The organism is Pseudomonas sp. 2725 (assembly GCF_050434585.1).
Classification (GTDB): Bacteria; Pseudomonadota; Gammaproteobacteria; order Pseudomonadales; family Pseudomonadaceae; genus Aquipseudomonas; species Aquipseudomonas jessenii.
This window is the reverse complement of sequence record NZ_JBNDIV010000004.1, coordinates 230687-346029: the sequence shown is the minus strand read 5'-3', so window position 1 is coordinate 346029 and position 115343 is coordinate 230687. Positions and strand designations below refer to the sequence as shown.

General features: G+C 55.9%; 105 protein-coding genes and 5 pseudogenes (2 of these 110 running past the window's edge). 60 read left to right on the top strand and 50 right to left on the bottom strand.

Going from position 1 to position 115343, the window contains the following annotated elements; genetic code table 11:
• Both ABIE16_RS12985 and ABIE16_RS12980 read left to right on the top strand, forming a co-directional pair.
• Positions 1–598 carry the final stretch of an ABC transporter transmembrane domain-containing protein gene (locus tag ABIE16_RS12985; protein ID WP_218496888.1) on the top strand. 1178 nt of this gene lie to the left of the window's left edge, so 598 of the gene's 1776 nt are visible here — the last part of the coding sequence; the start codon falls outside the window, past its left edge; its stop codon occupies positions 596–598.
• 68 nt (positions 599–666) lie between these two features.
• On the top strand, positions 667–1710 hold the full coding sequence (locus ABIE16_RS12980; protein ID WP_154946515.1) for a Fic family protein: 1044 nt from the start codon (positions 667–669) through the stop codon (positions 1708–1710).
• 54 nt (positions 1711–1764) lie between these two features.
• Here ABIE16_RS12980 and ABIE16_RS12975 read toward each other — a convergent pair whose 3' ends face one another.
• Positions 1765–3693: a transglycosylase SLT domain-containing protein gene (locus ABIE16_RS12975; protein ID WP_057715658.1), complete on the bottom strand. Its 1929-nt coding sequence runs from the start codon at positions 3691–3693 to the stop codon at positions 1765–1767.
• 215 nt (positions 3694–3908) lie between these two features.
• Between ABIE16_RS12975 and ABIE16_RS12970 the strand changes: the two genes are divergently transcribed.
• Positions 3909–5828 carry an ATP-binding cassette domain-containing protein gene (locus tag ABIE16_RS12970; protein ID WP_008022990.1) on the top strand — a complete coding sequence of 640 codons (1920 nt, stop codon included), beginning with the start codon at positions 3909–3911 and terminating at the stop codon, positions 5826–5828.
• 184 nt (positions 5829–6012) lie between these two features.
• Here ABIE16_RS12970 and ABIE16_RS12965 read toward each other — a convergent pair whose 3' ends face one another.
• The gene (locus tag ABIE16_RS12965) at positions 6013–6453 is read right to left on the bottom strand and encodes a universal stress protein (RefSeq protein ID WP_046041383.1); all 441 of its coding nucleotides are present in this window, start codon (positions 6451–6453) and stop codon (positions 6013–6015) included.
• Positions 6454–6557: 104 nt separating this feature from the next.
• Between ABIE16_RS12965 and ABIE16_RS12960 the strand changes: the two genes are divergently transcribed.
• The 7 genes from ABIE16_RS12960 to ABIE16_RS12930 all read left to right on the top strand — a co-directional run bounded on the left by ABIE16_RS12960 (position 6558) and on the right by ABIE16_RS12930 (position 15134).
• On the top strand, positions 6558–6995 hold the full coding sequence (locus ABIE16_RS12960; protein ID WP_429521340.1) for a hypothetical protein: 438 nt from the start codon (positions 6558–6560) through the stop codon (positions 6993–6995).
• Between the two features lie 619 nt (positions 6996–7614).
• Positions 7615–9762, top strand: coding sequence for a fatty acid oxidation complex subunit alpha FadB (gene fadB, locus ABIE16_RS12955; protein ID WP_429521339.1), 2148 nt, complete (start codon positions 7615–7617; stop codon positions 9760–9762).
• A gap of 29 nt (positions 9763–9791) precedes the next feature.
• On the top strand, positions 9792–10967 hold the full coding sequence (gene fadA, locus ABIE16_RS12950; RefSeq protein ID WP_008023006.1) for an acetyl-CoA C-acyltransferase FadA: 1176 nt from the start codon (positions 9792–9794) through the stop codon (positions 10965–10967).
• A gap of 95 nt (positions 10968–11062) precedes the next feature.
• A complete protein-coding gene (locus ABIE16_RS12945) occupies positions 11063–11299 on the top strand; it encodes a DUF1653 domain-containing protein (protein WP_057715655.1) in 237 nt (78 codons plus the stop codon).
• A 114-nt stretch (positions 11300–11413) separates the two neighbouring features.
• Complete coding sequence (gene topA, locus ABIE16_RS12940; protein ID WP_429521338.1) at positions 11414–14041, top strand: type I DNA topoisomerase; 2628 nt, start codon at positions 11414–11416, stop codon at positions 14039–14041.
• A gap of 240 nt (positions 14042–14281) precedes the next feature.
• The gene (locus tag ABIE16_RS12935; RefSeq protein WP_057715652.1) at positions 14282–14806 is read left to right on the top strand and encodes a DUF6586 family protein; all 525 of its coding nucleotides are present in this window, start codon (positions 14282–14284) and stop codon (positions 14804–14806) included.
• 94 nt (positions 14807–14900) lie between these two features.
• Entirely contained in the window at positions 14901–15134 is a 234-nt protein-coding gene (locus tag ABIE16_RS12930) for a hypothetical protein (RefSeq protein ID WP_046041430.1), read from the top strand.
• A 92-nt stretch (positions 15135–15226) separates the two neighbouring features.
• Here the strand turns inward: ABIE16_RS12930 and sulA are convergent, their stop codons facing one another.
• Positions 15227–15703: an SOS-induced cell division inhibitor SulA gene (sulA, locus tag ABIE16_RS12925; RefSeq protein ID WP_349736684.1), complete on the bottom strand. Its 477-nt coding sequence runs from the start codon at positions 15701–15703 to the stop codon at positions 15227–15229.
• A gap of 10 nt (positions 15704–15713) precedes the next feature.
• A complete protein-coding gene (gene lexA, locus ABIE16_RS12920; protein WP_007995278.1) occupies positions 15714–16322 on the bottom strand; it encodes a transcriptional repressor LexA in 609 nt (202 codons plus the stop codon).
• Positions 16323–16551: 229 nt separating this feature from the next.
• Between lexA and ABIE16_RS12915 the strand changes: the two genes are divergently transcribed.
• The 3 genes from ABIE16_RS12915 (at position 16552) to ABIE16_RS12905 (ending at position 19178) form a co-directional block, all read left to right on the top strand.
• A complete protein-coding gene (locus tag ABIE16_RS12915) occupies positions 16552–17259 on the top strand; it encodes a TetR/AcrR family transcriptional regulator (protein WP_007974041.1) in 708 nt (235 codons plus the stop codon).
• A gap of 158 nt (positions 17260–17417) precedes the next feature.
• The gene (gene nagZ / locus ABIE16_RS12910; RefSeq protein WP_056722002.1) at positions 17418–18428 is read left to right on the top strand and encodes a beta-N-acetylhexosaminidase; all 1011 of its coding nucleotides are present in this window, start codon (positions 17418–17420) and stop codon (positions 18426–18428) included.
• A gap of 12 nt (positions 18429–18440) precedes the next feature.
• Positions 18441–19178, top strand: coding sequence for an S-methyl-5'-thioinosine phosphorylase (locus ABIE16_RS12905; RefSeq protein WP_340314306.1), 738 nt, complete (start codon positions 18441–18443; stop codon positions 19176–19178).
• A 146-nt stretch (positions 19179–19324) separates the two neighbouring features.
• On the opposite strand, the gene ABIE16_RS12900 is transcribed toward ABIE16_RS12905, so the two are convergent.
• From ABIE16_RS12900 to mfd, 3 genes are read right to left on the bottom strand one after another with little or no spacing between them, the layout of a single operon-like run.
• Complete coding sequence (locus tag ABIE16_RS12900) at positions 19325–22018, bottom strand: DEAD/DEAH box helicase (protein WP_349736682.1); 2694 nt, start codon at positions 22016–22018, stop codon at positions 19325–19327.
• Positions 22019–22024: 6 nt separating this feature from the next.
• Positions 22025–22603, bottom strand: a complete 579-nt coding sequence (locus ABIE16_RS12895) for a CsiV family protein (RefSeq protein ID WP_090454107.1) — start codon at positions 22601–22603, stop codon at positions 22025–22027.
• 10 nt (positions 22604–22613) lie between these two features.
• Positions 22614–26063, bottom strand: a complete 3450-nt coding sequence (mfd, locus tag ABIE16_RS12890; protein WP_429521337.1) for a transcription-repair coupling factor — start codon at positions 26061–26063, stop codon at positions 22614–22616.
• A gap of 363 nt (positions 26064–26426) precedes the next feature.
• Here mfd and ABIE16_RS12885 point away from each other — a divergent pair, with 363 nt between their 5' ends.
• From ABIE16_RS12885 to sthA, 3 genes are all read left to right on the top strand, one after another.
• Positions 26427–27890, top strand: a complete 1464-nt coding sequence (locus ABIE16_RS12885; RefSeq protein ID WP_057715647.1) for a glyceraldehyde-3-phosphate dehydrogenase — start codon at positions 26427–26429, stop codon at positions 27888–27890.
• A 296-nt stretch (positions 27891–28186) separates the two neighbouring features.
• Positions 28187–29224 (top strand): FAD:protein FMN transferase, encoded by a 1038-nt coding sequence (locus ABIE16_RS12880; RefSeq protein WP_429521336.1) that lies wholly within the window; start codon positions 28187–28189, stop codon positions 29222–29224.
• A gap of 207 nt (positions 29225–29431) precedes the next feature.
• A complete protein-coding gene (gene sthA / locus ABIE16_RS12875) occupies positions 29432–30826 on the top strand; it encodes a Si-specific NAD(P)(+) transhydrogenase (protein WP_007984277.1) in 1395 nt (464 codons plus the stop codon).
• A gap of 42 nt (positions 30827–30868) precedes the next feature.
• Here the strand turns inward: sthA and ABIE16_RS12870 are convergent, their stop codons facing one another.
• Positions 30869–31591 (bottom strand): glycerophosphodiester phosphodiesterase, encoded by a 723-nt coding sequence (locus ABIE16_RS12870; protein ID WP_218496690.1) that lies wholly within the window; start codon positions 31589–31591, stop codon positions 30869–30871.
• 14 nt (positions 31592–31605) lie between these two features.
• Positions 31606–32187 carry a PilZ domain-containing protein gene (locus ABIE16_RS12865; protein ID WP_429521335.1) on the bottom strand — a complete coding sequence of 194 codons (582 nt, stop codon included), beginning with the start codon at positions 32185–32187 and terminating at the stop codon, positions 31606–31608.
• A 94-nt stretch (positions 32188–32281) separates the two neighbouring features.
• Here ABIE16_RS12865 and ABIE16_RS12860 point away from each other — a divergent pair, with 94 nt between their 5' ends.
• The 3 genes from ABIE16_RS12860 (at position 32282) to ABIE16_RS12850 (ending at position 35534) form a co-directional block, all read left to right on the top strand.
• The gene (locus ABIE16_RS12860) at positions 32282–33532 is read left to right on the top strand and encodes a lipoprotein-releasing ABC transporter permease subunit (protein WP_102668916.1); all 1251 of its coding nucleotides are present in this window, start codon (positions 32282–32284) and stop codon (positions 33530–33532) included.
• A 7-nt stretch (positions 33533–33539) separates the two neighbouring features.
• Positions 33540–34223 (top strand): lipoprotein-releasing ABC transporter ATP-binding protein LolD, encoded by a 684-nt coding sequence (lolD, locus tag ABIE16_RS12855; RefSeq protein WP_173677889.1) that lies wholly within the window; start codon positions 33540–33542, stop codon positions 34221–34223.
• A gap of 66 nt (positions 34224–34289) precedes the next feature.
• On the top strand, positions 34290–35534 hold the full coding sequence (locus tag ABIE16_RS12850) for a lipoprotein-releasing ABC transporter permease subunit (RefSeq protein WP_407515300.1): 1245 nt from the start codon (positions 34290–34292) through the stop codon (positions 35532–35534).
• Positions 35535–35640: 106 nt separating this feature from the next.
• Here the strand turns inward: ABIE16_RS12850 and ABIE16_RS12845 are convergent, their stop codons facing one another.
• On the bottom strand, positions 35641–36990 hold the full coding sequence (locus tag ABIE16_RS12845; protein ID WP_429521334.1) for a heavy metal sensor histidine kinase: 1350 nt from the start codon (positions 36988–36990) through the stop codon (positions 35641–35643).
• Positions 36990–37670, bottom strand: coding sequence for a heavy metal response regulator transcription factor (locus ABIE16_RS12840; protein ID WP_057715640.1), 681 nt, complete (start codon positions 37668–37670; stop codon positions 36990–36992). Before ABIE16_RS12840 ends, ABIE16_RS12845 begins: the two co-directional genes overlap by 1 nt.
• Before the next feature lie 155 nt (positions 37671–37825).
• On the opposite strand from ABIE16_RS12840, the gene ABIE16_RS12835 reads away from it, so the two are divergent.
• Both ABIE16_RS12835 and queF read left to right on the top strand, forming a co-directional pair.
• Positions 37826–38347, top strand: coding sequence for a cupredoxin domain-containing protein (locus tag ABIE16_RS12835; RefSeq protein WP_429521333.1), 522 nt, complete (start codon positions 37826–37828; stop codon positions 38345–38347).
• A 61-nt stretch (positions 38348–38408) separates the two neighbouring features.
• Positions 38409–39239, top strand: coding sequence for an NADPH-dependent 7-cyano-7-deazaguanine reductase QueF (gene queF / locus ABIE16_RS12830; protein ID WP_429521332.1), 831 nt, complete (start codon positions 38409–38411; stop codon positions 39237–39239).
• A 174-nt stretch (positions 39240–39413) separates the two neighbouring features.
• Here the strand turns inward: queF and ABIE16_RS12825 are convergent, their stop codons facing one another.
• Both ABIE16_RS12825 and ABIE16_RS12820 read right to left on the bottom strand, forming a co-directional pair.
• The gene (locus tag ABIE16_RS12825) at positions 39414–39677 is read right to left on the bottom strand and encodes a DUF4404 family protein (RefSeq protein ID WP_057715637.1); all 264 of its coding nucleotides are present in this window, start codon (positions 39675–39677) and stop codon (positions 39414–39416) included.
• Positions 39678–39789: 112 nt separating this feature from the next.
• The gene (locus ABIE16_RS12820) at positions 39790–40410 is read right to left on the bottom strand and encodes an HAD family phosphatase (RefSeq protein ID WP_429521331.1); all 621 of its coding nucleotides are present in this window, start codon (positions 40408–40410) and stop codon (positions 39790–39792) included.
• Positions 40411–40611: 201 nt separating this feature from the next.
• Between ABIE16_RS12820 and ABIE16_RS12815 the strand changes: the two genes are divergently transcribed.
• From ABIE16_RS12815 to rssC, 3 genes are all read left to right on the top strand, one after another.
• Positions 40612–41301: an MlaA family lipoprotein gene (locus tag ABIE16_RS12815; RefSeq protein WP_150812442.1), complete on the top strand. Its 690-nt coding sequence runs from the start codon at positions 40612–40614 to the stop codon at positions 41299–41301.
• A 389-nt stretch (positions 41302–41690) separates the two neighbouring features.
• Entirely contained in the window at positions 41691–42872 is a 1182-nt protein-coding gene (gene rssB, locus ABIE16_RS12810) for a two-component system response regulator RssB (RefSeq protein WP_057715634.1), read from the top strand.
• Positions 42872–43354 (top strand): anti-sigma factor antagonist RssC, encoded by a 483-nt coding sequence (gene rssC, locus ABIE16_RS12805; RefSeq protein ID WP_057715633.1) that lies wholly within the window; start codon positions 42872–42874, stop codon positions 43352–43354. Before rssB ends, rssC begins: the two co-directional genes overlap by 1 nt.
• A gap of 204 nt (positions 43355–43558) precedes the next feature.
• On the opposite strand, the gene tal is transcribed toward rssC, so the two are convergent.
• On the bottom strand, positions 43559–44485 hold the full coding sequence (tal, locus tag ABIE16_RS12800; RefSeq protein WP_429521330.1) for a transaldolase: 927 nt from the start codon (positions 44483–44485) through the stop codon (positions 43559–43561).
• 472 nt (positions 44486–44957) lie between these two features.
• On the opposite strand from tal, the gene ABIE16_RS12795 reads away from it, so the two are divergent.
• Both ABIE16_RS12795 and ABIE16_RS12790 read left to right on the top strand, forming a co-directional pair.
• Positions 44958–45326 (top strand): hypothetical protein, encoded by a 369-nt coding sequence (locus ABIE16_RS12795; protein ID WP_090457794.1) that lies wholly within the window; start codon positions 44958–44960, stop codon positions 45324–45326.
• A gap of 71 nt (positions 45327–45397) precedes the next feature.
• A complete protein-coding gene (locus ABIE16_RS12790) occupies positions 45398–46027 on the top strand; it encodes a hypothetical protein (RefSeq protein ID WP_429521329.1) in 630 nt (209 codons plus the stop codon).
• Between the two features lie 38 nt (positions 46028–46065).
• On the opposite strand, the gene ABIE16_RS12785 is transcribed toward ABIE16_RS12790, so the two are convergent.
• The 15 genes from ABIE16_RS12785 to ABIE16_RS12715 form a co-directional block, all read right to left on the bottom strand.
• Positions 46066–46527 (bottom strand): hypothetical protein, encoded by a 462-nt coding sequence (locus ABIE16_RS12785; protein ID WP_090454133.1) that lies wholly within the window; start codon positions 46525–46527, stop codon positions 46066–46068.
• Between the two features lie 68 nt (positions 46528–46595).
• Positions 46596–47429: a UTP--glucose-1-phosphate uridylyltransferase GalU gene (gene galU / locus ABIE16_RS12780; protein ID WP_057715631.1), complete on the bottom strand. Its 834-nt coding sequence runs from the start codon at positions 47427–47429 to the stop codon at positions 46596–46598.
• Between the two features lie 429 nt (positions 47430–47858).
• Positions 47859–49943, bottom strand: a complete 2085-nt coding sequence (locus ABIE16_RS12775; RefSeq protein WP_057715629.1) for a YjbH domain-containing protein — start codon at positions 49941–49943, stop codon at positions 47859–47861.
• Positions 49940–50707, bottom strand: a complete 768-nt coding sequence (locus ABIE16_RS12770; protein ID WP_429521328.1) for a capsule biosynthesis GfcC family protein — start codon at positions 50705–50707, stop codon at positions 49940–49942. Before ABIE16_RS12770 ends, ABIE16_RS12775 begins: the two co-directional genes overlap by 4 nt.
• Complete coding sequence (locus ABIE16_RS12765) at positions 50704–51363, bottom strand: YjbF family lipoprotein (RefSeq protein WP_057715627.1); 660 nt, start codon at positions 51361–51363, stop codon at positions 50704–50706. The genes ABIE16_RS12770 and ABIE16_RS12765 overlap by 4 nt, the downstream gene beginning before the upstream one ends.
• 13 nt (positions 51364–51376) lie before the next feature.
• Complete coding sequence (locus tag ABIE16_RS12760) at positions 51377–52489, bottom strand: polysaccharide biosynthesis/export family protein (RefSeq protein WP_218496867.1); 1113 nt, start codon at positions 52487–52489, stop codon at positions 51377–51379.
• A gap of 88 nt (positions 52490–52577) precedes the next feature.
• A complete protein-coding gene (locus ABIE16_RS12755) occupies positions 52578–52745 on the bottom strand; it encodes a hypothetical protein (RefSeq protein ID WP_224795414.1) in 168 nt (55 codons plus the stop codon).
• 383 nt (positions 52746–53128) lie between these two features.
• On the bottom strand, positions 53129–53833 hold the full coding sequence (locus tag ABIE16_RS12750) for a WecB/TagA/CpsF family glycosyltransferase (RefSeq protein WP_277814394.1): 705 nt from the start codon (positions 53831–53833) through the stop codon (positions 53129–53131).
• Between the two features lie 375 nt (positions 53834–54208).
• Entirely contained in the window at positions 54209–54730 is a 522-nt protein-coding gene (locus tag ABIE16_RS12745) for an acyltransferase (RefSeq protein WP_079246780.1), read from the bottom strand.
• Positions 54693–55901, bottom strand: coding sequence for a hypothetical protein (locus tag ABIE16_RS12740; protein ID WP_429521327.1), 1209 nt, complete (start codon positions 55899–55901; stop codon positions 54693–54695). The genes ABIE16_RS12745 and ABIE16_RS12740 overlap by 38 nt, the downstream gene beginning before the upstream one ends.
• Positions 55822–57255 carry a hypothetical protein gene (locus ABIE16_RS12735; RefSeq protein WP_429521326.1) on the bottom strand — a complete coding sequence of 478 codons (1434 nt, stop codon included), beginning with the start codon at positions 57253–57255 and terminating at the stop codon, positions 55822–55824. Before ABIE16_RS12735 ends, ABIE16_RS12740 begins: the two co-directional genes overlap by 80 nt.
• A gap of 161 nt (positions 57256–57416) precedes the next feature.
• The gene (gene wecC / locus ABIE16_RS12730) at positions 57417–58685 is read right to left on the bottom strand and encodes a UDP-N-acetyl-D-mannosamine dehydrogenase (RefSeq protein WP_407515311.1); all 1269 of its coding nucleotides are present in this window, start codon (positions 58683–58685) and stop codon (positions 57417–57419) included.
• Between the two features lie 88 nt (positions 58686–58773).
• Complete coding sequence (gene wecB, locus ABIE16_RS12725) at positions 58774–59892, bottom strand: non-hydrolyzing UDP-N-acetylglucosamine 2-epimerase (RefSeq protein WP_057715623.1); 1119 nt, start codon at positions 59890–59892, stop codon at positions 58774–58776.
• Positions 59893–60228: 336 nt separating this feature from the next.
• Positions 60229–62457: a polysaccharide biosynthesis tyrosine autokinase gene (locus ABIE16_RS12720; protein WP_429521325.1), complete on the bottom strand. Its 2229-nt coding sequence runs from the start codon at positions 62455–62457 to the stop codon at positions 60229–60231.
• A gap of 37 nt (positions 62458–62494) precedes the next feature.
• On the bottom strand, positions 62495–62935 hold the full coding sequence (locus tag ABIE16_RS12715) for a low molecular weight protein-tyrosine-phosphatase (protein ID WP_079246779.1): 441 nt from the start codon (positions 62933–62935) through the stop codon (positions 62495–62497).
• Positions 62936–63600: 665 nt separating this feature from the next.
• Here ABIE16_RS12715 and rfaH point away from each other — a divergent pair.
• The gene (gene rfaH / locus ABIE16_RS12710; RefSeq protein WP_154863131.1) at positions 63601–64107 is read left to right on the top strand and encodes a transcription/translation regulatory transformer protein RfaH; all 507 of its coding nucleotides are present in this window, start codon (positions 63601–63603) and stop codon (positions 64105–64107) included.
• Positions 64108–64130: 23 nt separating this feature from the next.
• Here the strand turns inward: rfaH and ABIE16_RS12705 are convergent.
• The 5 genes and pseudogenes from ABIE16_RS12705 to ABIE16_RS12685 all read right to left on the bottom strand — a co-directional run.
• Positions 64131–64306: pseudogene (locus ABIE16_RS12705) on the bottom strand (IS3-like element ISGur6 family transposase); the annotation flags it as partial.
• A gap of 283 nt (positions 64307–64589) precedes the next feature.
• On the bottom strand, positions 64590–65984 hold the full coding sequence (locus ABIE16_RS12700) for an undecaprenyl-phosphate glucose phosphotransferase (RefSeq protein ID WP_429521324.1): 1395 nt from the start codon (positions 65982–65984) through the stop codon (positions 64590–64592).
• Positions 65985–66334: 350 nt separating this feature from the next.
• Positions 66335–67021: a winged helix-turn-helix domain-containing protein gene (locus ABIE16_RS12695; protein WP_090454167.1), complete on the bottom strand. Its 687-nt coding sequence runs from the start codon at positions 67019–67021 to the stop codon at positions 66335–66337.
• 34 nt (positions 67022–67055) lie between these two features.
• Positions 67056–67799, bottom strand: a complete 744-nt coding sequence (locus tag ABIE16_RS12690) for an EAL domain-containing protein (RefSeq protein WP_057715618.1) — start codon at positions 67797–67799, stop codon at positions 67056–67058.
• Between the two features lie 29 nt (positions 67800–67828).
• Positions 67829–68569, bottom strand: coding sequence for a winged helix-turn-helix domain-containing protein (locus ABIE16_RS12685; protein WP_057715617.1), 741 nt, complete (start codon positions 68567–68569; stop codon positions 67829–67831).
• A 523-nt stretch (positions 68570–69092) separates the two neighbouring features.
• On the opposite strand from ABIE16_RS12685, the gene ABIE16_RS12680 reads away from it, so the two are divergent.
• Positions 69093–69926 carry an undecaprenyl-diphosphate phosphatase gene (locus ABIE16_RS12680; protein ID WP_057715616.1) on the top strand — a complete coding sequence of 278 codons (834 nt, stop codon included), beginning with the start codon at positions 69093–69095 and terminating at the stop codon, positions 69924–69926.
• Positions 69927–69980: 54 nt separating this feature from the next.
• Here the strand turns inward: ABIE16_RS12680 and dusA are convergent, their stop codons facing one another.
• Positions 69981–70967: a tRNA dihydrouridine(20/20a) synthase DusA gene (dusA, locus tag ABIE16_RS12675; RefSeq protein ID WP_429521436.1), complete on the bottom strand. Its 987-nt coding sequence runs from the start codon at positions 70965–70967 to the stop codon at positions 69981–69983.
• A 197-nt stretch (positions 70968–71164) separates the two neighbouring features.
• Between dusA and ABIE16_RS12670 the strand changes: the two genes are divergently transcribed.
• Complete coding sequence (locus tag ABIE16_RS12670; RefSeq protein WP_204124325.1) at positions 71165–72175, top strand: tyrosine-type recombinase/integrase; 1011 nt, start codon at positions 71165–71167, stop codon at positions 72173–72175.
• 2 nt (positions 72176–72177) lie between these two features.
• Here the strand turns inward: ABIE16_RS12670 and ABIE16_RS12665 are convergent, their stop codons facing one another.
• Positions 72178–72408 carry a hypothetical protein gene (locus ABIE16_RS12665; protein ID WP_204124324.1) on the bottom strand — a complete coding sequence of 77 codons (231 nt, stop codon included), beginning with the start codon at positions 72406–72408 and terminating at the stop codon, positions 72178–72180.
• A 1472-nt stretch (positions 72409–73880) separates the two neighbouring features.
• Between ABIE16_RS12665 and ABIE16_RS12660 the strand changes: the two genes are divergently transcribed.
• Together ABIE16_RS12660 and ABIE16_RS12655 are read left to right on the top strand one after the other, a co-directional pair.
• On the top strand, positions 73881–74105 hold the full coding sequence (locus ABIE16_RS12660) for an IS1096 element passenger TnpR family protein (protein WP_275406298.1): 225 nt from the start codon (positions 73881–73883) through the stop codon (positions 74103–74105).
• A gap of 76 nt (positions 74106–74181) precedes the next feature.
• The gene (locus tag ABIE16_RS12655) at positions 74182–74343 is read left to right on the top strand and encodes a glutamine amidotransferase-related protein (protein WP_429521435.1); all 162 of its coding nucleotides are present in this window, start codon (positions 74182–74184) and stop codon (positions 74341–74343) included.
• Between the two features lie 68 nt (positions 74344–74411).
• On the opposite strand, the gene ABIE16_RS12650 is transcribed toward ABIE16_RS12655, so the two are convergent.
• On the bottom strand, positions 74412–74879 hold the full coding sequence (locus ABIE16_RS12650; RefSeq protein WP_429521323.1) for a resolvase: 468 nt from the start codon (positions 74877–74879) through the stop codon (positions 74412–74414).
• 623 nt (positions 74880–75502) lie between these two features.
• On the opposite strand from ABIE16_RS12650, the gene ABIE16_RS12645 reads away from it, so the two are divergent.
• The 3 genes from ABIE16_RS12645 to ABIE16_RS12635 all read left to right on the top strand — a co-directional run bounded on the left by ABIE16_RS12645 (position 75503) and on the right by ABIE16_RS12635 (position 76915).
• Positions 75503–75697: a hypothetical protein gene (locus ABIE16_RS12645; RefSeq protein WP_204124322.1), complete on the top strand. Its 195-nt coding sequence runs from the start codon at positions 75503–75505 to the stop codon at positions 75695–75697.
• A gap of 17 nt (positions 75698–75714) precedes the next feature.
• Entirely contained in the window at positions 75715–76443 is a 729-nt protein-coding gene (locus ABIE16_RS12640) for a metallophosphoesterase (RefSeq protein WP_204124321.1), read from the top strand.
• Positions 76444–76510: 67 nt separating this feature from the next.
• Positions 76511–76915 (top strand): DUF6957 family protein, encoded by a 405-nt coding sequence (locus ABIE16_RS12635; RefSeq protein ID WP_429521322.1) that lies wholly within the window; start codon positions 76511–76513, stop codon positions 76913–76915.
• A gap of 29 nt (positions 76916–76944) precedes the next feature.
• On the opposite strand, the gene ABIE16_RS12630 is transcribed toward ABIE16_RS12635, so the two are convergent.
• Entirely contained in the window at positions 76945–77400 is a 456-nt protein-coding gene (locus tag ABIE16_RS12630; protein ID WP_204124319.1) for a hypothetical protein, read from the bottom strand.
• 281 nt (positions 77401–77681) lie between these two features.
• Entirely contained in the window at positions 77682–77981 is a 300-nt protein-coding gene (locus ABIE16_RS12625) for a hypothetical protein (RefSeq protein WP_180205530.1), read from the bottom strand.
• 398 nt (positions 77982–78379) lie between these two features.
• On the opposite strand from ABIE16_RS12625, the gene ABIE16_RS12620 reads away from it, so the two are divergent.
• Positions 78380–78745, top strand: a complete 366-nt coding sequence (locus ABIE16_RS12620; RefSeq protein WP_429521321.1) for a histone-like nucleoid-structuring protein, MvaT/MvaU family — start codon at positions 78380–78382, stop codon at positions 78743–78745.
• Between the two features lie 121 nt (positions 78746–78866).
• Here ABIE16_RS12620 and ABIE16_RS12615 read toward each other — a convergent pair.
• Both ABIE16_RS12615 and ABIE16_RS12610 read right to left on the bottom strand, forming a co-directional pair.
• A pseudogene (locus ABIE16_RS12615) lies at positions 78867–79521 on the bottom strand (SDR family oxidoreductase); the annotation flags it as partial.
• Positions 79482–79868, bottom strand: a complete 387-nt coding sequence (locus ABIE16_RS12610) for a nitronate monooxygenase (RefSeq protein ID WP_429521320.1) — start codon at positions 79866–79868, stop codon at positions 79482–79484. The pseudogene ABIE16_RS12615 and the gene ABIE16_RS12610, both read right to left, overlap by 40 nt.
• Before the next feature lie 679 nt (positions 79869–80547).
• Between ABIE16_RS12610 and ABIE16_RS12605 the strand changes: the two genes are divergently transcribed.
• The 7 genes from ABIE16_RS12605 to ABIE16_RS12575 all read left to right on the top strand — a co-directional run bounded on the left by ABIE16_RS12605 (position 80548) and on the right by ABIE16_RS12575 (position 87628).
• Positions 80548–81054 carry a nuclear transport factor 2 family protein gene (locus ABIE16_RS12605; protein WP_429521319.1) on the top strand — a complete coding sequence of 169 codons (507 nt, stop codon included), beginning with the start codon at positions 80548–80550 and terminating at the stop codon, positions 81052–81054.
• On the top strand, positions 81051–82181 hold the full coding sequence (locus ABIE16_RS12600; RefSeq protein ID WP_429521318.1) for an amidase: 1131 nt from the start codon (positions 81051–81053) through the stop codon (positions 82179–82181). Before ABIE16_RS12605 ends, ABIE16_RS12600 begins: the two co-directional genes overlap by 4 nt.
• Positions 82182–82190: 9 nt before the next feature.
• Positions 82191–83465, top strand: a complete 1275-nt coding sequence (locus tag ABIE16_RS12595) for an aromatic ring-hydroxylating oxygenase subunit alpha (protein ID WP_429521317.1) — start codon at positions 82191–82193, stop codon at positions 83463–83465.
• 16 nt (positions 83466–83481) lie between these two features.
• On the top strand, positions 83482–83958 hold the full coding sequence (locus ABIE16_RS12590; protein WP_429521316.1) for an aromatic-ring-hydroxylating dioxygenase subunit beta: 477 nt from the start codon (positions 83482–83484) through the stop codon (positions 83956–83958).
• A gap of 19 nt (positions 83959–83977) precedes the next feature.
• Positions 83978–84934 carry a PDR/VanB family oxidoreductase gene (locus ABIE16_RS12585; protein ID WP_429521315.1) on the top strand — a complete coding sequence of 319 codons (957 nt, stop codon included), beginning with the start codon at positions 83978–83980 and terminating at the stop codon, positions 84932–84934.
• A 114-nt stretch (positions 84935–85048) separates the two neighbouring features.
• A complete protein-coding gene (locus ABIE16_RS12580) occupies positions 85049–86296 on the top strand; it encodes an OprD family porin (protein WP_429521314.1) in 1248 nt (415 codons plus the stop codon).
• A 27-nt stretch (positions 86297–86323) separates the two neighbouring features.
• Complete coding sequence (locus ABIE16_RS12575; protein WP_429521313.1) at positions 86324–87628, top strand: MFS transporter; 1305 nt, start codon at positions 86324–86326, stop codon at positions 87626–87628.
• A 64-nt stretch (positions 87629–87692) separates the two neighbouring features.
• Here the strand turns inward: ABIE16_RS12575 and ABIE16_RS12570 are convergent, their stop codons facing one another.
• On the bottom strand, positions 87693–88631 hold the full coding sequence (locus tag ABIE16_RS12570) for a LysR family transcriptional regulator (protein WP_429521312.1): 939 nt from the start codon (positions 88629–88631) through the stop codon (positions 87693–87695).
• 666 nt (positions 88632–89297) lie between these two features.
• Between ABIE16_RS12570 and ABIE16_RS12565 the strand changes: the two genes are divergently transcribed.
• From ABIE16_RS12565 to hutH, 9 genes are all read left to right on the top strand, one after another.
• The gene (locus ABIE16_RS12565; protein ID WP_429521434.1) at positions 89298–89738 is read left to right on the top strand and encodes a hypothetical protein; all 441 of its coding nucleotides are present in this window, start codon (positions 89298–89300) and stop codon (positions 89736–89738) included.
• Positions 89683–90177, top strand: coding sequence for a hypothetical protein (locus ABIE16_RS12560; protein ID WP_429521311.1), 495 nt, complete (start codon positions 89683–89685; stop codon positions 90175–90177). The genes ABIE16_RS12565 and ABIE16_RS12560 overlap by 56 nt, the downstream gene beginning before the upstream one ends.
• Positions 90178–90479: 302 nt before the next feature.
• Positions 90480–91262, top strand: a complete 783-nt coding sequence (locus ABIE16_RS12555; protein ID WP_429521433.1) for a transporter substrate-binding domain-containing protein — start codon at positions 90480–90482, stop codon at positions 91260–91262.
• Between the two features lie 55 nt (positions 91263–91317).
• Entirely contained in the window at positions 91318–92046 is a 729-nt protein-coding gene (locus ABIE16_RS12550; RefSeq protein WP_429521310.1) for an ABC transporter permease, read from the top strand.
• Positions 92043–92753 carry an ABC transporter permease gene (locus ABIE16_RS12545; protein WP_429521309.1) on the top strand — a complete coding sequence of 237 codons (711 nt, stop codon included), beginning with the start codon at positions 92043–92045 and terminating at the stop codon, positions 92751–92753. Before ABIE16_RS12550 ends, ABIE16_RS12545 begins: the two co-directional genes overlap by 4 nt.
• A 16-nt stretch (positions 92754–92769) precedes the next feature.
• Positions 92770–93534, top strand: coding sequence for an ABC transporter ATP-binding protein (locus ABIE16_RS12540; RefSeq protein WP_429521308.1), 765 nt, complete (start codon positions 92770–92772; stop codon positions 93532–93534).
• A 119-nt stretch (positions 93535–93653) separates the two neighbouring features.
• Positions 93654–94406, top strand: a complete 753-nt coding sequence (gene hutC / locus ABIE16_RS12535) for a histidine utilization repressor (RefSeq protein WP_429521307.1) — start codon at positions 93654–93656, stop codon at positions 94404–94406.
• A 303-nt stretch (positions 94407–94709) separates the two neighbouring features.
• Positions 94710–96401: a urocanate hydratase gene (hutU, locus tag ABIE16_RS12530; protein WP_429521306.1), complete on the top strand. Its 1692-nt coding sequence runs from the start codon at positions 94710–94712 to the stop codon at positions 96399–96401.
• Positions 96398–97930: a histidine ammonia-lyase gene (gene hutH, locus ABIE16_RS12525; protein WP_429521305.1), complete on the top strand. Its 1533-nt coding sequence runs from the start codon at positions 96398–96400 to the stop codon at positions 97928–97930. Before hutU ends, hutH begins: the two co-directional genes overlap by 4 nt.
• Before the next feature lie 318 nt (positions 97931–98248).
• Here hutH and ABIE16_RS12520 read toward each other — a convergent pair.
• The 3 genes and pseudogenes from ABIE16_RS12520 to hisC form a co-directional block, all read right to left on the bottom strand.
• Positions 98249–99277: pseudogene (locus ABIE16_RS12520) on the bottom strand (NTP/NDP exchange transporter).
• A gap of 41 nt (positions 99278–99318) precedes the next feature.
• Entirely contained in the window at positions 99319–100056 is a 738-nt protein-coding gene (gene hutC / locus ABIE16_RS12515) for a histidine utilization repressor (RefSeq protein ID WP_149630893.1), read from the bottom strand.
• Entirely contained in the window at positions 100056–101192 is a 1137-nt protein-coding gene (gene hisC, locus ABIE16_RS12510; protein WP_154859990.1) for a histidinol-phosphate transaminase, read from the bottom strand. Before hisC ends, hutC (ABIE16_RS12515) begins: the two co-directional genes overlap by 1 nt.
• A gap of 730 nt (positions 101193–101922) precedes the next feature.
• On the opposite strand from hisC, the gene ABIE16_RS12505 reads away from it, so the two are divergent.
• The 4 genes and pseudogenes from ABIE16_RS12505 (at position 101923) to ABIE16_RS12490 (ending at position 105675) form a co-directional block, all read left to right on the top strand.
• The gene (locus tag ABIE16_RS12505) at positions 101923–102270 is read left to right on the top strand and encodes a RidA family protein (RefSeq protein ID WP_429521304.1); all 348 of its coding nucleotides are present in this window, start codon (positions 101923–101925) and stop codon (positions 102268–102270) included.
• A 12-nt stretch (positions 102271–102282) separates the two neighbouring features.
• The gene (locus tag ABIE16_RS12500) at positions 102283–103518 is read left to right on the top strand and encodes an NAD(P)/FAD-dependent oxidoreductase (protein ID WP_429521303.1); all 1236 of its coding nucleotides are present in this window, start codon (positions 102283–102285) and stop codon (positions 103516–103518) included.
• Between the two features lie 210 nt (positions 103519–103728).
• A pseudogene (locus ABIE16_RS12495) lies at positions 103729–104814 on the top strand (cache domain-containing protein); the annotation flags it as partial.
• A 6-nt stretch (positions 104815–104820) separates the two neighbouring features.
• Positions 104821–105675, top strand: a complete 855-nt coding sequence (locus ABIE16_RS12490; RefSeq protein ID WP_429521432.1) for a methyl-accepting chemotaxis protein — start codon at positions 104821–104823, stop codon at positions 105673–105675.
• A gap of 537 nt (positions 105676–106212) precedes the next feature.
• Here the strand turns inward: ABIE16_RS12490 and ABIE16_RS12485 are convergent.
• The 4 genes from ABIE16_RS12485 to ABIE16_RS12470 are packed head-to-tail and all read right to left on the bottom strand — an operon-like array spanning position 106213 to position 109389.
• A complete protein-coding gene (locus tag ABIE16_RS12485; RefSeq protein ID WP_429521302.1) occupies positions 106213–107427 on the bottom strand; it encodes a pyridoxal phosphate-dependent aminotransferase in 1215 nt (404 codons plus the stop codon).
• Positions 107424–108062: an RraA family protein gene (locus tag ABIE16_RS12480; protein WP_429521301.1), complete on the bottom strand. Its 639-nt coding sequence runs from the start codon at positions 108060–108062 to the stop codon at positions 107424–107426. The genes ABIE16_RS12485 and ABIE16_RS12480 overlap by 4 nt, the downstream gene beginning before the upstream one ends.
• Complete coding sequence (locus ABIE16_RS12475; RefSeq protein ID WP_429521300.1) at positions 108062–108724, bottom strand: RraA family protein; 663 nt, start codon at positions 108722–108724, stop codon at positions 108062–108064. The genes ABIE16_RS12480 and ABIE16_RS12475 overlap by 1 nt, the downstream gene beginning before the upstream one ends.
• Complete coding sequence (locus tag ABIE16_RS12470) at positions 108724–109389, bottom strand: RraA family protein (protein WP_429521299.1); 666 nt, start codon at positions 109387–109389, stop codon at positions 108724–108726. Before ABIE16_RS12470 ends, ABIE16_RS12475 begins: the two co-directional genes overlap by 1 nt.
• Positions 109390–109494: 105 nt before the next feature.
• Between ABIE16_RS12470 and ABIE16_RS12465 the strand changes: the two genes are divergently transcribed.
• From ABIE16_RS12465 to ABIE16_RS12445, 5 genes and pseudogenes are all read left to right on the top strand, one after another.
• The gene (locus ABIE16_RS12465; RefSeq protein WP_429521298.1) at positions 109495–110388 is read left to right on the top strand and encodes a LysR family transcriptional regulator; all 894 of its coding nucleotides are present in this window, start codon (positions 109495–109497) and stop codon (positions 110386–110388) included.
• Positions 110389–110544: 156 nt separating this feature from the next.
• Positions 110545–111354, top strand: a complete 810-nt coding sequence (locus ABIE16_RS12460; RefSeq protein WP_429521297.1) for an alpha/beta fold hydrolase — start codon at positions 110545–110547, stop codon at positions 111352–111354.
• Between the two features lie 166 nt (positions 111355–111520).
• Positions 111521–112975, top strand: a complete 1455-nt coding sequence (locus tag ABIE16_RS12455) for an alanine/glycine:cation symporter family protein (protein ID WP_429521296.1) — start codon at positions 111521–111523, stop codon at positions 112973–112975.
• Between the two features lie 264 nt (positions 112976–113239).
• Positions 113240–113683: a transposase domain-containing protein gene (locus tag ABIE16_RS12450; protein ID WP_429521295.1), complete on the top strand. Its 444-nt coding sequence runs from the start codon at positions 113240–113242 to the stop codon at positions 113681–113683.
• A 137-nt stretch (positions 113684–113820) separates the two neighbouring features.
• Positions 113821–113997, top strand: a pseudogene (locus tag ABIE16_RS12445) (histone-like nucleoid-structuring protein, MvaT/MvaU family); the annotation flags it as partial.
• A gap of 275 nt (positions 113998–114272) precedes the next feature.
• Here ABIE16_RS12445 and ABIE16_RS12440 read toward each other — a convergent pair.
• Positions 114273–115343: the 3' portion of an APC family permease gene (locus ABIE16_RS12440; protein ID WP_429521294.1), read on the bottom strand. 399 nt of this gene lie beyond the right edge of the window; the window shows 1071 of its 1470 coding nt (coding positions 400–1470); the start codon falls outside the window, past its right edge — the gene reads right to left on this strand; it ends in the stop codon at positions 114273–114275.

Sequence of the window (115343 nt, the reverse complement as noted above, 5' to 3'; positions counted from 1 at the left end):
GCTGCTGCGTTTTTACGACCCGGCCGAGGGGCGCATCCTGCTCGATGGCGTGCCGTTGACTCAACTCGACCCGCTGGACCTGCGTCGCTGTTTTGCCCTGGTGTCGCAAACCCCGGCGCTGTTTTTCGGCAGCATTGAAGAAAACATTCGCTACGGCAATCCGCAGGCGACGTTGGCCGAGGTACAGGAAGCGGCAAAAGTCGCTTACGCCCATGACTTTATCGAAGCCATGCCCAATGGTTACCAGACTCATCTGGGGGACGGTGGTCTCGGCTTGTCCGGCGGCCAGCGCCAACGCCTGGCCATTGCCCGTGCGTTGCTGGTGGACGCGCCGATCCTGCTCCTGGACGAAGCCACCAGCGCCCTCGACGCCCAAAGCGAACACCTGATCCAGCAGGCGCTGCCGACACTGATGAAAAACCGGACCACCCTGGTGATCGCCCATCGCCTGGCCACGGTGAAAAACGCCGACCGAATTGCGGTGATGGACCAGGGGAAACTGGTGGCGGTGGGCACGCATCTGGAGCTGATTGCCAGCAATGCGTTGTATGCGCGGTTGGCGGCGTTGCAGTTCAGTGATGGACATGAAGCGGCATGAATGACTACTGATGAATGACGCCCGGTTCGGGCATTATGTCGTCCTCTGTTATGAGCCCGGATGAGGATATGAGCCGTTATCAACCACCGTTGACCTTGACGACGAAAATGTTGTCGCTGATCGCCGATATCAGCGAACAGATCGGTCAGCTTACGGCTATGGACGAACGCCTGCAGACACCTCAGTTACGTCGTGGCAATCGGATTCGAACGATTCAGGCTTCTTTGGCCATCGAAAACAATACGCTGAGCATCGAGCAGGTGACTGCCGTTCTGGCAGGGCAGCGTGTGCTGGGGTTGCCTCGGGAAATCCAGGAAGTACGAAATGCGTTTGCTGCATACGAAGCCATGCCTGATTGGCAGCCAAGCAGCCGGACCGATTTACTGCGTGCCCATGAATTGCTGATGGGCGGATTGATTGATGAATGCGGGCAGTTTCGTCGAACCGGCGTGGGTATCTATCGTGGCGATAAGTTGATCCATATGGCGCCGCCGCCGAGTCGCGTTGTGCACTTGATTGATGACTTGTTGGCGTGGCTTGGTGCCTCGGACTGGCATCCGCTGATTACCAGCTGCGTCTTTCATTATGAATTTGAGTTCATCCATCCCTTCGCTGACGGTAACGGACGTATGGGACGCCTTTGGCAAACCCTGATACTCAGTCAGTGGCGCCCGGTATTATCTTATTTGCCGGTTGAGGCCGTGATTCGGGATCAGCAGGAGGCGTACTACGCGGCATTGTCGGCGGCCGATCATTTGGCGGAATCAACGCCTTTCGTAGAGTTCATGTTGCAAGCCATGAGCCTTGCACTATCGGAGGCGGTACGGGGTGAGCCAGAAATCGACCCAGTAACCGACCCAGTAACCGACCCAGTAGAGAAGTTGCTTTCTGCACTGCATCTTAACGGTCCGCGAAAGATCAGCGAATTGATGGCTGACATCGGATTGGTGCACAGGGCGACCTTTCGGGCTAACTATCTCAGGCCTGCATTAGCGGTCGAATGGATAGAGATGACCCATCCTGAGTCGCCAAGTAGTCCGGCACAAAAGTATCGCCTGACCCAGCTTGGAAAACAGGTCTTCGCACGACTCAAGTCGGCAAAGAAATTCTGAGCAACAAAAAAGCCCGCATCTGAGATGCGGGCTTTTTTTGAGGGTCGATTTGAATCATTGATCGTCGAAATACCGCTCATGCCAATCCACGATTGGCTGCGGTGAGTTGAGCTTCTCGCCATAGATCACCGAATACGACAGCACGTTTTGCACGTACTGGCGGGTTTCGTCGAACGGAATGCTTTCCACCCACACGTCGAAACTCAGGTGGTCCGCACCGCGCAGCCATTGGCGCACTCGGCCCGGGCCGGCGTTGTAGGCGGCGGAGGCGAGGACGCGGTTGCCGTTGAACTGGCTGTGCACCTGGCTCAGGTATGCGGCGCCGAGCTGGATGTTCTTGTCCGGGTTGAACAGTTGCTGTGGCGAGCTATAGGGAATGCTGAACTTGCGTGCGGTTTCCTTGGCGGTGGCGGGCATCAGTTGCATCAGGCCCGAGGCGCCGACCCCGGAGCGGGCATCTTCCATGAAGGCGCTTTCCTGGCGAGTGATGGCAAACGCCCAGCTCGGATGCAGGCCGCGATTCTTCGCTTCACGCACCAGCGTGTTGCGGTGGGCCATCGGGAAACGGATATCCAGATCGTCCCAGTACTGCGCCTGGCTGATGGTGCGAATGGCCGGGAAGTACCATTTCAGGTCGTAGGCCAGTTTGGCCTGGGCGACCATTTCGTCGCGGCTGAAGTGACGGCTGACGTGGTACCACTCGCGGCGCCCGTCGACGATTTGCCCGCGAGCGTGGAACTCCAGGGCGCGACGTATGCCGGGGGTGTTGCGCACTTTGTTGATCAGCGCCTGGCTCATCACCAGCGGCTTGTTGTTCAGCGAATAGGGGGACTGCGAGCGATCCGCCGCGAGGAACCCATAAAAGTCGCGCTCACGAGCCACGCTTCGATAAAGGGTCTGGGCTTCCGGGTTCTGCGGTTGCGCCAGCTCCAGGGTGCGGGCCTGCCAGTAACGCCAGCGGTTGGTGGTGGCCAGGTCCTGGGGCAGGCGGCGGGTCAACTGATAGGCATCGTCCCAGCGCGCCAGGCGCAGGAGCAGGCGCAAGCGCCATTCGGAAACCGTGTTGTCGCGCAGTTCCGGATCGTATTTGGTCATGACGTCCAGGGCTCGACTGTCGAAACGTTTGGCGAGGGTCAGCCCGATTTCCCGGGCGATCGCCACTTTTTCATCCCGGGAGAAATGCATGCTGCTGGCGTAACCGTCGAGCAGATTCATGGCCCTGTCCGGGTCCTGACGAGCCAGGCGGCGCAGGCCGAGGCTGACCACGTCGGACATGGCTTCATCGGCCGGGGTAAAGCGTGACGGCTGGTTGAGCAGTTCCGGTTTCTGCGCCACGTCCACCAGCAAGCGGCCGCGAGGGGCGAGGGTGGTCATGCCGTTGATCAGGCTGTTGGCCAGGGGATAGTTGCGCGCCTGGGCGGCGAGTTTGGCGCGTTCCCAACGCTTTTGCTCGGTCAACTGGCCATCGGCGGCCCACATGCCGAACAGGGCATCGCAGGCTTCGGGCTGGGATTTACCGGTCAGCCAGAGCTTTTCAGTGTTGGCGTAACCTTCGGCTTTGAGGTTGTGGCTGATCTGGTACTGCGCATTCAGGCAGTCCAGTTCGGTGAAGTTCATTTTCGGGTCGTAGTACTTGACGAAGGTCGCCCAGTCGCCCCGTTCCGCCAGCCAGCGCAACCAACGCAACTTCATCCAGTTGGCCTGGGGCAGGTCGCCGTGTTCGGCGAGGAATTTCTCGATTTCGGCGTTGCTCGCGGTTTTCAGGCGCGCGGTCAGTTCGTCGTACGCCAGGTAGGGTTCCAGCGGATAATCGGCGAGGGCCTGGCTGTAACGGAAATACGGGCCGCTATCACCCTTGGCCAGGGCGCGCTTGGCTTCATCGTAATACTGGCGTTGGGTGGACAGGTCCACCGCCTGGGCGGATTGAACGGCAGCGGCAGACAGTAAAAAAGCAGATAAAAGATTGAAAAGGCGACTGCGCATGAGACGTCCGGGCAGAGAAAAATCATGACAAGCGCGGGCCAGGCCCGCGCTGAATTGTCTGTAGCTTAGCCTTTTGCCAGCAGCCGGTGAAAGCTTTGCGGGTCTTCCCGCATCAGTTCGCAACATTTGTCATGCAGAGTGCTACGAGAGTGAAATTGCCGGCCTTCTGAAGCCTCAAGTCAGGTAGAATGCGCGCCCGGTTTTTGGAGAAGCTCATGACCCTGCTCAAATTCAGCGATGTGTCCCTTGCTTTCGGCGCTATGCCGTTGTTGGACAAGGTGTCCTGGCAGATCGCCCGTGGTGAGCGGGTGTGCATCATCGGCCGCAACGGCACTGGCAAGTCCAGCATGATGAAGCTCGTCAAGGGCGACCAGAAGCCCGATGACGGCTCCGTTTGGCGCGCACCCGGGCTCAAGATCGGCGAATTGCCGCAAGAATTGCCGGTGGCCGACGAGCGGACAGTGTTCGACGTGGTGGCCGAAGGCCTGGACGGCGTTGGCGCCTTGCTCGCCGAATATCACCACCTGAGCCAGAACATCGTCACTGACGCCGATCTGGACAAGCTGATGCACGTCCAGCACGACCTCGAAGCCCGCGATGGCTGGCGCTTGCAGACCCTCGTCGACAGCACCTTGAGCCGCCTGCAACTGCCGGCCGACAAGACCCTCGCCGAGTTGTCCGGCGGCTGGCGTCGTCGCGTCCTGCTGGCCCAGGCCCTGGTGTCCGAGCCGGACCTGCTGCTGCTCGACGAACCGACCAACCACCTGGACATCGGTGCCATCGCCTGGCTTGAAGAAGCGCTGAAGGATTTCCAGGGCGCCGTGCTGTTCATCACGCACGACCGTTCTTTCCTGCAGAACCTGGCAACCCGCATCCTCGAACTGGATCGCGGCGGCCTGATCGACTGGAACGGCGACTACGCCAGTTTCCTCGTGCACAAGGAAGCCGCACTGGCGGCCGAGGAGACCGCCAACGCGCTGTTCGACAAGCGCCTGGCCCAGGAAGAAGTGTGGATTCGCCAGGGCATCAAGGCCCGTCGCACCCGTAACGAAGGTCGTGTACGTGCGCTCAAAGCCTTGCGTGTCGAGCGCAGCGAGCGTCGTGAGCGTACCGGCAAGGCCAATATCCAGCTGGAAACCGCCGACAAGTCCGGCAAGCAGGTCATGGTCCTCGATAACGTGAGTTTCGCTCACCCGGACGGTCCGTTCCTGATCAAGGACTTCTCCATGGTGCTGCAGCGCGGCGACCGTATCGGTCTGCTCGGCGCCAACGGTACCGGCAAGACCACCCTGCTGAAGCTGATGCTCAGCGGCTTGCAGCCGACCAGCGGCAAAGTGGAAGAGGGCACCCGGATCGATGTCGCCTACTTCGACCAGTTGCGCCATCAGCTGGATCTGGAAAAAACCGTGATCGACAACGTGGCCGAAGGTCGCGACTTCATCGATATCGACGGCCAGAGCCGCCACGTGCTGAGCTACCTCGGCGACTTCCTGTTCAGCCCGCAGCGTGCCCGCACGCCAGTCAAGGCGCTGTCGGGTGGTGAGCGTGCCCGTCTGTTGCTGGCCAAGCTGTTCAGCAAGCCGGCGAACCTGCTGGTACTCGACGAACCGACCAACGACCTCGACGTCGAAACCCTCGAGCTGCTGGAAGAGGTCTTGCTGACCTTCAACGGCACCGTACTGATGGTCAGCCACGACCGGGCATTCCTCGACAACGTGGTCACCAGTACCCTGGTCTTCGAAGGTGAAGGCAAGGTTCGCGAGTACGTCGGTGGCTACCAGGACTGGCTGCGCCAGGGCGGCTCGCCGCGTCTACTGGGCGTGACCGAGAGCAAGTCCGGCAAGGCCGACCTGAACTCCGCGGTGGTGAAGGCCGAGCCTGCGCCGGTTGCGGCAGCTGTCGAAGCGCCAGTGGCGAAGAAAAAGCTCAGCTACAAATTGCAGCGCGAACTGGAGGCGTTGCCGGGGCAGATCGAGGCCATGGAGCAGCAGATTGCCGCCGTTGAAGCACAGATGGCGGATGCCGGCTTCTATCAGCGTCCGGCGGCCGAAACGGCTGCGGTGATTGCTCAATTGGAGCAGTTGCAGGCTGAACTCGACATCATGGTCGAGCGTTGGGCCGAGCTGGATGCCTGATTGACCCGGTAACAAAAAAAAGCCCGGCGTTCAGTGATGAACGCCGGGCTTTTCATATGAAATGCAATCCCCCTGTAGGAGCGAGCCTGCTCGCGATGAACTTGAGAGCACCGCGGGGTGTCAGGCTTCCCGTGTCATCGTTGACGACCATCGCGAGCAGGCTCGCTCCTACAAGGGCGTGTTGTCAGCTTTTGTTTTGCAGGCGCACCGCCAGCACATCGCAAGGCGCGCCATGCAGCACGTCATTGGCGGTGGAGCCCAGCAACAGTGCCAGACCATGCCGGCCATGGCTGCCCACCACGATCAGGTCGCAGGTTTGCTCCTTGGCCAGGTGGTGGATCTCCTGGCGTGGCTGGCCGTAGGTCAGGTGGCTGTATTCCCTGGAGAGCTCCGGGTATTTCAGGATCAAGCGGTCAAGGCGCTCCTTGGCCTGATCGAACTGCTGCTGTTGCAGTTGTGACAGGTCCATCGGCACGTCGCCGCCGAAGGCCATCGCCATCGGCTCGACAATGTGCACCAGCGACAATTTCGCACCGTTGCTCACCGACAGTTCGCGAGCGCGGTGAATCACAGGGTCGCACTCTTCGGTCAGATCTACAGCGACCAGAATATGGTTGTAGGGCATGAGGTGCTCCTCCTGGGGGATGCAATATTGGTAAGTATGGCTGGTTTCAAGCGCATTGGTTCCAAAGTGACACAATGGGCTCATTCAAATTCGGGAGTACAGATATGACGGTCTGGATAGTGGTGTCAATCCTGCTGGTGGTGCTGAGTCCGCTGGCATGGTTGCGGCCGTCGCGAGTTCAGAGCGGGCGCATCGCCTTGCGGATGGAGGCTCGGCGCATCGGGCTGGCCATGCAATTGGCGCCTCAGGAGTGGCCGCACTGGCTCAGCCAGGAGCCGCCGAGCCCCTGCGCCCAGTACCATCGTCCTCGCCGTGGCAATCAGCCGGCGTGCTGGAGTTACTGGCAAAAATCACCGGGTGTCTGGGTCAATCAATGGCAGGAAATCTGTGAAGATCGCTCGCTGCTCGATCATTTCGAAAAATTGCCGGCCAACGTCTACAAAGTCGAGGCGGACAAGCAAATGATCACGTTGTACTGGGGCGAGAAGGGCGAGGCCGAGGTGTTGCAGCAGATCGACGCCACCCTCAAAGCCCTCGCCTGAAACCCGATCCCCTGTAGGAGCGAGCCTGCTCGCGATGAACCTGAGAGCGCCGCGGGGTGCCAGGCTTCCCGCGTCATCGTTGACGTCCATCGCGAGCGAGCTCGCTCCTACAGGTGTTTTTCGCAGGCAATAAAAAGCCCGACATTCATCATCGGGCTGGAGTTGGCCAGGCAGGCCGGTAAAAACGGTGTTGGCTGATCTTACGCTGGGCATTCGCCAAAAGCGTTCACAATTTTCCCCTGGGTTCCGCCAGCGTAGCTTGTTAAACACGGGCTGCAGCGAATTAGGGCGAACTTTCTAACAATTGATTCTATGAATGACCTTGCATGCTCAAGCGTGTTTAAGGTCTTCGCAGTACGGATATGACCGGAAAGTCGCGTTTCAACCCATGTTTCGGGCGATTGACAATTGTCGGAAATTCCGTGAAGGTGACGTACCCAAATCAAACGGGCGTATGAATTGAGCGTTTGTATTTCAGACCGCTCCTACAGAATCCCGACTATCGCGTTGGCGGGTGTGCCGGGGGAATGGGCGTAGCATTGACGATCAACGTCCCTGCCAAGCCGTTCGCCTGCGTCCGACGTGTACTGTTCAGCTTCCATATCGTGGAGATCAGTTGATGATTTACGAAGGTAAAGCCATCACGGTTAAGGCTCTTGAAAGTGGCATCGTCGAACTGAAGTTCGACCTCAAGGGTGAGTCCGTCAACAAGTTCAACCGTCTAACCCTGAACGAACTGCGTCAGGCCGTAGACACCATCAAGGCAGATGCTTCGATCAAGGGCGTGATCGTCAGCAGTGGCAAGGACGTGTTCATCGTCGGCGCCGACATCACCGAATTTGTCGACAACTTCAAGCTGCCGGATGCAGAACTTGTTGCTGGCAACCTCGAAGCCAACAAGATTTTCAGCGATTTCGAAGACCTCAACGTCCCGACCGTCGCCGCGATCAATGGCATCGCGTTGGGTGGCGGTCTGGAAATGTGCCTGGCGGCGGACTACCGCGTCATGTCCACCAAGGCCAAGATCGGTCTGCCGGAAGTCAAGCTGGGCATCTACCCGGGCTTCGGCGGTACTGTGCGCCTGCCGCGCCTGATCGGTGCCGACAACGCCATCGAATGGATCGCCGCCGGCAAGGAAAACCGTCCTGAAGACGCGCTGAAAGTCGGCGCCGTCGACGCAGTGGTTGCTCCTGAGCAACTGCAGGATGCCGCGCTGGAACTGATCAAGCGCGCCATCTCAGGCGAGTTCGACTACAAGGCCAAGCGCCAGCCGAAGCTGGAAAAGCTGAAGCTGAACGCCATCGAACAAATGATGGCTTTCGAAACCGCCAAGGGTTTCGTGGCCGGCCAGGCTGGCCCGAATTACCCGGCGCCGGTTGAAGCGATCAAGACCATCCAGAAAGCCGCGAACTTCGGTCGCGACAAGGCGCTGGAAATTGAAGCTGCAGGTTTCGTCAAACTGGCCAAGACCTCTGCCGCACAGAGCCTGATCGGCTTGTTCCTGAACGATCAGGAACTGAAGAAAAAGGCCAAGGCCTACGACGAAATCGCCAAGGACGTGAAGCAGGCCGCCGTACTGGGCGCCGGCATCATGGGTGGCGGTATCGCCTATCAGTCGGCTTCCAAAGGCACGCCGATCCTGATGAAGGACATCAACGAGCACGGTATCGAGCAGGGTCTGGCCGAAGCCGCCAAACTGCTGGTCGGTCGCGTTGATAAAGGTCGCATGACCGCCGCGAAAATGGCTGAAGTGCTCAACGGCATCCGTCCAACCCTGTCTTACGGCGACTTCGGTCACGTGGATCTGGTGGTCGAAGCGGTCGTCGAGAACCCGAAGGTCAAGCAAGCGGTACTGGCCGAAGTTGAAGACAAGGTCAAGGAGGACACCATCCTGGCGTCCAATACCTCGACCATTTCCATCACCTTGCTGGCCAAGGCCCTCAAGCGTCCGGAAAACTTCGTCGGCATGCACTTCTTCAACCCGGTGCACATGATGCCGCTGGTGGAAGTGATTCGTGGCGAGAAGTCCAGCGAGCTGGCTGTTGCCACCACCGTTGCCTACGCCAAGAAAATGGGCAAGAACCCGATCGTGGTCAATGACTGCCCGGGCTTCCTGGTCAACCGCGTCCTGTTCCCGTACTTCGGCGGTTTCGCCAAGCTGGTCAGCGCCGGTGTGGACTTCGTCCGTATCGACAAGATCATGGAAAAATTCGGCTGGCCGATGGGCCCGGCCTACCTGATGGACGTGGTCGGCATCGACACCGGTCACCACGGTCGTGACGTGATGGCCGAAGGCTTCCCGGACCGCATGAAGGACGACCGTCGCTCGGCCGTTGACGTACTCTACGAAGCCAAGCGCCTGGGCCAGAAGAATGGCAAGGGCTTCTACGCCTACGAGACCGACAAGAAGGGCAAGCAGAAGAAGGTTGCCGATCCATCGGTACTGGAAGTGCTCAAGCCGATCGTTTACGAGCAGCGCGAAGTCACCGACGAAGACATCATCAACTGGATGATGATCCCGCTGTGCCTGGAAACCGTGCGTTGCCTGGAAGACGGCATCATCGAAACCGCTGCCGAAGCCGACATGGGTCTGGTCTACGGTATTGGTTTCCCTCCATTCCGTGGCGGTGCGCTGCGTTACATCGATTCGATCGGTGTGGCAGAGTTCGTTGCCCTGGCTGACCAGTACGCTGATTTGGGCGCGCTGTACCACCCGACCGCGAAGCTGCGCGAAATGGCCAAGAACGGCCAGAGCTTCTTCGGTTAAGCGCCCCCAACTAGAGTGAGAGTGAACTTATGAGCTTGAATCCTAGAGACGTCGTGATTGTCGACTTCGGTCGTACTCCGATGGGCCGCTCCAAGGGCGGCATGCACCGCAACACCCGTGCCGAAGACATGTCGGCGCACCTGATCAGCAAACTGCTGGAACGTAACGTCAAGGTCGACCCGAACGAAGTCGAAGACGTGATCTGGGGCTGTGTGAACCAGACCCTGGAGCAGGGCTGGAACATCGCGCGCATGGCGTCGCTGATGACCCAGATCCCGCACACTTCGGCCGGCCAGACTGTCAGCCGCCTGTGTGGCTCGTCCATGAGCGCTCTGCACACTGCCGCGCAAGCGATCATGACCGGCAACGGTGACGTTTTCGTGGTTGGTGGCGTCGAGCATATGGGTCACGTGAGCATGATGCACGGTGTCGATCCGAACCCGCACATGTCGCTGTACGCGGCGAAAGCCTCGGGCATGATGGGCCTGACCGCGGAAATGCTGGGCAAGATGCACGGCATCACTCGCGAGCAACAGGACGCTTTCGGCGTGCGCTCCCACCAACTCGCCCACAAGGCGACCGTGGAAGGCAAGTTCAAAGACGAAATCATCCCGATGCAGGGCTACGACGAGAACGGTTTCCTGAAAACCTTCGACTACGACGAAACCATTCGTCCGGAAACCACCCTGGAAAGCCTGGCGGCTCTGAAGCCGGCGTTCAATCCGAAGGGCGGCACCGTGACAGCCGGTACCTCGTCGCAGATCACCGATGGTGCCTCGTGCATGATCGTGATGTCGGCGCAGCGTGCACAGGATCTGGGTATCCAGCCTCTGGCGGTGATTCGTTCGATGGCAGTGGCAGGTGTGGATCCGGCAATCATGGGCTATGGTCCAGTACCGGCCACACAAAAAGCACTGAAGCGCGCGGGTCTGGGCATTTCCGACATCGACTTCTTCGAGCTCAACGAAGCTTTCGCCGCACAGGCCCTGCCAGTGCTGAAAGATCTGAAAGTACTCGACAAGATGAACGAGAAGGTTAACCTGCACGGCGGCGCGATCGCCCTGGGCCACCCGTTCGGTTGCTCCGGTGCGCGTATCTCCGGCACTTTGCTCAATGTGATGAAGCAGAATGGCGGTACCTTCGGGGTAGCCACCATGTGCATTGGTCTCGGCCAAGGCATCTCCACCGTCTTCGAACGCGTTTAAGCGTCTCGTTGATGGAAGCCGGGGCCAAGTGCCCCGGTTTTTGTTTTTCCGGATTTATTTTTTTATTTTGAAAAAATTTGAGTGAGGGCCAAAGCATGCCGATACAACCTGGGCTCTACCAACATTACAAAGGTCCGCAGTACCGCGTATTCAGTGTTGCGCGGCATTCGGAAACCGAAGAAGAAGTGGTCTTCTACCAAGCCCTGTATGGCGATTACGGCTTTTGGGTGCGTCCCTTGAGCATGTTCCTGGAGTCCGTCGAGGTTGACGGCGAACAGGTGCCACGCTTTGCTTTGGTGCAGGCCGAACCGAGCGTTTTTCCGCAGCCATAAGGGGAGTGCGCGCAGAGCCCTGCGCTTGACCTCATCTTGTAGCCACTATATATAGCGGTGCCGCGTCAGGCGCCAACCGCCTTTCACTTCTCGAATTCAGGAATTTTCTGATCCATGGGCAAATCGCTGGTCATTGTGGAATCCCCGGCTAAGGCCAAGACCATCAACAAGTATTTGGGCAACGAATACGTGGTGAAGTCGAGTATCGGCCATATCCGAGACCTGCCCACCAGCGGTTCGGCTAGCGCCAGCAAAGAGCCAGCCGCCAAGCGCGGCAAGGCTGCTGCGGGTGAAGCGCCGGCACTGTCGCCGAAAGAAAAAGCGCGCAAGCAGCTGGTCGCGCGCATGGGTGTCGATCCGGATCATGGCTGGAAAGCCAAGTACGAGATCCTCCCGGGCAAGGAAAAAGTCATCGAAGAGCTGCGCCGGCTCGCCAAGGATGCTGACACCATCTATCTCGCAACCGACTTGGACCGCGAGGGGGAAGCCATTGCCTGGCACCTGCGCGAAGCCATCGGTGGTGACGACACCCGCTACAAGCGCGTGGTGTTCAACGAAATCACCAAGAAGGCGATTCAGGAAGCCTTCTCGAAACCAGGCGAGCTGGATATCGACCGCGTCAACGCCCAGCAGGCGCGTCGTTTCCTCGACCGCGTGGTGGGTTACATGGTTTCGCCGCTGCTGTGGGCCAAGATCGCTCGCGGTCTGTCCGCCGGTCGCGTGCAGTCGGTTGCCGTGAAGCTGGTGGTCGAGCGCGAACGTGAAATCCGCGCGTTCAACCCGGAAGAGTACTGGGAAGTTCACGCCGACCTCGGCACCGCCAAGGGCGCGACCGTGCGCTTCGACGTGGCCCGCGAGAAAGGCGAAGCCTTCAAGCCGCTCAATGAAACCCAGGCCATGGCCGCGCTGGAGAAGCTCAAGGCTTCCAGCTACAGCATCGTCAAGCGCGAAGACAAGCCGACCAGCAGCAAGCCGTCGGCACCCTTCATCACGTCCACCTTGCAGCAAGCCGCAAGCAATCGCCTGGGCTTCGGTGTGAAGAAGACCATGATGATGGCCCAGCGTCTTTACGAAGCTGGCTACATCACTTATATGCGTACCGACTCCACCAACCTTTCGGTTGATGCCGTGGCGATGGCGCGTGCCTATATTGAAGGCGAATTCGGCAAGAAATACCTGCCGGAAACCCCGAACGTCTACAGCAGCAAGGAAGGCGCACAAGAGGCTCACGAAGCGATTCGTCCGTCCGACGCCAATACCGAGCCAAGCAAGCTGTCGGGCATGGAGCGTGACGCTGAGCGCCTCTACGAGCTCATCTGGCGCCAGTTCCTCGCCTGCCAGATGCTGCCGGCGCAATACCTGTCGACCACGGTCACTGTCGGTGCCGGCGACTTCGAGCTGCGCGCCAAGGGCCGCATCCTGAAGTTCGACGGTTACACCCGTGTCATGCCGCAAATCGCCAAGCCAGGCGATGACGACGTACTGCCGGACATGGCCCAGGGCGACGCGATGAAGCTGATCAAGCTTGATCCGACCCAGCACTTCACCAAGCCGCCGGCGCGTTACTCGGAAGCCAGCCTGGTAAAAGAAATGGAAAAACGCGGCATCGGTCGTCCTTCGACCTACGCGGCGATCATTTCGACCATTCAGGACCGCGGCTACGTGGCGCTGCACAACCGTCGTTTCTATTCGGAAAAGATGGGCGACATCGTCACCGAGCGTCTGGCCGAGAGCTTCTCCAACCTGATGGACTACGGCTTCACCGCGGGCATGGAAGAGCATCTCGATGACGTGGCCCAGGGCGAACGCGACTGGAAAAACGTGCTCGACGAGTTCTACGGCGACTTCAAGAAGAAACTCGAAGTAGCCGAAAGCCCGGAACACGGCATGCGGGCCAATCAGCCCGTCATGACTGACATTCCGTGCACCACCTGCGGCCGGCCGATGCAGATCCGTACCGCGTCGACCGGCGTGTTCCTCGGTTGCTCGGGCTACAGCCTGCCGCCGAAAGAGCGCTGCAAGGCCACCGTCAACCTGGTGCCGGGCGACGAAATCGCTGCGGACGACGAGGGTGAATCGGAGTCGCTGGTGTTGCGTGGCAAGCATCGCTGCCCGATCTGCAGTACGGCGATGGACGCCTATCTGCTCGATGAGAAGCGCAAGCTGCACATCTGCGGTAACAACCCGGATTGCGATGGCTACGAAATCGAAGAGGGCACCTATCGCATCAAGGGCTATGAAGGTCCGAGCCTGGAGTGCGACAAGTGCGGTAGCGAGATGCAGCTCAAGACCGGCCGTTTCGGCAAGTTCTTTGGTTGCACCAATGCCACCTGCAAGAACACCCGTAAACTGCTGAAGAGTGGTGATGCGGCGCCGCCGAAGATGGATCCGGTGAAGATGCCTGAGCTGAAGTGCGAAAAGGTCAACGACACCTACATTCTGCGCGACGGTGCATCCGGTCTGTTCCTGGCGGCCAGCCAGTTCCCGAAAAACCGCGAGACTCGTGCTCCATTGGTGATGGAAATCATCCCGCACAAGGATGAGATCGATCCGAAGTATCACTTCCTCTGCGAAGCACCGAAGAAAGATCCGGATGGCCTCCCGACTGTGATTCGTTACAGTCGCAAGACCAAGGAACAGTACGTGCAGACCGAGGTTGACGGTAAGCCAACTGGTTGGAAGGCTTACTACGACGGTGGCAAGTGGACGGTTGAAGACAAGCGTCCGGCAGCCAAGGCTTAAAAAACTGTAGGAGCGAGCTTGCTCGCGATGGTCGTCAACGATGACGCGGGCCATCAGAATGCCCGCGTTGCTCTCAGGTCCATCGCGAGCGAGCTCGCTCCTACAGTTAGTGCGCAAGGCCGCATGAGAACCCTCGGGTTTTCATGCGGCTTTTTTGTTTTGGGCTTGCGGTCGGATCGGCTGATCCATGACACTGTCAAACCTGCGTGAAGCAATTATTTCGTTGTGGAGGCTGCCGTCATGGCCCACGAACTGTACACCCGCACCAATCAGAAGATTTATTTCGCCGGCTTGTCGCTCGAAGCGCTGGCCCGCACTGAAGAGGGGCGGGCGATGAATTCGCTGGCGCTGATCCAGGCTGGGCGCGAATCCGCGCTGTTTCATCTGTACGGCGCGCTGCTGGGCCTGTGTCACGAGATCGCCGGTTTCTATCGCTTGCCTCAGGCCAATGCGCCCCGTGCAGAGTTGTTGCTGACTCGCGAGGTGCTGGACACCATCGCCATTCCGGAAATGGCTGAGCTGGTCGAGCTGGCCAATAACCCGGAAACCTGGCTGGCCAAGTTGTTGGCTGCCCATGCTGCGTTGTTTCAGCCGCCGCGCGCGCCCCACAAGCCGAAAGGGGACGTGACCCAGCCACTGATTCAGGCTGTCAATCTGGATGAAGAGGAGGCGCCGCAAGAGCTGAGTCGGGAAGAGCTGGAGAGTTGGCGTCAGAACCTGAAGGGGTTGGCGATCCGCTTTCGCGAAGGCCTGAACGAGTGCTGACAGAAACAGTTTTGGGATGGCATCTGGTCAAGATCCCGAGCGAAGCCTGGCCGATGCCTATATAATCCCCGCCTTTCGTGGAGAACAGTCCTTTATGCCAACGTCCTTTCTAGAAATTGTCGAGTTACCAGACGGCCGTATCGAGCTGCGCAGGGCCGAGGACGAGGGTTCTCTGGTTACTTTGGATTTCTCCGAGGACGCCAAGGCATTCCTGCAAGGGCAGCACGTGGAAGTCGCCAAGGCGATGTTGAGCGTCGGCGTTCAGATGGCCGGTCGCCTGGTTGAAGGCGAATTCGACAAGGAAGAGGGGTCGCGGGTTCTGCATTGACCGCCGCCTGTCGCTTTTCCTGATGTCGTTACTCATCGGCTTCTCTGTCCCTGGAGAAGCCTTGCGCGGTGAATCACGCGTTTGTCCGCCGGTTAACCCAGTCGAATATTCAGGCTCTGAGCGTCCCCGGTACGGGCGGCGCTGATCAGTTGTTGTCGCGATTGGGGGCTCAGCGGGTTGATCCAGCTGACCACCGTGTGGCTACGACCCAGGCGCAGGGCTTCGCAAGTCAGTTGCTGGGCGCTCTGGGTGCCCCGGGGTTGCAGCAGCAGAATGCGCTCGCGGTTAAGGCCGGCATCTCGCAGCCAGGCTTGAGTCAGGCTGGCGGGTGGCGCGATCAGCGTCAGCCAGCGTGCGTCCTGGTCCTGGCTCAATTCCCTGAGGATCGGTGCCAGAAGGCTCAGGCAGTTCCCGGCTGCACCACGCAGTGACAGCTCGCTGAAAACGTCAGGTTCGGCGCTCCAGGGGGACTCGACTACGTCTTTCAGGATCGGCGCCAATGGCTGTGCCATGAACGCTTCGAACAGCGGCAGTTGGGTTTGCTGTGGTGATGTCTGTGGGAGCTGCATGGTGCCTCCTTTAGCGGCGAATGACGCCGACACTCAAGCCTTCGATCACCAGTTCCTGGTCTTGAAGGTTCACTTCAATAGGGGCGAACTCGGGGTTCTCGGCGATCAGCCAGACTTTGCTGCCGTCACGCTTGAAGCGCTTGACGGTCACTTCGTCGCCGATCCGCGCAACGACGATCTGGCCGTTACGGGCTTCGCGGGTGGTGTGGACCGCCAGCAGGTCGCCGTCGAAAATGCCGATATCCTTCATGCTCATCCCATGGACGCGCAGCAGGTAGTCGGCGCGCGGATGGAAGAAGGCGGGATTGATGTTGCAGGACTCTTCGATGTGTTGCTGCGCAAGAATCGGGGCGCCGGCTGCTACCCGGCCAATGATCGGCAGGGTGGAATCGTCGGCCTTGGCTTCGAAACCGGGAATGCGGATGCCACGGGAGGCGCCAGGCGTCATCTCGATTGCACCCTTGCGGGCCAGTGCCTTGAGGTGTTCTTCCGCCGCATTGGGCGACTTGAAACCCAGTTCCTGAGCGATTTCCGCGCGGGTGGGTGGGTACCCGTTGTCTTCCAGGCAGCGCTTGATGAAGGCCAGAATCTCTGCTTGTCGTGGCGTCAGCTTTAGCATATTGATCGCTCTGTTTTTTTATACAGTGACTGGGATTATATACAGTAAGGCGGTCTTGGCAATGCTCCTTTTTTCAGTCGCCGCCGGACGGTCAAACAGCCGGTGGATTGAAGCTTTGCCGTTGTGTGGTTAAATGTCTGACCGACCATTCCCGAAACGAACTGCCAGACTTGACAATGCACAGGCTGAAACGTATGTTTCAAACAAGTGTTTGTCAGGCGGAGTAGCCATGGCCCAGTCGGAAACCGTTGAACGCATTCTTGATGCCGCCGAGCAGTTGTTCGCGGAAAAAGGTTTCGCCGAAACCTCGTTGCGTCTGATCACTAGCAAGGCGGGTGTCAACCTGGCGGCGGTGAACTATCACTTCGGTTCGAAGAAAGCGTTGATCCAAGCGGTTTTCTCGCGGTTCCTCGGGCCATTCTGCATCAGCCTCGATAAAGAGCTGGAGCGGCGTCAGGCCAAGCCTGAAATCAAGCCGACACTCGAAGAGTTACTGGAAATCCTCGTCGAGCAGGCACTGGTGGTGCAGCCGCGCAGTGGCAACGACCTGTCTATCTTCATGCGTTTGCTGGGGCTGGCGTTCAGTCAGAGCCAGGGGCACTTGCGTCGTTATCTGGAAGACATGTACGGCAAGGTGTTTCGCCGCTACATGATGCTGGTCAACGAAGCAGCGCCACGTATTCCACCTATCGAACTGTTTTGGCGCGTGCACTTCATGCTGGGTGCGGCGGCGTTCAGCATGTCCGGTATCAAGGCCTTGCGCGCGATTGCCGAAACCGATTTCGGCGTGAACACCTCGATCGAGCAGGTCATGCGCCTGATGGTGCCGTTCCTGGCTGCCGGCATGCGCGCCGAATCCGGCGTTACCGACACGGCCATGGCCACGGCCCAGTTGCGTCCGCGTAGCAAATCGACACCGGTTGCCGCCAAGGTTTAACCGCACACGGGTGGGCGCGGCAGCTGACATCCGCTAAGCTAGCCGCCCATGCCGACTCTCGTTCTGAACCCGTTTCCCATTGAAATTGCCGACCTGCCGGGCACAGCGTCTGGCGGCGAATTCGTGTGGGCCGGGTTTTCTGTTATCAAGGAATTTCTATGACTGCTGGCTTGCAAGGCTCGTTGATGGTGGACGTCGCCGGTACCTGGCTGACGGCTGAAGATCGCCAATTGTTGCGCCAGCCCGAAGTGGGTGGCCTGATCATCTTTGCCCGCAACATCGAGCATCCGCGTCAAGTGCGCGAGCTGAGTGCGGCCATTCGCGCCATTCGTCCCGATCTGCTGTTGGCGGTTGATCAAGAGGGCGGCCGCGTGCAGCGCCTGCGCCAGGGATTCGTGCGATTGCCCGCCATGCGCGCCATTGCCGACAACCCGAACGCCGAATACCTGGCCGAGCAATGCGGCTGGATCATGGCCACCGAAGTGTTGGCCGTTGGCCTGGACCTGAGCTTTGCCCCGGTGCTGGACCTGGATTACCAGCGCAGCGCCGTTGTTGGCACCCGTTCGTTCGAAGGTGATCCCGAGCGCGCTGCCTTGCTCGCAGGTGCATTCATCCGCGGGATGAACAGCGCCGGGATGGCCGCCACCGGCAAGCACTTCCCCGGCCACGGCTGGGCTGAAGCGGATTCTCACGTCGCGATTCCCAACGACGAACGCAGCCTCGACGAGATCCGTGCCAATGACCTGGTGCCGTTTGCCAAGCTGAGCAAGCAACTGGCCGCGGTCATGCCGGCCCACGTCATTTATCCACAAGTCGATTCCCAGCCCGCCGGCTTCTCCCGCCGCTGGTTGCAGGACATCCTGCGTGGCGAATTGCAGTTCGATGGCGTGATCTTCAGTGACGACCTGTCCATGGCGGGCGCTCACGTGGTCGGCGATGCCGCCAGCCGTATCGAAGCGGCGCTGACTGCCGGTTGCGACATGGGTCTGGTGTGCAACGACCGTGCGGCCGCCGAACTGGCCCTGAGCGCTGCCCAGCGTCTGAAGGTCAAGCCTTCCGAGCGCATTGCGCGGATGCGCGGCCAGTCGTTTGCCAGCACCGAATACCGTCAAGACCCGCGCTGGCTGGCCGCTGTCGGCGCGCTCAAAGAAGCTCAATTGATTGATTAAGGACTGTTCGTTATGACGGTTTACGCGATTATCGGTGGCACTGGCCTGACTCAACTCGAAGGCCTGAGCATTCGCCAGTCACTGGCAGTGGACACGCCTTATGGCGCACCTTCAGCCGACGTTCAGATCGGCGAGTATGCCGGCAAGGAAGTACTGTTCCTCGCGCGTCACGGTCACCCCCATCGTTTTCCGCCGCATCAGGTCAACTACCGCGCCAACCTCTGGGCGCTGAAGCAGGCTGGTGCCGAAGCCATTTTGGCAGTCAACGCCGTGGGCGGCATCCATGCCGCGATGGGCACCGGGCATTTCTGCGTGCCGCATCAGTTGATCGACTACACCAGCGGTCGTGAGCACACCTACTTTTCCGATGACCTGGAGCACGTCACCCATATCGACTTCAGCTACCCCTACAGCGAGCCGTTGCGTCAGCAACTGATTGCGGCATTGGCGGCGGAGGGCGTGGGCTACAGCAGTCATGGCGTGTATGCCTGCACTCAAGGGCCGCGCCTGGAGACAGTGGCTGAAATCGCCCGGCTGGAGCGCGATGGCTGCGACATCGTCGGCATGACCGGTATGCCGGAAGCCGCCTTGGCCCGCGAGCTGGAACTCGATTACGCCTGTCTGGCGCTGGTGGTGAACCCGGCGGCGGGCAAGTCGACGGCGGTGATCACCATGGCCGAGATCGAGCAGGCGTTGCATGACGGCATGGGCAAGGTGAAGTCGACGCTGGCGCGGGTGCTCAAGGGCTGAGTACCGCTTGATACCGAGTTGACTTCATCGCGAGCAAGCTCGCTCCCACAGTGTCCGCGTCTTTTGCGGACACCTCTGAATCTGTGGGAGCGACGGTGCGGCGATCCGACTTGCTCGCGATGGCGGACTAAAAAGCGCTGCAGATTTCAGCGTTTTTCGAGGTTTTCCGGCAGCGGCGCAAACAGCGCCTCGATATCATCGCTCTGCAGTTTCCAGTCCCCGGCCTTGCGCCCATCCAATACGCCGGCCGCGAGGTCGGATTTTTCCTTTTGCAGGTGCTGAATCTTTTCTTCCACCGTGCCGCGCGCAATCAGTTTGTAGACGAACACCGGCTTCTCCTGGCCGATACGATACGCCCGGTCGGTTGCCTGGTTTTCCGTCGCCGGGTTCCACCACGGGTCGTAATGAATCACCGTGTCCGCTTCGGTCAGGTTCAGGCCAACGCCACCGGCCTTCAGGCTGATCAGAAAAATCTGACGCTTGCCGCTCTGGAATTCCTTCACCGGTGTGCGGCGGTCGCGGGTCTGGCCGGTCAACAGAGCGTAGGCCACGCCGCGCTTGTTCAGTTCGTCTTCGATCAGTGACAGCATCGAAGTGAACTGCGAGAACAGCAGGATCCGCCGACCTTCCTCGAACAATTCCTCGAGCATTTCCATCAGGCTATCGAGCTTGCCTGACGTGCTGCCACGGCTTGGCAGGGTCGCCTCGTTGACCAGGCGCAAATCGCAGCACACCTGTCGCAACTTGAGCAGGGCTTCAAGAATGATGATCTGGCTGCGGGCCACGCCTTTGCGGGTGATCTCGTCGCGGACTTTCTTGTCCATGGCCAGGCGCATGGTTTCGTACACATCGCGCTGGGCCTCATTGAGTTCGACCCAGTGGATGATCTCGGTTTTTGGCGGCAACTCGGTGGCAACCTGTTCCTTGGTGCGGCGCAGCAGGAAAGGTTTGATCCGGCCATTGAGGTGCTGGAGCCTGACCTCGCTGGTGCGTTTTTCAATCGGCACGCGGTAATCGCGGTTGAAGCTTTTGACGTCGCCCAGCCAGCCGGGCAACAGGAAGTGAAACAGCGACCAGAGTTCACCGAGATGGTTTTCCAGCGGCGTGCCACTCAGGCACAGGCGCTGCCGGGCATTGAGCTCGCGGGCAGCCTGGGCGGCCTTGCTGGTCGGGTTCTTGATGTATTGCGCTTCATCCAGCACCAGTATGTGCAAGGGCTGCGCCGCCAGGCGTTCGACATCCTTGGGCAGCAGCGCATAGGTGGTCAGGATCAGATCGTAGTCGGCCAGCTTGTCGAAGTGCTTTTTGCGGCTGGCACCGTACAGCGCCAGTACCTTGAGCTGCGGCGTAAAGTGCGCCGCTTCGTCGAGCCAGTTGGGGATCAGGCTGGTGGGCATCACCACCATGCACGGACGATCGAGACGACCGGCGTTTTTCTCGCTCAGGACGTGCGCCAGTGTCTGCAGGGTTTTGCCCAGGCCCATGTCATCCGCAAGGATTCCACCCACTTCCAGTTGCCGCAGCGATTGCATCCAGCTCAAGCCCTCAAGCTGATACGGACGCAGCGTCGCATTCAGGCCGTCCGGGGCGACGGCCGTGTGGTCCTTGATGTCGCGCAGGCGCTGGGCAAAGGTGCGGATCTGTTCACCACCCTCCCAGAGCAGTGGCATGTCTTCCAGTGGGTTCAGGCGTGTGGCATCGGCCTTGCTCAGGCGCAGCGTGGTGTCGCCGGGCTCCTGCAGGTAGAACTCGCCGAGGGTGGCCAGCACCGGTTTCAAGCGGCCGAAGGGCAGGGCGACTTGCAGCGGGCCGTGCCCGGAGTTCGGGCGATTGGGGATATTGACCAGGATCAGCTCGTCGTCGCGGCGTCGGGCAAGGCGCTCCGGGTTGAGGATTTCGGTGTGGGAGCGCATCAGGTTGAGCAGGATCGGCAACAGGCTCAGGCGTTCGCCGTTGACGATGATCCCCAGTTCCAGGTCGAACCAGTCGCGCTCCGGTGCCTGGTCGACCGTGGCGTACCAGTCGTCTACCGCCGTCAGGTCGAAACCGAAGTCCTCGTCGATCTGCAATTCCCAGCCCTGGGTGCGCAACTTCGGCAGTTCATTGAGGGTAAAGGTCAGCCAGGCGCTGTCATTGACCATCTCGAACAGCTCGCCGGCACTTTCCGGCAGGGCCTTGCTTTGCCGGGTGGCGATTTTGAAACCGAGGATTCGCAGTTGCTCTCGGTAGGACTGTTCCACTTCCGGGTGGCGTTTGATCCGCAGCGTCTGGGTTTCCTGACGAATCAGGATGTCGGTGTTTTTCTGCCCGGAAACGTATTCGTCCAGGTAACTGAAAGACAGCGCCGCGCGATGCTGGATGTAACGCTGCATTCGACCGTTGCGCGGTTCGAACGCGCTGAACTCGATGCTGGCCAGCCACAGGCGCGGAACGGGCTGCACATTGTCCACCAGCACTTGCGGCGGTGCTTTCGGGCTGCGGTTTTCCAGGACTGCCTGGAGTTTTTCCAGGAGTTCGGCGTCTTTGGCGGCAGCGGGGTAGTCGAGGGTTTCCTGCACTTGCAGGAGCACCGCCGCGCAATGTTTGCAGTTGCTGTGGACCGGGCAGGAGCAGGTGGCGTCGACCATCAGCAGAGTGCCCTTGGCTGACTCGCGCAGGCGAATGGTCTGACGGTAAACGTTACCGCCCGAGCCTTCACACGCGGCGACGATGGTTGCGTCGCCGGCTTCGACGATCCTGACACGATTCTCCAGCGCGTAGCGGCGGCCACGCTCCAGGCTCTGTTCCTTGAATCGGCTGACCCAGGACGGTGCCAGGGGTTTGCTCAGGGTCGCGGACATTGGGAATCAGTCCGGAATTTCTTCGGGAGCTGCTCGGGGGGCGGGGGCGGTCAGCGAGGTGATCTTGATCAGCAGGCCGAGGTGGCCGTTGTCGAGGAAGTTCAATTGGCCGTTTTTGGTGTGGCTTTCCTGTTTCAAGCGCTCGCTGGCGGTCACCATGCCATTGGCATCGATCTGGTTGACCCAGAAATCGGCGTCGACGTCGGTAAAGCGCCCCAGTTTCATGTTCAGTGTGCCCTCGATCGGGTACTGACCATACTGTTCCTTGCCGTCGCTGATCGCCACTTTGCTGGCGGTTTCGCCGAGGGGCTGTTGCCAGGCCTTGTGCAGCAACACCGTGTAGTCGGCGCTGCTGGTGAGTTTTTCCACCTCGCCATTGAGGCTTGGCGTGCGCAGGCTGTCGGGGCTGACCGGTTGGGCGCCAGCGGCCCAGTCTTCCGGCGCGGCGCGGCTGACGATTGCCGGTACGGCGTTTTGACGGACCAGAATCATTTCGACCTGATACAGGTCATCGGCATATGCCGTGGGTGCGACCAGCGCTGGCATCAACAGGGTCAGCAGGGTCAGTGAGCGAAACAGGCGCATGCGGCGTCCTTCAAGCAGTTTTCGGAACGAGGCGCTCGAAAAGCGCCTCTACAGTATTAAAGCGCTCTTCCGGGCGCTCCATCGGAACCATGAATTTGAACATCGTGGCACCTTCGAATTTGTAGCGTTTTGGCTGGCTCTGGATCAGTTTGATCAGGGTTAGCGGGTCGACCGGCGTCTGTGCGGCGAACTCGACGCGACCGCCTTGGGGGCCGCCATCGACTTTCTTGATGCCCAGTTGCTCGGCCTGCAATTTCAATGCTGTGATGCGGATCAGGTTCTTGGTCGGTTCCGGCAACAGGCCGAAACGGTCGATCATCTCCACCTGCAAATCCTTGAGGCCGTCCTCGTCGGTCGCCGAGGCAATGCGCTTGTAGAGAATCAGGCGGGCATGGACATCCGGCAGGTAGTCTTCCGGGATCAACGCCGGTACCCGCAAGTTGACTTCCGGACCGCCGCCAAGCGGTTGATCGAGGTTTGGCTGTTCGCCCTTGCGGATCGACTTCACCGCGCGCTCGAGCATTTCCATGTACAGCGTGAAGCCGACGGCTTGGATCTGCCCGCTCTGGCCGTCGCCGAGCAGTTCGCCGGCGCCACGGATTTCCAGGTCGTTGGTGGCAAGCACGAAGCCCGCGCCGAGGTCCTGGGTGTTGGCAATTGCTTCCAGGCGCTTTTCCGCGTCCGGGGTGATTTGCTGGCGTGGCGGCGTCAGCAGGTAGGCGTACGCCTGGTGGTGGCTGCGTCCGACCCGGCCGCGCAACTGGTGCAACTGTGCCAGGCCGAACTTGTCGGCACGCTCGATGATAATGGTGTTGGCGCTCGGTACGTCGATGCCGGTCTCGATGATGGTCGAGGCAATCAGCACGTTGAAGCGCTTGTGGTAGAAGTCGCTCATCACCTGTTCGAGTTCGCGTTCGCGCATCTGCCCGTGGCCGATGCCGATCCGTGCTTCCGGCACCAGTTCGGCCAGATCGGCAGCGCATTTCTCGATGGTCTTCACGTCGTTGTGCAGGTAGTAGACCTGGCCACCACGCAGCAACTCACGCAGCAAGGCCTCTTTGACCGTGCTCTTGTTCTGCTCCATGACGAAGGTGCGTACCGACAGGCGACGGGCTGGCGGCGTGGCGATGATCGACAGGTCGCGCATGCCCGACACCGCCATGTTCAGCGTGCGCGGAATCGGCGTGGCGGTCAGGGTCAGGATGTCGACTTCGCTGCGCAGGGCCTTGAGCTGTTCTTTCTGACGGACACCGAAACGGTGCTCTTCGTCGATGATCACCAGCCCGAGGTTTTTGATCTTCACGTCGTCCTGCAGCAGCTTGTGCGTGCCGATGACGATGTCGATCTTGCCTTCGGCCAGGTCCGCGACCGCCGCATTCACTTCCTTGGCCGACTTGAAGCGGCTCATCACTTCCACGCTCACCGGCCAGTCGGCAAAGCGGTCGCGGAAGCTGTTGTAGTGCTGCTGGGCGAGCAGGGTGGTCGGCACCAGAATCGCCACCTGGCGACCGCCGTGCACCGCAATGAACGCGGCGCGCATTGCCACTTCGGTCTTGCCGAAGCCGACGTCGCCGCACACCAGGCGATCCATCGGCTTGGGCGCAAGCATGTCTTCGCGCACCGCTTCGATGGTGGTTTGCTGGTCCGGGGTTTCTTCGAACGGGAAACCGGCACTGAACGTGGCGTAGTCGGCCTTCGGATCGGCGAAAGCGTAGCCTTCGCGGGCAGCGCGACGTGCATAGATGTCGAGCAACTCGGCGGCCACGTCACGCACCTGTTCGGCGGCTTTGCGCTTGGCTTTCTGCCAGGTCTCGGAGCCCAGGCGATGCAGCGGGGCCAGGGCATCGTCGCTGCCGGTGTAGCGGGCGATCAGGTGCAGGTTGGCCACCGGTACATAAAGCTTGGCGCCTTCGGCGTATTCCAGGGCGAGGAATTCAGCGGTCTGGCTGTCGATTTCCAGGGTCGCCAGGCCCAGGTAGCGGCCGACACCGTGGTCGATGTGCACCACCGGCGCACCCTCGCGCAGCTCGGTGAGGTTCTTGATGACGGCATCGTTGTTGGCATCTGCGCGTTTTTCGCGGCGACGGCGCTGCATCACGCGCTGGCCGAACAGCGGGCTTTCGGCGACGAGGGCCAGGGCCGGGTCATCGAGCAGCAAGCCTTCGTCGAGCGGGGCGATGGTGATCGCCAGCCGTTCCTTGCCGGCGACAAAGTCCGGCCAGCTGTCGACGGTTTTCGGTCGCAGCTTCAGGCGTTCCAGCAGCTCCAGCAACACTTCGCGGCGGCCTGCCGATTCGGCGGTAAACAACACGCGACCGGGGAACAGGTCGAGGAAGCCGGCCAGTGCCGCCATTGGCTGAGTGGCCTTGGCTTCGATCGCCAGGTTGGGCAACTCGCGAGCCGGGAAGCGCTCGCGACCGCCACCGCTTTCTACATCCTGCTGACTGGCCACCACGCGCGGCCAGTTCTTCAGGCGCGCGAAGCAGTCTTCCACCGGCAGGAACAGTTCGGCGGGTGGCAATAAAGGGCGGGACGGGTCGACGCGGCGTTCTTCATAGCGATTGCGCACATCGTTCCAGAAGTTTTCCGCAGCTTGCTCGATGCCCGGCAGGGAAAACACTTGCGTGTCCTGGGGCAGATAATCGAACAGTGTCGAAGTTTCGTCGAAGAACAGCGGCAGGTAGTACTCGATACCGGCCGGGGTAATCCCGCTGCTCAAGTCCTGGAAGATCGGGCAACGGCGGAAGTCGACGTCAAAACGCTCGCGGAACCGCGCCTTGAAACGGGTGACCGCTTCTTTCTGCAGCGGAAACTCCCTGGCCGGCAACAGCTTGACCGAGTCGACTTTGTCGATCGAACGCTGGTTCTCCGGGTCGAAGGTGCGCAGGGTTTCGATTTCGTCGTCGAACAGATCGATGCGATACGGCAGCTTGCTGCCCATCGGGAACAGGTCGATCAGCGAACCGCGAACGGTGAACTCGCCGTGTTCATACACTGTATCGACGTAGCGATAGCCCGTGGCTTCGAGCCGGGTGCGCATTTGCTCGACGTCGAGCTTCTGGCCGATATCCAGCACCAGGCTGCTGCCGAGCAGGAATTTGGTGGGCGCCAGGCGGTGCAAGGCCGTGGTGATCGGCACCACCAGCACGCCATGGCTCAGTTCCGGCAACCGGTACAGGCTGGCGATGCGTTGGGAAATGATGTCCTGGTGCGGCGAGAACAGGTCGTAGGGCAGGGTTTCCCAGTCGGGAAAGTGCAGTACGGGCAAATCCGGGGCGAAGAAAGCCAGCTCCTGTTCCAGCCGTTCGGCACTTTGGCTGTCGGCGGTCAGCAGCAGGGTAAAGCGCTTGGCAGCGCTGGCGGCCTCGGCGATGGCCAGGCTCAGGGCGGCACCGGGCAGGTTGCCCCAGTGCTGTTTACCTGCCGCGGCAGGGAGAAGCGGTAGACGCAGAACGGGCACGGAAGGTTGAGCTCCAAGCGTTGCGACAAAGTCGGTAATTGTAGCGGTCTACGATGCCGCCTGTCAGTTGCTGACTGTGTCTAAAGCACGGGTTTGGCGAAATGTAGTGGTAAAGACAAAATTCTGCGCTTTTTTACCTAAAATTAATGAATATGTAGTGGCAAAAACAACGAGTGTTACGGAGGGTTACGGATAACGAGACTTTGGCTCCAAAAAATTGACTGTGCTGAAAGCCCCGGTTTTATTGGGCTGGAGCGAGGCGTAATTTTTTTGAACGACGATTTGTTACGTAAAGCGCGACGGGCGCGCATTGCTACCGCTGTCACTCGGCGGCATAATGTAGCCCCTTTTTTCTGCCCCTACATGTGGAAGGTTCCCGTGACTCAGAAGCCCGACCAGTGTCTTGGTGAATGGATCGACCGTGAAGCACTCGCAGAAGCGATGATTCCGCTTATCGGTCAGCTCTACCGCAATAACAACGTGGTGAGCTCGATCTATGGCCGCAGCCTGATCAACCGCTCGGTGATTTCGATCCTCAAAGCGCACCGCTTTGCCCGTCATCGCCAGACCGACGAAACCGAACTCTCCGTCCACGAAACATTCCCGCTACTCAAGGCGATGAGCGAGCTCAAGCTCGGTGCCGCTTCGGTAGACCTGGGCAAGCTGGCGGCCAAATACAAGGCCGAAGGCAATGGTCGTAGTGCCGAGCAGTTCGTCCGTGAAGAGATGGCCGACGTGGTTGGCCAGCAGAACGCTTCCGCCCGCAAAGGCACCGACGTTGTCCTGTACGGCTTCGGTCGTATCGGCCGTCTGCTGGCGCGCATCCTGATCGAGAAAACCGGTGGTGGCGACGGCCTGCGTCTGCGCGCCATCGTTGTCCGCAAGGGCGCCGAGAACGACCTGGTCAAACGTGCCAGCCTGCTGCGTCGCGACTCGGTTCATGGCCCGTTCGATGGCACCATCACCATTGATGAAGCCAACAACACCATCACCGCCAACGGCAACCTGATCCAGGTTATCTACGCCAAGGGCCCGGCCGAAGTCGACTACACCCAGTACGGCATCGAAAACGCTCTGATCGTCGACAACACCGGTGTATGGCGTGACGCCGATGGCCTGGGCCAGCACCTGGCTTGCCCGGGCGCTGCCCGCGTAATCCTCACCGCACCTGGCAAGGGCGCGCTGAAGAACATCGTGCATGGCATCAACCACGGCGAAATCACCCCTGACGACAAGATCATCTCGGCCGCTTCGTGCACCACCAACGCCATCGTGCCGGTGCTCAAAGCTGTGAATGACAAGTACGGCATCGTCAACGGCCACGTCGAAACCGTTCACTCGTTCACCAACGACCAGAACCTGATCGACAACTTCCACAAGGGCAGCCGTCGTGGCCGCGCCGCGCCGCTGAACATGGTAATCACCGAGACCGGTGCCGCCACTGCAGCCGCCAAGGCTCTGCCAGTGTTGAAGGGTAAGCTGACCGGTAACGCGATTCGCGTTCCTACGCCGAACGTGTCGATGGCTATCCTGAACCTGAACCTGGAAAAGGCCACCACTCGCGAAGAGATCAACGAGTACCTGCGCCAGATGGCCATGCACTCGGATCTGCACAAGCAGATCGACTACGTCAGCTCCCAGGAAGTGGTTTCCACCGACTTCGTTGGCTCGCGCCACGCAGGCGTAGTGGACGCTGAAGCGACCATCACCCAGGATAACCGCGTTGTTCTGTACGTCTGGTACGACAACGAGTTCGGTTACAGCTGCCAGGTGGTTCGCGTGATGGAAGACATGGCCGGTGTAAATCCGCCAGCATTCCCGCGCTAAGCCTTAGCTGCATATGAAAACGCCCCGGCCTTGGTCGGGGCGTTTTTGTTTGTGCTGCTTTTGTCTATTGGGGGGATGTGTTGTTCGCACTGGACTCATCGCGAGCAAGCTTGCTCCCACAGGGTATGGTGGTGTTTGCACGGTAGTGATCACGCCAGCTATCCAATGTGGGAGCGAGCTTGCTCGCGATAGCGGTCTGAGAGAGATATCAATGCTGGATGTGATGGCCTCATCGCGAGCAAGCCCGCTCCCACGGTTCTATCGCATAATGGCTGGCCCTGGCGGTGTGTCAGGGGATGCATTGGGGAGCTCGGGAATTGTTGATCAGGTGGCAGGGGGTGGCATTTTTGCTGCTCGGCGCACTATCAGGCTGCGGCAACGGCGACACTCTGGAGAGCTTCGGCGGCCCGACCATGGGCAGCACTTATTCGATCAAGTATGTGCGCCATGCCGACCTTCCGGCGCCGGACGAAGTCCGTGTCCAGGTCGAGCAGATCCTCGCTGACATTGACCGGCAAATGTCGACCTACCGCAGCGACTCGGACATCGAGCGCTTCAATGCATTGTCGGCCAACGGCTGTCAGGCAATGCCGGCGTCGATCCTCGAATTGGTCCGCGTGGGCGAGCAACTGTCAGTGCAAAGCGACGGTTCCTACGACCTGACGGTGGAGCCGTTGCTGAACCTCTGGGGATTTGGCCCGCAGGCCCGCGGGGAAAAGGTCCCGACCGCCGAAGCGCTCGCCGAAGCCCGCAAGCGCGTCGGCCACGAACACTTGCGTATCGATGGTGACCGGTTGTGCAAGGACGCCGCCGTGGAGGTCGACTTCAACAGCATCGCCGCCGGTTATGCGGTGGACACGATTGCCGCAAGACTCGAGGCGATGGGCATCCATGACTACCTCGCCGAGGCCACGGGTGAGCTCAAGGCGTCCGGCAAGAAAGCTGACGGCTCGCCGTGGCGCATTGCCCTGGAAGAGCCGCGGGATGACCGGCAGGTGGCGGAGCGGGTCATTGTCGTCGACGGCTACGGCCTGTCCACTTCCGGCGACTACCGGAATTATTTCGAGCAGGACGGGCAGCGTTTTTCCCACACCTTCGATGCCCGCACCGGTGCGCCGGTCTCACACCCCCTGGCGTCCGTCACAGTGATTCATCCTTCTGCGTTGATGGCCGATGGCTTATCGACACTGTTGCTGATTCTCGGCCCGGAGCGCGGTTGGGACTACGCAGAAAAACACGATATCGGCGCATTTTTTGTGATTCGTGCCGATACAGGTTTCGTCACACGCAGCAGTTCCGCTTTTGAACGCATCAGTGGCGAAAAAACCGAATGATTTCGGCGATTTGAGCATTGAAAACTGGCGTTGTAGCGCAGGCAAAAGTAGCCTACGACGCGACCAAGGGTTAATGTGCGCGGCGTTGACGCTTCTATAGACTGTGTCCGGGTTCTGCACTGGCCCCAAATTGTTCCTTCATGCCACGCATTGGCGTGATTTAGCCGCAGGTGCCGAGGGTACCGCGGCCTGTTCTGAGGAGTACGCATGGCTGTCTACAACTACGACGTGGTGGTGTTGGGTTCCGGCCCGGCAGGGGAAGGCGCGGCAATGAACGCCGCCAAGGCAGGGCGCAAGGTGGCGATGGTCGATAGCCGTCGCCAGGTCGGCGGCAACTGCACTCACTTGGGCACCATCCCGTCCAAGGCACTGCGTCACTCGGTGCGGCAGATCATGCAATTCAACACCAACCCGATGTTCCGGGCCATTGGTGAGCCGCGCTGGTTCTCGTTCCCGGACGTGTTGAAAAGCGCCGAGAAAGTCATCTCCAAGCAAGTCGCTTCGCGTACCGGCTACTACGCCCGTAACCGCGTCGACGTATTCTTCGGCACCGGCAGCTTCGCCGACGAGCAAACCATCGAAGTGGTCTGCGCCAACGGCGTGGTCGAGAAACTGGTGGCCAAGCACATCATCATCGCCACCGGTTCGCGTCCTTATCGCCCGGCGGACATCGATTTCCACCACCCGCGTATCTACGATAGCGACACTATCCTCAGCCTCGGTCACACCCCGCGTAAACTCATCGTTTACGGCGCCGGCGTGATCGGTTGCGAATACGCCTCGATCTTCAGTGGTCTGGGTGTATTGGTTGAATTGGTGGACAACCGTGGGCAACTGCTGAGCTTCCTCGACTCGGAAATTTCCCAGGCCCTGAGTTATCACTTCAGCAACAACAACATCACGGTTCGCCACAACGAAGACTACGACCGCGTCGAAGGCGTGGACAACGGCGTGATCCTGCACCTCAAGTCCGGCAAGAAGATCAAGGCCGACGCCTTGCTCTGGTGTAACGGTCGTACCGGCAACACCGATCAGTTGGGTCTGGAAAACATCGGCGTGAAGGTCAACAGCCGTGGCCAGATCGAAGTCGACGAGGCATACCGCACCTGCGTGCCGAACATCTACGGCGCCGGCGACGTGATCGGCTGGCCAAGCCTGGCCAGTGCCGCCCACGACCAGGGTCGTTCGGCCGCCGGCAGCATCGTCGATAACGGTAGCTGGCGCTTTGTGAATGACGTGCCGACCGGCATCTACACCATTCCGGAGATCAGCTCGATCGGCAAGAACGAGCAGGAACTGACTCAGGCCAAAGTGCCGTACGAAGTGGGCAAGGCCTTCTTCAAGAGCATGGCGCGGGCGCAGATCGCCGGCGAGCCGCAAGGCATGCTGAAGATCCTGTTCCACCGTGAAACCCTGGAAGTGCTGGGTGTTCACTGCTTCGGTTATCAGGCGTCGGAGATCGTGCACATCGGTCAGGCGATCATGAACCAGCCGGGCGAACTCAACACGTTGAAGTACTTCGTCAACACCACGTTCAACTACCCGACCATGGCCGAAGCCTATCGGGTAGCCGCGTACGACGGCCTCAACCGGCTTTTTTGACGGGCTCCGGCCGGTGGCCTGAGCCGGCCGGGGAGACCGATTTCAGCAATTCTCGAGCGTGGCGGTGGCCAAACCGGGAAAGTCTGTAATCAGGCTGTCAACGCCGAAGTCGGCGAGTCTGCGCATCAGCGCGGGCTCGTTGACGGTCCATACCGACACATGCAGCCCCTGACGTTGCGCCCTTTGCAGGCGTTCCGGCGTGCACAGGGTCCAGTTCAGCGCCAGAATCTCACAGCCATAGCTGGCGGCGACCTTCAGTGGGTCAAGCCAGGCATACTCGGCCACCAGCCCGCGGGATACGTCCGGCACCAACTCCAGCGCAGCCTTGAGCACTTCACGGGAACTCGAGGTGATGGTCACCTTGTCCATCAGACCATGACGCTGCACCATTTCGCGAATCGCCAGCACGGTAGTTGCGGCACGCATCCTTGATGCGCTTTTGACTTCCAGCTGCCAGTGATCGAAGTCGCATTGCTCGAACAGCTGTTCCAGCGTCGGAATCGGGCACGGCTTGATCCAGCCTGGGCCACCCTTGCGTGCGTCATACGTCACAAGCTCGGCCGCCGTGTGTTCGACGACCTTGCCGCGACGGTCAGTGGTGCGCTTGAGGCTTGGGTCGTGGATGACCATCAGCTCGCCATCCATGGACAGGTGCAGGTCCAGTTCGCAGCGACGCACGCCGTGCTTGAGACATTCCTGAAAGCTGGTCAGGGTGTTTTCCGGTGCTTCGCCCTTGGCGCCGCGATGGCCGTAGATGAGGGTCACGGTTCTTCCTTAATTTAATTGCCTGATTCGAGTTGGTCGCGGGCCAGGCGTCGTTCCTGGGCCTGCTTTTGCAAGATGTGGCGGGCCAGCAGTTGGCGTTGGGCGTCGGTCAGGTGTTCGAACTCGGTGCCGACGTCATAGCCGTCGCCCTTGCGGTCGCAATGGGTGACGCGGGCGCGCAGCAGCAGGCCCAGGGCTTGCGGCATCAGCACCAGCTTGACCGACAGGTGTGCGCCGGTGGCAATGGGCGATGGATGCTGAAAGTCGATGCCGCCTTCGGAGATGATCACCGGCTGCGGTTCGCCGATCTGCCCGAGCGCGGTGATGGCGATCACCTGGCTCAGCAAGTCGATGCGTTTGTTCTGGGATTTGAGGAACGCCGCGAGGTTCCGGTCGCGTTCGCTGATCTGGCGCAACAGGTGTTGCGACTCGAATTCACTCAGGTGCAGTTCGCTGAGCAAGTTGAAGAGTGGGGAAGCATCCTGCAACACTTCCTGGCCTGTGGCTTCAGTAGCGGACAGGGGCCGAATTTCCAGTGCGATCGTATCCTCGATACGGTAGTATTCGCGGCGATCTTCTTCATCTAATGTCGACATGGCGAACCCATGGTAGCGGCGGTGGTCTGAGTGTAAAGCTGGTTATCGACCCCCGCCACAAGGACGTTCCTTTTCCCTCCGAACAAGCCCCGACATGTTCAGACCTCTCTTCGTATTTATCGGCACGCGTTACACCCGTGCAAAGCGTCGCAATCATTTTGTGTCATTCATTTCCCTGACTTCGATGATCGGGCTCGCCCTTGGCGTGGTCGTGATGATCGTGGTGCTGTCGGTGATGAACGGCTTCGATCATGAGATGCGCACCCGCGTGCTGGGCATGGTGCCCCACGCGACCATCGAGTCCGGTGAGGCGATCAGCGATTGGCAAGGCCTGGCCGCGAAGGTCAAGCAGAACCCGCAGGTGACCGCCGTGGCGCCGTTTACGCAAATGCAGGGTTTGCTGACCAATAACGGCAAGGTCTCGAAAGTCCTGCTCAATGCCATCGACCCGGCGCAAGAGCGCCAGGTGTCGATCATCGATCAATTCATGACCCAGGGAAAACTCGACGATCTGGTGCCGGGTGAGTTCGGCATCGTCATCGGCGACAAGGCCGCGGCCAAGCTCGGTGCGGCCATCGGCGACAAGCTGACCTTCGTCGCGCCCGAAGTCACGGTGACCCCGGCCGGGATGTTCCCGCGCATGAAGCGCTTTACCGTGGTCGGCATCTTCCATGTCGGCGCCGGTGAGCTCGATGGCTATCTTGGCGTCACCAACCTGCAGGATCTGGCCCGGCTGCACCGCTGGAAACCGGATCAGGTCCAGGGCCTGCGCCTGAAGTTCGACGATCTGTTCCAGGCGCCGCGCACCGCGTGGAGCATCGCCCGCGACCTCGGCGAAGACCGCTACTACGCCCGCGACTGGACCCGCACCCACGGCAACCTGTACCAGGCGATCCGCATGGAAAAAGCCATGATCGGCCTGTTGCTGCTGCTGATCGTTGCCGTCGCTGCGTTCAACATCATTTCCACGCTGGTGATGGTGGTGAATGACAAGAAGGGCGACATCGCGATCCTGCGCACGCTGGGCGCCACACCGGGCACGATCATGCGCACGTTCATGGTGCAAGGCACTGTCATTGGCGTAGTCGGTACCGCGATCGGCGCGGTGGTCGGGATCTTCGCCGCGCTGAACGTCAGCGCCGCGATCTCGGCCCTCGAAGGCCTGATCGGGCACAAGTTCCTTAACGCCGACGTGTACTTCATCGATTACCTGCCGTCGCAGGTGCAGAGCCAGGACGTCGTAATGGTCTGCTCCGCGGCGTTGGTCCTGAGTTTCCTCGCCACCCTGTATCCAGCCTGGCGTGCCGCGCGCACCCAGCCTGCGGAGGCGCTACGTTATGAGTGAGTCGGGCATGAGTGATAAAGCAATCTTGAGCTGCCGCAGCCTGGGCAAATCCTACGAGGAAGGCCCGGAATCGGTGGAAGTGTTGGCCGGCCTGCAACTGGAGTTGCACCCGGGCGAGCGTGTGGCGATTGTCGGCAAGTCGGGCTCGGGCAAAAGTACCTTGCTCAACCTGCTGGGCGGCCTCGATACACCGACCAAGGGCAGCGTCTGGCTCGACGGTGAAGAACTGTCGGCGCTGAGCGAGAAGAAGCGAGGCCTGCTGCGTAATCGCGCCCTCGGCTTCGTGTACCAGTTCCACCACCTGCTGCCGGAATTCACCGCCCTGGAGAACGTCTGCATGCCGCTGCTGATCGGCAAGACCGCGATCCCCGAAGCGCGTCAGCGTGCCACGGCGTTGCTGGAGCGGGTAGGGCTGGGTCATCGCCTGGAGCACAAGCCGGCCGAACTGTCCGGTGGTGAGCGTCAGCGTGTGGCCATCGCCCGCGCCCTGGTGAACAATCCGGGCCTGGTGATGCTCGACGAGCCGACCGGCAACCTCGATTCCCACACCGCCCAGGGGATCCAGGACTTGATGCTGGAGCTCAGCACCTCGATGCGCACGGCGTTCCTGGTGGTGACCCACGACATGAACCTCGCCCGCCAGATGGACCGCGTCCTGCACTTGCAGGAAGGTTGCCTGACTCCCATCTAACGGATTGAAACCCGACGCGACCGAAAGGTGCGTCGGGTCTTTTATTTTTATACGGTGCCCCAGCGAATGTTCAGACCGTTATCGATCTTTATCGGCACGCGCTATACCCGCGCCAAGCGCCGCAATCGCTTTGTTTCCTTCATCTCGATGACCTCGATGATCGGTCTCGCCCTCGGCGTGCTGGCGATGATCGTGGTGCTGTCGGTGATGAACGGCTTCCAGCGCGAAATGAGCTCGCGCATCCTTGGCATGGTGCCGCACGCCACCATCGTCGGCGTGAACCCGATTGACGACTGGAAGCCCGTGGCGGCGGCCGCGATGAAAAACCCGGAAGTGACGGCGGCGGTGCCGTTCACCGAGATGGAGGGCATGCTGTCCTACAAGGGCACGATGCAGCCGATCCAGGTCAGCGGTGTCGACCCGGCGCTGGAAGGCCAGGTGTCGATCGTCGCCAAGCACATCGTTCAGGGGAGCCTGGAAGCCCTGAAGCCGGGCGAATTCGGCGTGGTGATCGGGCAGATCACGGCGCGCCGCTTCCGTTTGAACGTGGGCGACAAGATCACCTTGATCGTGCCGGAGGTCAGCAATGCGCCGGGCGGCATTACCCCGCGCATGCAGCGACTGAATGTGGTCGGCGTGTTCAAGGTCGGTGCGGAACTGGACGGCACCATGGCGCTGATCCACATGGCCGATGCCGCGCAGATGCAGCACTGGGAGCCGAATCAGGTGCAGAGCGTGCGCCTGGCGGTGAAGGACTTGTATGCCGCGCCGCAAGTGTCGAACGACGTCGCCACGGGGTTGGGCGCGGCCTACAAGGCTGACGACTGGACCCACACCCAGGGGAGCCTGTTCAGCGCGATGAAGATGGAAAAAACCATGATCGGCCTGCTGTTGCTGATGATCGTCGCGGTGGCGGCGTTCAACATCATCGCGACCCTGATCATGGTGGTGAACGACAAGGGTGCGGACATCGCGATCCTGCGCACCATCGGCGCCACGCCACGACAGATCATGGCGATCTTCGTGGTGCAGGGCACGGTGATCGGCATCGTCGGCACCTTGATTGGCGGTGTATTGGGCGTGATTGCCGCACTGAACGTCAGCCAGATCGTGGGCTGGATCGAGCGGGTCAGCGGGCAGCACATCTTCAGTTCCGACGTGTACTTCGTCAGCAACCTGCCGTCTGAGTTGCAAGGCGCGGATGTGGCGCTGATCTGCACGGCGGGGTTTGTCATGAGCTTCCTGGCCACGGTTTACCCGGCCTGGCGTGCGGCGAAGATCGAGCCGGCTCATGCGCTTAGATATTCGTAACCAGTAACACCGCCATCGCGAGCAAGCTCGCTCCCACAGTAGATCTGAGTCAACTCGGTCAACTGAGAGAGCGAGCTTGCTCGCGATGGGGCTGTACCTGCCGGCCTCAATCCCCCCTTGGCAATTCGATCACAAACCGCGTCCACCCATTCTCCGATTCGCAACGAATCTGCCCGCCATGGGCACGGATGATCGACTGGGTGATCGCCAGTCCCAGTCCCGCATGTTCGCTACTGCCTTCACGACGCGCAGGATCGGCCCGGTAAAACCGGTCAAACAGGCGCGGCAATAGATCTTTGGAAATCTGTTGGCCCGTGTTTTCAACGGTCAGGCGCAACTCTTTGGGCTGATCGACGATTCGCACCCGAACCTCGCCATCGACCGGCGTGAAACGCAGTGCGTTGTCCAGCAGGTTCGACAGTGCCCTGCGCAACATGCTGCGGTCACCTTCGATGCGGGCATTGCCGTCACGACTCAGTTTTACCTGCGCGTCTTCCGCCAGCGGCGCAAAAAACTCCAGCAGCAGATCCGTTTCCTGTCCCAGTTCCAGCGGTTCGCGCTTGGGGATTAACAGTCCATGGTCAGCCTTGGCCAGATAGAGCATGTCGTTGACCAGTTGCGCCATCCATTGCAGCTCTTCGAGGTTGCTGTGCAGGGCTTCGCGGTAGTCCTCGATGGGGCGAGGGCGGGTGAGGGTGACCTGGGTGTGGGTCAGCAGGTTCGACAATGGCGTGCGCAGTTCATGGGCAATGTCGGCGGAGAAGGCCGACAGGCGCTGAAACGAGTCGTCGAGGCGTCCGAGCATGGCGTTGAAGTTGTGGGCCATTTCCGCCAGTTCCGGTGGCATGTTTTCTTCAGGTAGTCGCGAGTTCAGCGATTGCGCGGAAACACCACTGGCCACCGCGCTGATCCGCCTTAACGGGTGCAAACCGCTGCGTGCCGCCCAGGCGCCCAGCAGTGCGGTGGCCAGGGCTGACAGGCCGACGGTCAGCCAGATCAAATGCTGCATGCGTTGCAGAAAGTGCTGGTGATGGGTGATGTCCAACAGCAGAGTCAGTTGCGGTGACTCGGGTTTGTCCGCGAAAAGCGGTGCATTCAGGACGCGGTAATCTGTGCCTTCATGGCTCACCGTCGACAATCCGGACCGGCGCGGCAGTGCCTGGGGAATGTTGGTCGAACTGTCATACCAGCGCTGGCCGTCGCTGCCGGTGATTCGCAGGGACAGGTCAGCCTGCCGGCTCAACTCCTCGGCCAGTTTCACTTCGCTGTCACTCGACTGTAAGTCGTGCAGGGCCCGACGCAAGCCAATCAGCTTGCCGTCCAGCAGTTGCTGGTCGAGTTCAACGAAGTGCGCCTCGCTGGCGCGGCTGAACAGCACCCCGGCGAACAACGACACCACGGCGGTGCATGCGGCAAACAGGAGCGCCAGGCGGCTGCTCAAGGAGAGACGGCGCATCAGGCGGGGCGCTCTTCAAGGACGTAGCCCATGCCGCGTACGGTATGGATCAGCTTGTTGGGGAATTCATCGTCGATCTTCAGGCGCAGGCGACGGATCGCCACCTCGATGACATTGGTGTCGCTGTCGAAATTCATGTCCCAGACCTGGGACGCAATCAGCGACTTGGGCAGGACTTCGCCCTGGCGGCGCAGGAGCATTTCCAGCAGGGCGAATTCCTTGGCGGTAAGGTCGATACGCTGGCCGCTGCGTTCGACCCGGCGCCGGATCAGGTCCAGGCGCAGATCGGCCAGTTGCAGGCTGGTCTCCTGCGGCGTGGTGCTGCCGCGACGCAACAGGCTGCGGACCCGGGCCAGCAGCTCGGAGAAGGCAAACGGCTTGACCAGATAGTCATCGGCGCCCAGTTCGAGGCCGTGAACCCTGTCCTCCACGGCGTCACGGGCGGTCAGAAAAAGTACCGGCGTGTCCAGGCCGGCGCTGCGCACCGCTTGGAGAATTTGCCAGCCATCACGACCCGGCAGCATCACATCAAGAATCAGCAGGGCATATTCGCCGCTGAGGGCCAATTGCTGACCGGTGTTGCCGTCGGCCACCAGTTCGGTGTTGAACCCGGCCTCGGTCAGGCCCTGGCGCAGATAATGGCCGGTTTTCGGTTGGTCTTCGACGATCAGCAGTTTCATGGGCGACTCATGGCAAGTGGAACGAAGGCTTTATACCGTGGGCAGCATTCGCACAGGGCAACCTGACAAAGTTGTAATCTGGCTGTCAGGTTACGGGCAGTGGCAGCAGTTTAGAGTTTTGCGCATGCTGAGCCTTAACTTGTTGGAGTATGACGATGTTTTTACGCAAATCCGTGGCGCAAATCCTGTGTTTGCTGGCGCTGAGTTCACCGGTGTGGGCAGACGCCGGGCATACCTACGATTTCGGTCAACCGGCCTCGGCGGCCAAGGCGACCCGCAGCATCGAGATGGAGATGGGGGACATGTCCTTCACGCCTAAGTCCCTCGATATCAAGGCCGGGGAAACCGTGCGCTTCGTGCTGGTCAATAAAGGCCAGTTGCTGCATGAGTTCAACTTGGGGGATGCGGCATTGCACGCCAGGCACCAGCAGGAAATGTTGCAGATGCAACAGAGCGGCATGCTGGCGCCAACCGGTATGAAGGCAATGGCCGGCATGGATCACAGCAAAATGGACCACGGCATGAAGCATGATGACCCCAACAGCGTGCTGGTGGAACCGGGCAAGACCGCCGAGCTGACCTGGACCTTCAGCAAGGCCACCAGCCTTGAGTTTGCCTGCAATATTCCCGGTCATTACCAGGCCGGCATGGTCGGCAAACTGACTGTCAGTCAGTAAGCACTCAAAGGCGGGAGCAAAGGCTGATAGAATCCGCTGATTCTTCAGTCAGGTTTCCGCCATGCATCCCGCAGCCGAACACTCGCCGCTGGGCAAGTCCAGCGAATACATCGCCACCTACACGCCGTCCTTGCTGTTCCCGATCCCGCGCACCGCGAAGTGGGCGGAGCTGGGCCTGACGGCGCAAACCCTGCCGTACAAAGGCGTGGACTTCTGGAACTGCTTCGAGTTGTCCTGGCTGCTGCCGTCGGGCAAGCCGGTGGTGGCGATCGGCGAATTCAGCATTCCGGCGGATTCGCCGAACATCATCGAGTCGAAGTCGTTCAAGCTCTACCTCAACTCCCTGAACCAGACGCCGTTTGCCGATACCGCGAGCCTTGAGGCGACGCTGGCCAAGGACTTGTCGGCGGCTGCCGGCAAGCCGGTGGGTGTGCGCATTCGCAGTCTCAAGGATGTCGAGAGCGAAGGCGTCGTGGTCTTGCCGGGCGTGTGCATCGATGAACTGGATATCAGCGTCAGCAACTACGAGCATCCACGGCCGGAACTGCTGCGTTGCGATGATTCGCGCATTGTCGAGGAGAGCGTGCACAGCCATTTGCTCAAGTCCAACTGCCCGGTCACCAGCCAGCCGGACTGGGGCAGCGTCGCGGTGGAGTACCGTGGCGCGGCGCTGGATCATGCGAGCCTGCTCGAGTACATCGTCAGCTTCCGCCAGCACTCGGACTTCCATGAGCAGTGTGTAGAGCGGATCTTCCTCGACCTGCAGCGGTTGCTCAAGCCAGAGAAACTGACGGTGTATGCGCGTTATGTGCGTCGTGGCGGGCTGGATATCAACCCGTATCGCAGCACTGAAACCGTTCAACTGCCGAACCACCGTCTGGTCCGCCAGTAACGCTTTAATGTGGGAGCGGGCTTGCTCGCGAAGGCGGCTTCACATTCAACGATGATGTTGACTGACCCACCGCTTTCGCGAGCAAGCCCGCTCCCACAGGGGACTTGCATTGCCAAGTGCAGAAAAGAAAAAGCCCTGCTATCACTAGCAGGGCTTTTTTGCGTCTGGCGGGGTTCAGATTCCCATATTGGCCAAGGCCTGCCCGATGTTGCGCAGGGTGCCGGCAAGGGTAGGGTGTTCGAGCTCAAAGCGTTCCACGGCCAGGTTGACGCCATCGGCGAGGCTGGAATCCTGGGTTTTGGTTTCGAGTTCAAGCTTCAACTCGATCTGTTGCATCAGTTCGTTCAACTCTGCGCGTTCGGCTTCAGACAATGGAGGATTCTGTTCCAATTGCTCGCGCAGGGCATTGAGCTGTTCTTGCAGTTCGCGGGCAGGCATGGCGTTCTTCCTTCTTTTAACGATAGGCACTGGCATAGACCATGGCGGCAGGCCAAAGGTCGATGGCTGACCTTTAGATTAATCCACTCGCGCCCAACGTGCATGATCTCGATCAGGGCTTTTCGCCCTTGAGCCGACGCAAGCTGATATCGGCCAGGCAGGTGTCGAGTTCACCGAGATGATCGATCACCGAATGCACGCCCAGACCAAACAGTTGCATTGTCGCCTTGGCGCGTTTGATGTCGCGCTCCTGCGGGGGCAGCGCTTGCCATTGCTCGGGCGCCAGCCCGCACAGCGAGCCGCAGGACGCCAGACCGATGGTCCACAACCCGGCATTGAGCCCCGCTTGCAGCAAACGGGGTTCGCCGCTCACCAGTACGCAGCCGTCGAGTCGCTCGACGTTCAGGGTCATCAAGGCGTGCCAGCAGGCATTCGGGGCGGGCCATGGGTTGTTTGTAGCTGAATGTTGCGAGGGTTTGATCCATTCCGGCAGCGCAGCGGCCAGGGATTGGCTGAGGGCAGGGGGCAGTTCATCGAGCCAGGCGCAGGGGATTTTCTGGCGCTGCAAGCTGCGCAGGCTATCCAGTGCGCCGGGCGTGGCCTCGGCGTGTTCGGCCGAGTGGCTGCCGTGCCGGTGCGTGTGCGCGCCGAAATCCACCAGGCAGCCACTGAGGCCGAACAGTACGGCGGTCAGGCTGGGTGCGGTTTGGGGCAAGGCTTCGGCGAGCGGCATGTGGACGTCCCTGAAATAGCCTGAAGGCTAGTGGACGACGGTGACAGTTGAATGACATGGATGTGAAACGCTCACATTTGGCACGATTCCTTCCGTGTGGATCTTGTACAAAGTGCGTTAAACGGCGTTTACGTCTTATACTTGCCAACTTATTGCCTGGGCCAAGTGCCCGAGCCAGTACAAACCAAGGAGTTTTTTTCTATGCGCTGGAGCAATCATCTAGCCAGGATTTGTGTATGCGCCAGTGTGATGCTGGTTCCGTTCGCTGCCCAGGCAGCCACGGAAGAGGATCCTTGGGAAAGCGTCAACCGCCCGATTTTCAAGTTCAACGACGTGATCGACACCTACGCGCTCAAACCCCTGGCCCAGGGCTACCAGTACGTGACGCCGCAGTTTGTCGAAGACGGCGTTCATAACTTCTTCCGTAATATCGGCGATGTGCGCAACCTGGCCAACGATATCCTGCAGGCCAAACCTCGTGCCGCAGGCGTTGATACCGCACGAATCATTTTCAACACCACCTTCGGCTTGCTGGGCGTCATTGATGTCGGCACGAAAATGGGCCTGCAGCGCAATGACGAAGACTTCGGTCAGACGCTGGGCTACTGGGGTGTCGGCAGCGGCCCTTACGTGATGCTGCCGCTGCTGGGGCCAAGCACCTTGCGTGATACGCCGTCGAAGTACGTCGACAGCTACACCGGCGCTTATCGTTACGTAAACGACGTTTCGGTGCGTAACTCGTTCCACGCCCTGGACATCATCGATACCCGTGCCAACCTGCTGTCGAGCGAGAAGCTGATCACCGGCGACAAGTACACCTTCATCCGTAATGCATACTTGCAGAACCGTGAATTCAAGGTGAAAGACGGTCAGGTCGAAGACGATTTTTGATCTCGACCGGTAAACTGAAAAAGGCGGCCATCAAGGCCGCCTTTTTTGTCTGCGAAAAGCCGCATGCGGATGAAATCGCGGTTTTCACTGTAGTCCCGGCCGGTTTGACTCGCAGGTTCGAACCTTCCATTGGGTTACGGATTTGCCTGTTCTTATAACTCTCGGTGATTTGACAAATAAAGACGTCAGGCGACCATCGGCGTGAGCTTGAAACGCCCCGCGGATGGGAGTACCGTCTGCGCCTTAGAAGGGCACCTCTGGTGAACACGTGTGTAGGGCAAATGCCCGAAAGCGGTGCTACAGAGAGGCTAGAAAGCGAATCCAGTAGTCAGCGCCGGGCCAAAATCCCCGCCTGCTACGCCAACCTAATTCTGGCGCCGTTTGCCCACATGCCAAAAACCAGTGCCACGCTGCTGATAATCGATGATGACGAAGTAGTGCGCGCGAGCCTCGCCGCCTATTTGGAAGACAGTGGTTTCAGCGTCTTGCAGGCCAGCAATGGTCAGCAGGGTCTTCAGGTATTCGAGCAAGACAAGCCCGACTTGGTCATCTGCGATCTGCGCATGCCGCAGATGGGCGGTCTCGAACTCATTCGCCAGGTCACCGAACTGTCGCCGCAAACCCCGGTGATCGTGGTGTCGGGTGCCGGCGTTATGAATGACGCGGTCGAAGCCCTGCGCCTGGGCGCGGCGGACTACCTGATCAAGCCTCTCGAAGATCTGGCTGTGCTCGAGCACTCTGTGCGCCGGGCCCTGGATCGTGCGCGCCTGCTGCTGGAGAACCAGCGCTACCGCGAGAAGCTGGAGAAGGCCAATCGCGAGCTCGAAGCCAGCCTGAACCTGCTCCAGGAGGACCAGAACGCCGGTCGCCAGGTGCAGATGAACATGCTGCCGGTCAGCCCCTGGACCATCGACGAGTTCAAGTTTGCTCACCAGATCATCCCGTCGCTGTACCTGTCGGGTGATTTCGTCGACTACTTCCGGGTCGACGAGCGCCGGGTCGCCTTTTACCTGGCGGACGTTTCCGGTCACGGCGCCTCCTCAGCCTTCGTCACCGTGCTGTTGAAGTTCATGACCACGCGCTTGCTGTTCGAGTCCAAGCGCAGCGGCACCCTGCCGGAATTCAAGCCTTCAGAGGTTCTTGGTCATATCAACCGGGGCCTGATCAGTTGTAAGCTGGGTAAACACGTCACAATGGTCGGTGGAGTCATCGACGAGGAGACCGGTTTGTTGACCTATAGCATCGGCGGTCATTTGCCGTTGCCAGTGTTGTACACGCCAGACAGTGTTCGTTATCTGCAAGGGCGTGGTCTGCCGGTGGGCCTCTTCAACGAAGCCACCTACGAAGACCACGTGCTGGAACTGCCACCGACGTTCAGCCTGACGCTGATGTCTGATGGCATTCTGGATCTTTTGCCAGAACCCACACTCAAAGAGAAAGAAGCGGCGTTGCCCCAACGGGTCAAGGCTGCGGGCGGCACCCTGGATGGGCTGCGGCAGGTTTTTGGATTGGCCACGCTAGGGGAGATGCCGGATGATATCGCCCTGTTGGTGTTGAGCAGGAATCTTTGATGAGTACTGGTAGAATCCAGTTCGCCGAGCAGGATGGCACCTTCGTCCTGAAGTTCGTCGGTGAAGTTCGCCTGACCCTGTGTTCGGCATTGGATGCGACTATTGAGCGGATCTTCAGCGCGTTGAATTTCAATTCGATCGTGATCGATCTGACCGAAACCCGCAGCATCGACAGCACCACACTTGGCCTGCTGGCCAAGCTGTCGATCCTGTCGCGGCAGAAGGTTGGCCTGCTGCCGACCGTCGTCACCACCCACGAAGACATCACGCGGCTGCTGCAGTCCATGGGCTTCGAGCAGGTGTTCAACATCGTTGACAAGCCGGTGCCGTGCCCGGAATGCCTGGACGACCTGCCAGACCAGGATCAGTCCGAAGAAGTGGTGCGGATCAAGGTGCTCGAAGCGCACAAGATCCTCATGGGCCTGAACGACACCAATCGTGAAGCCTTCCATGACCTGGTGAATGCGCTCGAACGCCATTGATCCCCTGAATTGATGTGGGTCAGCCAGACCCCCATCGCGAGCAAGCTCGCTCCCACAGGTCCTCGTTTAGCACACGACCTCAGTCATCCCGCGAACTCCTGTGGGAGCGAGCTTGCTCGCGATGGCGTCCTGCCAGTCACCAAACACATACAAAAAAGGGCGAACCCTCACAGGTTCGCCCTTTTTGCATTACACCCGCTCAGCTCACAGCTTGGCCTGCAACAACGCCTCGAGCTTCTCCTGATCCCGCGCGAACTGACGAATGCCTTCGGCGAGTTTCTCGGTCGCCATCGCATCTTCGTTGGACAGCCAGCGGAACTGCGATTCGTTTAGGCTCAGGCGCGCTTCACCGGCATGGCCAGGCGACAGTTTGCGCTCCAGCTTGCCGGTATCCGCGGCCAGCTTGTCGATGAGGTCCGGGCTGATGGTCAGGCGGTCACAGCCGGCCAGTTGCTCGATCTGGCCCAGGTTGCGGAAGCTCGCCCCCATGACCACGGTCTTGTAGTCATTGGCCTTGTAGTAGTTGTAGATGCGCGTCACCGACTGCACACCCGGATCATCCGCGCCGGTGTAGTCGTTGCCGTTGGCTTTCTTGTACCAGTCGTAGATACGGCCCACGAACGGCGAAATCAGGAACACCCCGGCGTCGGCACAGGCGGCCGCCTGGGCAAAGGAGAACAGCAGGGTCAGGTTGGTCTGGATGCCTTCCTTTTCCAGGATCTCGGCAGCGCGGATGCCTTCCCAGGTGGACGCGATCTTGATCAGCACGCGGTCGCGGCCAATACCGGCCTTGTCGTACAGCTCGATCAGGCGATGTGCACGCTTGAGCATGGCATCAGTGTCGAACGACAGGCGCGCATCCACTTCGGTGGAAATGCGGCCCGGAATCACTTTCAGGATTTCTTGCCCCACGGCCACGCCAAAACGGTCGCTGGCCAGGCCCACATCGCCCTTGCAGTCATTGACGCAGGCGTTCAGCAGCTCGGCATACGCAGGAATGGCCGCGGCCTTGAGCAGCAGGGAAGGGTTGGTGGTGGCGTCCACGGGTTTAACGCGAGCGATAGCTTCGAAGTCGCCGGTGTCGGCAACCACGGTTGTCATTTGTTTGAGTTGTTCCAGCTTGGAAGTCATGGGCGTGCTCTGTCCTATGGGTCTGATGACATTACCCGAGCGCTGACAGCCACTCAAGGGCGTGTACGTGTATCAATGCCCCCTGTGGCAACAACCTGAAAACAGGTGTTTGAAAGGTGGGGGGCGGTATCGATAAATAGGATGCCAGGCGGGCTCACAGGTTCAACTCATCTGACGGTTATCGCCTTGCAATCAGATCACCTGACACCTGAATCTTCTGATAACGCTCACTGTGTCCTGGGTGTAATACCGCTAAATTTTTGAATTCTATATAGTTTGGTTGCGCCCTCAGTGATTGTTATAAAAAGTCCACTAAGTTGTCGCGAAGGTAATCTTGTTGTTGGTGGGGTGTTATCTAATAAGGTGTGATCGTTAGAATACGTCAAATATATAAAGCGAATAAAGTGTAGTGTGATAAAAGCAAGTGTTTGCATGGTAGAAATGACTTCACAAAGTGAAGAGGTATATGTTTTTGGATGCGTTTGATGATCTGATGCTCGGCTACGCATTAAAAAAGTTGACCAACGTGTTTGAAGAGATCGTGGAAGTTTCGAAAAGCCCCTCTTCGGACAAGGCAACAGGCGTACAGGATATCAAGCAGACTAAAACTGCAAAAAAACTACCTGTCTGGCTGGGACGTCTGAGGGTTAACACTCCTTATCAAGTGACGCATGTTCTGATCGATCAGATGCACGCCTCTCGAAAACTCAACCGCGACCTGCGCTTCGCGGCACAGGCTGCCTTGCTGGACGCGCTGGTAGAGGACGGACTGGCAATGCACATCGCGAGTTATTCGGTGCTTGTCGTAGAGAACCGTCTGAAGTGCTTTTCGGATCGATGAGCGTTGTATCTACTGAACACGCGCCCAGTGTCCATTACACTGGAAAATTGCATCAGGCGTGAGGAAGTAGATTGGAGTCAAAACTGTTCATCGCACAATACGCCGGAATCACGGTCATGCTTCCAGCGGCCATGGTCGTCGCGGGTTGGTTATGGTGCACGGCATCCAGAAAACTCGCCCTCTTATGGCTAGGCGTACTGTTCGTAGCCTATTTTGTCGTAGGTCTCAGTAAAGTGCTTTTCAAGGGCTGGGGAATCGGCCTGGAAAGCCTGGATATCGCGGTCATCAGTGGCCACGCAATGAACGCCTGCCTGGTGTCGACCGTTGTACTGAGTTTGCTGTTGCGCCAACTGGATCATCGCCTTCGATGGCTGGCGCTGGGAGCGGGGCTGCTGTCGACCTGGTGGTTCAGCATCCAGTATGTCGGTCAGACGATTCATCCTCTGCCGGAAGCGATTGCCGGGGCGGTTGTGGGATCAGCCGCGGCGTGCGTCTTTCTTTTCAGGCTGGAGAGAAGGGAAATCCGCAAAATTCCTTTGCCGGCCCTGGCGCTGGGGCTAGCGGGGATTCTACTGAGTACGAGCATTCCCAAGTACACCGCCGAGGGGGTCTTGAACTCGCTGGCATTGACTCTGTCGGGGGCAGAAAAGGCTTTTATGCAGCCTCATTGGCGTACTTCTGGCGGGCCGTCACGGTTATAGCGATTGGCTTGATGTCGAGTCCCGGCAAGAGGGTGGAGCTAGGACTCACTACTGCTTTTCTCATCAATCCGGGCCAGCAGCTCTGCAGTTTTCAACTGCATCAGTGCAACATCACCACGACTCTCAACGTTCAGCACGATTTCTGGCTCGGTCTGCGAGAGGTGGATCTTGAAGCGCCATTCAGTGAACGTCAGGCTTAGGCCGTCGCTCTCGTCTACGTCCAGCGCTTTACTGGCGTACAACGAACGAAGATGCGTCAGTACGGCAGTCGGATTACTGACTGCACATCGAATGTCCCCGGAGGAGGGGAAAAGCCCGATGCGTTCCACCAGCAATCTGGGTTGAGGGGAGGTAGAGGAGGGTGCTCTTTCGTACGTCCGCAACCAGGCCATCAATCCACTGTTGCCCTCGGTGAACTCCTGCCCCAAAACCATATTGCCCGGTGCAAAAGGGTCCAGCGATTTATAGACAGAGTCGATCGGTGATCTGGAAGCGTTCATAGTGGTCTGCCTTGCAAAAGGTTTATGGCCGCTCAGAAACGCGGCACCCAAGAGCTGAAAATTACCGGTTACAGGCCTTTCTTATACAAATTCTCATAACAGAAATTGGTCGCGTCGATATAACCTTCCGCTCCGCCGCAGTCAAAGCGGTGACCTTCGAACTTGTATGCCAGGACACAACCGCTTTGTGCCTGCTTCATCAACGCGTCAGTGATCTGGATCTCACCGCCCTTGCCGGGCTCGGTATCAGCAATCAAGTCAAAGATATCGGCCGTCAGAATGTAACGACCAATAATGGCCAGATTGGACGGGGCATCTTCCGGTTTAGGCTTTTCAACCATGCTGTTAACCCGGTAAATACCTTCGCGAATCTGCTCGCCGGCGATGATGCCGTACTTGTGCGTCTGGTCGTTGGGTACTTCCTGAATGGCCACGATCGAGCAACGGAACTGCTTATAGAGCGCGATCATCTGCGACAGCACACCATCGCCTTCCAGGTTCAAGCACAGGTCGTCCGCCAGTACCACTGCAAACGGCTCATCACCAATCAACGGACGGCCAGAGAGAATGGCGTGCCCAAGCCCCTTCATCTCCACCTGACGGGTGTAAGAGAAGGTGCAGGTATCCATCAACTCGCGGGTACCGTTGAGATAGTTCTCCTTGTCGGTACCACGAATCTGATGCTCCAGCTCGTAACTGATATCGAAATGGTCTTCCAGCGCCCGCTTGCCGCGCCCGGTGACGATCGCCATGTGCTGCAGGCCGGCATCCCGTGCTTCCTCAACACCGTACTGGATCAGCGGCTTGTTGACGATCGGCAGCATTTCCTTCGGCATCGACTTGGTGGCGGGCAGAAAGCGCGTGCCATAGCCGGCAGCAGGGAATAGACATTTACGGATCATAGAAGCGTCCTTTTTTCCAATGTATAAGAGAAGCCGTCATTTACTGCGGAGAGCACTAAGATGCTCCCGCCAATAGGTAGAGCTTCCAAATTCTCACTATGCTCACGGACGAAGCCGTGGTCTTAAGTGTCCGGGAGCTCAGCGGACTGTTTGACTGGATGCTTACATAGCCACTCAATCAAGCCGATCAGGATCCCCGTCAGCAGACAGCTCGAGGCGATCCAGCGCGCCTTGACCCGCAGGAAGACCAACTGGCAACTAAAAGACAACGCGAAAAAACCTACCAAGTGATGCAGTTTGTCTTCCTGGGTAAAGGCTTGGGAATCGGTTACGCTCGCAAAGCGGCTGTCAGCAAGACCCCACTAACGCTGATGAAAAACAGAGTGCGTATCCAGAGGGGAAGTTGTGTGACACCCAGGAACAACGAACTCATTCGGTGATTTTCTCAAAGTTCTTATAGAACGCATCTTTGTCGCGGCCATTGGTCATTGTGTACAGCGAATATTGGCGGTTCAGACGCGCGCCACCATCGCGGGTCAGCGGAGCCCAGACCAGGTTGGCGCGACGCATCGTGGAAACGCTCATCAACTCGTCGAAGGGGACCGAGATATAGATTCCTTTGTCGAAGCTACCCTCGCCGAACTCTTCTTTCGAAGCCGTGGTGCGGGTGACCCAGCCACCGAACTTCACGCCGTTAGTGAACTCATGCGACAGATCGATCGTGGCACCCCAATCGCGCGCCAGGTAGCGTCCAACACTGACCGCAGCCTGCAAGTCGAACGGCAGTTCGGTATAGGTGGTGATGTGACCGGTCGTGGTGTTGTAATCGCGCAGACCAAAACCCTGGTCAAAGTCACGCTGGCGTACAAAGTTCAAATCAGCACCCACGGCCCAACGCTCGCCCATGGGGCGGTACAGCAATTCACCACCGACCCCGGCGAACATTGATTCCAGATAACCGCCATACACCATGCCATACAAGTCTTGATCCAGTTGCTTGGCATGGTTGAGTTGAAATGTCGGCATTGTTACATCAGAGGTGATGACGTACTTGCGCAAATCGGTCCGCACTCGGGGCAGATTGCTCGGCGCGTCGTACGTGAACTTATCAAAGTTGTTCAGGAGATTGGTGCTTATGACCCCGCTCGTCCACGTGTTGCGGGTAAAGCGGTATTCTGCGTCCAAATCAGCGGTCAACTGGTACAGCAAACCGTCGGGACCGCCAATGTTTTGCTTGTAACCCAAGCCGATACCATAGGTAAAACGCTCAAGGGGCTGGGTGTACAGCGTGTTTTCAATGTGTGGCGTGGCCCGGTTCAATTCGGTGGTGCGGTGCAGGTCAGTAAGGTCTTGCTGGTTATTCACCACTTCCCGGAAGGTTTCGCGGGGCACACTGGTTTCTTCAACGGGCATGTCGTAACGCTTGTTCACCAGCGTGAACCAGTCGATTTCGTCATTCGCGCTGTTGTCCAGAATCCGGCTGGCCCGGCCCACACCTTTGGCTGAGTAGAAATAGCGCGACTGCTCGCCATACACAATCAGCTCGGAATCGCGCTGAGCAATACGCTCGACCTTATAACCGGCGTTGTTTTCCAATCGTTTGGAAACCCCCGCCCAGTCGACCTGGTCGAGCGGCGCAGTTGGCGCGTGTGCCGGCAGCGCTTCGACAGCGGGGTCGTAGCGCTTGGCCGGCGCCTTGCGGCTGGCGAAATTGGTATGAAAAGTGATGCCGAACAACGCGGTGTTGCCGCGCTCCCAACCGGCGGTCAGATCGACAGAGTCACTTAGCTTGAAGACCGCCCCGATGTTGATGGGCGAGTCCTGCTTCAGGCTATTATCCAGCGGCTCGTGCTTGTAGTCGTTACCGTCGAACTCGAGTTTCAAGCTCAAGGGCGCCCAGGGCGTCTGATAGGACACACCGCCAAACAACGCGGGCGAGCCGCGAAAATACGAGCCGGTATTGACGTTGCCCGCGTCCGCGCCGGTGTTTACCGGGCGTGTATCAAAGCGCTCGTCGATGTACCCCAGCGGGTTCTCGAGGTCCGCACGGTTACCGATGTAACCCCAGGCAACGCCGAGGCTGAAATCCAGGTCGTAGTAACGTTTGTTCGCCACAAAGTATTCGCTGGAAAACAGGCCGGTGCCCCCGACATCCCGAAAACCGAGCGCGACCTCGGGCAACCAGTGGCTTTCTTTCCAGAGGCGGGCTTTGACATCGACCGCCTTGTCTTTATAGCTCTGGTCGCCACTGAATGATTCGGCCCCGTATTTACGGTCGCTGATAGCGGTATAACGAAAACTACCTTCCAGCCAATCGAGGGGCTGTATTGAAATGCTATAGCGCGAGTAAGGGTCTGTCCGGTTGGCGTTCAGGCTGAATTCGCCGGCGGGTGCCATCCGTGCGGTAGGGGTTTGCAACAAACCCACACCACCGAAATCATTCTGGGTAAAACGCGGCTCTCCATGAGCCAAGCTGTAGGGCAACAACACTACGGCGGCAAAACGTAACTTCAAGGGGCCACCTCGGGCAGCGGTTGGGTGGCGAGAAACTGAGCAAGCTGCTCGTTCAAGTCGGGTGTGGGCAAATCCAGATCATCGTTGCGCACGGGCACCAGAATTGTGCTGCCGGCGGCGGCAATCACCCCATCTTCGCGGTTCCAGGCGGCGTTGCCGACTCGCTTGACCAGGCCATCGGGCTGAATCAACCACAGGTAATCGGCATCTGCGTCGGTCACCGGCAGACAGCTTTTGAGATATTCCTGGGCTGGCCGCAGGGCGCGATAGGGCAGCGTGCAGGGCTGTTCAACTGCACCCAGGACAGTGACCGTCGTCGGGCGTAGGGGGTAAATCAGCTGGTCACCGTCACTGAGCGAGTAATTAGGGGCGAACCCAACCTCCAGCGCCACGGGGTCGAGCACCGCGACTTTGCGGCCGGTAACGGGCAGTCGGCTGACCTCTTCAAACAGACGCGCAGCCAGGGCCGCAAGGCCGCTTTTTTCTTCAAGCAAGGCCCCACGTTGAAGCAACTTCAGATCGAACAGCACGCCGGCCTTAAGGCGGGTTTGCTGCTCCAACAGTGGCTGGTGCAGCCAGGCGGCGGCCAACCAGTAACTTTCGGCGTTCGGGCGTGCCTCGCTGACGGCATCGAGCAAGCGCGTGCCTGGCACGAACGTGAAGGCCCCGGCGTTTTGTACATCACCCGTGACCGTGACAGCGGCCTGAGTCATCGCAGAACTTGCCAGCAACAGGCAAGCCGACAGCGTTTTCGAATATCTCATCGAGCCGTCTCCCGGTCAGGGCGCAATTGCACAATCTTCAAGAAAAGTTCCGGCGTGAGATGTTGTTCGCTCTGCAGGATCAAGCCATCGTCAGGCCTGACCCAAAAACGGTTGGTGGCCTTGAATCCCAGCTCGGGGATGTCGACGCGTTCATCTATGCGCTGCAACGCATAGTCCTTGTCCAGGATGGTGACGGTTTCGATGCCCTGTCGACTGAAACGACTGTTAACAGCCAGTCCGACCCGCGGACCCTGATAGACATCAATCCAGCGGGTACTGCTGTAACCGTCGGGCAATTGCTGCAAGCCACGCTTGAACGGCGACTCACCGTCGAAGCGCGTGCCATCGAGATTGATGCTCAGGCCGACAGTGCGCACGACCAGACCATCGCGCATCAACAGCACTTGCTTGCCGGAGGCGACCCAGAACTCCAGGTCGTCCTGCTGGCGAAGCTTCGCCAGCACACCTTCGCTGACGTCCGTGGTGACCTTGATCTGCGCATAGGGCACGGCCTCCACTTGCGCTGCAGTCACTTGCAGCGGCTGGACGCCCAGTGTGGCGGCTTTAAAGGTATCCAGGGACGCCTGCATCAACGGATTGCAGCCACACAGCAGTAAACCCACCGCCAGGCATGAGCTGTTACGCAAAGTTTTCAAAGCGGCTCAAACCTTATCGACTGCTGGCTTCACTGAGATTGTTTTGAGCGGCCGCTCCGGTACCCAGGATAGTAGCCGAGGGCAGCAACTGACTGATCAAGCGGTTCCAGCGGGTCACGCCTGCAGGGCCGACGTAGACGATGTCCTGGGGTTGCAGATCGAAGCGGCTGGCGAGAGCAAACGCGGTAGGCGATTCGGCGTCCAGCTGAAAGACCTTTGCCGGCTCGGTTTCAAGATTCTCGGCACCTCGAATGACATACAGCGCATTGCCGTTGGAGGTGGTCTGGTTCAGTCCACCGACCGTTCCGATCGCATCCGCCAGGTTCATCCGGTTGATTTTGAACGTGAGCGCCCGAGGCTGGTTGACCTCACCCATGACGTAGATCTTTTTCCGGTCGTTGTAGGGCAGGTACAACTGATCGCCGTCTTTCAAATAGACGTTGTGCAACTGCGAGCCTTTGCTGTTAAGCGAGTCCAGGTCGAGCGGATACTCACGTCCGTCCCGGGTCAGTGTCAGACCGGCAAGGTCGGCATTCAACGGATCGACAGTAGCAGTACCCATGGCTTCGACGACAGTGAGTGGCGAAGTGGTAATGGGTTGTTGACCGGCTTTTAAAATGGCACCGGAAATCACCACTTTTTGACTGGCAAACCGCAAAACACTCAAGTCAACCTGGGGGCTGTCGACAAATTGCGTCAGGCGCTCGGCAATAAAACCGCGTAGCTCCTCGATGGTTTTACCTGCGGCATGAATATTGCCGATATAGGGGTAAAACATGGTGCCGTCCGGGCGTACCAGGCGACCGTTCGCATCAATTTGCTGTTGCGCACCCGATGGTGCAGTCAACTCAGGATGGTCCCACACCGTGATGTACAGCACATCATTGGCGCCAATCCGGTAAGCCTGCGGCTTGAACGCCAACAACTCGGCTGGCACCGAGGCTTGCACTTTTGTCGCCGCGTTCTGGGCAATCAGTTTGGGCGTTATCGGAATCAACTCGATCCGACTGCTTTCTGGTGAGCCATCACGGCCGACCTGACTGGTATCCAAGTGTTGACCGGGTGAGAACATACAGCCTTGCAGGGCTACGCCTGCAAGCACAGCGAGCGACAAACTACGAATCATGATTGAGGACACTTGTGGAGGGAACACATCAGAACTGAACCACCCGGATTGCTCCGGGTGGTGGAAGGCTATCGACCTCGCGGTACGCTTAGCGTGTACCGGTGGTGCCGGTAGTACCAGTAGTGCCGGTAGTGCCGCCGCCATTGCTGCTGCCACCACTGGATGACAGTGCAGCGGCTCCGGCGACAACCACGGCGCCGAGGCCAAGAGCAGCCTCTGTGGACAGGCTGCCCACGAGAGGGGTGGACTGATTCAAAGAAGTGTTTTTTACAGGTGTGCCTGGAGCGGAAGACGCTGCAGGGGGCTCAGCGGCTAAAGCGGAGGCACTTAAAGACAGCAATAGAGCGGAAGCAAGTAGTTTGGTCATAGTAGATTCCTTTTTGATGCATCGTCGGTATTGGCGGTGAAACTAAAAAGCGAGCGTGCAAGGCCAAAAACGCTGAGCGTCCATTAACGTTAAGGATAGTATTGATTCGAACTCGATGAGAGTGGACCTCTGGGTCATTCCTCAGTGAGGTTTATCTTGCGATTATTGCCTTAAGAATACCTGTGTAGGACGCCTGACAGGTCTGACGTTTTATAACGCGCACCCACTGTTTCTAACATTGTCCGCCCACGCCACGAGTACGGCGATGATATTCAAGACCGCTTAAGCTTTTCTTTGATGAGCAACCAGGCGAACTTGCTGTTGGTGGTCAAGTAGCGCTTCCACATCCTGCCGGGTTCCTGGATAACACGGTACAGCCATTCCAGCCCGTAATTCTGCATCCATTGCGGCGCACGTTTTACCTTCCCCGCGACCACATCGAACGTTCCGCCCACCCCCATCACAAAGGTGACCCCCAACTGATCGCGCCAGCGGTTGATAAAGTTTTCTTTCATCGGCGAAGTGATGGCGACGAACAGCAGCTGAGCACCTGAAGCCCGAACCTTCTCGACCAGTGCGGCTTCGTCGTCCCAGAAATAGCCATGGTGATACCCGGCGACTTTCAGCCCAGGGTAAAGCGCTTTCACCTTGCTGGCGGCGGTGGAAACGACCTCGTCCTTGGCGCCCAACAAAAACACCGAAAACTGGTTGGCGGCGCTCATCTCCAGCAATTCATGAAACAGGTCGACACCCGCGACGCGTTCGGGCACTGAGTGGCCGAGAAAGCGGGCACCCAACACCACACCCATACCGTCGATATTAATGATGTCACAAGAACGGACGGATTCGCTCAACTGAGGGTCGTCGCGCATGTTTACTAGCTTGGCGACATTCACTACCACGTGCTGGGTGAAGTGGCCGGCAGTAATCGCGTTGCGAATTGTCTCGACCGTGTTGTCCATGGAAGCGACATCCATGGGGCAGTCCAAAACTTCAATTCTTTGCATGGTTAATCTCAGCGGGGTTTGGGGTGTAAAGGCGAGCGAGTAATACGCCTAGGCCAGCGGGGAAGTAAAAAGCGGTCCTGCCAATTGAATAGATTTTTTACCAGCAATTGTGCGATCGCTGTTGAAGGTCGCTAGCTGGGTAAATAACTACGCAGTTAGATCGCGCGTCTGCTGCCAATGCGCGCGCGCGCTCGTACCGGTACAGGAGTAGTTTCGCAATGAACTAACGATGAGTAAGTTGATACGTATCCAGCCAGAAAAGAAAAAATTTGCAGGTTAATCGCTTGTTGGTGAAATGAATTCAATGTCATCGACAACCCTGCAATAGAGTCAGTGATCTATCTATTAATCCATTTGTGTCCGAGTTCCAGTGATAGTGCCAGGGTTGCCGGTTACGATGGCAAGGCTGGGAATGCTGCCTCGAACAACCGCACCCGCACCAATGATTGCACCTTTCGAAATGTAAGAGCCTGGCAATATAATTGCGCCAGAAGCAATCCATACATCGTCTTCGATAGTGACCTTTTTATAGGAGTAGCCCTGTTCAGCAATATTTTTACTTAAAGAGCGAAATTTGTGGTTTTGCGAGTATATGACGACTTTAGGACCAATTAAAACATTGTCGCCTATATCAATTTCGCCGCCTGCATGAATTGTACAGCCTCTATTGATCGAAACATTATGGCCAATTTTCAGTTTTTCTGGGTGATTTATATGGGTTCCGTCCCAGATGGTAGAAAATTTTCCAGCCTTATACCCCCATGTTAAATTTCGAATGTGACACCCAAATTTACCGGGTGCGTATTTAGTAAGTAGAATAAACCATTGCTTAGCTTCGAAGCTGAATTGTGCTAGTAGCTTTTTCATGTTCTTGCCTGATTAAAAATATAAAGTAAAGGAGTGATCTGATTAGTAAGAGTCCGAGGACGGTTGTGGCAATTGTATATGTGCTTGCTGGAAACTGCGACAGTAGTATTAAAAGTGGTATTGAGAGAATAATGAAGTAAAGGTTCGCAATAAATATGGTCTTGCTCAACCCTGTCGCCCCCATTGCAGATGAAATCACAGCATAAGCAATTCGGGTCATTGAAATCCCTAAAAATATAGCTATTAAAGCATAGTCTTGGTTTTCTGTTGGGCTGACTAGCGAGATGACGTATGCTGATACTCCAGAGTAAGCTATTAGCGACAGTGGTGTCAGTATTAGTACTTGTCTGATCTGTCTCTTTAGATCGCTGATGTTAAATTTTGTTTTAAATGAAATTAGCTGTGTAAGTCCTATGAAGGATGAAATAATTAAAAATGGATAGGTGTAAATTGTGGCTGTGTAAAAATAATTTCCAAGCTCCTCTTTGCCAATCAGCTTGCCTACAGCAAATTTATCAAAACTGTTGATTGCCACTATTATAGCGGTAGAGCCCAAAAAGCTGGCAGTAAAAGGTATGGTGTTTATTTGCAGTGCAGAAGAGTCAATTCTACCTCGTATTGAAAAGGCTGCTGATGAAAGCCCTAATAGGCACGCTAGTAGAAGTGTTGTTTCAATCGTTTCGTAATCCACATTTTCTTTGAAGTAAAGGATTGCCACGATGATTACCAGGAATATTGTTTTCCAACTGTGCAGTGTAATTTGGCTGTTCGTGAAGTTTGAGCACAAACGATGGAGTGATGATGCGAATAAAGCTACGGATAGAGAGAAGCAAATTATGAATATTTTCCAGGGGGAACTATTGCAATCAAAAAAGTGAGTGTAAAAAAAAGAAGATGCCGCCGATGTGGATGCTGCTATAAGTAGAGCAGTCACCACTGTGTTGGAGGGTAGAAGTAAGGTGTTTTGCGCCGAGATGATTGCAAGTCTGAGCGTAGATTGTTCATAAGAAAGCAGTCCTATTGCTGATGTGATCATTGTGAGCGTTATAAGTCCTGAATAACGTCCATAATCTTCAGGTGAAAGATGATGTTTAAGTAATAGTATTGATAGGAAGATTGATCCTGCACCCAGTGCCATTATGGCTAAGGGGATTATTTTTTTGATTTGCATGGGTATTGGTTCTGTTGATTTCAAAAATGATTGCGATGAATATCAGTATTCGCGGGAAGCTATATGCTAGGTTGTATGTGTTTTCTTGAAGGAAAGACAAAATAAACTGAGCTGCCAGCATGCCTATTAGAACGCTATGCTTTCGATCGTTTTTCTTTAGTAGGGACATAAGTATTGAGGCGTTTAATGCTATGAGTAGTGCAAGTCCTGCTGCGCCAGTATGATAATAGATAACGCCAATTGTGCTTTCTGCTCCGGTTTTTAGTTTTTCTGTAAATTCAGAATCAGCATAGTTTCCTCCGCTACCTAAATCATTTCCTGCAATAGATGGGTGGAATACGAATACTTGGGAAAGCCCCATAAAGTGAATGAATGAACTATCGCCGGTTCCCCGTGAGGCAGAAACTATCGTGCTGAGCGAAATTACCGAAATTAGTAGTATGTTGGTAAGAAGTCTAAGTTTTACTGACTTCTTCCAAAGAAATTTGTTTATTTCAGTTATGAATATGGTGATGATCGGTATGACCCAGGCGCCTTTTGAAAATGTGATAAATAGTAAGAAGCACGATGCGCCAAGTAGTACGGCTTTGTTTCTGCGTACGAAATAAATAATATAAACAATTATGAAGGCAAGAGTATAACCTGCGAGGATGGAGTCGATAATTAACCCGGGATTTCTAATTACAGGGATTCCTGCTATTTTCGTTGCGGCTCCAGCCGTGAAATATTTAAACTCGCCATCGATTTCTTGCATGATGCTATCGGTGTCCTGTCTATTGTCTGCTAGAGAGGACGTTAACGAAATTAGGGTGTCGTAGCCTGATACTACATGCGCCAATGCACCGATTAGCGAGCCAATCAAGATCAAAGCAATATAGGTTTCTATTTTGCTAGAAATCTTTTCTCTGTTTTTGCTGAAAGAAATGTTGCCCATACTAATGATCGTGATGATCATTGGGATGTACATGTTGATTAAATATTTTATGGCTACCATCTTGTTTGCGGCAAAAAAAGTACCTTTCAATAGTAGTAAAAAGATTCCTGCAATGCATAGTATTTGAAATTTTGCAGGCTTAGATAAATATTTGGTAAGAATGATCGCTAAAAAGATTGATCCTGCTATGGTCTTGACATGTGCTGGCTCAAGATTACTTACGCCTGTGTTTGCGCTGATCGCACTCCAGGTCCATTGAAAAGTCAGATAAAAGCAAATTACGAGTAAGCACTCAAATGGCTTTTTCTTGAATTTTAAGTATAGGGCTGAAGCAATAATAGATAGAAGGGCCATCTCGTTAATAAAAAATAGCAGAGATGTGCTGATGATGCTCAAAGATGTTCCTTTGCTAACCTTCATTAAGAGCATTCCTGATTTGCAAAGTGGAGTTTTTGTAGGGTGGAAAGCTCAGGTCGTGCATTGTGGTGTGCTTAGCTCTATTTTGTCTTTTATGGGTTGTAAGGATGCTGCCTTTGTTGTGTGCAAAGGCAGCGTCAATAAAAATTAATTCATGCTGCGAATTAGCTGTTCCAGATACCTCGAGTGTCAATAAGTTTGCGATTTTCTAGTTGCTCTAGACTGATTTCTTTAAAAAATTTATGGTCTACGAGCAGGACAATAACGTCTGCTTCAGGTAGCGCATGATCAATGCTGCTCAATGTTAGCTGGTTAGTTAATTTCGCAGGGAGTTCTTCAATGTGCGGCTCGACTGCCAACACTCGCCCAGGGTGGAAAGCAGCGATTTTCTGGGTGATTGAAACTGCCGGACTCTCGCGCAAGTCGTCAATATCGGGTTTGAAGGCTAGGCCAAAACATGCAATTGTAATTTCGTAGGCGGTTTTTAATGGGTTTTTCTGGAGTAACTCTGCGACAGCAATCTTAACTTTATCTAGTACCCACTCTGGTTTACTGTCATTCACTTCCCGAGCAGTCCGAATTAAGCGAGCTTCATCTGGGGTTTTGCTAACGATGAACCACGGATCAACTGCAATGCAGTGTCCGCCAACCCCGGGGCCAGGCTGCAGGATATTGACCCTTGGGTGGCGGTTGGCAAGGCGGATCAGTTCCCAGACGTTGATATCCAGTCTGTCGCAAATCATCGAGAGTTCGTTGGCGAAGGCGATGTTCACGTCGCGAAAACTGTTTTCGGTGAGTTTGCACATTTCCGCAGTGCGGGCGTTGGTGACGATGCATTCGCCTTGGACGAAGATCTTGTAAAGGCTGATGGCCAACGCGGAGCATTTCGGTGTCATGCCCCCAATGACCCGATCGTTCTGCACCAATTCGTGCAGCACATGGCCGGGCAGTACCCGTTCCGGGCAGTGAGCAATGCGGATGTCGGAGCTTTCACCGTGGGTTTGCGGAAAGCTCAGGTCTGGACGAGCTTCGGCGAGCCAGGCGGCCATCTGTTCGGTAGCGCCCACCGGGGAGGTCGATTCAAGAATGACCAGATCGCCTTTCTTCAACACCGGGGCAATGCTTTTACTGGCCGATTCGATGTAGCCCAAGTCCGGTTCATGGTCGCCCTTGAACGGTGTGGGCACGGCAATCAGAAAAGCATCGGCGGGTTCCGGCCGGGTGGAGGCGCGTAGGTAGCCTTCAGTCACGGCGGCATGCACCACCATATCCAGGTCAGGCTCAACGATATGAATCTGACCGCGGTTGATGATATCGACCGCATTTTGATTAACGTCGACGCCAATCACTTGTTTTTTGCGTGAAGCGAAGACAGCCGCAGTGGGCAAGCCGATATACCCGAGACCAACGACGGAGATGGTTTTGAAAGGCATGGAACGTCCTTGAATAGTGATGTGTAGATACGTTTTTCAAGCGAGATAACAGCCGCGCAACGCAACGGCTGTTAAGCAAGGGAGGGGGTTATCGAGCGAGCAGCGCCTCGATGATGCGCTGGCAGGCGTTACCGTCGCCGTAGGGGTTATGGGCGTAACTCATGGTGCGGTAGGCGACCGTATCGGTCAGCAAACGATTCAACTCGCGGGCGATATCGGCGGTTTCGGTGCCGACCAGTTTCACCGTGCCTGCGGCAACAGCCTCTGGCCGTTCCGTGGTATCGCGCATCACCAGCACAGGTTTGCCCAGTGACGGCGCTTCCTCCTGGATGCCTCCGGAGTCGGTCAAAATGATATGCGCACGGCTCATCATGTGAACGAAAGGCAGGTAGTCCAGGGGATCGATCAGGTAGATGTTGTCAATGCCGGTGAGTAGACGATTGACGGGCTCGCGCACATTGGGATTGAGGTGCACGGGATAGACGATATCGACCCCTGGATGTTGCTGGGCAACCTCCATTAACGCCTGACAGATGCGCTCGAAGCCGTCACCGAAACTTTCCCGGCGATGGCCTGTCACGAGGATCAATTTTCTTGCAGGGTTGAGAAAGGCCGCCGGTGCAGAGGCTTGGGCAAGCAGTGCCTGGTCCTGATCGAGACGCTTGACGACATCCAGCAGGGCATCGATCACTGTGTTGCCAGTGACGACGATCGTGTCTGGATCAACGCCCTCGCGCAGCAGATTGGCTTGCGACGTTTCGGTTGGCGCAAAGTGCAGGTTGGCCAACGCCCCCGTGAGTTTTCGATTGCCTTCTTCCGGCCACGGAGAGTAGAGATTGCCCGTGCGCAAACCGGCTTCCACGTGCGCAACCGGAATCTGCTGGTAGTAGGCCGCGAGGCTGGCAGCAAAGGTGGTGGCGGTATCACCGTGAACCAACACGATATCGGGTTTGAATTCCGCCAGGACTTTCTTCAGCCCTTGCAGGATCGCGCTGGTAACGTCGGTCAGGTCCTGGCCGGGTTTCATGATGTTCAGGTCGAAGTCCGGCTCAATGGCAAACAACCCCAGTACTTGATCGAGCATTTCACGGTGTTGGCCGGTGACGCAGACTTTCGCCTCAAAGCGTTCGTCTGCCGCCAGTGCCAACGCAAGTGGAGCCATTTTAATGGCCTCAGGACGGGTACCAAAAATGCATAGGGTCTTCATAGGGCGATCCATTGCTATGTTCGTAGCTGAAGGTGGAGGGATGTTTGGACTGACTAACAAATGTCGTTTCGGATCGATGCTGATAAAACAACGGCGACCCAACTTTTGTTGATCCAGAGAAATACGCCGAATTAATGGATAACCATTGATGTAGGGCTGTACGAATTTGATTTTTGCCACGCTACCGCCCCAGGATTAATTGCCAGTCCCTGAGAGCGTCACTATTTATTAATGTGTCTGCATTTTTTCAGCTGCAGGTAGCAAGGTGGAGTTGATATGGCTACCGCCATTCATTACTGCTCGACGGTAGCGGGGGTATAGACAGCAGTTAATTAACTAAACGTTCTCTGATTTATATTCGTAGTTGTAATAACCATAGTCGGCATAGCCATATTTGGCCGAGGCTCTTTTTTCAACACCATTGAAAATGGCGCCTTTCAAATCAACACCATTTTGTGCAAAGCGGCGCATGGTCAATTCAATTTCACGAACCGGGTTGAGCGCAAAGCGCGTCACAATCAAACTTGTACCCGACTGGCGACCGACAATCGCCGCATCCGTCACCGCCAGCAACGGTGGTGTATCCAGAATTACCAGGTCGTACTGGGCGCTGACTTGCTCCAGAAAGGCACTGAAGTTCGCATGCATTAGCAGTTCTGAAGGGTTGGGCGGTATTTGTCCGCGACCGATAACGTCAAGGTGCTCGAATTCAGTTTTATTGATCGCGGTTGCCAGGTCGCAGCGCTTGACGAGTAGATCAGAAAGCCCGTTTTCAGCGGGGGTTCCAAATACCTTATGCAAATACCCTTTACGCATATCCACGTCGATCAGCAATACACGCTGGCCGGTCTGCGCGATGACTGCGGCGAGGTTGGCGGAAACGAACGTTTTACCTACCTTGGGGCTCGGGCCGGAGATCATCAGACGATTATTGCTGGCTTCGAGCATGGCGAAGTGAAGGCTGGTGCGCAGGCTGCGCAATCCTTCTATGGCCAGGTCGGTGGGGTGACTGCTTGCCAGTATGGGGGCGGTGTTGTTAGCACGGCCTCGGCCACTTCGGAAGGTTTTGCTTTCTTCAGTTTTTTGCAGCGTGCTGAAAGGAATGGATGCGTACACCGGCAACCCCAGCTGTTCAATTTGGTCCGGATTTTCCACGCCGCGGCTAAGGGCTTTGCGAAAAAGCACCACTGCAGTCGCCAGGAAAGCCCCGAGCAGGGTGGCGATGAGAACGATCAGGGGCTTCTTGGGTTTAACGGGCTTTTTCAGATCCACATCGGCGGTATCGATCAAGCGCACGTTGCCCACAGTGCCGGCACGCATTACATCCAGTTCCTGGGATTTATTCAGGAGCTGGGTATAAATTTCGGTGCTGACTTTTACGTCGCGGGTGAGGCTAAGGAGTTCTTGCTGTGTTGAAGGCAGGCCCTCGACTTTTTTGGCCAAACCGTCCTGCTTCGCTGTCAGTTCGCCTAATTGGCTGAGCAAAGCCCGATAGGCAGGGTGTTGACGGGTAAACTTGCGATCCATTTCCGCTTGCTGCAATTTCAGTTCGGAGATGCTGGTATCAAGCGCCACGATCTGATCGAGAATGGCTTTGGCTTCCAGGCTGATATCGATGGATTTACTACGAATTTGATACTTGTTCAGGGCGTTTTCGGCTTTTTCCAGGTCTTTTCGGACCTGAGGCAGTTGATCTTTTAGAAACTCCAGGCTTTGAGCGGCTTCGGCCGAAGTCCGCTCGACATTTTGCCGTACGTAGAGCTTGGCGATTTCATTGAGGATTTGAATGGCTTCAGCCGGTTTCTCGCTTTCAAGAGCAAGCCCGATCATGCCGGATTCTTTACCGCGCTCTGATACATCAAGTACCTTTTGGTACTTCAAAATACTGGTCAGACGTGGGTCACGCACAATGCTGAACGTTGTACCAGGATTAGCCTGCAACACTTCGACTTGCAGTTTAATGCCGTCCTGGTCATAGGCTTGGCCCGCTTGGCCTTCGATCAGGACATTGTCGTCTTCATCCAGCAAAGTGAAGTGGCCACTTTCACCGGTGATGAAAGTTAATTCCTGACCCAGAAGCTCTTGTGGGAGCTCGAGCTGAAATATTTTCAGGGTTTCGCCACCCCAGGCAAAACTGTTCATGCCAAGCCATGGCGTCGCGACCGTATTAACAGCGTCTGCTTTGAACCGACGAGCAATAAAGTCGCCGATCACCGGAAAACGGTTCGGCTCGACAGTGATATCGAGCGATAGATTGTCGACAACCTTACCGATGATGGCGCGCGATTTGATTAATTCAATTTCTGTGGCGGAAGGTGACTCTTTACCCAACATGCTGTTGATATCGGAGAAACCGAGTAAGTCATTCTTTTTTGCCTCCACCTGTAGCAAGGCAGTTGCCTGGTAAACAGGATTGGCCAACACCGCATAGGCCGTTCCAACGGCCATAGAGGCAGCAGTGATCCCGGCAATCAACCATTTATGATCGACCAGTGTCCCGAGTAGGCCCATCAAGTCGATATCATCATCATCGTCATGTGAGGTTAATGCTGGAGTTTGCTGCATAAGTGGGTTCTTTTTTAACAGGTATTCGAGGAGTGGTTTAGCGTGCGAGACGCTTTGCCCAGGCGGTTACTGCTTCTTCAATCAACGCGTATGCATGCACAAAAGCAGGTTTGCCTTGACGGTAGGGGTCGCTGATTTCGCGGTTGTTCTGCCACTTGCCCAGCAAGAGGACCTTGCCTCGCGCTTCAGGCGCGATCTTGAGAACACGGTCTATGTGCGACTGCTCCATCACCAGGATCAGATCCGATTCGCTGATGGCGGCAGGAGTCAGTTGATTGGCTTTGTGCTCTTCTGGCAGATGGCCATGCTCTTCCAGTACGATCCGGGCGGTGGGTTCGATCGGGTGATCTTGTAGTGCGCCAAGACCGGCAGAGCTAACTTCGATATCGGACTGCCCCAGTGCTGCTCGCAACAAATGTTCGGCAGTGGGGCTTCGGCAAATGTTGCCAATGCAAACGATTAGAATCTTGTTAAACAAGGCAACCTCCCTGGAAATTCCACACTTGTGGTGATGTGCAATTGGAAAGACTAAAACTATGCTTTTCTTCAATGGCACTTTTGTGACGGCTTGCAGCTATTGGGTGTGTGCCTCTTTCCGTGAGGAGTTACCGTGCTGGATGAAGCTTTTGACTGCGAAGACTCTGGCCTGCTGGAATCCGGACTTGGAGTGTGCTTGACAGTTGCTATGCTAAAAATCATAACTGGCAACCCACGACAACATCAACCATTAAATGCCACGCGAGTATTGAAAGCATATGGCAAAAAAAATTCCATATATAAAGCCAGATATTAAATAACAGTTAAATAACATTGTTGGTTCCTGCCTGACGGTTTTTAACGTTTTTGGCTTTTTTGTGTTGTCCTGTATTGGAGTGTGTTAAACGTCTTGATACGTAATTTGATGCTAATGATGTTCGGGGTTTTGCCTTGGGCGAAGGGTTCTCTAGCGTTCGTGTATTGCTAATAAGTTTCGTATGTTTTTGAAGGGTTACGTTTCCATGATCGGCCAACTCCGTTTTTCAGGTGCATTTCCGTCCTTGGGAGAAATTCGTCGCAAGATCGATGAGAAAACCACGGAGCTACTTGACCACACAGGTGCAGAAGGGGCTGATTGTGTCCATCCATAGTGCTTCGGCTGTTCAAATGACCTTGCCTGAGAGTCTCACCTCTAGCGCATGGTATTTGGTGCAATGCAAGGCGAGCCAGGACGAGCGTGCAGAGATCAATCTGGTTAACCAGGGGTATACCTGTTTTCGCCCTACGCATCGGCGCGAGCGTGATATGCAGGGGCGCAGGAGGGTTGTTCGCGAATCGCTGTTTCCGGGTTATCTGTTTATCCAGCTCGGCTTAGGTGAGAGTTGGGCGCCTTTGCGTTCTACTCGCGGTGTATTGCGAATTGTCAGTTTTGGAGGCAAACCGGTACCCGTAGGTGATGACTTGATCGCACAACTTCATGAGCACGATAGCGGAGCCCCAGTGGAAGCTCGGTTTGCCTGTGGAGAGCGGGTGCGTATCAATGAGGGGCCTTTTGTCGATGTGGAAGCGATCTTCCTGGCGATGGAGGGCGAGCAGCGAGTGTTGCTCCTGATGACATTGCTGCAACGTGAGCAAAGAATCAGCATGCCCTTGGTTGGTATCAGTAAGCATTGACACGGAGCGTTGCTCCCGGCCTGCCAATCAACAAGCAGATACCGCCTGGCAACAAGGTCAGTTGCCGTCGTCTTAGTTCCCCCCCGTAGGCATTAAGCTTTTGTCGCAGCACCAGGAAAGCAGCGGTCTCGGCCAGGGCCGCTGCTTTGCGGCGTAACTGGCGTTCCAGTTCGCAAATACGGTGTTTGTCGTCACGCGATTACCCGGTATCCACTTATTTAGCGGTCAACTGCTGCCGTTGCGCCTGCCTGAAGGTAAGTCCGGGCGTGCCGAATCGCCCTGAATCTGGTCAAAAAGCTGTACGGTATCGAGCGGAGACTTAAAAGAAGTTGGCGATGAGCATCGCCACGAGAGTCGACAGCAGAACAACCTGCCGGTGTTGGTGTAGTTGCAGGCATGGCTGGGAAAACCCAGCCACTAGTGACGGCGCAAGCGCACTGGGTAAATGGCTTACGTCCCCTGGTTAGCCTGCAGGCGTCCCCTCAATAAATGTCTTTTGACAGCAAGGTGAACGGCGTCTTCACCAGGATTTTCACATCCAGCCACAACGACCAGTTATTGATGTACTTGAGGTCGATCTCGACGCGCTTCTGCATCTTGTCGATGGTGTCGGTCTCGCCGCGGCAACCGTTGATTTGAGCCAGCCCGGTGATTCCCGGTTTGATTCGATGGCGAGCCATGTAGGCGAGAATCTTGCCGGAGTAGTAGTTGTTGTGCGCAACGGCATGAGGGCGAGGTCCGACCAGCGCCATATGACCTTGCAATACATTGAACAGCTGCGGCAACTCGTCAATGGAAGTGCGACGGATAAAGCGCCCGATCGGGGTAATCCGCGAGTCGTTACGACTGGCTTGTTTCACCTCGTGATCGTCGTGCACGCGCATGGATCGAAACTTCCAGACTTTGATGACCTTTCCGTTCCACCCGTGGCGGTCCTGTTTGAAAAATACCGGACCATGGGAGGTGAATTTGACGGCCAGGCCAATGATCAACAGTAACGGGCTTAGAGCGATAATGGCCATCAGAGCCACGCTTTTATCGAACAGGCTTTTACTCAATGCGGCAGTGGGTTGGCTGGAAAGCGGGCATTCAATCAAGTGGATTGCCGGCATGCCATCCACATCACTGACCGAGTGATTGAGCAGCGTCAGGCTGTTCAAGTCCGGGACCCAGACAACATCGACGTGGGCATCCAGCAAGTCGACATACATTTCTTCGATTTGTACCGCTTCGCTCAGGGGGAGCGTGATGTACAGACGTCGGATGTCATGAGTCTTGATCAGTTCGAGCAGTTCCTCTTGCGGGCCTACAACCGGTGGTGCGCCGGTCTCCAGCAAAGGAGTGGTGTCGGAGCTTACCAGGCCGACCAATGGGAAGTGCTCGAGGGCACGAAGCTTGTTAGCCAATCCCAGTGCCAGCTCGCCAGTACCCACAATCAGCGTTCTGCGCTCAACTTGAAGCGCCCGTTGGTAGTACTTCGAAAAACCATGCAGTGGGACGTACAACAGCGCCTGCCCGAGGTAGCTGCAGATAGCCCATATCAGAATGATTTGACGAGAAAACAGTTCATTGGCCTTACAGAGGAAGGCGACAATAGCCAGCGCTGCCAGTGTCATTGACCAACCCATCAGTAGTCTTATCAACCCTTCCAGGTAATTGTCTTTCTTTGCATAGACGCCGCACCATGTATAGGCCGGAACCGATGCAAGCACCGTAAGCGTTGCGCATACTCGATAATAGAACTCTACCGTTCCAGTCTGGTAATAAACCATTAGAAGTAACAGGGCGACAACAAAGCCCTGACCCAGTGCCCACTGTCCCCAGAAGGTCAGTCCTTTGAGAGTGGTATTTCGATTGATACGAAGATTGTTAACCATACGTTATCCCCAAAATACGTCCATTCGCGTTTCGACAGACAAAAGCCAAAATTAATGAAATAAGAGTTATTGTTCATGTTAGATGGCGGAGCATTGATGATCGAAACGCCAAGAGGGCGGCGCCGTCATCAATGGATAGATTAAGTTATTAGGGGGAGCACTGTCTGACGACTTTTAACGAGTGGGCGGTGTATATGGTTGATATATCTGGGCGAGAGCGGCGTTAGAAATAGTCTGGATTCAACTTTATTAACACGGCTTTTTAGAGGGGGCGGGTGGAGAGGGGGGGAGATAAATTGGCGTGCTTTTTTATTGTTGTATTGCACTGCCGGGGCGAACGCCTGAATGGTTCAGGCTGATTTTTTTACGCGTACGATTTTTTGTATCAGGCAGTACCCACGATTCCTTACTGCACGGAAAAGACGTTCGCCGTTACTGGCGTTTTTAAACTTCTCCTGTAGTCGGCTCAGGCACATTTCGAGACCCCGATAGTGTTCAGGTTCTCTGCCGATGCTGCGGATAAGATCGTCCTTGCTGACCACGCGATCTTCATGGTGCAGCATTTTTTTCAGCAGCGTGGCCTCCAGGCCAGTCAAGGCAATCTCCACGCCATCTTTGGTCAGCGCGCCGTTGGCATCGCTCAGTCGCCAGGTTTCAGTCAGTGGAGCGTGCGGTTTGGCCGCCTGGGAGACGCATTCCCTGGTGTCATCTCTGGCGTTGTCCGCAGTTGATGTGAAGTGAGTAAATTTCGTTACGGATTGGACTGCTTGCCATTCGGACTTGAACGTCGAAAGGATGCGCTGGGTATCATGCTTGATAACCGGAGGAACCATCTTGGCTACCTGCGGGGAAATAAATTCCATAAGCTTGGGGGCAGAAGTGGGTGGGGCAACGCCTTCATAAAACATCTTTGCCTGTGACGTGCCGTAACTGTTATATCGCTTGCTGGTCAGTAATGCCTCAAGCTCTAGTTGTAGTGCGGGGTTGTGAGTAACCACGACAAAGTATTTTCTAGGGAGGTTTGTGCTGCTATCCATGGCTCTCTCCTGATTTGCACATCTGGGTGTTGATTTAAAGGTTGTCGGCGGGGGAGTAATGGCTCCCTTGGAAGTAATCAAAGGGCAGCGCACGTGCCAGTATATGGCTGGCAGCATGCTCGACTCTGTCTGCTATAAAGGAGACTTTTGTGTTGTGAGTGAGCATGGTCATGCGTTCGTGGAGGCGATTGAATAATTCTGGATTGCCGCTGAGCTTGAGACTCAAGTCTAGAGAGGAAGTGGAAATCTTTATATAGTCGAATAGATTCAGGGTTGTAAAGATTTCGATACTTTCATCGTCGATGTTGTAATCGTCGAGCGCGATTTCTATGCCGTGATCTTTCAATAGATACACGTTATGAAGGATTTTCTTTTTTTCTGCGAAGCTGACTGCCGAGAGGGGTAGTTCATTGAGCGCGATAACCAGTGTCTGGCCAAATTCGCGCAGAGCAGCGCCGGACTGTATCAACTCTTCCGTGAGCGCAGAGTTGGCGAGGTCCGACTGTTTTACGCAAACAAAACTACGGCTTAAGTACTTGCTCCCGTTAGTGGTGTCGCGATCTTTTAGCGAGAACGCAATCAGCCTGGTTTGCATCAGTACTTCACTGTAGATCCCACTCATCTGATACGCCTCTGGCGCGCAGGGCGCGGAAGCAGAATCGTCAAAATGTATTCTGATCTCGCTGGCAAACGGGCAGTCATCCCGAGTGAGGATCAATTGTCGAGACAGGTAATGCTCTGCGTGATCGTAGAATCGCACGCTCCCTGTTGCGTTCATAAAACAGAAACTCCCTTTTACATTAAGAATCAGGTTGTCGAGATCAGACCCCTGATTAAACGATATCCATGCCCACGGATACTTTGAATGGCGTTGGTTCCATACATGCCTTTTATTTTGCCGCGAAGGCGACTGATCGACTTTTCCAAGGCTCTTGGGTCATAAAAATTTATATTCAGCCCCATGATCCTGGCGATTTCATCATGGCTCAATATTTGGTTTTTGGTCTGAGAAAAAGCCTCAAGAATTTTCATTTCTGCAAACGATACATCCAGTTTTTTATACTCGCCAATCAGGCACATGCGAGTGGGGTCCAAAAGCAAGTTATGCTTTTTTTGCCATTCTGGACTGTTAAAAAATTCGGACAGTACATCAGACTTTTTGTCTGCAAGAGTATCGCAATTAATACAGTAGTCGGCCCCGGCAAAATAATACTTCATCTTGTTGTAGGTGCCTCTACCGGTGATGGCTACGAAAATTATTGACGCCAGATTTTCGACGCGAATATTTTCTACCGCGGTGAGGCTTTCAACAAATGCTTGAGGGCTGTCGATTACGATAAAAATTGCACGGTATGAATCAGTATTCTTGTTTCTTTTGAATGAGTTGCTATAGCACATTGCATCAACGGCAATATCCTTGCCTACGTGGCTTGCGACTAATTCCCTAAAGCCCTCAGCTAGCGTGTGGGTTCGCCCAACGGTGAGAATACCTTTCTCCTCCTTCGCGTAGCTGTGGTCTGTAGTCGTTATTTTCCCTGTAAGCATCATGCTTTGACTCGGCTGGGTGCTGGCATTTGAATGTTAAAGCACCCATTCTCGGTTGTGACTGACAATTGGTAACATTTCACTCGTTTTTCAAGCGGTCGCTACCTTTTTTAACGTTCCTGGTGATTCTCACGTGATCGTTTGCTTACCAATGGCTCAAGAGGCCTGATGGCCTATTGGAATCTCGCGGGCTGACAGGTCATATCATTGTGCCATTTTTTGTCCCGATGTCCCGGTTTTTCGCATCAATACGACCGTGGATGCCGCTAAAGTTCCCGCGGCTTGATTTTTTTCATTGGGTGCCATGAGGCAGTAGGGCTTTGTTGATTCAAGTGCGAGTGATTGCTCTTGTTTGGCTCGGAGCTATCCAATATTAACCGTTATATAACGTTCATGTTGGTGGTGTTGACCATGGACATTTCATAACATTGAGTTTTATTAGTTTGTCTAATGCGCTTTAATTTCGTGTTGGCGTTGAATCAGAGCGAAGTCGACGCATGGGTATTTGTCGTTGAGGGAGGAATTAATGGATCTTTGGACAACCATATCAGTGTTGGTTTTAGGGATGGTCGAAGGTCTGACGGAGTTTTTGCCGATATCAAGTACAGGGCACCAGATTGTTGTCGCGGACTTGCTCAGCTTCGGCGGCGAGCGAGCCATGGCTTTTAACATCATCATTCAATTGGGCGCGATCCTGGCAGTTGTCTGGGAGTTCCGTCGCAAGATTCTCGAGATCGTTACCGGCTTACCGACTCAACGCAATGCACAACGTTTCACCTTGAATCTATTAATCGGCTTTCTTCCGGCAGTGGTCCTGGGTGTGTTATTCGCCGATAAGATCCATGAGTATCTGTTTAATCCAATCACTGTAGCAGTGGCATTAGTGGTGGGTGGCATCATCATGTTGTGGGCCGAGCAGCGGGAACATGTGGTGTCTGTCGAGCATGTTGACGATATGCGCTGGGCCGACGCCCTCAAGGTCGGTTTCGCGCAATGCCTGGCGATGATCCCGGGCACCTCGCGCTCTGGATCGACGATTATCGGCGGGTTGCTGTTTGGCCTGTCGCGTAAGGCGGCTACGGAGTTTTCGTTCTTTCTGGCGATGCCGACCATGGTCGGTGCCGCCGTGTATTCAGGCTATAAGTATCGGGATCTGTTTCAGGCTGGCGACCTGCCGGTATTTGCGCTGGGTTTCGTGACGGCGTTCTTTTTCGCCATGATCGCCGTGCGTGGTTTGCTCAAGTTCATCGCCAGCCACAGTTACGCCGTGTTCGCCTGGTACCGGATCGGATTCGGTTTGCTGATTCTGGCAACGTGGGTATTCGGTTGGGTTGACTGGACCGAAGCTGCAGCGCTCTGACACTTGCACCAGGCTGCAGGACATGCAGCCTGGTCGCAGGGCAGCGGCTAACCGTTAACGCCCCTCAAGCAACTCCGCCGCTTGATCCAGCAAGGCCAAAGGTTCTTTGGCCTTGTGAATATCCACCGACAATAACTGCCGAAACTTGCGTGCTCCCGGGAACCCGGTTCCCAGTCCAAGCACATGGCGAGTGATGTGGTGCATCGAACCACCTGCTGTGATGTGCGCCGCTATATAAGGACGCAACTGCGCCAGCGCCTCAGCCCGGCTGATCACCGGCGCCGCGCTGCCGAACAGTTGCTGGTCCACCTCGGCCATCACATAAGGGTTGTGATACGCCTCGCGGCCCAACATCACGCCGTCAAACGTCTGCAAATGTTCGTGGCAAGCCTCCAGCGACTTGATCCCGCCGTTGAGGATAATTTCCAGCTCAGGAAAATCCGCCTTCAACCGCGCTGCCACGTCATAACGCAGGGGCGGGATGTCACGGTTCTCCTTCGGCGACAACCCCTCCAGAATCGCGATCCGCGCATGCACGGTAAAACTGGTGCACCCGGCATCCCGCACCGTACCGACGAAATCACACAGCTCCTCGTAACTGTCCCGGCCATTGATCCCGATACGGTGCTTGACCGTCACCGGAATCGACACCGCATCACGCATTGCCTTCACACAATCGGCCACCAACTGCGGATGCCCCATCAGGCACGCGCCGATCATATTGTTCTGCACCCGATCACTCGGGCAGCCGACATTCAGGTTCACCTCGTCGTAACCATGCTCCTGCGCCATGCGCGCGCAGGCAGCCAGGTCCAGTGGAACACTGCCGCCGAGTTGCAGGGCGAGCGGGTGTTCGGCTTCGTTGTGACGCAGGAAGCGTTCGTGGTCGCCGTTGAGCAGGGCACCGGTGGTGACCATTTCGGTGTAGAGCAGGGCGTTTTTCGACAGCAGGCGCAGGAAGAAGCGGCAGTGGCGATCGGTCCAATCCATCATGGGGGCGACCGAAAATCTTCTGCTAATAACACCTTGATTTATAACGATTTTTTCTTCTGAAGAAATCACTTTATAGCCTTCGTGTGTAGCATTGGTGCACACGCGGTGTGCATGACGGGTGTGTGCAGTGTATTATTCGAGTACAGCGAATTGAACAGGGATTGCACACGACGATGGCGAGTATTGTAAAGCTTCCGAGTGGCAGCTGGCGCGCTCAGGTTATGCGCGGTGGCGTGCGGAAAGGGATGACGTTCAAGAAGCATGCTGACGCGAAGAGGTGGGCTGCTGAGATTGAGAGCAAGCTTGAGAGCATCCGGGCCGTAGGGACGGCACCAACCCCCAAGGGCTCGACTGTTGCGGACTTCATCAATAAATACATCGAAGAAACCGAACCGGTCAAACCGCACGGCAAGAACAAAAAAGCGACACTCTTACGGCTGAAATCGGAGTTCAAAGGTGTCCTGATGTCAGAGTTCTCGATCCTTCATCTTCGTGACTTTGTAGACAAAAGACTCAAGCAGAAGACTCAGGCCGGCACTACGGTTTCGGGCGTCACTATCGCTGTCGATTTGTCGTACATCTCCACGGTTTTGCATTGGGCGCGCGAAGTGAGGCACTACGACGTTGATGCAGGCATTGCAAACGAGGTTCGCAGCAGTCTGTCGCGCCGTGGTGTGAGTACGCGTAGCAAACAACGTGAGAGAGAAGCTACCGAAGATGAGCTCGACAAAATTTTCGCGGCATACGAAAAGAAGGGGGCGAGACAGAAGATCCCAATGCAGCATCTGATTGCTTTCGCCCTGGCTTCTGCAATGCGCCAAGAAGAAATTTGTCAGATTCTCATTGAAGACATCGACCATGTTGATAAAACAGTGAAGATCAGAAGCCGCAAGCACCCTCAGGAGAAGATCGGAAACAATCAGACTGTTCCTCTTCTGCCGGCAGCCTGGAAAATCGCTATAGCGCATGCTGGAGATCGAAAAGAAGGGCGTATTTTTCAATACAACCCAGCGTCAGTCAGCTCATCGTTTACTCGTATCTGTCAGCAATGCGAAATTGATGACCTGGTTTTTCATGATCTGCGCCACGGAGCAATCGGCAAGTTGTTTACTGTTGGTCTTCGAATCGAGCAGGTTGCTCTGATTTCTGGGCATCGGGACTGGAAGATGCTGAAGCGCTACACGCACATTAAAGCTAAAGATGTGCAGAAGGCCTTCAATGACTTGCTGGGTGTGCAGGCATCGAAGGCCGAATGAAGTCAAATTGAGCGCAATATGGACTCGCGACTACGTGTTCTTCTCAGTGAGTGCATGTAGTCTTTGACATCATCAAATGCATAGAAAAAGGCACGTCCGAAGAGAGTAGGGATTGGGCCTTTGCCGTGCTTTCGCCAGTGTTCGAGTGTCTCTTTCTTCACTTGGGTGATTTCGATCATCTGTTCTTCGGTCAAGAAGCCCAGGGACATGACAAGTGCGTTACGTTCAGACATTGGATAGCTCGTAATCCGTGAGCGCGCGTACCCTCCTAGTCGTAGCGCCAAATGTTTGATTTGCCGGTTCCATGAGTACTAAGGCGTTGAGAGTGCAGGTTGTGTAGGCGGATCAATCGATGGCACTTCTGTTCGAATCCGAAGAACTCAAGCCATCATTACGTTTGTTAAAATTGGCCGGCTGACATTTGTGTATAGCGTAAGAACCACGAAGTGCCGCCGTTCTGCTGCCAAAATCGAGGCGCTCGACCGATACGAACGGGTCGCGGCGATTTCTTTGCAGAAATGAAGGCTCGAGTTACAGGCGTGCGTATCAAGATTTCCCTTTTCAAGTCAGTAGCGTGCATCAAGGCGCCGTCCGGTTCGATGTCAATTCATGGTGAATGTTTAGTGATTCGCTGTCAATGAAAAAAATCAGCATGCATATTGACAATCCGTCAATTTTCAGGGTTAAAGAGTATATGAAAGGTATACTGTAAACACTGAAAAGACCTGCAGGGGATCAGATCGCACTCAGCAATGGTCAGCCAGCGCCTATCGGGAAATACGCATGAGCCTGCTCTTGAGTACTGCAAGAGATATGTGAGGAAGGACGATGTTGTCGCCTTGGGATGTGCGTTCGGGTATGGCTGACGTGCCTCGTGCCCGATCCGCCTTAACGAGGTAGTCGAGCTCTTCCTAAATTTTGTCGGCTGTGAGTTTTTTAACCCTTTTTTCTGACGGCATGGCGATTCTCAAATTTTGGACGTAGTTATCCCAAAAAATTAGCCGCTTGGTTTGGGCTCAAAAGACAAGCTAGCCGTCCTTCGGCCGAAAAAACGACTCCTATAAGCAAAACGGCCTCCTTAGGCTTTCGGTAAGGTTGATTGGATTTTCTTATCAAGCTACCAATTAGCCAGTAAGCAAATTGAATATCAGAAGCGCTGGGCAAAGGTCAGTTGGGTTTTGCTTGAAAAGGTGAGTAGAGATTGAGAGGTTTGGAGAAAGCTGTTTTTGAATTCAATAACTATACACTCCGTTTGGAAAAAATGATTTCAAGGGGGGGGGTGAAGATATATATTGCTTGACATTTCGTGAGTGCAGAAAAATCTAGGGTTTGCGACCCTTGTGGCTAATTGATGGCTGACGTGAAAGTAGCTAGCTGCCCGAGCCTCGTATCATTTTCAAACCGTCACTCGAGGGGGAGGCGCTGGCTAATGCCGCCCCGATGCTCTCTCGATCACGCCTGAGCTTCCGTGCGCAATGTTTGTAGCTTGCTAAAATGGTGGCTCTGTGCCATTGAAATTGTCCGGTTATTTAAACCCGCACTTGATTTGTTGCTACTGCAAACTGAGCTGAAGTGGATCACTCCGAAGATCTTCGTCCGTTCGCGGTGTCTGAAATCATCACCCTGGGGAAACCGCACCATGTCATCAAGGTCGTGATGGGCTGGAGATGATAGCGGGTGAAAAGTACGATACCCCAGAGCCTGATTGCTGGGGGCCGCCGGTAAACCAGAGGCTCACAAGACGTTTGTCAAAGCGCTGTACTGCGTAATTGCACCTCTACCCGCCATCGCGGCCTCTCCACTGCCGTATTACGTTGATGGCGTGAATGCTTGTCCGACAGCAGACGTAGGTGGAGTGTCAGATTACAAGGATTTTCTACAGTTTATGACAGACCCCAAGCATTCAGGGTACGACGACGTGGTGGGCTAGTACGGCGAGGTATTTGAGCCGATGGCATTTGGCCGCGACCGGGTTAAGGAGTGTTTTAGAAGAATCAAGGTTTGAGATGCAAGGCGTTGTAGCTCGAACGCCTGCGATGAAAATGCCTCTCCTGTGTATCTGTTATGGCCATCAACTCATGGCTGAAGCTTGGGGGGCACGATCGGTTTGCATCCGAAAGGTAGTGAGATCGGGCTGCATGAAATCAGCCTTCATCAAAAGGCTATAAGTGTTATCGAATTCGCTTAAACGCCGACACCATCACCCTTACTACTTGAGTTCGGGCGGTGTGTCCCTTCAAGTCTGCCAGTACCGATACACTGTTGAGCTCGCCAATCCAAGCGTCCGCGCCACCTCAGCCTGACTCAATCCTAAAGCCTTCAGCTCTCTCACCGAATCGGCATTCTTGGTATTACCAGGCTTACCCGAAGGCCTCTTTTTCAGCTCTTTGCCCACAAACTGACTCCTGACAAGCTCCTCTCCTCCTTCTTCTTTGAATGAGTCGAGTTCTGCACGTGCCCGCTCTAGAGTGGTATCGGTAGGTTCATCCTTCTGGATAGCGACGCAGAGGGTCATAAGAGCAATAGGATCGAATTGGAGGGCCTCTGCTAGCTCGATCAATTTCGCAACCGTGATATTGCTCTTTCCTTGCTCCAGCTTACCTATGTTTGCTTTTGCACTGACGTCTGCCAAATCACCGTAGTCGAAGCCTCGGATTGTCCTGATTGCCCTGAGCGTACCGGCGATCTCATTCTTAAGCGACATGGTCTGCCTCAAAAGCGAGGATAGAGCCATAACGGCTATCTTCCGATAAACCACGTTTGGTGGTAATATCGGAAATATGCGTTGCCGCTTTTTCAGAGCTAAGCCGCACAATCATGGGTTCAGAGTCTTTTTGAGATGGGCATCAGGCAGTTTTAGCGACCTGAGCACCAAACATATCACATGTATTGTCAGACGCTTTTTGATCGGATCTGAAAGAGATACCGATGGCCAGCGGGTGCGTCCAAGCATCGGAGACGCCTCGATGGATCGACGGAAAGCCCGGATATGAAAAATCGTCAGTGGGACAACTTGAGGTCATTCACTGACTTGGATGGTAAGGAAAAAGCGAAATGTTTATTACACATGAATCTTATAGGGAAGGGCGCCCCGGCTTCCCGGGGCCAGGACGAACCGCATGGCGAATGATCGAACGGGAATCAATGGATCCTTGGTATCACGTCATCCTTCGGTTCACAGAGGGAGCCAGACAATTCACCAAGAGGTTTATGCCAACGGACGCCTCTTTATTGTCCAACCTACTGGAGCTGGAGGGCCCAACTTGCCTTGTTGAAGAGGTTCAGGTCATAACCCCACCGTGGGTCAATGGAGGCCTCTCAGAGCGTATGGAGAAGCTAATCAGCCTGGTCATCGGTTACGACCAGAAAGGCGAGTGCGTGTTGCTTCATAAGGTGGCGGGTGGCGCCGTTTATAGCAGTGCTCGAGATGGCCTCGACGCCGGTTCACTCACTGGCATTCGGACGATCTACGAAGATACAAAAACTGCGCCTTCAGCAGTTCCGGAATTTGCTGACCACTGACCTAAACGGCGACTCCAATGAAGCTTCAAATCTATTCAGATCTGCACCTCGGTTTCGCTCGTTTCGATCCTACTCCAAGCGATGCGGATGTGATCATTCTCGCTGGTGACATTGATATCAAATCGCGTGGAGTCTTATGGGCGAACGACGCATTCCAGTGCCCAGTGATTTACGTGTGCGGCAATCACGAATTTTACGGCGGCCACATCGACCACACGCTTCGCAAGATGAAAGAGGCGGCTGCGCCTCATGTTCACGTCCTCGAAAACGAAGTATTGATCATCAACCAAACTAGATTTTTGGTCACGACTGCATGGACAGATTACTCGTCGACCGGAGATGTCGTTGCCGCGAAACGAGTCGCTTGGGACTGGATGAACGATTTCACCGTGATCAGAACCGATGAAAATTTCCGACGTTTGCGTCCTGATGACTTGATCGCTAAATCACAGGCGGCGTACGCCTGGCTTACTGGGGAACTGGACAAGCCCTTCGCCGGTAAAACTGTTGTCGTCACGCACCATGCTCCTATGTCGGAATACGTGAGTGGGGATTTTCCTGCACACCTTATTGCTGCGTACGCAAACAATTGGCCTGAGCTTCTGGGGAAGGCCGATCTTTGGGTGTATGGACATACCCACATCGCTGCGGATTTCGTTAAAGGAGGATGCCGAGTAGTGTCAAATCCTCGCGGATACCCGACCGAAGAGACCGGTTTCGATCAGGATTTTCTGATCGAGATTTGATGAGCCGTCTCTCAGTGATGAACCTTAGCGAACTGAATTTCGCTGCGTACGAATTCGAGAAAATTACATGGTCACGTTAGAAGAAATCTCGCAGCTACTTTACGGCGCAGGCGCGGAGATGGCTGGCTGGTTGGGGTCTGAGGAAGACCTGATCTATTTAGCAGCAAAGTCATTCCCAGGCAAAGCATTCTGCGTTGTTCGGCAGTGGATTTTGCTCGACCTCACGGTCAATTCAGATGAGAAAGAAAAGCTCATCGGACTGGGCCTGCTGCCCGCGACTCTGTACGCGCATGAAGTCGTTTTTGATAGCCGAAATCGATTTCAGGCAGGCATGTGGGTACGCAGCAATTTTGGCGTGTCTTTTAGTCAGGGTTGCATGTTTGAAACCAGGAGTACGGTCTACCTCCTGCTGGGATCGGGCCTAAGAAAAAATGCCAGCATAGGTGCTGCTTTTTCCATGAAAGCGGTTTGAGCAATGACTGGCGAAAAATACTACTTGAGTCATTTGGAGATGGCCGGATGCCTGAAATCATCGAAGTTGAATTTCATACCAAATATCTCAGTGACTTCCAAATGAGTCGCCTTGTACACGCGAGTCTCCGAAAATACACAGTACCCATTACGGCATTTATCAGCGATGCAGTGATCATCGAGGACAGATGCCTTGGCGTGTCCTTCGACCACTTTCCGCATGACGACGCGTACCGAATCGCCAATGGCGGAATCATTCGCACGGAAAAAGTTCGATCGGCTAGGAAAGAAGGACGGTTTTGGCTGCTCGAAACCCAAGCTGGTAATTACATCATCGCTAGCTTCAAGCGAGGCCTCGGCAGAGCGAGTTTTCTGAAGCTTCTCGAATCCGCCGACCATTTCTAAATGATGGTGAGACGTCCACTTTTTCATCTCGAGATAGGGCCTGGCACATGGCGTAAGAACGATGGTCAGTTGCTCGAGCAACAACCCACTTTGACGAGTTGCTCGACCAGGTGATCATGACTCGAAAACCGGTTTTCATCGAAGGGGAACGCAGGACTGCGGTGCTCATTTCAATGGTGGAATGGGAGTCGATTCAGGCCAAGCTTATACCTCGAGCTCCGTCAGACCTCTGAATAAGCACTTGCAAGGCCTCTTACAGTTTTAATCAGAAGCGCTTCGGGTTAGCCGTGCGGAGCGCTTCAAGCTGCCTCTATCCTGAGATGCTCATTTTGCCGTCGGACGGATTCACAGCTCGCCTTGACTCAGTAACCGTACTCGTTCAGCAGCCTCTGCAAAAACTCACGACGCCGTTGGACGATGCTTAAGACAAGATAGTCGCGCTCGGTATCTCTCGTCGACAAGTGTCCCGCGTCCACAAGACCATGAATGTAGCCTTCGGCTCGGCCTCTTGCTTCAAGCAACGCCTCTTTAGATGTGCTTTTGATGATGTCTTCAGCGATGAGCTGCCACCGCTTTTTCTGGTTGTGCCCAACAGGGTCGTCGGAAAATTTCGGTGCATTGATGAGGGTGTTGAAATCGGCATGTGCGTTAGGTGTGTTCAAAGCGAGCTCTCACAACAGATACGTCTGTGCCGGAGGCTATCATGCGCACACTTAATCGCCTGTTGCTGGCTGGCTTATCGGTTTCAATTTTCTGTAGGGGGGGCGCGACCACAAGACTAGGCGCTTACGCGAAAAAGCGATCGCCATAGCGCGACATGCACATCGGAATGCATTAGTGATTTAGCTCTCATTGCCTCGGCACGACACGAGTTTTCGCTATCGACGGAGACGATCGAGCAAGCGGTAAAACTGAATTATTCAAAATTATCGCTCAACCATAATTATTGCTGAGCCATAATTTTCTGCTTCTTCGTTTCATTCTCAGTTGTCACAAGCAGTGCCTTTTGCGATTACCGATTTGCAATATACTGTTTGCCACCTACCAAAAGAGATTCGTCATGTCCAAACTCGCAGAATACCGCCAACTCGAAAAACACCTAGCCGAGCAACTCCAGGCGCTGGAAGCCCTGAAGGGTGATGTTGGCTTGAAGCAAGAAATCGAATTTGAAACCAAGCTACGCGCTCTACTCGCCGAGTACGGCTACAGCCTGCCGAACGTGATTAACTTGTTGGATCCTCACGCACGCCGTCGCGCTCCTGCCGTCGAGTCGAAAGCCGGCAGCCGTAAGCCACGCCAGGTGAAGGTCTACAAAAACCCTCACACTGGCGAAGTCGTCGAAACCAAAGGCGGCAATCACCGGACTCTGAAAGAGTGGAAGGCCGAATACGGCTCTGCCACGGTCGAGTCCTGGCTGACCAAGTGATTTTGGTTTGAGTACAAAAGGGCCCTTCGAGGGCCCTTTTTTAGAGGAGGCTTATGCCAGGGCGAAGGCCGTTAGCAGTCAATCGTGACCGGACTCTAGATTGTCTGATTGAGCCGTAGTGGTTCGATCGAATCGCACCGCCGTCGATCAATAGATTCTGCCCATTCAGATAGCTTGCATGGCTACTGCATACGAAAACACAAAGTGCACCAAACTCCTCAGGAATACCGAAGCGCTTTGCAGGAATTTCAACTTCGCGGAACGCGTCACTTCCTTGAGCCATTTCCTGCCCTGTTGTGACCAACGTAGCGCGTAACCTATCGGTGTCAAATGAGCTAGGTTGCAGATTGTTGATGGTTACATTGCGACTAGCGATTCTGTCTTCGCGGGCAAGTCCTGCAATGAAACCGTTAGCCTACTGCGGGGCCCATTTGATAGGCCCAAGCTTTCAATCGGCGATTTCACTGCGCTTGACGTGATGTTGACGATACGACCAAAGCCCCGTTGGGCCATACCATCTATCGTTGCGTTGATCAGCTCGATAGGGGAGAGCATGTTGGCATCCAGAGCCTTGAACCCTCCTGCATTGTTGATCAAGGCGCTCAGAGCGGCTGTTCGACCTTCAGCTGTTGAAATGTCTCCCGCTAAAGCAATAACACTGACCTTGGAATTGATGGCTTTCAACTCAGCAGCGGTTGCATTCAGTGCCTGCTCACCCGAGCGGTAATCAACACGTTTACCCCCTCACAGACCAGCGCTTGAGCACAGGCTTTAATTGACGACCGGTTCCTATACCACCACCAATTACGACGGTTACCTGGATTTCGGTGGGTGCCTGGGCCGCCTGCACCATGCTGCTGATTGCATAGACGCCTGGGTGACCTCCGCAGTCGTTACCGACCACGATTACGGCATCTACTCCAAGTCGAGCGGCCGTACGCGCATAGCGCACAGCGGGAACCTTATGCAGGACTTTGATTCCGGCATCACGCAGGATCGGAAGTATGCTCTCGGGACTGGCCCCAGCAGTTTTGACACACAGCACACCCTCTTCAGCGATGATCTCCAACTGCTGCTGTAAGCGTTCTGCCCCTTTGGTCTGGCGAGAAATGTAGAGATTCACGCCAAAGCCCTTACCCGAGGTCAGCTCTCGGCAGCGGCGCAATTGAGCACGGAACTCATCTGGGTCGGGGGAAGCCCGCTGCCGCTATAAAACCTATACCGCCCGCATTCACAACAGCCGCGACGTAGTGGGCGTCGGAAACGCCGGGGCCCATACCTCCGCAAGAATGGGGTGAGAAATTCCCAGCAATTCGGTGATACGAGTTTTGAACATCTGACTACGCATAAGGGCCTCCATTTCGTTCAGAAACCCTTCAAGACGCAGGATTGCATTGAGCGGCAGACGGGGGAGCGGATCCGCTGCGTGACGAGAGTCTGAATCGCGAAGTGAACGACTCAAAAAACGCTACGTAGTTATAACTGAACATTTGTTCGGTAGCGACGCGATTCTGCGCCGAAACCCCCGGTGCAGGCGCATTTCGATGTTCGGTGCTCAGTTGATTTTCAGAGCAGCATGGGCAGTTTCGCGACGATCAGCCAGGACGCCTAGCTCTTGAATTTATCCGTGAAGCACCCTCTGTGGATCTTCAAAATCAACCCAAGTAGAGCCTCGGTTTACTACCAGCGCTCAAGGATGTTGCGTAAAACGCAACAAGTTCTTCAGGCCCAGTGATTGTTGCTGTATCTGCCTATCTCTTAATTTCCTGTCATCGCTTTGCAACATTGACAGGTGCCATCTCATGAACACTCCAATTTCCGATATCACCTCATTAGTCGAGCGAATTCGCGTGCTTGAAGCTGAATCGGCGATTCGTCTTTTGCTGAGTCGGTATATGTCATTGTGCGACGTTCCTGGCCCCGCCGAGCGTGCCGATGCACTGGCTCAGCTGTTCTGCGGCGATGCGGTATGGCAGGGAGTCGGCTCGCGGTATGCAGTCAAGTTTGGGCGGATTGAAGGGCGTGAGGCGATTGTTGCAATGCTCATGGGTTATCTGCCACCCAATCCTCACTTCCAGTTCAATTCGCATTTTCTTACCGGCGACCAGATCAGTGTTGACGGTCAACAGGCCAAGGGTCGCTGGTTGATGCAGCAACTAAGCCGGTACGACTCGGGCCAATCCGAATCAATTGTTGCTGTACTCAGCCTGGAGTTTCTCTGGGAGGCGGGCTCCTGGCGCATTTCGTCTTTCACCACCGAACGCCTTGATGCATGCCGTCTTGCGGATACTCAGGGGGCGCCATCATGAGCCCGCTGGTCATAGAAGGCTGCCTGGGAGGTCAGGGACTCACCGTCGCTATCAAGGACACTCTGGACGTTGCTAGTTGGCCAACCCGCTGTGGTACTCGCGCTCTGGAACTGGCATCGCCGGCGGAAAAACATGCAACCGTCGTGCAGGCGCTTCTCGATGGTGGTTGGCAGGTAATCGGTAAGACCGTACTGCATGAGTTGGCCTTTGGCGTCACTGGTATCAACGAGTGGGCGGGAACTCCAATCAATCCGCAAGCACCCGAGCGGATACCGGGTGGTTCTTCCAGTGGTTCGGCGGTGATTGTTGCTCAGGGTGCAGTAGATGTGGCGCTGGGTACCGACACTGGCGGTTCTGTGCGGATGCCCGCTGCCTGTTGCGGCGTGTTCGGCCTTAAGCCGACATTTGGCCGTTTGAGTCGTGAAGGCGTACATCCAGCGTCCAGTTCTCTCGATTGCGTTGGGCCGATGGCGCGGGATCTCGACACGCTCGTCGCTGCGATGTCGGCAATGGACTGCACATTCGTTGCGCAGATGCCTCCTGAGCAATTATGCGTCGGCTTGGTCGACGTGTCTTGTGATCCAGCAATTGAGGCAGCAGTGCGTGATGCAATAACGCGCCGAGGTTGGAAGTGGGAACTCGTCACATTACCGCTACTTGATCGGGCGTTCGAAGCCGCATTGACGGTCATTAATGCAGAAACCTGGGCTGCATATGGCCACTATACGGGTCAAGGTTTGTTGGGCGCAGATATCGAAGCGCGGCTGCTACGGGCGGCGGAAACTGACGCCAATGCCCTGCAGGCCGCAGAGTCAATTCGTGTGGCGTTCAGCGAGCAGGTTGAGCAGCTGCTTAAAAGCTACGACACCTTGGTTCTGCCGAGTTTGCCGCGATTGCCACCGCTTTTGGTTGATGTGCGGCAAGGTGAGCCGGTAATCGATCTCACCCGTTTTCTCCGGCCGTTCAACTTGAGCGGACATCCGGCCCTCAGTGTGCCAATTGCTTATCCAAATTCTTCCATCAAAACCAGCTTGCAACTAATCGGGCGCAAGGGGGACGACGCACGACTCTGCGCCATGGCGGCTGCCTCTCTGAATCACAAAACCGACGCTCGAAATCAACAATAGGACATTATCGTGACTAACCTTATTGACGCTGTGAACCTGGACGTCAGCCCTGCCGGGCTGGTCAAGTCCGACCGTGTTCACACCTCGCTGTACACCGACGCCAAGTTGTTCGACGCCGAGCTCGAAAAGATTTTCTACAGCACATGGGTCTGGGTTGCGCATGCTAGCGAGATCCCCGACTCGGGCAGCTACAAAAGCACGTTTATTGGCAAACAGCCGGTGATTGTGGTTTGTGACCGCAAGAAGCAGGTTCACGTGCATCTCAACCGCTGCCGTCATCGCGGCGCCACGGTGTGTGAACACAAGAAGGGCAAGACCAACAGTTTCGTTTGTCCCTACCACGGCTGGAGTTACGCTCTGGATGGCTCGTTGCGTGGCGTGCCACATCCAGAGAGCTACGGTGATTGCCTGGACAAGGGTGAATTGCCATTGGTGAGCCTTCGTGTCGAAGAGTATGCCGGCATGTTGTTCGCCACTTTCAAGGACGATATTGAGCCGTTGGTGGACTTCCTGGGCCCGGCGAAAAAGTGGATAGACCTCTTTATGAAGCAGGGCGCGGGTTACCCGATCAAGGTTCCGGGTGAGCATCGTTTTCGCTTCCCAGGCAACTGGAAGATCCAGCTGGAAAACACCACCGACGCATATCACTTCCCGCTGGTGCATAAGTCGTTCCTGTCATCGGTAGACGAAGAAACTCTCAAACTATTCGACTTTGTCGAGGGGCCTGGCTATGTCGAAGACCTCGGCAATGGCCACAGTGTGATGGTGATGATCCCTGACCTTGTGGATCTTGAAGCCGATCTGGACAAACCAATCCCGGAACGCTTCGAGGGACTGGCTGCACAGCTTCGTGACGAGGGAATCGAAGAGCAACAGGTGCGTCGCATCGTACGTGCGGTCGGCGGTTCCGGTTTCAACCTCAACCTGTTTCCCAATGTTGCCTGCTCCATGGCGTTCTTTCGGGTACTGCAACCGATCTCGGTAACCGAGACCGAAATCCATCACTCGGTCATCACCATGGACGGTGCCCCGGCAGTCGCCAATCGCTATCGCCTGCGTCTGCATGAGCACTTCCAGGGGCCCATGGGTTTCGGAACGCCGGACGATTCTGAGGCTTGGGAGCGGGTGCAGAAGGGGGCCAGCGCCGGAGAGAATCTGTGGATCATGCTGAACCGAGGTTTGCCAGGTGAGAAAGCTACGGAGGACGGTTTACGCAGTGACGTGAGTGCCGAGACCGGAATGCGCGCGGCCTACCAGCAATGGCAAAAAATGATGTCGGCGTAACCGGCGGAGGACTCTGATGAACCTGAAATTACTAAACGAAGTCACTGCTTTCATCTGGCAGGAAGGCGACATGCTTGACCATGGTGAGTTCAACAACTGGCTGAGCCTGTGGGCTGACAAGGGTACGTACGTCATCCCCATCGACCCGAAAGAACAGGACTTCGAAAACAGTTTGAACTACGCCTATGACGATCGTCACATGCGGGAACTACGCGTCCAGCGCCTGACCGGTGGCGAGTCGATTTCCACCAGCCCGCAGCCACGTACTGTGCGAACCCTGTCGCGCTTTCGAGTGCTGTTCGAGAGTGCGGAATATGTGACCGTGCGCTGTGCGCAAAACTTGCGCGAGTTTCGCAAGGACTCTCTCAAGCACTACAGCGCTGACATCGTCTACGAACTGGAGCGTGCCGGTGACAGCTTCAAGATCCAGCGCAAGCTGATTCGTCTGATCAACTCCGACGATACCCTCGCGGGTATTGGTTACATCCTCTGATCTGGGCGGGAATGAACCGATGAAAGACGTCCTATTGAATGTCGTTGTGCGCAACGCCCACCAACAGGGAGCTGGAGTGCTGGTGTTCGATCTATGTTCATCCGGTGGTGAACAGTTACCTGTGTTCGAGGCCGGAGCTCATGTCGACGTGCATTTGCCCGGTGGATTGATTCGCCAGTATTCGCTGTGTGGAGACCCGGCCGATAATGGCCGCTATCGCTTGGGGGTTCTCAAAGACCCGGCTTCGCGTGGCGGCTCAGAAGCGGTGCATACGACGCTGCGTGAAGGCACTGCCCTTACGATCAGTGCACCCCGCAATCTGTTTCCACTGGCGGGCAGTGCGCAACACTCGCTATTGATTGGCGGTGGGATTGGCATCACGCCGATGATCGCCATGGCATATGCGCTTCATGCTCGGAACGCTGATTTTGAACTGCATTATTGCGGCCGCTCGCGAAGCCACGCAGCCTTTTTGGAGGAGCTGGATGCGGCTCCATTTGCCCATCGAGTTACAACTCACTTCGACGATGAACCGGCCAGCAAGCTCGACCTGGTTAATGTGCTCGGCACGGTAGTCAATGACACTCATGTCTACACCTGTGGCCCATCAGGCTTCATGGAATGGGTGATCGGTGGTGCCCGTGAGGCGGGCTACCCGGATGACCAAGTACATCGCGAATACTTTCAAGTGGAGGTCGACAGTTCTGGCGAAGCCTTTGAAGTGCACGCCGCCCGCAGTGGAAAAACAGTTCAGGTGCACGCTGGGCAAAGCATCGTACATGCTCTTGCCGAAGTAGGTATCGAAATCGAAGTGTCCTGCGAACAGGGCGTCTGTGGGACTTGCCTCTGCGACGTGCTTGAGGGTGAGCCTGATCATCGTGATGTCTACCTGACCGATGAAGAACGTTCGGCTCACGACCAGATTTTGTTGTGCTGTTCCAGGTCGAGCTCAAAGCGTCTGGTTCTGGATATCTGAAAAATAATAAATACAAAAAACTGACAGCAGCGGGCGACAGATTCGCGCTGTTCATTCACTGCCATGTCTCTGGAATTCTGCTCCCAACCGTGGCTATTCAGAACGGATGTAACCATGTCAAAGCTAGCTTTGCCTGTGCATACAATTCACTACATAGGGTTTTTGGGAATCATGCTCCCGTGGGCGGCACACGCCGACCTGCTGGATGATAGCCAGTTGTCCCTGAACTTCAGAAACCTCTATTTGAACCGCAACTTCACAAACAGCGATGCACCAACCTCTAAAGTGGGAAACTGGTCGCAGGGTTTCGATCTGCAATTCCAGTCCGGTTACACCGACAGCCCCCTGGCCATCGGGTTTGACGCCAACGCCCAGTATGCGTTGCGACTAGACTCCACAGGTAATGATGGTTCATTACCCTTCAGCGTGCACGACCAAAAGGCGGCCGATGACTACAGCCGTGCCGGCGGTACACTCAAGTTGCGTTACTCGAAAACCGAACTGAAAATCGGCGATCAGAAACCCAATCTACCGGTCGCCTCTAATGACCCCAGTCGCCAGCTCGATACGATCTATCAGGGCGCGGTGGTCAACAGCCGTGAAATTGATCGGCTTGAGCTGACGGGGGGACGCTTCTGGTCAAGTGTCACTCGGCAATCCTCCAACCATGAGCAGTTGTACAAATACGGCTCCACCGATGATCTGGACAGTAAGGGCTTAGATTTCGGCGGCGTCACTTATTCAATCACGCCAGCGCTGCGGGCCACCTACTTTTACGGTGTACTCAACGACATTTACCAACAACATTACGCTGGCCTCAAGCATTCGCTTGACCTCGGTGATGGTTACGTCCTTAAGACCGATCTGGGTTATTTCAACAACAGCGAAGATGGCAGCGCCCTTGCAGGCAATGTCGACAACCGTTCCTACAGCGGCCTGATGACCCTGAATAAGGGCGCGCATATTTTCGGTGTCAGTTATCAACGCATGTTGGGTGAAACGGTTTTCCCCACGCTCAATGGCTTCGTGCCGCAACCTTATCTCCCGAACTGGGCCGGACTGCCGTTCATCCGTCCGGACGAGCGTTCCTGGTCTGTACGCTACGGCTATGACTTCGCACCTCTTGGGTTACCCGGCCTCAAGCTTTTCACCCGCTACATCAAGGGCACCGATATCGACCGTGGTGAAGGGTTGAGTCACGATCAGGAAAGCGAGCGCAATATCTTTCTTTCCTATGTGGTGCAGGACGGCCCACTGAAAGACCTGAGCTTTGATCTGAAGAATTTCAACATCAAGCAGAAGTACGGCAACAACTATGACGAATACCGCTTCGTCACTTCATACACCTGGAAGATCTGGTGAGCCGTCTGGCTCGGTTTGGAGAATTAAATGAGTAATTTCAAGACAGGCGTTACCAAAACCCCCAGCTCTTCCACAATGCGCCGAATTGTCATCGCCTCGGTATTCGGCAACGCGCTGGAATGGTATGACTTCTTTCTGTACGGCACGGCAGCAGCACTAATATTCGGCCCGTTGTTCTTCCCGGCCGGCACTGACCCGGTTCTGGGCACCATGGGGGCGTTCGCAGGTTTTGCTGTCGGCTTTTTCGCCCGGCCGTTGGGCGGGATCATCTTCGGCCATATCGGCGACAGAGATGGGCGCAAGAAAGCACTGGTCATGACCCTGAGCATCATGGGCGTCTCGACATTCCTGATGGGGTTATTGCCGACCTTCGAACAAGTTGGCTATCTGGCGCCCATCACCTTGGTTTTGTTGCGCATTGCGCAGGGCATTGCGTCTGGCGGGGAGTGGGGCGGTGGCGTGCTGATGATCAGCGAAAATGCGCCAGCCAATCGAGTCGGTTTCTACGCGGCTTGGAGTCAACTGGGCGTCTCAGGTGGTTTCGTACTATCTGCGGCGGCATTCTACCTAGTGCAAATGCTGCCCCATGAAGACTTCATGAGCTGGGGCTGGCGCCTGCCGTTCCTAGCCAGTGTCTTGGTCTTCGGCGTCGGTATCTACATTCGCCGCAACCTGCCTGAAAGCCGGGATTTCGAAGATGCCGCCGCGCAACGGGCGAAGGTTAAACACCCACCGGCGATGGAAGTGCTGCGCAAGCATCCCAAGGAAGTTTTTCAGGCCATGGGCCTGCGCATGGCTGAGAACAGTTGCGCCTACATCTTTCTTGCTTTTGTGATGGCTTACGCCAAGCTCACCGGCTTGAGCACCCAGGTAGTTCTGGGCGGGGTGATGGTCGCTATGATCGTTGAGGCCTTTACCATTCTGTTTTGGGGCTGGCTATCAGACATTATCGGTCGCCGCACGGTCTATGCCATTGGTTCAATCAGCCTTGTGCTCTTTGCGTTTCCGTTCTTCTGGTTGATCGATACCCATGTCAGCGGCTACGTGTATCTGGCATTGCTGGTAGGCTTAGCCTTCTGTCACGGCGCGATGATCGGCACCCAGCCGGCACTAATGGGCGAGCTATTTCCAGCTCATGTGCGCTATTCCGGTATGGCCTTGGGGCATGAGATCGCGTCGATCTTTTCCGGTGGGCTCGCACCGTTGGCGGCGACAGCGTTGTACGGCGCCTTCCACTCTGCCTGGCCAGTTTCTGTGATGCTGATTGTGTTCGGCCTGATCACCACCGGCACGCTGTTCAGCATCCGCCGCAAACCTGATTTACCACGTTAACGTCACAACGCCCATGAAGGCGGAACGGCTTTGTGCCTTCCGCCTTTTTTTGTTTGGGTGAGTCTCAGTCAGTCATACTCAACTTGCTGATCGATCGCGCCAGATGGCGAATCAATTCCTGGGTCACTGGTGGGAGTTTGCGCGACTGGCGGCGAATGATTTGCAGCTCGGTGCTGTTCATCTCCGGGCATTCCACTTCTAGTGCCACAAGCGTTCCGGCCTTAAGCTCTGGCAGGATCATGACCTCGGCCAGTAAGGTGCTTGCCATGTTCACCTTGACGAAGTCGATGATCACCTGCAGCGAGTTAGCGGTTATCGCCGGCTCGATTTCAAACGGTTTGCCCTTGCACGATAAGGTGACCAGCTCACGCACCCGATAGCCACGGTTGGGCAGTACCAATTGCGTGCTAGCCAGTTGTTCCAATGTGATCGACTTCTGTCGGGCCAGTGGATGATCGGGGTGGACAATAGCCCGCAATGGCTGATTGATACCGAACTGTCGGCGCAAGGCGGGGTTGGGGTGCGGTGCGAACAGCACGCCGATCTGCGCCTGATCCTCCATCACCATGTGTTGGACTTCCAGGGTCGGCGCTATCAGGATCTCGGTGCGCAGACCCGGATAGGACTTGAAAAAGCTCTGTAGCTTGCCGATCAGCTTCGCACCAAAAAGTCCCTCACCGACGGCCACGACAGTTTTGCCGAGATGCTGCCCTCGCAAATCGTTCAAGCGGTTAATCAGTGCCTCATGTTGGCCCACGCGTGCACGATAGTAGTCGACGGTGGCCATGCCGGCTTCTGTGAGACGGATACGGTGCGTGCCGGTCTCAATCAGATCGATGCACAACTCTGACTGCAAAAGATTGATTTGTCTGCTGACCGACGACGGGGCAATTCCCAGTTGGTCTGCTGCAGCGCGCATTGATCCCAGTTGATAGCTGAGAAAGAGATATTTCAACCGCTGATCCTGAAACTCCAGGGACGGGGAAGATTTGGACGTATCCATGCAATGGTACCTTCAAACGGCACATCAGGCGAAAGGAGTGGGACTCATGGGTCTAACTCTCGTTATCGCTAAATTGAAGCAACTAATGCGCCGCTTCATCGCGATACAATGATGATCGTGTCTTAGTACCTGACGCAATCTGTATCTTGTAACAACGACCAGTGACCAGTGTGGCGCTTATTTAGCAATCCATTTACCTAGTACGGTAGTGCTGAGATGTACAAGCGTTGACGACTCATAGCCGGCAGGCTCGACCTCCTGGCCCGATCGGTGCCGATTCATCCGCGGCTTCGTGGGGTACTGACCCTGCTGGTTTTTCAAGCGCGACGTGTTGGTTTTTGATTGCAAGCAGCTCATACTTCAATCGAGTGAATCACATCTATAAATGAATTATTCCCCAAGGCGAATGTATATAAAACCTTGATTATGGCTAGTGTGCGTACTTAGCTACCGTGGAAAACAGAGCCGACTTTTCAATATAACGTTCTAGCAAACAGGCAGTTCGAGTGTTCAACTGCTCATGATCGAATATGTTTATCGTACAGATCTGTGCTGTAGAGCAGGTAACTGACAACCTAACTCGATCGCCCCCGACTCATATCCTAATCCATAGCGAACAACTAAAAATAACTCGCAGGAAGCACGTTCCGGTTCACTGCCGGCTTCATCGGATTAGTTAGCACTCTTAGCAAGCTCGTTGAGGAGTCTGGCGGCGCCAAGTGCATCGTGACCACTTTGAGGAGGTTGGGTGAGAAGAATGCCTCTTGGGCAATTATGCTTGTCGGCTTCATTGCAGCTATTCCGGTATTTTTCGAGGAGGGGGTCGTCCTCATAATTCCCCTGATCTACGTCGTCGCACGTCAGACCAAGATCAACGCGCTTTACTTGGGGGAGGCGCTGGCCACCTCGCTGATAGTTGTCCACTGCATTCTCTCCCCACACCCGGCCGCCACGGCTATTACCGGCATGCTCTATGTAGACATCGGCAAGGTGATTCTGTACGGCCTTATCGTCGGTCTGCCAACGGCAGTAGTTGCGGGGGCCTATCTGGGTGAAGCTGACCTGCGCTCGGGAGGCTGCTTATGGGCCGTCACAATTTCTGGCTGACCGTAGCGAAGTGTTCGTAGACGACAGGATGGCACCCAACTTTGGTATTGCGATGGTGACGGTGCTGTTGCCATTGGCGCTGATGGTGGGAAAAACGCATGCTTCACCTTTACTAATGAAAGGCTCAATAGCGTTTGAGTGGGTCTCTTTCATTGGTGACTCCCTTATTGCGCTCGCTCTTTCGATCTGCTTCGCATACTGGTCACTTGGCCTGCGCCGTCGACTTGGTATGGGCGACCTGCTTAATCTGACCAACCGCTGCTTCCCACCACTACTAGGTATTCTCCTGGTCGTCGGAGCAGGAGGTACGTTCAACGACATGTTGGTTGGTAGCGGAAATGGGAAGGCGCTGGCAGACGTACTGGGGCAGTCGCGGAGATTAGCACTGCAGGCATCGTTCTGCCTCTTTTGGGGCTGCGCCCTGAATGCGGCCTGCTAGCGATCGGGCGCTGAAGGTAGGCTGACTGTCAGGATCTGCTTGGGTCGAAGACGCTTCAGTCGGCCGTATTACCTACACCATGCGTCCCTAATCACAATTCCTGGCGCAGGTGACCAGACAAATGGGTGATTGATTGCCTATGCCTGTCTGTACAAGTATGTATTTACGGGTTAGAGTCGATCACGCGTCTCGACACGTTTATCCGCGAATTGGCGTATGTGTGTTCTGTGTTAAGGCACAGGTGCTCCATAACTGTACTCGTGCGCTACAAGCGCTTCTGTTGGTTATTAGGAATAAAAACAATGAAAAAATCTATTTTGACCCTCTCAGTATTGGCTCTATGCGTGGCTGCTGGCTCTGCCATGGCCAAGGAGTACAAGGAGTTGCGCTTTGGTGTAGACCCTTCTTATGCACCCTTCGAATCCAAGGCAGCCGACGGTAGCCTGGTGGGCTTTGATATTGATCTGGGTAATGCGATTTGCGCTGAACTGAAGGTCAAGTGCAAATGGGTAGAAAGCGATTTCGACGGCATGATTCCCGGCCTTAGGGCCAATAAATTCGACGGCGTGATTTCTGCCATGACCGTGACTTCTTCGCGGGAAAAAGTCATCGATTTCTCCAACGAATTGTTCTCGGTGCCTACGTCCTTCGTCTTCAAGAAGGGCTCGGGCCTGAGCGAAGACATCACGACGCTGGCTGGCAAAACCGTAGGCTATGAACAAGGCACCACCGAGGAGGCCTACGCCAAGGCCGTGCTGAACAAGGCCGGGGTAAAAACCCAGGCCTACGCCAACCAGGATCAGGTTTATGCTGACCTGGTCACGGGTCGCCTCGATGCCTCGATTCAGAACATGCTGCAAGCTGAAATGGGCTTCCTGAAGTCCCCGCAAGGCGCCGACTTTGAAGTGAGCAAGCCAGTCCATCACGAGCTGCTGCCAGCAAAAACGGCGATCGGTCTGCTCAAAGGCAATGCCGAGCTAAAGACCCTGTTGGACAAAGGCATACAGGCGCTGCACGACGACGGCACCTACGCGGCCATCCAAAAGAAACACTTCGGTGATCAGAATATTTACAGCGGCAAATAACGACGCTGCGCCCATTCACGGATGGGCGTTTTCCTGATTGACGAAGGGCTTCCCCATGTTAGAAAACCTATTGCAGATGCTGGGGCTGTCGGGCTTCAGCCTCAAGGGCTTTGGCCCACTGTTGCTGCAAGGCACTTGGATGACGGTCAAGTTATCTTTCCTTTGCTTGCTGCTAAGCGTGGTCTTGGGCCTGATCGGTGCCAGTGCCAAGCTTTCAAAGTCGGCACTGTTGCGCGTCCCCGCGCAGGCCTACACCACGCTGATTCGTGGAGTGCCGGATCTGGTTCTGATGCTGCTGATCTTCTACAGCTTGCAAACCTGGCTCACCCAACTGACCTCAGCCTTAGGGTGGGATTATATCGAGATCAATCCATTCAGTGCCGGCGTGATCACCTTGGGCTTTATCTATGGTGCGTATTTCACCGAGACTTTCCGAGGCGCTATCCTCGCCGTGCCTCGTGGTCAGATGGAAGCGGCCACTGCTTACGGCCTTACCCGTGCGCAGCGTTTCCGCTTCGTACTGTTCCCGCAGATGATGCGTTTTGCCTTACCGGGTATCGGCAATAACTGGATGGTCATCCTCAAGGCCACCGCGCTGGTCTCGATCATTGGTCTGGCCGACCTGGTGAAAGTGGCTCAAGACGCCGGCAAGACCACCTATCAACTGTTCTTCTTCCTGGTGCTGGCGGCCTTGATCTATCTGGTCATCACCACTGCATCGAACTACGTCTTGCGCCGGCTGGAAATCCTCTATGCCGCAGGCACCCGGGAGGCCGTGCGATGATTGAACTTCTGCAGGAATACTGGAAGCCTTTCCTCTACAGCGATGGCTATCACATCACCGGGTTGGCAATGACCCTTTGGCTGCTGAGCGCCTCGCTTTTCCTAGGCTTTTTGATGGCACTCCCGCTGTCGATTGCCAGGGTCTCAAGCAACGTATGGGTGCGCTGGCCGGTACAGTTCTACACTTATCTGTTTCGCGGTACGCCGTTGTATATACAGCTGCTGATCTGCTACACAGGTATCTATAGCCTTGCAGCGGTGCGTTCGCAACCCATGCTCGACGCATTCTTCCGCGATGCAATCAACTGCACCATTCTTGCCTTCGCTTTGAGCACTTGCGCCTATACCACGGAAATCTTCGCCGGGGCGATCCGTAACATGAATCATGGTGAGGTCGAAGCTGCCAAGGCATTCGGACTGCGCGGCTGGAAGTTGTATACCTACATCATTATGCCATCAGCGCTGCGCCGATCGCTGCCGAACTACAGCAACGAAGTAATACTGATGCTGCACTCGACCACAGTCGCGTTCACCGCGACTGTGCCGGACATTCTCAAGGTTGCTCGGGATGCCAATTCGGCAACGTTCCTGACATTCCAATCGTTCGGTATCGCCGCCGCGATTTACCTCGCAGTCACTTTCTCTCTGGTTGGCCTGTTCCGTCTGGCTGAACGCCGTTGGCTGTCTTTCCTCGGCCCGGCTCATTAATTCAGGGTGTTTGAACATGTACAAATTGACCGTTGAAAACCTGCATAAAAGCTATGGCAGCCACGAAGTGCTCAAGGGCGTTTCGCTTAACGCCAAGACCGGCGATGTGATCAGCCTGATCGGCGCCAGTGGGTCGGGCAAGAGCACCTTCTTGCGTTGTATCAACTTTTTGGAAACGCCCAACGACGGCGCCATGGGCCTGGATAACCAGCCGATTCGCATGAGGCATGACCGCCATGGCATGCATGTGGCCGATGCAGATGAACTTCAGCGTCTGCGCACAAGGCTTGCGATGGTGTTTCAGCATTTCAATCTGTGGAGCCACATGACAGTGCTCGACAACATTACGATGGCCCCTCGCCGGGTACTGGGTGTTAGTAAAAAGGATGCGGAGGAGCGAGCCCGGCGTTACCTGGACAAGGTAGGTTTGCCGCTGCGTGTCGCCGATCAATACCCGGCCTTTCTCTCCGGTGGGCAGCAGCAGCGGGTTGCAATTGCCCGGGCTCTGGCTATGGAGCCGGAGATAATGTTGTTCGACGAGCCGACTTCGGCGCTGGATCCGGAGTTGGTGGGCGAGGTGCTTAAGGTTATCCAGGGTCTGGCCGAAGAAGGCCGAACCATGATCATGGTGACCCATGAGATGAGCTTCGCGCGCAAGGTGTCGAACCAGGTTTTGTTCCTCCATCAAGGGCTCGTGGAAGAGCAGGGTTTCCCTGAAGATGTCCTGGGCAACCCCCAAAGCGAGCGCCTTCAGCAGTTCCTCAGTGGCAACCTGAAGTAACCGGAATGCCTTCGAGCGACTGTTCGGTCGCTCAGATGCTCCTTCGCACGCGCTCTTCCCACTCGGTCGTGCGTTTGCGGTAGGAGGAGGCCGCTGTCCAGTTTGAGGAGGAGAGCGACGTGCCGAAGAAATCCAGGAGTTTTCCTTCGCGGGTCGATCAGCTCAGTGATTCTTCTGCGCCGCTCTATGCACAAGTCAAACAGATGATCACCCAATTGATCTTGAGCGGCACCTGGTCGGCTCACGAGCGTATACCTTCGGAAAGTGAACTGGCTCAGGAACTTGGATTGAGTCGCATGACCATAAGTCGCGCTCTTAGTGAGCTCACCGCCGAAGGTGTGTTAGTGCGCATGCAAGGAGTGGGCACGTTCGTAGCCGAACGCAAAGGTCAATCGGCTTTATTTGCCGTCAACAACATTGCTGATGAGATCAGCGAGCGTGACCATTACCACCACTGCAAGGTGATTCTCCTATGCGAGGAGGGGGCTAGCGCTGACCACGCCTTGTCGCTGGAGATGCGCGAAGGGCAGCGGGTGTTTCATTCTCTGATCGTGCACTACGAGAATAATGTGGCGGTGCAATTGGAGGATCGCTACGTGAACGCGGCAGTGGCTCCGGATTATCTGCGGCAGAATTTCGTGATGCAGACGCCCTATGCCTATCTTTCGAAGGTCGCTCCTCTGACTGAAGGTGAGCATGTGGTCGAGGCGATCCTGGCTGACGAGGAGGAGTGCAGGCTGTTGCAGATCGCGCGTCATGAGGCGTGCTTGTTGATTCGTCGGCGGACTTGGTCTGGCTATCAGTCTGTCACGTCTGCGCGCCTGATTCTGCCGGGTTCACGGCACCGTCTGGAGGGGCGATTCGGTGCATAACTTGGGGCTGCCCCTGTCGCGCTCAGCGGCCTCGCGCGTCAATTCCCTGCCATAACCTGCGACAGCGCAGGACTGTCGAATTGCTGAATCCCATTACTTCGCTGTCTTAACCACCTCTTCAAATAGCCTTGTCCTTCATCTGCAATAGGCACAACCCCGCAGGATGAACGGGTCGCAAAAGACAAATTACAGGTGAGTGAAATTTTTCTTGATTATGGTTGTATATACATGATTATATTTATGTGCGATCTGTAACGCTAAACCAATAAATAGGCTGAGAAAGTCATTTCGAGAGGATTACCGGTGAGCAAGCCATCCCATTTCCGTAATGTCGAAATCCGCGCCGCGCGTGGTAATAAGCTGACCGCCAAAAGCTGGCTGACTGAAGCTCCACTGCGCATGTTGATGAACAACCTCGACCCGGAAGTGGCCGAGAACCCAAAAGCACTGGTGGTTTACGGTGGCATCGGTCGTGCGGCGCGTAACTGGGAGTGCTACGACAAGATCGTCGAGAGCCTGACTAACCTGAACGATGACGAGACCCTGCTGGTGCAATCCGGCAAACCGGTCGGCGTGTTCAAGACCCACAACAACGCTCCGCGCGTGCTGATTGCCAACTCCAACCTAGTGCCGCACTGGGCGAGCTGGGAACACTTCAACGAACTCGACGCCAAGGGGCTGGCCATGTACGGCCAGATGACCGCCGGCAGCTGGATCTACATCGGCAGCCAAGGGATCGTCCAAGGCACCTACGAAACCTTCGTCGAAGCCGGTCGCCAGCACTACAACGATAACCTCAAAGGTCGTTGGGTTCTGACCGCAGGCCTCGGCGGTATGGGTGGTGCCCAGCCGCTAGCCGCGACCCTGGCCGGCGCTTGCTCGCTGAACATCGAGTGCCAGCAAGTCAGCATCGATTTCCGTCTGAACAGCCGTTATGTCGACGAGCAAGCCAAAGACCTCGACGACGCACTGGCGCGTATCGAGAAGTACACCAAGGAAGGCAAGGCGATTTCCATCGCCCTGCTTGGTAACGCGGCAGAGATTCTGCCGGAGTTGGTTAAGCGTGGTGTGCGCCCAGACATGGTCACCGACCAGACCAGCGCCCATGACCCACTCAACGGTTATTTGCCAGCCGGCTGGACTTGGGAAGAGTATCGTGCGCGCGCCAAGATCGAGCCTGCTGCCGTAGTCAAAGCCGCCAAGCAATCGATGGCCGTACACGTAAAAGCGATGCTCGACTTTCAGAAGCAAGGCATCCCGACCTTCGACTACGGCAACAACATCCGTCAGATGGCCCAAGAAGAAGGCGTGGAAAACGCTTTCGACTTCCCAGGCTTCGTCCCGGCCTACATCCGTCCGCTGTTCTGCCGTGGCATCGGCCCGTTCCGTTGGGCGGCACTGTCGGGCGATCCGCAAGACATCTACAAGACCGACGCCAAGGTCAAGGAACTGATCCCGGACGACGCGCACCTGCACAACTGGCTGGACATGGCGCGCGAGCGCATCAGCTTCCAGGGTCTGCCGGCGCGTATCTGCTGGGTCGGCCTGGGCCTGCGCGCCAAGCTGGGCCTGGCGTTCAACGAAATGGTGCGCAGCGGTGAGCTGTCGGCGCCGATCGTCATCGGTCGCGACCACCTGGACTCCGGTTCGGTGGCCAGCCCGAACCGCGAAACCGAATCGATGCAGGACGGTTCCGACGCGGTCTCCGACTGGCCGCTGCTCAACGCCCTGCTCAACACCGCGAGCGGCGCGACCTGGGTGTCCCTGCACCACGGCGGCGGCGTCGGAATGGGCTTCTCCCAGCACTCGGGCATGGTGATTGTCTGCGACGGTACCGACGAAGCGGCGGAGCGTATCGCTCGCGTATTACACAACGACCCGGCGACCGGCGTCATGCGTCATGCCGATGCCGGTTACCAGATCGCAATAGATTGCGCCAAAGAGCAAGGCTTAAACCTGCCAATGATCACCCCTGTTAAAGGAGCTAAAGCATGAACACACTCAACATTGTCCCAGGCCAACTGAGCCTTGCCCAACTGCGTGATGTCTACCAGCACGCGGTGAAAATTACCCTCGACAACAGCGCTTCGGCCCAGATTGAAGCCAGCGTTGCGTGCGTGGAGCAGATCCTCGCCGAGAACCGCACCGCCTACGGTATCAATACCGGTTTTGGCTTGCTGGCCTCGACCCGCATCGCCACCCACGATCTGGAAAACCTTCAGCGCTCGTTGGTTCTGTCTCACGCTGCCGGTGTTGGCGAGCCTATCAGCGATGCGCTAGTGCGACTGGTTATGGTGCTTAAGGTCAACAGCCTGAGCCGTGGCTTCTCAGGCATTCGCCGCGTTGTTATCGAAGCGCTGATCGCATTGATCAACGCCGAAGTTTATCCTCACATTCCGTTGAAAGGTTCGGTTGGCGCATCTGGCGACCTGGCACCTTTGGCGCACATGTCCCTAGTACTCCTAGGTGAAGGTAAAGCCCGCTATAAAGGCGAATGGCTAGAGGCGACCGAGGCGCTGAAAATCGCCGGTCTTACTCCACTGACACTGGCTGCCAAAGAAGGTCTGGCATTGCTCAACGGCACGCAGGTTTCTACCGCATATGCATTGCGTGGTTTGTTCGAGGGCGAAGATCTGTTCGCTGGCGCACTTGCCATTGGCGGTTTGACTGTTGAAGCAGTCCTGGGCTCGCGCTCGCCGTTCGACGCTCGCATTCATGCCGCTCGTGGACAAAAAGGCCAGATCGACACCGCTAGCGCTTACCGTGACTTGCTGGGCGAGCGCAGTGAGGTCTCTGACTCGCATCAGAACTGCGGCAAGGTACAGGATCCGTACTCCCTGCGTTGCCAGCCCCAAGTCATGGGCGCGTGTCTTACCCAGTTCCGTCAAGCCGCCGAAGTGTTGGTCGTCGAAGCTAACGCCGTCTCCGACAATCCGTTGGTATTCGCTGCCGAAGGCGATGTGATCTCCGGTGGTAACTTCCATGCCGAGCCTGTGGCCATGGCCGCTGACAACATGGCATTGGCCATCGCTGAAATCGGCTCCCTGAGCGAGCGTCGCATTTCGCTGATGATGGACAAACATATGTCGCAACTGCCACCGTTCCTGGTGGCTAATGGCGGCGTGAACTCCGGTTTCATGATCTCTCAAGTTACCGCAGCAGCGCTGGCCAGTGAGAACAAGGCACTGGCGCATCCGCATTCGGTAGATAGCTTGCCGACTTCCGCGAATCAGGAAGACCACGTGTCCATGGCTCCAGCAGCCGGCAAGCGGTTGTGGGAAATGGCTGAAAACACCCGTGGCGTGCTCGCTGTAGAGTGGCTAGCTGCCTGCCAAGGCCTAGACTTGCGCGAAGGTCTGAAGACTTCGGCGAAACTGGAGCTTGCCCGCACCAGTCTGCGCAGCAAAGTGGCCTACTACGAGAAAGATCGCTTCTTCGCGCCGGATATCAACGCGGCCAGTGAGCTGTTGGCTTCCCGTTGCTTGAACGAACTGGTGTTGCCGAAGTTGCTGCCTAGCTTGTAATCAGGAGGAGGGGCCTTTGGCCCCTGTCTCGGGTGAGATGAATTGATCGAGTAATCCCACACGTTAGCTAAAGTGTTTATGCAGTTTTTGCTCTACAGCTATTGGCGACAGGCAGTCGTTGTAGCTGTGGAGCTTTTTTGCGTTTATCGTAAATGAAAATTGACGACAGCAATGGCCTCAGATTTTGAGTCTCAGGGCGATGCCTATGATGGCCGTATTTTCGCTGAAGCGATGTTACAGAATCTCTAAATGCCCGCCCGTTCCACCGGCAAACTTTGCGTCGGAGTGTCCGGTAGCATAATCGGAGTTCTTAGCATTCTATTCATCTGCCTGCTTGCCAAGCCTCCATCCCAGGCAGCCCCAGAGCAATGCGCACGCTGTACCGACAACCGCAAGCAGGCGGCCACCTTGGCCCTACATATCAAGCGCATCTTTGCCCCCGCTAAATGGCATCGCCTGCGCGATAAGCGACGGTATCGATGACGCTTTTGGCCTTGTATTTACTCTCGGCGTCGATCGGCGCGAAGAGCATCTCCCGATCTGGACTGGCGAAGGCATTTTCGCCGCTTCGGCGCACGGCCATTAGGGTTGCGAGGATGATAAAACTTGGTGCCAGCGCGAGCCCAATCAAACCGATGCATCAGGCGCGGCACGATCACCATAGCATGCGCACCCCCAACCTCTCTGCCAAGCGGCCTGTCAGGAATAGCTGCGAGAGAATGGCGCCAGCCTGGACAATGAAGTCGATAATTCCTAATACGCGAATCTGAGCCAGACGATCAGGAAAAAGCTCGCCACCAAACGTACTTGTTCCAAGTAAAGAAATGTCGTGATAGTTGCGAGCAGCACCACAAAGCTGGATATACCCAGTGGGTAGGACGACTTCAGGAATCGCGTCAAGCCGCTGAATGGGTTGCCGGGGACAGGATGAACTGACTGTCCATCGAAGTGGCGCCGGGGGCGTCCTGCATCGCCGATCTCCAGACGTAGAAAATACGTGCCATCCACGAGCTTTCGCTTTGCACTTGGAAGAGTACGGCGAGAATCATCAGGTTCACGATGATGAACCCAAAGACCCAATCGACGAAGTGCAGGCGTGTCGCTCGGGAACTGAGCCAGGTAAACATGGGACTGCGGCGAGCATAACGAAGAAGGTCGCGGCGAACAGCCATTGAAAATTCTCCACCCCCCCGCTGTTATGCCTACGGATTCGCGGATCGGACGCAGCATGAAGTAGCCGGTGAACAAGCAAAAAAATAGCAGGAAGGCTGAAGTCGCGGGGAGCAACTCCTGAGATTCGGCGTTGATACCTTGGCTCAAACGAAGCCGCGGGAATGACGTGTTCATCCCAAATCATGATGGTTCAATTCATCAAGTGCATTCAGGCCTCAACTGTCTCTATGCGCCCCATTTACTGGCAAACGACTGCCTAGGCGATAGCGTGAGGATGGGTGTACTAATCGCACATAGGTGACAATTTTGCTCTGACTCCAGGTTCGGCGTATGAGCACGAGGCAAGGTTCATTAGCATCGATTTGCATGTGTTTGCTTTCTTCGTTGCTGGGGTGACAGGCTTCGACGATGTGTTCCATCTCGTCGGGCTTGATGACCCGCAACAGGTACTTGGCCGGTTGCAGGTGCTCGCCAAAGTCTTGCTTCAGAAATTCTGGCACCAGCTCGGGATTGACGTAACGATCCTCGAGTTGCACGGGCACGCCTTCTTCGCTGTGAACACAGACCAGATGAAAAACTGAAGAACCGGTGGTCAGTCCCAATGCGGACGCCACCGGCATTGAGGCCGATTCGCGCCCCAAGTGCAGGACGCGGCAGGTGTAACTGTGACCTCGGGCGAGGATTTCGTCTGCAATGTTGGTGATACGCAGCAGGTTTGATTGCGGTTTGCTTTCGGCTACGAACGTGCCAACGCCTGAAATCCTGACAAGATGACCTTCTTCGGTCAGTTCGCGTAAGGCCCGGTTGACGGTCATGCGCGAAATGCCCAGTTCTTGCACCAGTTGGTTTTCTGAAGAAATCAGGTCACCAGGTTTCCAAACGCCCGCGCGAAGTTGGTCTTGCACATAATCCTTTGCACGCCGGTAGAGCGCTTGTGGTGCATTTTTGATCATTAGTCAGTCCGTGTTTCTAGTGCGGCAAGGACGCTTGCCAGTGCTTGGAGGAAAAGGTCGTTATCCTCACAGCTTCCGACAGAGACGCGCAAGTACTCAGTGTATCCAACTTCGCGCCACGGTTTGATGATAACCCCTTCACGCAGCAGTGCTTGGTTGATTACTTCGGCCGGATAAGGCGTGCTAAAAAACAGGAAGTTGGCCAAGGACGGTGCGGTCGTAATGCCTTGCTCGTGCAGCGCCACTTCCAGACGCCGGCGTTCGCTGGCGACATGGGATAGGCAGGCGTTCAGATGACCATCATCTGCCAGCGCCGCAATCGCTGCAGCTTGTGCCACGCTGTTGACGTTGAACGGGGTGCGCAGGCGGTTAATCAGATCTGCCAGCAGTGGGTCGCTGACGATACCGTAGCCGATGCGCAAACCTGCCAGGGAATAAGCCTTGGAGAAAGTCCGCAGCAGGATAAACGGTTTGCCGCTGGCCTGAATCAAACCGAGGCAATCCGGGTACTCGGCCTCCCACTGCGCGTATTCGTAATAGGCCTCATCAAACACCAGCAGACACTTCGAGGGCAATGCGTCGAGCAGCTGCTGCAACTCGTCGGCACTTAAGGTGCAGCCGACCGGATTTGACGGGCATGAAAACATCAGCACATGGGTGTGGGGGGTGAGTGCAGCGATCATTGCCGCTACGTCGAAGGTGCCTCTGTCGGTCATGGGAACACCTACCACCCGGGCACCGGCTGCCATTGGGTATATGAAGTGCAACCCGAAAGATGGCACCACGGTAACTACTTCGTCATCGTGGTCTAAAAACACCCGGCTGATGACGCTCAGCAAATCTTCCGAGCCGTTGCCGAACACCAATTGATTCTCGGGTACGTCGAGCTTTTTCGAGAGTGCAGAGCGTAATGCCTGGCAGCCAGCATCGGGGTATAGCGCAATTTCGCTGCAAGCTCGAGCCGTTGCGGCGCTAACGGCGGGTGCTGTGCCCATCGGGTTTTCGTTGCTGCCTAATTTGGCGACGCGAGTCAGGCCGAAACGCTTGCGCACAGCATCCGAGGCGAGGCCGGCGTTGTAACTGGCCAATTCGCGCACTTCTGCGCGGGCAAGCAGGTTCAAGTCATTGGCATTCATACAGGGTTAACCTCATTAGTGTCTTGCTGGAAGGCATTACGATCTAGGCAGTTCTGCAGGAATTGCTGCAGACGCGGCTATTCGGCGTTATGGCTGATCTCGTACGGCTGGTAGTTGAATGGGTCTGAGCGGTATCAGAACATTCATGAGTAACATCCTTGGGGAGTAGGATGATTACGCAGCAGGCATCTGTATGTGCTTGTATATACCAGTAAGGCAAGATGCAGGCCAAAATGTCTGAGCTGCTCTTGATTCCGCAGTGCAGGCCTGTTTCTAGCGAAGTAGATCAAGCTGATGATCGCTGCTTTTTAGCCTTATGTAACCAATGGTTGCGCTAGGAGTGTTACCCATGATGCGTGGTGGGGGAAAACGAAACATTAAGTATCGGGCACCTAAGGTGTCCTAATCGCGAGAGGAGGGTGAGTCGCTCTACCTCAGGCTCATGACGCATTTTTTGATCGGGCGGCATGGTAAATGCTTAATCTTGTATATACAGGATTGGTGTTTCAGGCTAAAACATACACTTCACCCCTCCTGAACCTATTAAGCAACGAGTCGACATGATCTCAAGCAGCTGTTCGCTCCTGATCTATGTGTCCGGTGTCCGCGAGGGGGATCACATGCTCAAGCGTATGCATGACTCAATGGCCTACCGCTGAAGTCGAATCGATGATTCACAACCGGTGCTCGTTGATGGGCGCCTTCTTGAAATACCCAAGTGAGAACTGCCATGACCGTTAGCAATCTGCCCTTTTCCAAAGTCCGCCACAGCCAGGGCCTGGTTTTTTTGTCTGGCGAATTGCCGTTTGGTGAGGACGGTAGCTTTCCTGATGGTATCGAAGCGCAAACGCGTTTGACCTTGAGGCGTATTGCCCAGACGCTGGAAGCCGAATCGCTGTCGCTGGACGATGTTGTCAGCGTTACCGTATATCTGACCGACCGGAGTAATTTCGCCGAATTCAATCGGGCTTATGCATCATTCTTCACGACCAACCTGCCAGTGCGTGCGACCGTCTGCGCCGGCCTTGTGGTCGATGCATTGGTCGAGATCAGTGTCATCGCGCAACAGCGTGCTTGATTCGGAGGCAGCGTGAACGAAAAACAAGTGGTGGTACTGGGGGCCGGCATTGTCGGCGTATGCACGGCGTTGCATTTGCAACGCCGTGGCAGCGCGGTGACGTTGGTGGACAAAGGTTTGCCGGGGCGTGAAACGTCGTTCGGCAATGCAGGCATCATTCAGCGTGAGGCCATTGAGCCTTATGCGTTCCCGAGGGATCTTGCCAGCCTGATAAACGTGGCAGCCAAGCGCGACATTGGCGTCAACTACCATCTGCGCGCGATGCCTGAATATGTGCCTGCCTTGGTCAGGTATTGGGCCAACTCCGCGCCCAAGCATTATCAGGCCATTGCAGATGCCTTTCGCACGCTGATTGAGCACTCGATCAGCGAGCACTCGGAGTTGATTGAGCAAAGCGGTTCGCAAAACCTGATTGTGCGCAAAGGGTGGATCCAGGCTTTTCGTAGCCCGCAGCAGTTCGATGAGGCGGTGGAGCGTGCGGTACGCGTGAGTGCACATGGCGTGTTGTCCGAGCATCTGGACGGTGTCGCGCTCAGACTGGCGGAACCAGCGTTGAGCGATGCATTGGTAGGGGGCATTCATTGGCTGCAACCCTGGACGTGCATTGAGCCGGGTGAGTTGGTGCAGCGTTATGCCGATCTGTTCGTGCGTGAAGGTGGGGAAATTTTGCACGGTGATGCGCGATCGTTGCGTCAGTCGGGAGCTGGCTGGAGTGTCGCCACCGATTCTGGATCGGTCGGCGCGTCGCAGGTGGTCGTGGCGTTGGGCCCTTGGGCTCACGAACTGGTTGGCGAATTGGGCTACCGCATTCCGTTGTTCGTCAAGCGTGGTTACCACGCTCACTTTGCCGATGGCGCGACATTGAGCCGCCCGGTGCTGGATACCGAGCAGGGCTACATGTTGGCGCCGATGAAGCGCGGTGTTCGCCTGTCGACGGGGGCGGAGTTCGCCAGCCTAAGCGCGCCTCCAACACCGGTGCAGTTGGGCAAGGCCGAGCGGGCCGCACGGCAGGTATTAGCGTTAGGCCCCCAGGTAGAGCGCACGCCATGGAGCGGCGCCCGACCCTGCACGGTAGACATGAAGCCGGTGATCGGCGCGGCGCCCTTGCATAAAGGGCTCTGGTTCAATTTCGGTCATGCCCATCAGGGGTTTACCCTAGGCCCGGTCAGCGGTCGACTGCTCGCAGAATTGATAATGGGCGAGACGCCTGTGGTCGATCCGGCACCCTTTGCTCCAGGGCGTTTCTGAGCTGAGTAGCGGTGCATGAACCTTCTCGCCCATCTCCGTCGGAGTAACGGGCGAGAACCTGCCTGTCGGGAAAATAAACACTGATTTTTATCTACGGACGCTGCACGTGCAGATTTCGTGGCTGTCGTCGTGGGCGCTGTTCTGATTTCAGTCGGTATATCCGTTCCATCGACTCGCCCGAAATATTTATAAATACCCGCTGGAGAAGTCATGAACATCAAACAGAAGCTGACATGGGTATTTGCCGCTATCGCCTGCCTTCCGGTGATTCTGGTCGCGGTACTCGTCGTACTGAACTTGCGAAACGCGGCTCAAGCCAATTTCCTGGATAGCAGCGGCCGTGAAATTCGTCAGATCGACAACGGTATGAAGCAGTTCTTCGATAGCATCCGCCAAAACGTCGAATACCTTGCCAAGGATCCTCGGATCTCCACCGTCAAGGGATTGAAAAATTATACCTCTGCCAATGCTGAGCAAACGCTTGTGACCGAAGCCGATCAGCGGCTCCAGGCTATTTTCGATCGATTCGCCGAGACTCATCCGACCACTGCGTCTATTTCCCTGGGGCTCAACGACGGCGGTTTTGCCGGTTGGCCCGACGACCCGAAAATGGCCAGCTATGACCCCCGAGTGCGTCCTTGGTACAAGACCGCCATGGCGGCCACGCCTGGCACAACCGTGCGCACGGGCGCTTACTACTGGGCGCCGGATGACGTGGTGCTGGTTAGCACGGTTCGAGCTTTCGCCGACGCCAGCGGCAACCCGGCGGGTGTTGTCGGCGTGGATGTCTCGCTCAAGCAACTGACTGAACTGGTTAAAACCATCAAACTGGGCAACAGCGGTTACCTGATGATGGTCGAAGCCAATGGCAACGTTCTGGTCGATCCGGCGAATGCCAAAAACAGTTTCAAGCCCCTGGCCGATCTGGGCCCCAGCTATAGCGAGCTGGCAAAGAGTGGTGACGGCGTGACCCAGGTCGAGATCGATGGCGTGCCCTACATGGTCAATGTGGTCAGTTCCGAAAGCCTAGGCTGGCGCTTCATCGGGCTGATCAAGCGCGACGAAGTCATGGCTCAGGCCACCAGCCTGACAGGTTTAATTGCACTGATCGCCGCCGTGTTGGCAATCATCTTCGCCATCGTCGGCGCGAGCTTCGCCGGTGTGATCGTTAGACCGATTCGCGGCGTTGCCGATGGCCTGCAGGAAATCGCCGAAGGGGAGGGCGACCTGACCCGCGAACTGGAAGTGCGGGGCAAGGACGAAACCGCCACTTTGGCTGGTTGGTTCAACCAGTTCCTTGGCATGATTGCGCAACTGATGCGGCGCATCGGCAGCGCTTCCTCCGATTTGCAAGAGGTCGCTGCGGACACCAGTCAAGTGGCCAGTAACATGAACAACGCCGCAGTCCGCCAGCGCGAAGCAGTTGAGTTGGTGAGCACAGCTTTCAACGAGATGGTCGCTACCTCTAACGAAGTGGCCCGCTCTTGCAGTCATGCAGCTTCCAGCGCGGACGTCGGTTATCGAGAGGTGCACGACGGGCAACGGCACATTGGTGAGGCCACGGGCAGCGTTCTTAAATTGAGTGACGACCTGCAGCAGTCGGCAGGTACCATGCAGATGCTCGAGCAGGACAGTAAGAACATCAACACCATCCTCGACACCATTCGTTCGATCGCGGAACAGACCAATCTGTTGGCCCTCAATGCCGCCATTGAGGCGGCGCGCGCCGGCGACCAGGGCCGTGGATTTGCGGTGGTGGCCGACGAAGTACGCGCCTTGGCACGACGCACTGCAGACTCAACCGGCGAGATCGACAGCTTGCTCGGCAACTTCTCGCGGCGAACTAAGGAGGTTACCCAGCAGATGCAACGGAGCCTGGAGGTGTCGCAAACCAGCGTTGAATGTATCCAGCAGGCGCGCGACAGTTTTGACAAGATCCGCGACTCGGTGGACTCGATTCGCGACCAGAACGCGCAGATCGCCACGGCAGCAGAGGAGCAGCATCAGGTGGCCGAAGATATCAACCGACACATTGCACAAATCCATGCCGATGCCCAGTTGGTCGAAAGGTTTGCGCATTCGGCGCATACCGGATCGGATCGCTTGACGGGTATCTCTAATCAACTGAAGGGGCTGGTGGGGCGCTTCAAGTTCTAGCTTGTCTTAACTTGTGACGCTATCACGACAATTCATGCAGGCGTAAATGTAGGGCGCTAGGAGTACGCAGGGAAGTTGGATATGCTCAGGTAATTATTCTCGTCGCATGATTTGTCAGAGTCTCAATCGTTGTGTGCTAGTCGCCGTGATCAGATTGCCCTTGATTCAACTTTCCTGGCTCACCTTGACTCGTTAGTCGGCGGTATCTATGTGGAAATCAACTCTGGGCTGAAGTACGTCAACGAGCGTGCATGGTAAGCGGTCATAACGGCGTTTTCGATGAGCAGCTACGCCGTTGTAAATCTACTGAGCTACTCCAAGATGAGCGACAGGATCAGGCTTAACCAAGATGTGAAGAACTGACGGCGAAGACTACGAAGAAAGGGGGGTAACGTCTATCAGAGGTGCCAGGAACAGTTCAGTACGGGTTTTTGCTTACTCTTAAGGAGACAAAGCTACCTCGCAAGTCAACGATTTGATCTCTTCGATGGGCAAACAAAAACCGGTCATTGCCGGTTTTTGTTGTTTATGTCCAAGTCAATGCAGAGCGTTACAGAATGCGCGAATAGCGTCGCAAGCTTTGCGTAACGAGGTGTCGTCCAAAGCATAGGCAATGCGAATGTAGGGGCCAAGGCCGAATGCACTGCCATGAACTACCGCCACATCGGCTTCGTCTAACAGTGCGTGAGCGACATCCTCATCGGTATGCAACACACGACCACCTGGAGAGGTGCGGCCGATTAGCCCTGCACAGGAAGCGAACGCGTAGAACGCCCCGGCGGGACTAACGCATTTAAGACCTGGCGTGTCGTTCAATAGCGTCACCATCAAATCACGACGCTTCTGAAAAACAGCACGGCTTTCTTGGATGAAATCCTTCGGGCCTTCCAACGCGGCGAGTGCGGCCTGCTGCGAGATCGAGCTGGCCCCAGAGGTTTGTTGCCCCTGCAGCTTTTCCATCGCTTCCAACAACCAACGCGGCCCGGTGGCAAAACCGATGCGCCAGCCGGTCATAGCATACGCCTTGGAAACACCATTCATGGTCAAGGTTCGCGGCGCCAGTCTCGGTTCGACTTGAGCTAGGGTCAGGAATACTTGATCATCGAAGATCAGATGTTCGTAGATGTCATCAGCCAGAATCAGCACGTGGGGATGTGCCAGTAAGACGTCGGCCAGGGCTTGCAACTCATCCCGGCTGTACACCGCACCTGTCGGGTTAGACGGCGAATTGAGGATCAGCCATCGGGTCTGCGGGTTGATCGCTTCGGCCAGTGCGGCGGGCGTCAATTTGAAGCCAGTGTCGGCATCGCACGTCACGATCCGCGCTTCACCGCCGCACAGTTGAACCATTTCCGGGTAGCTGACCCAGTACGGTGCCGGCACGATGACCTGGTCACCTTCGTTGAGGGTCGCGGCCAAGGCGTTATAGATCACCTGCTTTCCACCGTTACAGACGAGGGTGTCTTGCCAAGTGACGTCCAGGCCGTTCTCGCGACGGAATTTAGCGGCTACCGCTTCTCGCAGTGAACGCGCGCCGGCGACTTGAGTGTAGCGAGTATGGCCGTTTTCAATAGCTTGAATCGCCGCTTCACGCACATGTTTGGGTGTATCAAAGTCAGGCTCGCCGGCGCAGAGTGAAATGATTTTTGCACCTTGCGCCCGGCGCTCAGCCACCCGATCGATGATTCTGTATGTTGCGGAAGGTTGTGCATCCGCCAGTCGCTGATTGAGCCGCTGGATATCGGCGGTCATGCGCGGTTTCTCCACTCAGTCAGGTTCATCAGTTCAAGAGTCGATCGGCCTTCGGTCAATGCCTGCATCATCTCAGCTTCCTTGCTAGCTCGGGCTTCCCCTTCAGCAAAGGTACGGGGCGCATCCGCAATGGGAATGATGATGACGCCATCATCGTCAGCTACCACCAGATCGCCCGGAGCCACCATGGCTCCGGCGAAATTGAAAGCTTGTCCGACAGATGGAGCGCTCGCCTTGACGGTGCCTTTGAGTGATATACCTCGGGCGAACACGGGAAACTGTCGCTTTTTCAAGGCCGCAATATCACGGACGCCACCATCAATTATCAAACCGACCACTCCAGCTGCCTCGGCTGCCACGGTGAGCACTTCGCCCCAGTAGCCGGCAATAAAATTACCGGTGCCGACGACCAGCACGCTGCCACGAGGTACGCGCTCCATCGCCAGGTGCAAAGAGAGATTGTCACCTGGTGAACACTCCAGCGGGAAGGCCGGTGCGGCGATAAAAGCACCGTCCCAGACTGGGCGAATTGCACTGTCCACCGCGCATGGGAGATGTGAGGCTTCATACAGTGTTGAGCTGCCCAACACTTTTGCCTGTTCGTGGAAATTCAAGGGGAGTGTGAGCGTAGTCATCAGATTTTCCTCTGCAGGCCGTGGTAGCCCAGCGCGTCGCGGGCTTCTTTAAGGGTTTTTCCTTGACCAATCATCGTGCGAATGTCGGCTTCAACAGCTTCGATTTGGCGGGCACAGTCGGCCACTTCAGCGGCCCGGTCGCGCGGCACTATCACCACGCCATTGGCGTCAGCAACAACAATGTCTCGGGCGCAGACCCGTGCAGTGCCAATCGACACCGGCTGGTTGACCGACTGAACCTGTACTCGGTCTTTACCTGTACGCATGAAACGGCCCTTGCTAAAAATCGGATAGCCGTCGCCCAGAGCTTTGTTAACGTCACGGCACACACCATCGATGACCGTGGCGGCGATTTTTCGGCTACCGGCGTACTGGGTCATGATGTCGCCCCAGACCGTGCAGTCAGTGCGGCCGCCATTGTCGATAACCACCACATCGCCCACGGCTACGTCTTCGATGAAGTCTCCTACGGTGCCGGGTGGCACGCTCGCCGAGACGTACTGCACGGTGAACGCTGGGCCGACGATGACCTTGCTGTAGTTGTCGAGCGGCGCTATGCCGAGGCATTGACCCGGCAGGCCAAGCTTGTCCAGGGCATCAGAGACGCCAGGCGTGTCGAGGCCCTCGAACAGGGCAACCAGTGCTTGATCATCGATGTTCATCAGGTGCGCTCCACGTGAATAGCTTCGAACTGGGTGTCATGCATGACTTCGGCCACCGAGCGTCCGCTGCGGACAGCTTCAACCATGCCGTCCTGGCGGCGGGAAATACGCTCGCCAAGATCCACAACCTTCTCAATGTAAGCCTGGGTCACGAACACGGTTCCGCATTGATCGGCGATGACGTAGTCGTCTTCACTGACCTTGACGCCGGCGATGTTGATCGTCACTGCAGAGTCGATCTGAACCACTCGGTTGCGCGCGCTGATCATGGTGACCCCACGGCCAAAAACCGGGTAGCCAATCGATTCGCTGCCTTCGATGTCACGACTGAAACCGTCGATGACCGTGCCGCGTACCTGTTTGCGCGCCGACGCGTTGGCGAGAATGTCGCCCCAACAGGATATGCCTTCGATACCACCAGCAATCACTAGCACACGATCGTCTGTGTCGATCTGTTCAACCACGGGTGTAATCAGGTGCACAGTGGGGGCGTTGTCAGATTTAGGTGCGAGCAGAACGGTACTGGCTCGACCGACGATTTTCGGGCAGTTCCACAGCGGGCGTAGCCCGACGGTGGCACCCGGCAGGCCGAGGAAGTCGAGCGCGTCGGACACCGTATTGGTATCTAGAGTTGCCAAGCGATCCAGCAAACTTTTATTGGTCATGGGGGAGCCCCTTTAGTGGCGGAGGCTTCCAGTGTCAGTTAGACAATTTGATAGGTATATTACTAATCACAGAAGTATCAGATACGTTAAACCTATGGATTAATCATGATCAATTTCCGTCTGATCCGTCACCTCTGGCTTTTTCTTGCCGTTGCCGAAGAGCAGAACTTTGGGCGTGCTGCCAAGCGCCTAGGCATGTCTCAACCGCCCCTGAGCGAACAGATTCAGGTGCTGGAGCAAGCGCTGAAGGTCACGCTATTCGAGCGATCTCGACGCGGAGCGAAATTAACGCCAGTGGGGGCGGCAATTTTGCCTGCGGTGCGCAAATTCGCTGAGCAACTCGAGCGATTGGAGTTGGCGGTGGAAGAAGCAGTGGCGGGGCAGTCGGGGATGTTGACTATTGGCGCGATATCCACAGCGATGTTCGACGTTTTACCGGGCCTGATCGAGCAATTGAAAAACGATTACCCGCACTTGACGGTATCCGTGCGGGAAATCGACAGCGTCGAGGCTGTTCCAGCACTTGAGGCCGGAGACATCGACCTGGCATTCGCCCGACTGGACGGTGATCTCGGCGGGTCGGTCGATTCACTGCCGCTGCTGGAAGATCGCCTGGTAGTAGCCTTACCGAGCGATCATGCCTTAGCTTCACGCACGCGAATCAGCCTATCCAGTTTGTCCAACGAGCCTTTGGTGATGTTTGCCCGAAAAGTAAGTCCGGTGTATTTCGACAATTTGATCGCCACCTGCCGAGCCAGCGGTTTTTCCCCTCGCGTGTTGCATGAAGTACGTTCAGTCGCTTCGCAGATTGCTTTTGTCAGCTATGGCCAAGGTATCGCATTGGTACCGGCGTCACTAAAAAAACTGGCGCCCAACAATGTCGTATTTCGAGCGTTGAGCCAGAGGCTAAATGTCGTAACCACGGCGGTTGCCTGGAATGCAGATCGGCCCAATCCGCTAGTAGATGAAGTCGTTGCACGGTTTCGGGCTAAGGCGTGAGGAGATAAGGAACGCGAAAATTTGCTGATAGGTTTAGCGTATCAAAGCCTTCCACAATCAGGATTTTACAGAACGCACGAATCCCTTGAAATTGCATATCTGACTGCCAGCAACTCTCATGCGGCGGTAATCCTTTTCGTTCAAGGAGCTATTAACGTGTCCTCATCCGAAACGTTCACTCACACGCAACTCCCTCTCACGGTAGAGGGTGTCCAGCTGAACGTCGCCGCCATTCACAGGAAGGGCGACTTGGCGCCGATTGTATTCCTGCATGGTTTTGGTTCGACCAAAGAGGACTATGCCGATATCGCGCTGCAGGCGGAGTTCGTCGGTCATCCCTTCATAGCCTACGACGCCCCCGGATGCGGTGAAAGCCAGTGCAGTGACCTGTCCAAGGTTTCCATCCCATTTTTGATGCAGGTGGCACTGCAGGTGCTGGAGCATTTCGATATCGAGCGCTTCCATCTGGTCGGTCACTCCATGGGCGGGTTGACTGCTTTGATGCTGGCCCATCAGTTCCCGGAGCGGGTAATCACTTTCGTCGATATAGAGGGCAATATTGCTCCGGAGGATTGCTTCCTCAGCCGCCAGATCGTCGACTATCCGAGTAATGATCCCGAGGCATTTTTCGCGGCCTTCATCGAACGTGCCAGGCACGCCCCGGCATATGCCAGCGCATTGTATTCGGCGAGCTTGAGACACAAGGTGCGTGCAGAGGCAGTACGAGGGATTTTCGAGTCGATGGTCAATCTGTCCGACAACGCCGATCTGATGGGTAAATTTCTTGGCTTGAAGTGCCCGCGAATGTTCATGTACGGCGAGCAGAACGCGTCACTGTCCTATCTTCCGCATATCCAGGCTCAGGGCGTACGCCTGGCGCAAATTCCCGCCTGCGGACACTTTCCTATGTATTCCAACCCGATCGCGATGTGGAGCCAAATCGCTGATTTCCTAACCAGCAGCTAATCCGGATAAGTCTGGTCGTCTTGAGCGCTCCCAAATACTTCGCGGGAGCCTGACAGGCTTGGTGGTTGCGATTCGAAAAGCAAGTTCAACCATTTCACGTGCCCCCTTCAGTGGCTTGTAAGGGTGCGTGCACGCTTGAAACCTATAACAACAAGAGGTTCAAATCATGCTTGAAGTCATTAACAACTTTCTTTCTGGAAAGCTGCTGATCGTGCTTATCGTGGGCCTAGGTGGCTACTTCACCATCCGTTCGCGCTTTGTGCAGTTCCGCCATTTCCTACATATGTTCAGTGTTTTTCGCGATAGCGTTCAGAAGAGTGCGGGCCAGATCAGCTCATTCCAAGCGTTAATGCTCAGCCTGGCGGGTCGTGTGGGCGCGGGAAATATTGCCGGTGTCGGATTGGCGGTGACGCTGGGCGGGCCTGGCGCGGTGTTCTGGATGTGGGTGACCGCGCTGGTGGGTATGTCCACCAGCTTCTTTGAATGTAGTTTGGGGCAACTGTACAAACGGTGCGATTCCAAGGGGCAGTTTCGCGGTGGGCCGTCGTATTACATCCAGTACGGATTGAAACAAGCCTGGCTTGGAAAAATCATGGCCTTGTTGCTGCTGGTAACCTTCGGTTTTGCATTCAATGGGCTGCAATCTCATGCAGTGACTCACTCGCTGAATAATGCGTTCGGTTTCTCTACCACCTACTCCGGTGTGGTGATTGCTGTATTGCTTGGCTTGGTTTTCATCGGCGGAATCAAACGTATCGCTGCAGTTTCGGACTTGTTGGTACCAGTAAAGACCTTGGCCTACATTGGCGTTACCGTATATGTGATTGTGCTTCAATTTGATCATGTCCCTGGCATGTTGATGACCATCTTTAAAAGCGCCTTCGGTCTGGATCAAGCATTTGCCGGCCTGGTCGGCAGTGCCATTGTCATGGGCGTTAAGCGTGGCGTGTTTGCCAACGAGGCTGGACTGGGCAGCGCTCCGAACGTAGCCGCAGTGGCGAAAGTGGATCACCCAGCTGCTCAAGGGGTGGTTCAGGCGTTCAGCGTTTTTCTAGACACCTTTGTGATCTGTACCTGCACGGCGCTGCTGATTCTTCTGTCGGGCTTTTACACGCCAGGTTTCGAAGGTGACGGCTTGGTACTGACACAGAACGCACTCGCAGCAGTGGTCGGAGACTGGGGGCGCACGTTCATCAGCGTGGCGTTGGCTCTGTTTGTCTTCACTTCGATCCTATACAACTACTATCTGGGCGAGAACAATCTCCGTTTTTTACTTGGTGACAAGCGCGCGGCGATCATTGTCTATCGTGGTTTGGTGTTGCTGTTAATCCTTTGGGGGGCTGTCCAGAATTTGGATACGGTTTTCGCCTTCGCCGATATCACCATGACGTTGCTAGCCTTTGTGAATCTGATCGCCCTCGCGTTGTTGTTCAAGGTCGGCCTGCGCTTGCTGCGTGACTATGATCAGCAACGCAAAGCCGGCATCAAGACGCCAGTTTTCGATTCCAGTCAGTTCAAGGATCTTGATTTAGATTTTCAAGCTTGGCCGCCTCGGGCAACACAGAACAACAATGTTTTTGAGTCTGCAGCTCAGCCAGTTACATCCGCAATGCAAAGATGAAATCAAGCATTCCCGTTCGGGTAATTGGGTTCTTTCTTGGCAATGTCGAGTCTTAGCTGAGCAGGTGATACAGGTTTGAGCAAAAAAGGGCCTTGAAGGGTAATGCCGATCAGTTAAGCCTAATTGCTTGACCTTTGGCCGCAAGAAATCAAAATCCGATGCCTGAATAGGCATCGGATTTTTTATGCGTCTGGCTCGGGCACTGGAACTGGAACTGACCCACAACTTCGTCTCGACTCCCGACTCCCTCAAGGATTGGACTCGTTGCTAGACCCCTTTCTGGTCGAGCAGGCCTTGGATCAGGCCGGTGTCGCCACACTGCGCAAGCGTTGCTTACCTTTGGAGTTGATGCTTTGGTGCGTCATCTCCATGGTGTTTTTTCGGCGCATGTCGGCGTGGGATCTGGTCAGTCGTGTGAACATCATGTTGCCTGGGCAACAACGTCCGCTGGTTGCGCCCAGCGCCGTAGTTCAGGCCCGTCAGCGGCTGGGCAGCGAGGCCTTACGACACGTCCTCGATCTGACTCAGAAAAACTGGTATGAAGCGGCGGGCCATCCGACTTGGGCCGGGTTGCGTTTGCTGGAGTCGATGGTGTCGTCTGGCGAACGCCCGATACACCCGAAAACCGTGCGCGTTACGACTCCGCCAGTAACAAGCATGGCGATGCCGGCTTTCCTCAGGTACGCATGGTCTGCCAAATGGAGCTGACCAGTCATTTGTGGATCGGCAGTGCCTTTGACAGCTATCGCAGTAACGAAATGAAGCTGGCTCATCGCATGACCAGAGCTAAGCAGCGGGGTGACGTACATGGAGAGATCGCTCCTTCGGGCCCAATGGGCCTGGCTCGTCGTGCTCCAGCCGTAAAGTCCAAAGTCGCCAGCCGCAAACCGCGCTAGGTAAAGGTCTACAAAAACCCATACGCTGGCGAAGTCGTCGAAAACAAAGGCGGAAATCACAAAACGCTGAAGGAGTGGAAAGCTGAATACGGCTCCACGACTGTAGAGTCTTGGCTGACCAAGTGATTTTGGTTCGAGTACGAAAGGGCCTTTGGCGGCCCTTTTTGTCGGCTCAGCTCTTGGGATGTTGGCAGGGTCGGAAGTATTCCGAGCAGTAGCGCACTTCTTGCCGGCATCAAGCCTAGTTCTTTCACATTCCTGATCAGTAAAAGTGAACTAGACTGATCAGCGACCGTCGTGTGGCATAAATGATGAAGCCCAGTAAACTACTACCGGGCTTCAATCCTACATCAGTGACCCTTTTTTAGGATTCGCATAAAATACCAGTCTGAAGCGGTTGGTTAGTATTTATTAGAGCCCATCTCATTGTATTTCGGTAGATTAGTTTTTTTCAACCGAGTTGCGCGTACCCATCCAACTACAGCCGCGATGGGGATCAGGGATGGAAGCGCGATGCCGATAAACCCCGTAGCGCCTGAGAACATCGAAAAGTTAACTGCGATGCTGAAAGAGATGAAAGCTAGTAGAACTGCCGAAATCACTGGAAATAGGATGGCTTTTACAAAGCTCACGCCAAGTTCAGAGTTTCTTAGGAAAAATACAATAACCGCAATTGAAACAACGCTAGTCATGGCAATGATCCCTAGGATGCCAATGCTCCCCAACCAGGCAAATAGGGTGGCCATTGGGTCTAGCTGACCGATCGCAAATACACTGACAACTGCAATCGCAATGACGGATTGAAGCACTGAACCAATATGTGGACTCATGTGATCGCGATGGGTGACACCTACGCTCTTATGAAGAATTCCTTCGCGTCCCAGTACAAAAAAGTAGCGAGCAGCTGCGTTGTGGAAGGCAAGCAGTGATGCAAACGTACTGGTGATCAGCAGGAATCGCACATAAATGCTGAAGTTGCTCGATACGTATTGATCGGCCAATTGATAAATGTATTGGGTTGGATCAGCCAGTGAAGGGAATACAGTCAGAACTTTGTCAATGCCCATGCCATTAACGATGCTGAGACCAGAAATGCAGTAAAATATCCCGATGATAAGGAGTGAAAGATATGTAGCGCGGGGAATAGTTTTAGCTGGGTTTTTTGTCTCTTCGCTATAAAGAGCTGTAGCTTCAAAACCAAGGAAGGAACCCATAGCCATTAGGAGCGCTAAAGACATAGAGCCTGACAGTACACTTTCAGTTTCAAATGCGCTGAACGAATAATTCGTTCCAACAGAGCTTATAATGCCTGCATTTATCATCACCACAATAAGGAACTCCCCTAGTACCAATACTCCAAGTACCATCAGGGAAAAGTCCACTTTTCTATAGCCGAGAAATCCAATCGCCGCGATCGCGAAAAAGCTATATGCCCACCAGGGAAGGTCAACTCCAAAATAAGTTTGCATAAA

What these genes read in the sequence shown, in the direction of transcription:
- ABIE16_RS12980 (WP_154946515.1), top strand. Translation starts at nt 667, where the DNA reads ATGAGCCGTTATCAACCACCGTTGACCTTGACGACGAAAATGTTGTCG.
- ABIE16_RS12975 (WP_057715658.1), bottom strand. Translation starts at nt 3,693, where the DNA reads ATGCGCAGTCGCCTTTTCAATCTTTTATCTGCTTTTTTACTGTCTGCC.
- ABIE16_RS12970 (WP_008022990.1), top strand. Translation starts at nt 3,909, where the DNA reads ATGACCCTGCTCAAATTCAGCGATGTGTCCCTTGCTTTCGGCGCTATG.
- ABIE16_RS12965 (WP_046041383.1), bottom strand. Translation starts at nt 6,453, where the DNA reads ATGCCCTACAACCATATTCTGGTCGCTGTAGATCTGACCGAAGAGTGC.
- ABIE16_RS12960 (WP_429521340.1), top strand. Translation starts at nt 6,558, where the DNA reads ATGACGGTCTGGATAGTGGTGTCAATCCTGCTGGTGGTGCTGAGTCCG.
- fadB (WP_429521339.1), top strand. Translation starts at nt 7,615, where the DNA reads ATGATTTACGAAGGTAAAGCCATCACGGTTAAGGCTCTTGAAAGTGGC.
- fadA (WP_008023006.1), top strand. Translation starts at nt 9,792, where the DNA reads ATGAGCTTGAATCCTAGAGACGTCGTGATTGTCGACTTCGGTCGTACT.
- ABIE16_RS12945 (WP_057715655.1), top strand. Translation starts at nt 11,063, where the DNA reads ATGCCGATACAACCTGGGCTCTACCAACATTACAAAGGTCCGCAGTAC.
- topA (WP_429521338.1), top strand. Translation starts at nt 11,414, where the DNA reads ATGGGCAAATCGCTGGTCATTGTGGAATCCCCGGCTAAGGCCAAGACC.
- ABIE16_RS12935 (WP_057715652.1), top strand. Translation starts at nt 14,282, where the DNA reads ATGGCCCACGAACTGTACACCCGCACCAATCAGAAGATTTATTTCGCC.
- ABIE16_RS12930 (WP_046041430.1), top strand. Translation starts at nt 14,901, where the DNA reads ATGCCAACGTCCTTTCTAGAAATTGTCGAGTTACCAGACGGCCGTATC.
- sulA (WP_349736684.1), bottom strand. Translation starts at nt 15,703, where the DNA reads ATGCAGCTCCCACAGACATCACCACAGCAAACCCAACTGCCGCTGTTC.
- lexA (WP_007995278.1), bottom strand. Translation starts at nt 16,322, where the DNA reads ATGCTAAAGCTGACGCCACGACAAGCAGAGATTCTGGCCTTCATCAAG.
- ABIE16_RS12915 (WP_007974041.1), top strand. Translation starts at nt 16,552, where the DNA reads ATGGCCCAGTCGGAAACCGTTGAACGCATTCTTGATGCCGCCGAGCAG.
- nagZ (WP_056722002.1), top strand. Translation starts at nt 17,418, where the DNA reads ATGACTGCTGGCTTGCAAGGCTCGTTGATGGTGGACGTCGCCGGTACC.
- ABIE16_RS12905 (WP_340314306.1), top strand. Translation starts at nt 18,441, where the DNA reads ATGACGGTTTACGCGATTATCGGTGGCACTGGCCTGACTCAACTCGAA.
- ABIE16_RS12900 (WP_349736682.1), bottom strand. Translation starts at nt 22,018, where the DNA reads ATGTCCGCGACCCTGAGCAAACCCCTGGCACCGTCCTGGGTCAGCCGA.
- ABIE16_RS12895 (WP_090454107.1), bottom strand. Translation starts at nt 22,603, where the DNA reads ATGCGCCTGTTTCGCTCACTGACCCTGCTGACCCTGTTGATGCCAGCG.
- ABIE16_RS12885 (WP_057715647.1), top strand. Translation starts at nt 26,427, where the DNA reads ATGTGGAAGGTTCCCGTGACTCAGAAGCCCGACCAGTGTCTTGGTGAA.
- ABIE16_RS12880 (WP_429521336.1), top strand. Translation starts at nt 28,187, where the DNA reads ATGCATTGGGGAGCTCGGGAATTGTTGATCAGGTGGCAGGGGGTGGCA.
- sthA (WP_007984277.1), top strand. Translation starts at nt 29,432, where the DNA reads ATGGCTGTCTACAACTACGACGTGGTGGTGTTGGGTTCCGGCCCGGCA.
- ABIE16_RS12865 (WP_429521335.1), bottom strand. Translation starts at nt 32,187, where the DNA reads ATGTCGACATTAGATGAAGAAGATCGCCGCGAATACTACCGTATCGAG.
- ABIE16_RS12860 (WP_102668916.1), top strand. Translation starts at nt 32,282, where the DNA reads ATGTTCAGACCTCTCTTCGTATTTATCGGCACGCGTTACACCCGTGCA.
- lolD (WP_173677889.1), top strand. Translation starts at nt 33,540, where the DNA reads ATGAGTGATAAAGCAATCTTGAGCTGCCGCAGCCTGGGCAAATCCTAC.
- ABIE16_RS12850 (WP_407515300.1), top strand. Translation starts at nt 34,290, where the DNA reads ATGTTCAGACCGTTATCGATCTTTATCGGCACGCGCTATACCCGCGCC.
- ABIE16_RS12845 (WP_429521334.1), bottom strand. Translation starts at nt 36,990, where the DNA reads ATGCGCCGTCTCTCCTTGAGCAGCCGCCTGGCGCTCCTGTTTGCCGCA.
- ABIE16_RS12840 (WP_057715640.1), bottom strand. Translation starts at nt 37,670, where the DNA reads ATGAAACTGCTGATCGTCGAAGACCAACCGAAAACCGGCCATTATCTG.
- ABIE16_RS12835 (WP_429521333.1), top strand. Translation starts at nt 37,826, where the DNA reads ATGTTTTTACGCAAATCCGTGGCGCAAATCCTGTGTTTGCTGGCGCTG.
- queF (WP_429521332.1), top strand. Translation starts at nt 38,409, where the DNA reads ATGCATCCCGCAGCCGAACACTCGCCGCTGGGCAAGTCCAGCGAATAC.
- ABIE16_RS12825 (WP_057715637.1), bottom strand. Translation starts at nt 39,677, where the DNA reads ATGCCTGCCCGCGAACTGCAAGAACAGCTCAATGCCCTGCGCGAGCAA.
- ABIE16_RS12820 (WP_429521331.1), bottom strand. Translation starts at nt 40,410, where the DNA reads ATGCCGCTCGCCGAAGCCTTGCCCCAAACCGCACCCAGCCTGACCGCC.
- ABIE16_RS12815 (WP_150812442.1), top strand. Translation starts at nt 40,612, where the DNA reads ATGCGCTGGAGCAATCATCTAGCCAGGATTTGTGTATGCGCCAGTGTG.
- rssB (WP_057715634.1), top strand. Translation starts at nt 41,691, where the DNA reads ATGCCAAAAACCAGTGCCACGCTGCTGATAATCGATGATGACGAAGTA.
- rssC (WP_057715633.1), top strand. Translation starts at nt 42,872, where the DNA reads ATGAGTACTGGTAGAATCCAGTTCGCCGAGCAGGATGGCACCTTCGTC.
- tal (WP_429521330.1), bottom strand. Translation starts at nt 44,485, where the DNA reads ATGACTTCCAAGCTGGAACAACTCAAACAAATGACAACCGTGGTTGCC.
- ABIE16_RS12785 (WP_090454133.1), bottom strand. Translation starts at nt 46,527, where the DNA reads ATGAACGCTTCCAGATCACCGATCGACTCTGTCTATAAATCGCTGGAC.
- galU (WP_057715631.1), bottom strand. Translation starts at nt 47,429, where the DNA reads ATGATCCGTAAATGTCTATTCCCTGCTGCCGGCTATGGCACGCGCTTT.
- ABIE16_RS12770 (WP_429521328.1), bottom strand. Translation starts at nt 50,707, where the DNA reads ATGAGATATTCGAAAACGCTGTCGGCTTGCCTGTTGCTGGCAAGTTCT.
- ABIE16_RS12760 (WP_218496867.1), bottom strand. Translation starts at nt 52,489, where the DNA reads ATGATTCGTAGTTTGTCGCTCGCTGTGCTTGCAGGCGTAGCCCTGCAA.
- ABIE16_RS12750 (WP_277814394.1), bottom strand. Translation starts at nt 53,833, where the DNA reads ATGGATGTCGCTTCCATGGACAACACGGTCGAGACAATTCGCAACGCG.
- ABIE16_RS12745 (WP_079246780.1), bottom strand. Translation starts at nt 54,730, where the DNA reads ATGAAAAAGCTACTAGCACAATTCAGCTTCGAAGCTAAGCAATGGTTT.
- ABIE16_RS12740 (WP_429521327.1), bottom strand. Translation starts at nt 55,901, where the DNA reads ATGCAAATCAAAAAAATAATCCCCTTAGCCATAATGGCACTGGGTGCA.
- ABIE16_RS12735 (WP_429521326.1), bottom strand. Translation starts at nt 57,255, where the DNA reads ATGAAGGTTAGCAAAGGAACATCTTTGAGCATCATCAGCACATCTCTG.
- wecC (WP_407515311.1), bottom strand. Translation starts at nt 58,685, where the DNA reads ATGCCTTTCAAAACCATCTCCGTCGTTGGTCTCGGGTATATCGGCTTG.
- wecB (WP_057715623.1), bottom strand. Translation starts at nt 59,892, where the DNA reads ATGAAGACCCTATGCATTTTTGGTACCCGTCCTGAGGCCATTAAAATG.
- ABIE16_RS12720 (WP_429521325.1), bottom strand. Translation starts at nt 62,457, where the DNA reads ATGCAGCAAACTCCAGCATTAACCTCACATGACGATGATGATGATATC.
- rfaH (WP_154863131.1), top strand. Translation starts at nt 63,601, where the DNA reads ATGACCTTGCCTGAGAGTCTCACCTCTAGCGCATGGTATTTGGTGCAA.
- ABIE16_RS12700 (WP_429521324.1), bottom strand. Translation starts at nt 65,984, where the DNA reads ATGGTTAACAATCTTCGTATCAATCGAAATACCACTCTCAAAGGACTG.
- ABIE16_RS12695 (WP_090454167.1), bottom strand. Translation starts at nt 67,021, where the DNA reads ATGGATAGCAGCACAAACCTCCCTAGAAAATACTTTGTCGTGGTTACT.
- ABIE16_RS12690 (WP_057715618.1), bottom strand. Translation starts at nt 67,799, where the DNA reads ATGAACGCAACAGGGAGCGTGCGATTCTACGATCACGCAGAGCATTAC.
- ABIE16_RS12685 (WP_057715617.1), bottom strand. Translation starts at nt 68,569, where the DNA reads ATGATGCTTACAGGGAAAATAACGACTACAGACCACAGCTACGCGAAG.
- ABIE16_RS12680 (WP_057715616.1), top strand. Translation starts at nt 69,093, where the DNA reads ATGGATCTTTGGACAACCATATCAGTGTTGGTTTTAGGGATGGTCGAA.
- ABIE16_RS12670 (WP_204124325.1), top strand. Translation starts at nt 71,165, where the DNA reads ATGACGTTCAAGAAGCATGCTGACGCGAAGAGGTGGGCTGCTGAGATT.
- ABIE16_RS12665 (WP_204124324.1), bottom strand. Translation starts at nt 72,408, where the DNA reads ATGTCTGAACGTAACGCACTTGTCATGTCCCTGGGCTTCTTGACCGAA.
- ABIE16_RS12655 (WP_429521435.1), top strand. Translation starts at nt 74,182, where the DNA reads ATGCAAGGCGTTGTAGCTCGAACGCCTGCGATGAAAATGCCTCTCCTG.
- ABIE16_RS12650 (WP_429521323.1), bottom strand. Translation starts at nt 74,879, where the DNA reads ATGTCGCTTAAGAATGAGATCGCCGGTACGCTCAGGGCAATCAGGACA.
- ABIE16_RS12645 (WP_204124322.1), top strand. Translation starts at nt 75,503, where the DNA reads ATGGAGAAGCTAATCAGCCTGGTCATCGGTTACGACCAGAAAGGCGAG.
- ABIE16_RS12640 (WP_204124321.1), top strand. Translation starts at nt 75,715, where the DNA reads ATGAAGCTTCAAATCTATTCAGATCTGCACCTCGGTTTCGCTCGTTTC.
- ABIE16_RS12635 (WP_429521322.1), top strand. Translation starts at nt 76,511, where the DNA reads ATGGTCACGTTAGAAGAAATCTCGCAGCTACTTTACGGCGCAGGCGCG.
- ABIE16_RS12620 (WP_429521321.1), top strand. Translation starts at nt 78,380, where the DNA reads ATGTCCAAACTCGCAGAATACCGCCAACTCGAAAAACACCTAGCCGAG.
- ABIE16_RS12605 (WP_429521319.1), top strand. Translation starts at nt 80,548, where the DNA reads ATGAACACTCCAATTTCCGATATCACCTCATTAGTCGAGCGAATTCGC.
- ABIE16_RS12600 (WP_429521318.1), top strand. Translation starts at nt 81,051, where the DNA reads ATGAGCCCGCTGGTCATAGAAGGCTGCCTGGGAGGTCAGGGACTCACC.
- ABIE16_RS12590 (WP_429521316.1), top strand. Translation starts at nt 83,482, where the DNA reads ATGAACCTGAAATTACTAAACGAAGTCACTGCTTTCATCTGGCAGGAA.
- ABIE16_RS12585 (WP_429521315.1), top strand. Translation starts at nt 83,978, where the DNA reads ATGAAAGACGTCCTATTGAATGTCGTTGTGCGCAACGCCCACCAACAG.
- ABIE16_RS12580 (WP_429521314.1), top strand. Translation starts at nt 85,049, where the DNA reads ATGTCAAAGCTAGCTTTGCCTGTGCATACAATTCACTACATAGGGTTT.
- ABIE16_RS12575 (WP_429521313.1), top strand. Translation starts at nt 86,324, where the DNA reads ATGAGTAATTTCAAGACAGGCGTTACCAAAACCCCCAGCTCTTCCACA.
- ABIE16_RS12570 (WP_429521312.1), bottom strand. Translation starts at nt 88,631, where the DNA reads ATGGATACGTCCAAATCTTCCCCGTCCCTGGAGTTTCAGGATCAGCGG.
- ABIE16_RS12555 (WP_429521433.1), top strand. Translation starts at nt 90,480, where the DNA reads ATGAAAAAATCTATTTTGACCCTCTCAGTATTGGCTCTATGCGTGGCT.
- ABIE16_RS12550 (WP_429521310.1), top strand. Translation starts at nt 91,318, where the DNA reads ATGTTAGAAAACCTATTGCAGATGCTGGGGCTGTCGGGCTTCAGCCTC.
- ABIE16_RS12545 (WP_429521309.1), top strand. Translation starts at nt 92,043, where the DNA reads ATGATTGAACTTCTGCAGGAATACTGGAAGCCTTTCCTCTACAGCGAT.
- ABIE16_RS12540 (WP_429521308.1), top strand. Translation starts at nt 92,770, where the DNA reads ATGTACAAATTGACCGTTGAAAACCTGCATAAAAGCTATGGCAGCCAC.
- hutH (WP_429521305.1), top strand. Translation starts at nt 96,398, where the DNA reads ATGAACACACTCAACATTGTCCCAGGCCAACTGAGCCTTGCCCAACTG.
- hutC (WP_149630893.1), bottom strand. Translation starts at nt 100,056, where the DNA reads ATGATCAAAAATGCACCACAAGCGCTCTACCGGCGTGCAAAGGATTAT.
- hisC (WP_154859990.1), bottom strand. Translation starts at nt 101,192, where the DNA reads ATGAATGCCAATGACTTGAACCTGCTTGCCCGCGCAGAAGTGCGCGAA.
- ABIE16_RS12505 (WP_429521304.1), top strand. Translation starts at nt 101,923, where the DNA reads ATGACCGTTAGCAATCTGCCCTTTTCCAAAGTCCGCCACAGCCAGGGC.
- ABIE16_RS12490 (WP_429521432.1), top strand. Translation starts at nt 104,821, where the DNA reads ATGATTGCGCAACTGATGCGGCGCATCGGCAGCGCTTCCTCCGATTTG.
- ABIE16_RS12485 (WP_429521302.1), bottom strand. Translation starts at nt 107,427, where the DNA reads ATGACCGCCGATATCCAGCGGCTCAATCAGCGACTGGCGGATGCACAA.
- ABIE16_RS12480 (WP_429521301.1), bottom strand. Translation starts at nt 108,062, where the DNA reads ATGACTACGCTCACACTCCCCTTGAATTTCCACGAACAGGCAAAAGTG.
- ABIE16_RS12475 (WP_429521300.1), bottom strand. Translation starts at nt 108,724, where the DNA reads ATGAACATCGATGATCAAGCACTGGTTGCCCTGTTCGAGGGCCTCGAC.
- ABIE16_RS12470 (WP_429521299.1), bottom strand. Translation starts at nt 109,389, where the DNA reads ATGACCAATAAAAGTTTGCTGGATCGCTTGGCAACTCTAGATACCAAT.
- ABIE16_RS12465 (WP_429521298.1), top strand. Translation starts at nt 109,495, where the DNA reads ATGATCAATTTCCGTCTGATCCGTCACCTCTGGCTTTTTCTTGCCGTT.
- ABIE16_RS12455 (WP_429521296.1), top strand. Translation starts at nt 111,521, where the DNA reads ATGCTTGAAGTCATTAACAACTTTCTTTCTGGAAAGCTGCTGATCGTG.